The 115,343-nt window shown below is 37.0% G+C and carries 103 protein-coding genes, 1 pseudogene and 1 riboswitch (1 of these 105 running past the window's edge); of the genes and pseudogenes, 31 read left to right on the top strand and 73 right to left on the bottom strand.

Going from position 1 to position 115,343, the window contains the following annotated elements:
* Window positions 1-249, bottom strand: partial view of an NADPH-dependent FMN reductase gene (locus AAFN87_RS10895; protein ID WP_347791091.1) — the 5' end (the start) only. It extends 306 nt beyond the left edge of the window; 249 of the gene's 555 nt are visible here — the first part of the coding sequence; its start codon is at window positions 247-249; its stop codon lies beyond the left edge, outside the window.
* A 148-nt stretch (window positions 250-397) separates the two neighbouring features.
* A complete protein-coding gene (locus tag AAFN87_RS10890; protein WP_347791090.1) occupies window positions 398-1,213 on the bottom strand; it encodes an NAD(P)H-binding protein in 816 nt (271 codons plus the stop codon).
* Between the two features lie 102 nt (window positions 1,214-1,315).
* Between AAFN87_RS10890 and AAFN87_RS10885 the strand changes: the two genes are divergently transcribed.
* The 3 genes from AAFN87_RS10885 (at window position 1,316) to AAFN87_RS10875 (ending at window position 4,541) form a co-directional block, all read left to right on the top strand.
* Complete coding sequence (locus AAFN87_RS10885; RefSeq protein ID WP_347791089.1) at window positions 1,316-2,356, top strand: CMP-N-acetylneuraminic acid synthetase; 1,041 nt, start codon at window positions 1,316-1,318, stop codon at window positions 2,354-2,356.
* A 62-nt stretch (window positions 2,357-2,418) separates the two neighbouring features.
* Window positions 2,419-2,604 carry an SE1832 family protein gene (locus AAFN87_RS10880; protein ID WP_347791088.1) on the top strand — a complete coding sequence of 62 codons (186 nt, stop codon included), beginning with the start codon at window positions 2,419-2,421 and terminating at the stop codon, window positions 2,602-2,604.
* A gap of 356 nt (window positions 2,605-2,960) precedes the next feature.
* A complete protein-coding gene (locus AAFN87_RS10875) occupies window positions 2,961-4,541 on the top strand; it encodes an ABC-F family ATP-binding cassette domain-containing protein (RefSeq protein WP_347791087.1) in 1,581 nt (526 codons plus the stop codon).
* Between the two features lie 499 nt (window positions 4,542-5,040).
* Here the strand turns inward: AAFN87_RS10875 and AAFN87_RS10870 are convergent, their stop codons facing one another.
* Complete coding sequence (locus AAFN87_RS10870; RefSeq protein WP_347791086.1) at window positions 5,041-5,988, bottom strand: nuclease-related domain-containing protein; 948 nt, start codon at window positions 5,986-5,988, stop codon at window positions 5,041-5,043.
* Window positions 5,989-6,261: 273 nt separating this feature from the next.
* On the opposite strand from AAFN87_RS10870, the gene spx reads away from it, so the two are divergent.
* Entirely contained in the window at window positions 6,262-6,663 is a 402-nt protein-coding gene (spx, locus tag AAFN87_RS10865) for a transcriptional regulator Spx (RefSeq protein WP_347791085.1), read from the top strand.
* A 42-nt stretch (window positions 6,664-6,705) separates the two neighbouring features.
* Window positions 6,706-7,134: a MarR family winged helix-turn-helix transcriptional regulator gene (locus AAFN87_RS10860; protein ID WP_347791084.1), complete on the top strand. Its 429-nt coding sequence runs from the start codon at window positions 6,706-6,708 to the stop codon at window positions 7,132-7,134.
* Between the two features lie 79 nt (window positions 7,135-7,213).
* Here AAFN87_RS10860 and AAFN87_RS10855 read toward each other — a convergent pair whose 3' ends face one another.
* On the bottom strand, window positions 7,214-7,762 hold the full coding sequence (locus AAFN87_RS10855) for an RNA polymerase sigma factor (RefSeq protein WP_347791083.1): 549 nt from the start codon (window positions 7,760-7,762) through the stop codon (window positions 7,214-7,216).
* A gap of 220 nt (window positions 7,763-7,982) precedes the next feature.
* Here AAFN87_RS10855 and AAFN87_RS10850 point away from each other — a divergent pair, with 220 nt between their 5' ends.
* Complete coding sequence (locus tag AAFN87_RS10850; RefSeq protein ID WP_347791082.1) at window positions 7,983-9,365, top strand: dipeptidase; 1,383 nt, start codon at window positions 7,983-7,985, stop codon at window positions 9,363-9,365.
* Between the two features lie 643 nt (window positions 9,366-10,008).
* Here AAFN87_RS10850 and cyoE read toward each other — a convergent pair.
* The 4 genes from cyoE to AAFN87_RS10830 form a co-directional block, all read right to left on the bottom strand.
* Window positions 10,009-10,887 carry a heme o synthase gene (gene cyoE, locus AAFN87_RS10845; RefSeq protein WP_481886472.1) on the bottom strand — a complete coding sequence of 293 codons (879 nt, stop codon included), beginning with the start codon at window positions 10,885-10,887 and terminating at the stop codon, window positions 10,009-10,011.
* A gap of 364 nt (window positions 10,888-11,251) precedes the next feature.
* The gene (locus tag AAFN87_RS10840) at window positions 11,252-12,190 is read right to left on the bottom strand and encodes a Gfo/Idh/MocA family protein (protein WP_347791080.1); all 939 of its coding nucleotides are present in this window, start codon (window positions 12,188-12,190) and stop codon (window positions 11,252-11,254) included.
* Between the two features lie 189 nt (window positions 12,191-12,379).
* Entirely contained in the window at window positions 12,380-13,180 is an 801-nt protein-coding gene (locus AAFN87_RS10835) for a CPBP family intramembrane glutamic endopeptidase (RefSeq protein WP_347791455.1), read from the bottom strand.
* A gap of 112 nt (window positions 13,181-13,292) precedes the next feature.
* Window positions 13,293-14,117, bottom strand: coding sequence for a MerR family transcriptional regulator (locus AAFN87_RS10830; protein ID WP_347791079.1), 825 nt, complete (start codon window positions 14,115-14,117; stop codon window positions 13,293-13,295).
* Window positions 14,118-14,351: 234 nt separating this feature from the next.
* Between AAFN87_RS10830 and AAFN87_RS10825 the strand changes: the two genes are divergently transcribed.
* Complete coding sequence (locus AAFN87_RS10825) at window positions 14,352-15,542, top strand: MFS transporter (protein WP_347791078.1); 1,191 nt, start codon at window positions 14,352-14,354, stop codon at window positions 15,540-15,542.
* A 247-nt stretch (window positions 15,543-15,789) separates the two neighbouring features.
* On the opposite strand, the gene AAFN87_RS10820 is transcribed toward AAFN87_RS10825, so the two are convergent.
* Window positions 15,790-16,404: a PH domain-containing protein gene (locus AAFN87_RS10820; RefSeq protein ID WP_347791077.1), complete on the bottom strand. Its 615-nt coding sequence runs from the start codon at window positions 16,402-16,404 to the stop codon at window positions 15,790-15,792.
* A 350-nt stretch (window positions 16,405-16,754) separates the two neighbouring features.
* Window positions 16,755-17,666 (bottom strand): methyl-accepting chemotaxis protein, encoded by a 912-nt coding sequence (locus AAFN87_RS10815; RefSeq protein WP_347791076.1) that lies wholly within the window; start codon window positions 17,664-17,666, stop codon window positions 16,755-16,757.
* Between the two features lie 519 nt (window positions 17,667-18,185).
* On the opposite strand from AAFN87_RS10815, the gene AAFN87_RS10810 reads away from it, so the two are divergent.
* Genes AAFN87_RS10810 through AAFN87_RS10800 form a run of 3 tightly spaced genes read left to right on the top strand, consistent with a single transcriptional unit; the run spans window position 18,186 to window position 20,104 of the window.
* The gene (locus tag AAFN87_RS10810; protein ID WP_347791075.1) at window positions 18,186-18,545 is read left to right on the top strand and encodes a GntR family transcriptional regulator; all 360 of its coding nucleotides are present in this window, start codon (window positions 18,186-18,188) and stop codon (window positions 18,543-18,545) included.
* 3 nt (window positions 18,546-18,548) lie between these two features.
* Complete coding sequence (locus AAFN87_RS10805; protein ID WP_347791074.1) at window positions 18,549-19,415, top strand: ABC transporter ATP-binding protein; 867 nt, start codon at window positions 18,549-18,551, stop codon at window positions 19,413-19,415.
* On the top strand, window positions 19,412-20,104 hold the full coding sequence (locus AAFN87_RS10800; protein ID WP_347791073.1) for a hypothetical protein: 693 nt from the start codon (window positions 19,412-19,414) through the stop codon (window positions 20,102-20,104). The genes AAFN87_RS10805 and AAFN87_RS10800 overlap by 4 nt, the downstream gene beginning before the upstream one ends.
* A gap of 252 nt (window positions 20,105-20,356) precedes the next feature.
* Here AAFN87_RS10800 and AAFN87_RS10795 read toward each other — a convergent pair whose 3' ends face one another.
* The 13 genes from AAFN87_RS10795 to AAFN87_RS10735 all read right to left on the bottom strand — a co-directional run bounded on the left by AAFN87_RS10795 (window position 20,357) and on the right by AAFN87_RS10735 (window position 30,634).
* Entirely contained in the window at window positions 20,357-22,372 is a 2,016-nt protein-coding gene (locus AAFN87_RS10795; RefSeq protein ID WP_347791072.1) for a TRAP transporter permease, read from the bottom strand.
* Window positions 22,369-22,839 carry a DUF1850 domain-containing protein gene (locus tag AAFN87_RS10790; protein WP_347791071.1) on the bottom strand — a complete coding sequence of 157 codons (471 nt, stop codon included), beginning with the start codon at window positions 22,837-22,839 and terminating at the stop codon, window positions 22,369-22,371. Before AAFN87_RS10790 ends, AAFN87_RS10795 begins: the two co-directional genes overlap by 4 nt.
* Window positions 22,826-23,809 carry a TAXI family TRAP transporter solute-binding subunit gene (locus AAFN87_RS10785; protein WP_347791070.1) on the bottom strand — a complete coding sequence of 328 codons (984 nt, stop codon included), beginning with the start codon at window positions 23,807-23,809 and terminating at the stop codon, window positions 22,826-22,828. The genes AAFN87_RS10790 and AAFN87_RS10785 overlap by 14 nt, the downstream gene beginning before the upstream one ends.
* A 371-nt stretch (window positions 23,810-24,180) precedes the next feature.
* Complete coding sequence (locus tag AAFN87_RS10780; protein ID WP_347791069.1) at window positions 24,181-25,104, bottom strand: glycine-rich domain-containing protein; 924 nt, start codon at window positions 25,102-25,104, stop codon at window positions 24,181-24,183.
* Window positions 25,105-25,209: 105 nt separating this feature from the next.
* A complete protein-coding gene (locus AAFN87_RS10775) occupies window positions 25,210-25,566 on the bottom strand; it encodes a DUF5412 domain-containing protein (RefSeq protein WP_481886475.1) in 357 nt (118 codons plus the stop codon).
* A gap of 296 nt (window positions 25,567-25,862) precedes the next feature.
* Entirely contained in the window at window positions 25,863-26,210 is a 348-nt protein-coding gene (locus tag AAFN87_RS10770; RefSeq protein WP_347791067.1) for a VOC family protein, read from the bottom strand.
* 181 nt (window positions 26,211-26,391) lie between these two features.
* Window positions 26,392-26,958 (bottom strand): DUF4256 domain-containing protein, encoded by a 567-nt coding sequence (locus AAFN87_RS10765; RefSeq protein ID WP_347791066.1) that lies wholly within the window; start codon window positions 26,956-26,958, stop codon window positions 26,392-26,394.
* Window positions 26,959-27,028: 70 nt separating this feature from the next.
* Window positions 27,029-27,412: a DUF5412 family protein gene (locus tag AAFN87_RS10760; protein ID WP_347791065.1), complete on the bottom strand. Its 384-nt coding sequence runs from the start codon at window positions 27,410-27,412 to the stop codon at window positions 27,029-27,031.
* A 316-nt stretch (window positions 27,413-27,728) separates the two neighbouring features.
* Entirely contained in the window at window positions 27,729-28,358 is a 630-nt protein-coding gene (locus AAFN87_RS10755; RefSeq protein WP_347791064.1) for a zf-HC2 domain-containing protein, read from the bottom strand.
* Window positions 28,348-28,857, bottom strand: coding sequence for an RNA polymerase sigma factor (locus AAFN87_RS10750; protein WP_347791063.1), 510 nt, complete (start codon window positions 28,855-28,857; stop codon window positions 28,348-28,350). Before AAFN87_RS10750 ends, AAFN87_RS10755 begins: the two co-directional genes overlap by 11 nt.
* A gap of 278 nt (window positions 28,858-29,135) precedes the next feature.
* Window positions 29,136-29,699 carry a hypothetical protein gene (locus tag AAFN87_RS10745; RefSeq protein ID WP_347791062.1) on the bottom strand — a complete coding sequence of 188 codons (564 nt, stop codon included), beginning with the start codon at window positions 29,697-29,699 and terminating at the stop codon, window positions 29,136-29,138.
* Window positions 29,700-29,727: 28 nt separating this feature from the next.
* Window positions 29,728-29,901, bottom strand: a complete 174-nt coding sequence (locus AAFN87_RS10740) for a hypothetical protein (protein WP_347791061.1) — start codon at window positions 29,899-29,901, stop codon at window positions 29,728-29,730.
* A 355-nt stretch (window positions 29,902-30,256) separates the two neighbouring features.
* On the bottom strand, window positions 30,257-30,634 hold the full coding sequence (locus tag AAFN87_RS10735; protein ID WP_347791060.1) for a CopG family transcriptional regulator: 378 nt from the start codon (window positions 30,632-30,634) through the stop codon (window positions 30,257-30,259).
* Window positions 30,635-30,889: 255 nt separating this feature from the next.
* Between AAFN87_RS10735 and AAFN87_RS10730 the strand changes: the two genes are divergently transcribed.
* Complete coding sequence (locus AAFN87_RS10730; protein WP_347791059.1) at window positions 30,890-31,462, top strand: DJ-1/PfpI family protein; 573 nt, start codon at window positions 30,890-30,892, stop codon at window positions 31,460-31,462.
* A gap of 108 nt (window positions 31,463-31,570) precedes the next feature.
* Here the strand turns inward: AAFN87_RS10730 and AAFN87_RS10725 are convergent, their stop codons facing one another.
* Entirely contained in the window at window positions 31,571-32,212 is a 642-nt protein-coding gene (locus tag AAFN87_RS10725) for a hypothetical protein (protein WP_347791058.1), read from the bottom strand.
* 231 nt (window positions 32,213-32,443) lie between these two features.
* Here AAFN87_RS10725 and AAFN87_RS10720 point away from each other — a divergent pair, with 231 nt between their 5' ends.
* On the top strand, window positions 32,444-32,935 hold the full coding sequence (locus AAFN87_RS10720; protein WP_347791057.1) for an RNA polymerase sigma factor: 492 nt from the start codon (window positions 32,444-32,446) through the stop codon (window positions 32,933-32,935).
* Window positions 32,935-33,834 carry a sigma factor regulator N-terminal domain-containing protein gene (locus AAFN87_RS10715; RefSeq protein WP_347791056.1) on the top strand — a complete coding sequence of 300 codons (900 nt, stop codon included), beginning with the start codon at window positions 32,935-32,937 and terminating at the stop codon, window positions 33,832-33,834. Before AAFN87_RS10720 ends, AAFN87_RS10715 begins: the two co-directional genes overlap by 1 nt.
* A 130-nt stretch (window positions 33,835-33,964) precedes the next feature.
* Here AAFN87_RS10715 and AAFN87_RS10710 read toward each other — a convergent pair whose 3' ends face one another.
* Window positions 33,965-35,185 (bottom strand): translocation protein TolB, encoded by a 1,221-nt coding sequence (locus AAFN87_RS10710; protein ID WP_347791055.1) that lies wholly within the window; start codon window positions 35,183-35,185, stop codon window positions 33,965-33,967.
* 606 nt (window positions 35,186-35,791) lie between these two features.
* Here AAFN87_RS10710 and AAFN87_RS10705 point away from each other — a divergent pair.
* Window positions 35,792-37,678, top strand: a complete 1,887-nt coding sequence (locus tag AAFN87_RS10705) for an acyltransferase family protein (RefSeq protein ID WP_347791054.1) — start codon at window positions 35,792-35,794, stop codon at window positions 37,676-37,678.
* Window positions 37,679-38,189: 511 nt separating this feature from the next.
* Here the strand turns inward: AAFN87_RS10705 and AAFN87_RS10700 are convergent.
* The 9 genes from AAFN87_RS10700 to AAFN87_RS10660 all read right to left on the bottom strand — a co-directional run bounded on the left by AAFN87_RS10700 (window position 38,190) and on the right by AAFN87_RS10660 (window position 48,790).
* The gene (locus AAFN87_RS10700; protein WP_347791053.1) at window positions 38,190-39,968 is read right to left on the bottom strand and encodes a hypothetical protein; all 1,779 of its coding nucleotides are present in this window, start codon (window positions 39,966-39,968) and stop codon (window positions 38,190-38,192) included.
* Window positions 39,968-40,459 (bottom strand): RNA polymerase sigma factor, encoded by a 492-nt coding sequence (locus AAFN87_RS10695; protein WP_347791454.1) that lies wholly within the window; start codon window positions 40,457-40,459, stop codon window positions 39,968-39,970. The genes AAFN87_RS10700 and AAFN87_RS10695 overlap by 1 nt, the downstream gene beginning before the upstream one ends.
* A gap of 1,049 nt (window positions 40,460-41,508) precedes the next feature.
* Complete coding sequence (locus tag AAFN87_RS10690; RefSeq protein ID WP_347791052.1) at window positions 41,509-42,234, bottom strand: hypothetical protein; 726 nt, start codon at window positions 42,232-42,234, stop codon at window positions 41,509-41,511.
* Window positions 42,235-42,674: 440 nt separating this feature from the next.
* Window positions 42,675-43,679, bottom strand: coding sequence for a DUF4179 domain-containing protein (locus tag AAFN87_RS10685; RefSeq protein ID WP_347791051.1), 1,005 nt, complete (start codon window positions 43,677-43,679; stop codon window positions 42,675-42,677).
* Window positions 43,676-44,224, bottom strand: coding sequence for a sigma-70 family RNA polymerase sigma factor (locus tag AAFN87_RS10680; protein WP_347791050.1), 549 nt, complete (start codon window positions 44,222-44,224; stop codon window positions 43,676-43,678). Before AAFN87_RS10680 ends, AAFN87_RS10685 begins: the two co-directional genes overlap by 4 nt.
* Before the next feature lie 236 nt (window positions 44,225-44,460).
* Window positions 44,461-45,198, bottom strand: coding sequence for a YhfM domain-containing protein (locus AAFN87_RS10675; protein WP_347791049.1), 738 nt, complete (start codon window positions 45,196-45,198; stop codon window positions 44,461-44,463).
* Between the two features lie 139 nt (window positions 45,199-45,337).
* Window positions 45,338-45,814 carry a GNAT family N-acetyltransferase gene (locus tag AAFN87_RS10670; RefSeq protein WP_347791048.1) on the bottom strand — a complete coding sequence of 159 codons (477 nt, stop codon included), beginning with the start codon at window positions 45,812-45,814 and terminating at the stop codon, window positions 45,338-45,340.
* Window positions 45,815-45,919: 105 nt separating this feature from the next.
* Entirely contained in the window at window positions 45,920-46,309 is a 390-nt protein-coding gene (locus AAFN87_RS10665) for a VOC family protein (protein WP_347791047.1), read from the bottom strand.
* A 270-nt stretch (window positions 46,310-46,579) separates the two neighbouring features.
* A complete protein-coding gene (locus tag AAFN87_RS10660; protein ID WP_347791046.1) occupies window positions 46,580-48,790 on the bottom strand; it encodes an MMPL family transporter in 2,211 nt (736 codons plus the stop codon).
* A 218-nt stretch (window positions 48,791-49,008) separates the two neighbouring features.
* Between AAFN87_RS10660 and AAFN87_RS10655 the strand changes: the two genes are divergently transcribed.
* The 4 genes from AAFN87_RS10655 to AAFN87_RS10640 all read left to right on the top strand — a co-directional run bounded on the left by AAFN87_RS10655 (window position 49,009) and on the right by AAFN87_RS10640 (window position 52,663).
* Complete coding sequence (locus AAFN87_RS10655) at window positions 49,009-49,881, top strand: MerR family transcriptional regulator (RefSeq protein ID WP_347791045.1); 873 nt, start codon at window positions 49,009-49,011, stop codon at window positions 49,879-49,881.
* A 224-nt stretch (window positions 49,882-50,105) separates the two neighbouring features.
* Entirely contained in the window at window positions 50,106-51,455 is a 1,350-nt protein-coding gene (locus AAFN87_RS10650) for a TraB/GumN family protein (protein WP_347791044.1), read from the top strand.
* A 169-nt stretch (window positions 51,456-51,624) separates the two neighbouring features.
* Entirely contained in the window at window positions 51,625-51,972 is a 348-nt protein-coding gene (locus AAFN87_RS10645; RefSeq protein WP_347791043.1) for a hypothetical protein, read from the top strand.
* 73 nt (window positions 51,973-52,045) lie between these two features.
* Window positions 52,046-52,663 carry a LysE family translocator gene (locus AAFN87_RS10640; protein WP_347791042.1) on the top strand — a complete coding sequence of 206 codons (618 nt, stop codon included), beginning with the start codon at window positions 52,046-52,048 and terminating at the stop codon, window positions 52,661-52,663.
* Between the two features lie 145 nt (window positions 52,664-52,808).
* Here AAFN87_RS10640 and AAFN87_RS10635 read toward each other — a convergent pair whose 3' ends face one another.
* Both AAFN87_RS10635 and AAFN87_RS10630 read right to left on the bottom strand, forming a co-directional pair.
* On the bottom strand, window positions 52,809-53,381 hold the full coding sequence (locus AAFN87_RS10635; protein WP_347791041.1) for a nitroreductase family protein: 573 nt from the start codon (window positions 53,379-53,381) through the stop codon (window positions 52,809-52,811).
* Window positions 53,382-53,494: 113 nt separating this feature from the next.
* Complete coding sequence (locus AAFN87_RS10630; protein WP_347791040.1) at window positions 53,495-53,995, bottom strand: amidase domain-containing protein; 501 nt, start codon at window positions 53,993-53,995, stop codon at window positions 53,495-53,497.
* 159 nt (window positions 53,996-54,154) lie between these two features.
* Here AAFN87_RS10630 and AAFN87_RS10625 point away from each other — a divergent pair, with 159 nt between their 5' ends.
* Window positions 54,155-55,177: a DUF2804 domain-containing protein gene (locus AAFN87_RS10625; protein ID WP_347791039.1), complete on the top strand. Its 1,023-nt coding sequence runs from the start codon at window positions 54,155-54,157 to the stop codon at window positions 55,175-55,177.
* Between the two features lie 345 nt (window positions 55,178-55,522).
* Here AAFN87_RS10625 and AAFN87_RS10620 read toward each other — a convergent pair whose 3' ends face one another.
* The gene (locus tag AAFN87_RS10620; protein ID WP_347791038.1) at window positions 55,523-56,323 is read right to left on the bottom strand and encodes a VanW family protein; all 801 of its coding nucleotides are present in this window, start codon (window positions 56,321-56,323) and stop codon (window positions 55,523-55,525) included.
* Window positions 56,324-56,952: 629 nt separating this feature from the next.
* Here AAFN87_RS10620 and AAFN87_RS10615 point away from each other — a divergent pair.
* Entirely contained in the window at window positions 56,953-57,366 is a 414-nt protein-coding gene (locus AAFN87_RS10615; protein WP_347791037.1) for a hypothetical protein, read from the top strand.
* 327 nt (window positions 57,367-57,693) lie between these two features.
* Here the strand turns inward: AAFN87_RS10615 and AAFN87_RS10610 are convergent, their stop codons facing one another.
* The 13 genes from AAFN87_RS10610 to AAFN87_RS10550 form a co-directional block, all read right to left on the bottom strand.
* Window positions 57,694-58,011 carry a thioredoxin family protein gene (locus AAFN87_RS10610; protein WP_347791036.1) on the bottom strand — a complete coding sequence of 106 codons (318 nt, stop codon included), beginning with the start codon at window positions 58,009-58,011 and terminating at the stop codon, window positions 57,694-57,696.
* A gap of 124 nt (window positions 58,012-58,135) precedes the next feature.
* Entirely contained in the window at window positions 58,136-58,885 is a 750-nt protein-coding gene (locus AAFN87_RS10605) for a hypothetical protein (RefSeq protein WP_347791035.1), read from the bottom strand.
* 22 nt (window positions 58,886-58,907) lie between these two features.
* Window positions 58,908-59,468, bottom strand: a complete 561-nt coding sequence (locus AAFN87_RS10600; protein WP_347791034.1) for a histidine phosphatase family protein — start codon at window positions 59,466-59,468, stop codon at window positions 58,908-58,910.
* Window positions 59,469-59,533: 65 nt separating this feature from the next.
* Window positions 59,534-60,118: an O-methyltransferase gene (locus AAFN87_RS10595; protein ID WP_347791033.1), complete on the bottom strand. Its 585-nt coding sequence runs from the start codon at window positions 60,116-60,118 to the stop codon at window positions 59,534-59,536.
* Window positions 60,119-60,421: 303 nt separating this feature from the next.
* On the bottom strand, window positions 60,422-61,684 hold the full coding sequence (locus AAFN87_RS10590) for a DUF4179 domain-containing protein (RefSeq protein WP_347791032.1): 1,263 nt from the start codon (window positions 61,682-61,684) through the stop codon (window positions 60,422-60,424).
* Entirely contained in the window at window positions 61,668-62,189 is a 522-nt protein-coding gene (locus tag AAFN87_RS10585) for a sigma-70 family RNA polymerase sigma factor (RefSeq protein WP_347791453.1), read from the bottom strand. The genes AAFN87_RS10590 and AAFN87_RS10585 overlap by 17 nt, the downstream gene beginning before the upstream one ends.
* A gap of 179 nt (window positions 62,190-62,368) precedes the next feature.
* On the bottom strand, window positions 62,369-62,806 hold the full coding sequence (locus tag AAFN87_RS10580; RefSeq protein WP_347791031.1) for an SMI1/KNR4 family protein: 438 nt from the start codon (window positions 62,804-62,806) through the stop codon (window positions 62,369-62,371).
* Between the two features lie 37 nt (window positions 62,807-62,843).
* Window positions 62,844-63,356: a GNAT family N-acetyltransferase gene (locus AAFN87_RS10575; RefSeq protein WP_347791030.1), complete on the bottom strand. Its 513-nt coding sequence runs from the start codon at window positions 63,354-63,356 to the stop codon at window positions 62,844-62,846.
* Window positions 63,357-63,474: 118 nt separating this feature from the next.
* Window positions 63,475-63,933, bottom strand: coding sequence for an HAD-IIIA family hydrolase (locus tag AAFN87_RS10570; RefSeq protein WP_347791029.1), 459 nt, complete (start codon window positions 63,931-63,933; stop codon window positions 63,475-63,477).
* 187 nt (window positions 63,934-64,120) lie between these two features.
* Window positions 64,121-64,666 carry a hypothetical protein gene (locus AAFN87_RS10565; RefSeq protein ID WP_347791028.1) on the bottom strand — a complete coding sequence of 182 codons (546 nt, stop codon included), beginning with the start codon at window positions 64,664-64,666 and terminating at the stop codon, window positions 64,121-64,123.
* Between the two features lie 60 nt (window positions 64,667-64,726).
* A complete protein-coding gene (locus tag AAFN87_RS10560; RefSeq protein ID WP_347791027.1) occupies window positions 64,727-66,550 on the bottom strand; it encodes a M3 family oligoendopeptidase in 1,824 nt (607 codons plus the stop codon).
* 301 nt (window positions 66,551-66,851) lie between these two features.
* A complete protein-coding gene (locus tag AAFN87_RS10555) occupies window positions 66,852-67,487 on the bottom strand; it encodes a 50S ribosomal protein L25/general stress protein Ctc (protein WP_347791026.1) in 636 nt (211 codons plus the stop codon).
* Between the two features lie 242 nt (window positions 67,488-67,729).
* Window positions 67,730-68,431 carry a glycerophosphodiester phosphodiesterase gene (locus AAFN87_RS10550; protein ID WP_347791452.1) on the bottom strand — a complete coding sequence of 234 codons (702 nt, stop codon included), beginning with the start codon at window positions 68,429-68,431 and terminating at the stop codon, window positions 67,730-67,732.
* Between the two features lie 149 nt (window positions 68,432-68,580).
* Between AAFN87_RS10550 and helD the strand changes: the two genes are divergently transcribed.
* Entirely contained in the window at window positions 68,581-70,809 is a 2,229-nt protein-coding gene (gene helD / locus AAFN87_RS10545; protein ID WP_347791025.1) for an RNA polymerase recycling motor HelD, read from the top strand.
* Between the two features lie 86 nt (window positions 70,810-70,895).
* Here helD and AAFN87_RS10540 read toward each other — a convergent pair whose 3' ends face one another.
* From AAFN87_RS10540 to AAFN87_RS10525, 4 genes are all read right to left on the bottom strand, one after another.
* The gene (locus AAFN87_RS10540) at window positions 70,896-71,030 is read right to left on the bottom strand and encodes a hypothetical protein (RefSeq protein WP_347791024.1); all 135 of its coding nucleotides are present in this window, start codon (window positions 71,028-71,030) and stop codon (window positions 70,896-70,898) included.
* Window positions 71,031-71,179: 149 nt separating this feature from the next.
* A complete protein-coding gene (locus tag AAFN87_RS10535; RefSeq protein ID WP_347791023.1) occupies window positions 71,180-72,052 on the bottom strand; it encodes a GNAT family N-acetyltransferase in 873 nt (290 codons plus the stop codon).
* Window positions 72,053-72,442: 390 nt separating this feature from the next.
* Window positions 72,443-74,272 (bottom strand): ABC transporter ATP-binding protein, encoded by a 1,830-nt coding sequence (locus tag AAFN87_RS10530; protein WP_347791022.1) that lies wholly within the window; start codon window positions 74,270-74,272, stop codon window positions 72,443-72,445.
* Window positions 74,269-75,990 carry an ABC transporter ATP-binding protein gene (locus AAFN87_RS10525; protein WP_347791021.1) on the bottom strand — a complete coding sequence of 574 codons (1,722 nt, stop codon included), beginning with the start codon at window positions 75,988-75,990 and terminating at the stop codon, window positions 74,269-74,271. Before AAFN87_RS10525 ends, AAFN87_RS10530 begins: the two co-directional genes overlap by 4 nt.
* A 742-nt stretch (window positions 75,991-76,732) precedes the next feature.
* Here AAFN87_RS10525 and AAFN87_RS10520 point away from each other — a divergent pair.
* Complete coding sequence (locus AAFN87_RS10520) at window positions 76,733-78,751, top strand: EAL domain-containing protein (protein ID WP_347791020.1); 2,019 nt, start codon at window positions 76,733-76,735, stop codon at window positions 78,749-78,751.
* 55 nt (window positions 78,752-78,806) lie between these two features.
* Here AAFN87_RS10520 and AAFN87_RS10515 read toward each other — a convergent pair whose 3' ends face one another.
* Together AAFN87_RS10515 and AAFN87_RS10510 are read right to left on the bottom strand one after the other, a co-directional pair.
* Window positions 78,807-79,286 (bottom strand): threonine/serine exporter family protein, encoded by a 480-nt coding sequence (locus AAFN87_RS10515; RefSeq protein WP_347791019.1) that lies wholly within the window; start codon window positions 79,284-79,286, stop codon window positions 78,807-78,809.
* 81 nt (window positions 79,287-79,367) lie between these two features.
* A complete protein-coding gene (locus AAFN87_RS10510) occupies window positions 79,368-80,093 on the bottom strand; it encodes a threonine/serine exporter family protein (RefSeq protein ID WP_347791451.1) in 726 nt (241 codons plus the stop codon).
* A gap of 141 nt (window positions 80,094-80,234) precedes the next feature.
* On the opposite strand from AAFN87_RS10510, the gene AAFN87_RS10505 reads away from it, so the two are divergent.
* Window positions 80,235-81,659: a polysaccharide deacetylase family protein gene (locus tag AAFN87_RS10505; RefSeq protein WP_347791018.1), complete on the top strand. Its 1,425-nt coding sequence runs from the start codon at window positions 80,235-80,237 to the stop codon at window positions 81,657-81,659.
* 166 nt (window positions 81,660-81,825) lie between these two features.
* On the opposite strand, the gene AAFN87_RS10500 is transcribed toward AAFN87_RS10505, so the two are convergent.
* From AAFN87_RS10500 to AAFN87_RS10490, 3 genes are all read right to left on the bottom strand, one after another.
* Complete coding sequence (locus tag AAFN87_RS10500) at window positions 81,826-83,997, bottom strand: beta-propeller domain-containing protein (protein ID WP_347791017.1); 2,172 nt, start codon at window positions 83,995-83,997, stop codon at window positions 81,826-81,828.
* Between the two features lie 235 nt (window positions 83,998-84,232).
* A complete protein-coding gene (locus AAFN87_RS10495) occupies window positions 84,233-85,405 on the bottom strand; it encodes a saccharopine dehydrogenase family protein (RefSeq protein WP_347791016.1) in 1,173 nt (390 codons plus the stop codon).
* 192 nt (window positions 85,406-85,597) lie between these two features.
* Window positions 85,598-87,070, bottom strand: coding sequence for an aldehyde dehydrogenase family protein (locus AAFN87_RS10490; RefSeq protein ID WP_347791015.1), 1,473 nt, complete (start codon window positions 87,068-87,070; stop codon window positions 85,598-85,600).
* A 184-nt stretch (window positions 87,071-87,254) separates the two neighbouring features.
* On the opposite strand from AAFN87_RS10490, the gene AAFN87_RS10485 reads away from it, so the two are divergent.
* Window positions 87,255-88,049 carry a TIGR00266 family protein gene (locus AAFN87_RS10485; RefSeq protein ID WP_347791014.1) on the top strand — a complete coding sequence of 265 codons (795 nt, stop codon included), beginning with the start codon at window positions 87,255-87,257 and terminating at the stop codon, window positions 88,047-88,049.
* A gap of 154 nt (window positions 88,050-88,203) precedes the next feature.
* Here AAFN87_RS10485 and AAFN87_RS10480 read toward each other — a convergent pair whose 3' ends face one another.
* Window positions 88,204-89,031, bottom strand: coding sequence for an undecaprenyl-diphosphate phosphatase (locus AAFN87_RS10480; protein ID WP_347791013.1), 828 nt, complete (start codon window positions 89,029-89,031; stop codon window positions 88,204-88,206).
* 53 nt (window positions 89,032-89,084) lie between these two features.
* Window positions 89,085-90,155: a metallophosphoesterase gene (locus AAFN87_RS10475; protein WP_347791012.1), complete on the bottom strand. Its 1,071-nt coding sequence runs from the start codon at window positions 90,153-90,155 to the stop codon at window positions 89,085-89,087.
* A 126-nt stretch (window positions 90,156-90,281) separates the two neighbouring features.
* Here AAFN87_RS10475 and AAFN87_RS10470 point away from each other — a divergent pair, with 126 nt between their 5' ends.
* Window positions 90,282-90,590: a DUF3784 domain-containing protein gene (locus tag AAFN87_RS10470; RefSeq protein ID WP_347791011.1), complete on the top strand. Its 309-nt coding sequence runs from the start codon at window positions 90,282-90,284 to the stop codon at window positions 90,588-90,590.
* A gap of 38 nt (window positions 90,591-90,628) precedes the next feature.
* On the opposite strand, the gene AAFN87_RS10465 is transcribed toward AAFN87_RS10470, so the two are convergent.
* Together AAFN87_RS10465 and AAFN87_RS10460 are read right to left on the bottom strand one after the other, a co-directional pair.
* Window positions 90,629-92,827, bottom strand: coding sequence for a sensor histidine kinase (locus AAFN87_RS10465; RefSeq protein ID WP_347791010.1), 2,199 nt, complete (start codon window positions 92,825-92,827; stop codon window positions 90,629-90,631).
* Window positions 92,828-92,968: 141 nt separating this feature from the next.
* Window positions 92,969-93,652 carry a response regulator transcription factor gene (locus tag AAFN87_RS10460; RefSeq protein ID WP_347791009.1) on the bottom strand — a complete coding sequence of 228 codons (684 nt, stop codon included), beginning with the start codon at window positions 93,650-93,652 and terminating at the stop codon, window positions 92,969-92,971.
* A 204-nt stretch (window positions 93,653-93,856) separates the two neighbouring features.
* Here AAFN87_RS10460 and AAFN87_RS10455 point away from each other — a divergent pair, with 204 nt between their 5' ends.
* Together AAFN87_RS10455 and AAFN87_RS10450 are read left to right on the top strand one after the other, a co-directional pair.
* Window positions 93,857-94,087, top strand: coding sequence for a DNA-binding protein (locus tag AAFN87_RS10455; protein ID WP_347791008.1), 231 nt, complete (start codon window positions 93,857-93,859; stop codon window positions 94,085-94,087).
* 56 nt (window positions 94,088-94,143) lie between these two features.
* Window positions 94,144-94,860, top strand: a complete 717-nt coding sequence (locus tag AAFN87_RS10450) for a TraR/DksA C4-type zinc finger protein (protein WP_347791007.1) — start codon at window positions 94,144-94,146, stop codon at window positions 94,858-94,860.
* Window positions 94,861-94,964: 104 nt separating this feature from the next.
* Here AAFN87_RS10450 and AAFN87_RS10445 read toward each other — a convergent pair.
* From AAFN87_RS10445 to AAFN87_RS10435, 3 genes and pseudogenes are all read right to left on the bottom strand, one after another.
* Window positions 94,965-95,208: pseudogene (locus tag AAFN87_RS10445) on the bottom strand (transposase); the annotation flags it as partial.
* A gap of 481 nt (window positions 95,209-95,689) precedes the next feature.
* The gene (locus AAFN87_RS10440; RefSeq protein WP_347791006.1) at window positions 95,690-96,325 is read right to left on the bottom strand and encodes a response regulator; all 636 of its coding nucleotides are present in this window, start codon (window positions 96,323-96,325) and stop codon (window positions 95,690-95,692) included.
* Entirely contained in the window at window positions 96,322-101,394 is a 5,073-nt protein-coding gene (locus AAFN87_RS10435) for an AAA family ATPase (RefSeq protein WP_347791005.1), read from the bottom strand. Before AAFN87_RS10435 ends, AAFN87_RS10440 begins: the two co-directional genes overlap by 4 nt.
* 99 nt (window positions 101,395-101,493) lie before the next feature.
* Here AAFN87_RS10435 and AAFN87_RS10430 point away from each other — a divergent pair, with 99 nt between their 5' ends.
* Both AAFN87_RS10430 and AAFN87_RS10425 read left to right on the top strand, forming a co-directional pair.
* Window positions 101,494-103,014 carry a sensor domain-containing diguanylate cyclase gene (locus AAFN87_RS10430; RefSeq protein WP_347791004.1) on the top strand — a complete coding sequence of 507 codons (1,521 nt, stop codon included), beginning with the start codon at window positions 101,494-101,496 and terminating at the stop codon, window positions 103,012-103,014.
* 297 nt (window positions 103,015-103,311) lie between these two features.
* Window positions 103,312-104,844, top strand: coding sequence for a sensor domain-containing diguanylate cyclase (locus AAFN87_RS10425; protein ID WP_347791003.1), 1,533 nt, complete (start codon window positions 103,312-103,314; stop codon window positions 104,842-104,844).
* A 177-nt stretch (window positions 104,845-105,021) separates the two neighbouring features.
* Here the strand turns inward: AAFN87_RS10425 and AAFN87_RS10420 are convergent, their stop codons facing one another.
* A complete protein-coding gene (locus AAFN87_RS10420) occupies window positions 105,022-106,011 on the bottom strand; it encodes a homoserine dehydrogenase (RefSeq protein ID WP_347791002.1) in 990 nt (329 codons plus the stop codon).
* Between the two features lie 411 nt (window positions 106,012-106,422).
* Window positions 106,423-107,727, bottom strand: coding sequence for an O-acetylhomoserine aminocarboxypropyltransferase/cysteine synthase family protein (locus AAFN87_RS10415; RefSeq protein WP_347791001.1), 1,305 nt, complete (start codon window positions 107,725-107,727; stop codon window positions 106,423-106,425).
* A 113-nt stretch (window positions 107,728-107,840) separates the two neighbouring features.
* Window positions 107,841-107,955: riboswitch (SAM riboswitch) on the bottom strand.
* 259 nt (window positions 107,956-108,214) lie between these two features.
* Between AAFN87_RS10415 and nfsA the strand changes: the two genes are divergently transcribed.
* Window positions 108,215-108,946, top strand: coding sequence for an oxygen-insensitive NADPH nitroreductase (gene nfsA / locus AAFN87_RS10410; protein WP_347791000.1), 732 nt, complete (start codon window positions 108,215-108,217; stop codon window positions 108,944-108,946).
* A 348-nt stretch (window positions 108,947-109,294) separates the two neighbouring features.
* Here nfsA and AAFN87_RS10405 read toward each other — a convergent pair whose 3' ends face one another.
* The 4 genes from AAFN87_RS10405 to AAFN87_RS10390 are packed head-to-tail and all read right to left on the bottom strand — an operon-like array spanning window position 109,295 to window position 113,839.
* A complete protein-coding gene (locus AAFN87_RS10405; protein WP_347790999.1) occupies window positions 109,295-109,975 on the bottom strand; it encodes an ABC transporter ATP-binding protein in 681 nt (226 codons plus the stop codon).
* Complete coding sequence (locus AAFN87_RS10400) at window positions 109,962-111,101, bottom strand: ABC transporter permease (protein WP_347790998.1); 1,140 nt, start codon at window positions 111,099-111,101, stop codon at window positions 109,962-109,964. The genes AAFN87_RS10405 and AAFN87_RS10400 overlap by 14 nt, the downstream gene beginning before the upstream one ends.
* Window positions 111,098-112,321, bottom strand: coding sequence for an ABC transporter permease (locus tag AAFN87_RS10395; RefSeq protein ID WP_347790997.1), 1,224 nt, complete (start codon window positions 112,319-112,321; stop codon window positions 111,098-111,100). Before AAFN87_RS10395 ends, AAFN87_RS10400 begins: the two co-directional genes overlap by 4 nt.
* Window positions 112,322-112,339: 18 nt before the next feature.
* Entirely contained in the window at window positions 112,340-113,839 is a 1,500-nt protein-coding gene (locus AAFN87_RS10390) for a DUF6583 family protein (protein WP_347790996.1), read from the bottom strand.
* 317 nt (window positions 113,840-114,156) lie between these two features.
* Between AAFN87_RS10390 and AAFN87_RS10385 the strand changes: the two genes are divergently transcribed.
* Window positions 114,157-114,594, top strand: a complete 438-nt coding sequence (locus tag AAFN87_RS10385) for a hypothetical protein (protein ID WP_347790995.1) — start codon at window positions 114,157-114,159, stop codon at window positions 114,592-114,594.
* Between the two features lie 55 nt (window positions 114,595-114,649).
* On the opposite strand, the gene lepB is transcribed toward AAFN87_RS10385, so the two are convergent.
* A complete protein-coding gene (gene lepB, locus AAFN87_RS10380) occupies window positions 114,650-115,219 on the bottom strand; it encodes a signal peptidase I (protein WP_347790994.1) in 570 nt (189 codons plus the stop codon).
* Window positions 115,220-115,343 lie beyond the last annotated feature (124 nt).

Raw genomic sequence — 115,343 nt, 5'->3', positions numbered from 1 at the left:
GCCTGGAATAGACGCTTGGAAAATAGGTGAAGCGATTACGTAGCCGTCTGCCTCTTCAAATTTTTGTATCATCATTTTCATATCTTCATTCAGCGGGCTACCATCTAAAATTTGATGCTTTAAATCTGAGAAATATAAAATTTCTAGCTCCAGCTCGCTATTGAATTGTTTAATATATTTTTCAACTTGTTGCAGGACTGCACCTGTTTTGTGGCCGAAAACTGTGCCATCAACGAGTAAAATTTTCATTAAATGATTCCTCCATTATTCTGTTAATACACCTAATATTGAAACAGCATAAATGTTAGGATAAAAATCATTATGCTGAAATACTTCGTCATTATTGTAACAGATGCAACCTTTGTCGAATAGGGTACTGATTTTAAAAACAATAATTTCAGTCTTTCGTCGTATCTTTGTCGACTTCGAGCTTTTTAAGTTTATTTTTATCAAAAACAATCTCATCATCGAGTGGTGCAAGTTCGTCTGGCTTCCGTTTATTCCAGTCAAAATAACGTTCACTCTCTATTTCTTCCTTGTCTTCCTGTACAGGCATTTGCATGTCAGCTAGCTCTTTTGATGAGTAAATCGCCACTTTGTCCTTTTTGCCGTGTAGTGCAATTATTTTCATCGCAAGCGCTACTTGGTCTGCTTGTATAGAGCGGTAGCGTTTTAATGGACCAAGTAATAAAGGATTCACCAATGTAAAGGCTAGCTCCCCTATTTTTTCTCCTAGCCGGAATTCGTTACGTTTTCCAACGAGTAAAGTAGGACGGACAATGGATAGTTGTGGTAAATCTAATTCTATAAGTTCTTTTTCTAGCTTCCCTTTAACACGATTATAATATGCAAATGATTTTTCACTTGCGCCCATTGCTGAAATAACAATCATATGCTGGACACCTCGGTTTTTCGCCATAGCCCCTATTCGGACAGGATACTCAACATCGACTTTTTCAAATATTTCTCGAGAACCGACTTTTTTTATTGTTGTGCCTAGACAGCAAAAAATTTCATGCGCAAATTCCATATCTTTTTCTGCGAGCTCATCAAATTCCCGTACGCGCACGATTAATTTTTCGTGTTTGAAATCTAGTTTTTTTCGCGCGAGGACTGTCACAGCAACGTATTCTTCACTTTCACATAATAGTTTTACCAGTGCTGAGCCAACAAGACCTGTAGCCCCTACAACGACGGCAGAACGCATTTTCATAGTAGGTCCCCTTTCTTATTTCTATCATTCCTTTAATTTTTACACATACTTCTTGAATTTTCACCATAATTTAAATAGAAAGTGGAAAGGATGGGATATTTTTTGCGAAATGAATTAGAAACGAGAGCGCCGAAAAAGAAAATCGCCTTTATTTTGGAATACAGCGAATGGAAAGGCTATTATCCGTTCGAGCGGGCTGCTATTTTAGCAAAATTATTATCAGAAGAGAGCACTTTTATTTTTCTAAAGTCTGATAATCCCCGCGCATTGAAAATTTTCACCGACGCTGGATTGACACCTGTATTATACGAAAAATATAGCGAGCTACCAAAATTCATAAGGAATTTATCGGTTGATTTAATTGTTTACGACGGCAATGATTCAACAATTGAGCAAGTCGAAATGATTCGCCCGTTTTGCCAAACAATCGTTCATTTTGATGATCGTGGTGAAGGTGTGGAACTCATCGATTGCCATATTGTCGCTTTGTTTGAGGAAATGCTTGAGGCCATGCCACCGAATATGTTAGCAGGTAGCTACGCATTTGCGGTGAGTGACGATTTACTGCAAGCTACAGTTGTGGACAAGTGTGAGGAAGACTTACCACATATCGTCGTTGCTTTTGAAGACGGGGACGACAACAATTTAACATATCGTACTTTACGCCACTTAACTCAACTACACATCCCACTGAAAATTTCTATAGCTATTGATGCAGAGTATCGCCATTCTGTTGAAGATTTGCAAATGATGGTACTTAGCCGCCGCCACACATCGATTCATAAACAGCCTAACGCACTACTATCCCTACTCCCAACAGCTGATATTGTTATTTGTAATGCTAACTATACACCGTATAAAGTTGCTACTGTCGGCATTGCGTGCATTACAGCTGCACAAAATGAACGCGAGCTTGTGCATGCCTTTAATCGTGAATTGAATGGCTTCGTGCATTTAGGTCTTGGTCGTAAAATGAAGCAATCTTCAATTCAAAATGCGGTTATGGAATTTATATTGCATGACGCACGTCGCGAGCGCGCAATTTATAAACAGCAGTCGCTTGATATTCAGTCAAATAATGAAATTTTACAAAACCTTTTACTAGACCTTGCTTATGCACGTCATCAAATTATCCACATTTGAGTGAAAGGCTTTGCTTGTGCTAAAATGGAGAGTAGACAATTTTTGAAGGTAGGTTCCCATTTATGCTAACTAAAGACCAATTAAAGCAAGAAATCGCCGAATTAAAAATGGACTACGTGAATTTGCAAGGGGATATGGAGAAGCTCGAGTCACTTGGCCATGCAGACTCTGTAAAACAAGCATTGACGCGTCTTGAAAATATGGAAGCACGACTTGCAGAACTGAATAAACAGCTCGCGGCGTTGTAAACCCGCGAGTTTTTTTGTGATGAAATACAGATAGAATCGATACGGTTGCCGTTTTTGAAACGGGTGACTTCTGTTTCGTGATTTTCATGTGCTGTGGGGCGGTATTTATCTAATTTACGTGGGTATTTATCTAATCCATGAGGGTATTTATCTAAACCAGAAAGTTATTTATCTAATCCGTGAGGTTATTTATCTAATCTCAAATTTTATTTATCTACAGACATTTCTAGAAAAGTAAGCTAGGTAAAGGCTACGCAATCAATGGAAGTTGTATTTATATAAAAAGGCATTCTTCCAAAAATACAGAAAAAAATTCATTATACGAAAAATATATATAAACTATTGGAGGAACATATATGGCAATTTTAACAGTTGAAAATTTAGGTCACTCATTTGGTGATCGTACGCTTTTTAAAGACGTTTCATTCCGTCTAGTTGAGGGCGATCATATCGGGCTTGTTGGAGCAAATGGTGTCGGTAAATCCACATTAATGGGCATTATTACAGGTCAACAAATCCACGATACAGGAAAAGTAGAATGGTTACCTGGCACGCATTACGGCTATTTAGATCAGCATACTGTGTTAACACCAGGCCGCTCAATGCGTGATGCACTACGTGATGCCTTCCTTCCATTATATAAAAAGGAAGAAGAGCTAAACGAAATCGCCGCAAAAATGGGCGATGCTACACCAGAGGAATTAGAAAAGTTACTTGAGGATATGGCAGAAGTACAAGATGCACTTGATGCAGGTGATTTCTATACTTTAGATATGAAAATTGAAGAAGTAGCGCGTGGTCTTGGTTTAGATGCAATTGGCCTAGATCGTGATGTTGCTGCCCTTTCTGGTGGTCAGCGTACGAAAGTTTTATTAGCAAAGCTTTTACTTGAGAAACCAAAAGTATTATTACTAGATGAACCGACAAACTATTTAGATGAAGAGCATGTTACGTGGCTGAAAAACTACTTAAAAAATTATCCACATGCCTTTTTATTAATTTCTCATGATACGGAATTTATGAATGAAACAGTAGACGTTATTTTCCAATTAGAATTTTCTAAATTAACTCGTTATACAGCGACGTATGAGAAGTTTTTAGAGCTTGCAGAAATTAATAAACGTCAGCACATCGATGCATATGAAAAGCAGCAGGAGTTTATTAAAAAGCAAGAGGATTTCATCGCGAAAAATAAAGCGCGTTATTCAACGACAGGTCGTGCAAAATCACGAGCGAAGCAATTAGACCGCCTAGACCGCATTGATCGTCCTGAAACTGCCGTAAAACCAGAGTTTGGATTTAAAGAAGCGCGTACACCGAGCCGCTACGTTGTCGAGGCGGAAAATTTATTGATCGGCTATGATAAAGACAAACCGTTACTACCTCCACTTTCATTCCAAATTGAGCGCGGTGAAAAAATCGCATTAGTCGGCATGAACGGAATCGGGAAATCAACACTTCTGAAAACAATGCTTGGCAAGATCCAACCACTTGGCGGTAAAGTGATTCTTGGCGATTATTTATCCCCTTCTTACTTCGAACAGGAAGTAAAGGCTGATAAAATTACACCAATTGATGATGTGTGGAATGCGTTCCCTTCAATGGAACAGGCACAAGTTCGTGCAGCCCTTGCTCGTGCAGGTCTTAAAACAGATCATATTACACGCCCACTCAACTCACTATCTGGGGGCGAGCAAGCGAAAGTTCGTTTATGTAAGCTCATGTTAGATGAAGCAAACTGCTTAATCTTTGACGAGCCGACGAACCACTTAGATGTTGACGCGAAGGAAGAATTGAAGCGAGCAATGAAAGCTTTTAAAGGCACAATCATTCTCGTATCCCATGAACCGGAATTCTATGATGGTTTAGTAACAAAAATTTGGAATGTACAAGATTGGTTTACAACTGGGAAAACAGTGGAGTTGGACCAGGAGTAGAATAGATTGCCCACCCCTTGCTTATAGCAAGGGGTTTTTACTTAGGTGAAATAGTATCTCTTGGTTGGGGTACCCGGAATCCTATCAGATACCCGGATTTTGCCTCCATTTACCCGGAAAGTTTAACCCTTTACCCGGGTTTCCCCTCTAGTTACCCGGATATTTCGCTCGGGTACCCGGAATCCTATCAGATACCCGAATTTTGTCTCCATTTACCAGGAAAGTTTGACCCTTTACCCGGGTTTTCTCTCCTGTTACCCGGATATTCCACTCGGTTACCCGGAATCCTATCAGATACCCGAATTTTGTCTCCATTTACCAGGAAAGTTTGACCCTTTACCCGGGTTTTCTCTCTAGTTACCCGGAATCCTATCAGATACCCAGATTCCGTCTCCATTTACCCAGAAAGTTTGACCCTTTACCCGGGGTTTCCCTCTAGTTACCCGGATATTCATCTCAGGTACCCGGAATCCTATCAACTTTCAGCAAAAACGCTTAATTACAGCCGCTTTCTTTCCGACCAAATATTAGCTGGAATGATATATTTCTTATCCTTAAATTTCCCTTCAGAATCTAGTCCTAACTTTTTCAGTAAATAATAGGCTTTATCAGCACAGTCGATTTTGGTGAACTCACGGAATTCGCTGTTGGATATTTTTTCATTCCAGAGTAGCCGGTAATCATGGAGTGCTATGCGCAGTTGCGTGTTATCACTTACACCACAACGACACCGCCATGAACCTCTTTCATACCGCATTACACTTTGCCACTTGCACCTACTACAAAGCACACCTTTTCGTAAACGCGCACGGTTAAATGATACCTTTTTTATGCGCGGTGTATGAAGCTTCAATAACATCTGTCCTAATTGTAAAAGCTGCTTATTAGAAATGTATGAGCTTCGGTGCTTCTCGTACAATTTCTTCGATTCGTAAGAAAGACCCGTTACGTGATACATCTGACCATCCTGAATGCTTGGTAATATAACATTACGACTGGCAAAAATAACAGCACTTTCAACTGGTAATGTAATATTCCATTTACGAAATAATTGTTCGATTAAAGTTTGGTGGCGCCGAACTTGATCTATAGGGTTTGTAAAACAATCGAAGGTGCCATCTTGGCGAATGCGGATAAATTGGTGCTGCTCGCTCGAATATTCAATACGACCAGTCATATTTTTCACTTCTATAACGAAGGCAAAATGCGGGCTAAGTAATAAGCAATCCATTTGAAAACTCTGGGTTTGATAATGAAGAACTAAATCGCGGAGAACTATATAATCATTTTCGAGGCACATATTGAGCTCAGTATCGACACGGCGCTCGCCTGCCAATCCGGATTTTGTACGACGGAGTAAATCTATTATTTCCTCATTAGAATCTCTTCTTTCCAGCGATTCTAACAACAATAATTCCAATGACTCAAAGCGTTCAAGTAAGATCAACTGTTATCTCCCCCTCTTTTTGTGTACTATTCGACAACTACATTTAATGTCCTACATACAGTCGCAAAATAAAAATTTCGCACAAAATACTACGTACACTATGAAACTTTTTTATTTTTCATACGTATATATAATTATAAAAGTGGGTATACATAAAATGGATGAAAAAATCTAAAAAAAGTATTGCACCACAATTAACTTAGTTGTAAGATATTTATATAAACAAGTAACTTACAAGTAAGTTATCTCTTAATTGAAAGCGAGGAATTTATTATGTCAGTAACAATTTACACACAATCAAGCTGTTCCTCATCACGAAAAGCACTTAAATGGTTAAAAGAAAATAACATTGCACATACAGAGAAACGTATTACATCTCAGCCTCTAACATTAGCTGAATTTAAAAATATTTTAAGTATGACAGAGGACGGCACAGATGAAATTATTGCAACAAACTCAAATGATTTCAAAAACCTTGATGTCGATATTGAACAGCTGTCGATTCAAGAATTGTATCAATTAACACAAAAATATCCGCGTATGTTGCGTAGCCCTATCATACTCGATGAAAAGCGTATACAAGTGGGTTATAATGAAATGGACATTCGACGCTTCATTCCACGTAAAGTGCGTGCGTTTGAACTGAATGCATTGCAAAAATTGGCGGTTGAATAAAGCGCCTTTTTTTCGTTAACGAAACATTTGGAGATGACAAACATGAATCAGGAAAGACGCGAGCATTTAGCATCATTATTTGAAACGATAGCGGCGCTCGAGCGTAAAATTGCGAATGAGTGGAATAGTCTGAATGAACTCGGCTTTTCAAAATCACATATATTAATTTTAGAGTTTTTGGCAAATGAGGGACCAAAGCGCCCTTCTGCCATCGCCGAGCATTTAAAAGTTACTACTGGTGGCGTAACCGTATTAACAACCAAGCTATTAAAATCTGGCTTCATCGAAAAGACGCAAAACGAAAATGATCGTCGAGCTTCGCAAATTACAATTACAAATGCAGGGATGGACGTACTAGAACAATCTCGCGAACAAGTTAATGCACTCGTGACTCACCTATTCGGTATGCTTACGGATGAAGAAATCAACAGCTTACGCCGCATTTTTAAAAAGTGCGCGGAGCAAAAATAAAAAGGCATTTTCGTGCATATTATGTGCACAGATAATGCCTTTTTCATATAGTAAGCGCCTTTTCGTTCCGCGCTAAAAGTTATGCCGGTAATACAACATCCGCTAATGCGTTGTCCGCAAGTAAAATTTCCTTCAAGCGCGCTTTTGCACGGAAAAGACGTGATTTCACTGTCCCAATGGATACTTTCATTAATGCTGAAATTTCAGCTAATGAGTATTGATCCACATAGAAATACCAAAGTGTTTTTTGATAAATAGTATCCAGTTCATGCATTTTCTCTTGCACGATTTTTGTAACTTCCACTTTTTCAATTTGTTCCTCAGTAGAAATTTCATTATTGGGAACCAAATCTAAAATCGGTACGTCTAATTGTTCAGGTTGACTAATCATATATTTACTTCTACGTACATTTTTGCGATAGCGGTCGCGGAATGTATTCATCGTAATTGTTGTAAGCCATGCTTTTACATGGTCAACTTCAGCGACTGAAGATTCGTAGCGCACAACTTTAACCCATACTTCTTGCATTAAATCTTCCGCCTCGGCAGTATTGCGCGTTAATTTTAAACATAAATGATAAATGTAGCGATTATATTCATCGTAAACTTTCGTTAACGTTTCTTTCAATTTGATTTCCTCCGTTCAGTACTTCTTTGATACTCTCATTTTCTCAAAAACAAACCTTACTCACTATCGTATTTACTTTCACTTGCATTACAATTGTGTAAGGTTGAGTGTAATTATTTGTTCTATTTTCACTCCTATGATTACGGAGGTTCTCCCATAGTACATATGCAGAAATATGCTATAATATTTCCATTATCGAAATTTACAAGGAGGCCCTATCATGAGTCATTTACAAGCATTAAATACGTATTTTGCGGAGCACCGCGAGCAACATTTAAACGAATTAAACGAATTTTTACGTATTCCAAGTATTAGTTCCCTTTCTGAGCACAAAGAGGACATGCAAGTAGCTGCTAATTGGCTAGCTGAGGCACTAAAAAAACTGAATATCGAAAACGTCACAGTAGATCAAACAGCCGGTCACCCTGTTGTGTACGGTGATTGGTTACATGCTGAAGGTAAACCAACTGTGTTATTTTACGGTCACTATGATGTGCAACCAGTAGACCCACTCGAGTTATGGGATTCAGAGCCTTTTGCACCGGAAATCCGCGATAACAAGCTATATGCGCGTGGTTCTTCTGATGATAAAGGTCAAGTGTTCATGCACTTAAAAACAATCGAGGCCCTATTCGCAACAGAAGGTACGCTTCCTGTTAATGTGAAGTTCATTATTGAAGGTGAAGAGGAAATCGGTAGCCCGAACTTACCTGCCTATGTAGAGGAAAACAAAGAAAAATTAGCTGCAGATTTAATTTTAATTTCTGACACGGGTCTTTATGCCCCAGGTAAGCCGGCTGTATGTTACGGCTTACGCGGCTTAACAGGTGTGCAAATTGATGTACGAGGCGCTAAAGGTGACTTACATTCAGGCCTTTATGGTGGTGGTGTGCAAAATGCGATCCATGCTTTAGCTGATATTTTAGCTTCATTCCGCGATGAGCACGGCACAATTCAAGTAGAAGGCTTCTACGATAAAGTTCTTCCTTTATCCGAGGAAGAACGCGAAGCTTACCGCGCATTAAACTTTGACGAGGAAGCATTAAAAGAAGAAGTTGGCGTGAAGGAATTATTCGGTGAGGCGGGCTATTCATATTTAGAGCAAACATGGGCGCGCCCAACGTTAGAAATTAACGGCGTGTTCGGAGGTTTCTCTGGTGAAGGCATTAAAACGGTTCTCCCTGCTGAGGCAGGGGCAAAAATTACTTGCCGCTTAGTACCTAATCAAGATCCAGAAGAGATTATCAGCTTACTGCGCGCACATATTGAGAAACATAAACCTCAAGGCGTAGAAATAAAGATTTCTGAATTCGATAAAGGGGCGCCATTCATAACACCATTCGATCACCCTGTTATTCAAGCAGCTGGTCGTTCATACGAGCGTGTTTATGAAGTACCAACTGCGTATACACGCGGTGGAGGTTCAATTCCGATCGTCGCTGCATTTGATGAAATTTTAGGCTTACCTGTCGTGTTAATGGGCTTCGGCTTATCAAGCGAAAACTTCCATGCACCAAACGAGCACTTCCACTTAGAAAACTTCGACAAGGGGCTACGTGTTCTAGGCGATTACTTGCATGAGGTTGCCGGGTTAAAATTATAATATTTAGGACACTCGTCGTATATTACGACGTGTGTTTTTTTATTGGAGAAAAACTGCCCAAGAAAGCAAAAAACACGGTGCCACTGAGCACCGTGTTCATTGCAACCTTATTTTCAAAGCATTAATTATATATAAACATAGGGGAGGTTATATATCTTGTCGAACATAGCTTTTACAAAGGTTCATTTGAGCATAACTTATTACTATTACTGAAAGAGCAATAATGTCTAAAGGGGAATAAAAGTAACTCTCTTTAGTACTTGCTCAGTTTATCACAAAGTTTTATCAAAAAAACACTATAAAATAGAATGTCACAGTTTTATCATATTTTCGTTCACAATTTCGTAAAAATTGTTATAGTACACTAACATTTTATACAAATATTCTTAATTATCGATGGTTTTAAGATATCTTTTAAGCTTCCAACTGATATGGTACAGCTTTCCTGTATTATTTATCTAATGGAAGAAACACTATGGATTCATAGTACTTAATGACCAATATATTAATATTAATAGTAATATTCCATCCTTTTTATTACTTGGTAATTCACCTAGATTACAAAGCATACAATCTCCTCTGTAATTAGTAACAAAAAAACAACCTTCCAAATTCGAATACAATTTGTGAAGGTTGTTTGATTTTACATTGCTTGTAATATTAATCCGACTGTTGCGTAAATGATGACTGTTGCAAATAAGACCGTCATATGGATAAGCGAGTAGGCAAACATTTTATTGGCCCATGTTTTTCCTTCCATTTTACGATAGCCGACAAAGCTAAGCCATAGCCAAATCCCCCCGAGTACAAATGACACGATTGTCAGACCGAGGCTCAGTGGCAAGAATAAAAAGCTAGTTAATATTAATACAATTAAATAAATATTTGTTTGAATATACGTTCTGCGTTCGCCCTTTGCTACTGGTAGCATCGGAATGTTCGCTGCAGCATAATCCTCTTGCTTGCGAATTGCAATTGCATAAAAATGTGGCATTTGCCAGATTACCATAATAATAAACAACGCCCAGCATGCTGGATGCCAAATATCTGGTGCTACGGCTGCCCAACCAATTAACGGCGGCATTGCGCCCCCGAGACTGCCTACCTCAGTGTTCCAAATAGTACGGCGCTTTGTCCACATTGTGTAAGGTACAACGTAAAGAAACACACCTAACAAGCCAAGAAACATCGCGAGTGGCGTCGTTAGCCAAAGTAAGCCGAGACCGATAATTAAAAATACGATACCTGCTAATAAAACCGTACGCCCACTGAGCTCTCCAGTTACAGTTGGACGCGTGCGTGTACGCAACATAATTTTATCGATGTCGCGGTCGTATAAATTATTAAAAGTCCCCGCTGCCGCAATAATAAGTGCTGAACCAATCACTGCAAAAAGTATTGTTAGTATATTGTCAACGAAACTAAGTTCATACGTATAAAGCGCAAGCATGAGCCCAGCAATCATCGGAATCAAATTTGATTTAATGATGCCCGTTTTAACAGCTTGCGCCCATAAGTTCATATAGGATTGCTTCTGCATCTTTATCTTTCATACTCCCTCTTTTAGTCACTATTATCTAGTATAACCTAAGTAAGTAGTAAACCGCTATGATGCTGGCTGTTTTTTCTTATAACGGACATAATATTGAAGAGTGTTGGTGGGATAATTTGAAAATACTGGACACGTTCGATATAGGACGAGTGATATTTTTGAGTGGGGTTTACCGGCGATATTTCTGATTTACAATTTATCCGCACTCGAGAGGATGGAACGATTAATGGATTCCGCAATCCTATACCCTAGACTTCAACTATGCCCGAAGTTATCCTCAACATAAAAAACCGCCTTAAAACACGAATGTTTCAAGACGGTTGAGTTTATTCATTTATTTGAGCAATTGATCAATCCAATTTTGCACTTTCAAGCCTTCTTCAAATGGGACAATTAGTGACTCTTCATCGTTTAATAAGCGATGACACGCATCTAAAAGTGACATAGGTTGTATATCAGGCAGCAATTGAACTTCTTCGACACCCTTTTCACTCATCCAAAGCTCCGACCAATTGCGAATTGTCATCACTTTTTCTGTACCGAAAACTTTAAAATCGATGCGCTCTTCCTGTGCAATTCCCGATAAGCCATTCAAAACTACTGGGATTCCACTTGCTGTTTTAGCTAAAGCGGTCACACCTGTTTCGCATAATTCAACGTTTTGTGGATATGTCGTCTCATGAGAAAGAATTGTTAAATCACCAAATAAATGATATGCGACTTGGAGATAATGCGGGAAAATCTCTCGTATGAACCCGCCCTGCTCTCTTGAAGCTATCCACGGATTTTGTTGCCATTTTCTTGGCCATTCCGGAAAATATGTATGCAGTTCAACACGAACAATTTCGCCAATTGTGGCTGTCTCGATTGCTTGTTTTAAGCTATGAATTACTGGGCTGTACATTAAAGGGAAATGCATCGCTGTATGAACATTTGCTTTTTGTGCTGCCGTTACCATCTTCATACCATCTTGCGCATCATGTGCTAGAGGCTTTTCCGAAAGAATATGATACCCGCGTGCAGCGATTTGCTCTGCTAGCGGCGCATGACTGACAGGTGGAGTCCCGATATACACCCAATTTGGACGTGTTTGATATAGATCTTCTAATGTTTCAGCGGCAGGAATTTGATACTTAGCTGCAATTTCTTGTAATCTCGTTTTGTTCTCATCGAATACGGACACAATTTCGCAATGAGGATGCGCCAAAACTTGATTAATGATGCGCTCCCCTACAACGCCTGTACCGATTAATGCAAATGTTGTTTTTGTCATACACTACTCTCCTAATAATACGGTTTGTTTTATAAATTTCGTTCTATTATTAAAAATAAAGTTAAACAGAAAAACACATAAAAATACAAAACTGTATAATAGATTCAATAGTAGCATAGCGGGAATAGAATAGAAATATTTCCGTACAGAATATTCTATAAAATTAAGATAGTACTTTCCATTATTACTTTAATATAAAATTCCATCTAATCCAACATCGCTACTCCCATACAAGCACCTTTTATAATTCACTAAAACCATAACTAGCGCCACCATCAAATAGAATATAGCTGTCACTGTAAGAATGTGAAGTACATCTCCAGCCTGAATTGCCAAAAAATAATTGAAAAGGTGATGGATCATAATGGGAATCAAAAGATTGCGATTCAAATTATAAAATACGGTTATGATGATTGACACAGCAATGATACCGCCTAGGAAACAAATAATATATTGCACCAATTGCAATCCTGAATATCCTGACATTAACCATAGTGGTGCATGCCAAAACCCCCAAGCTACCCCAACGATAATGGCAGATTTTAATGGACTAAATTTCTTTTGCAATTCAACTAATACAAATCCCCTCCATCCTAATTCTTCTCCAAGTGGTCCATGTATGAGATTATAGCCAAATAAGATAAGTATCGTCGTCCACGAAGCAGTTACTTGTTCGGAGATAGGCACATTCCATATCGTTCTTGTTATGATTATACTTCCTATTAAAACTAAAACTTGAATGAGAAAGACACACAATATGGTTGAAATTTTAATCCTTTCACTAAATTGGCTTTTTACAAAGTCCCATAGATTTTTTTGAGGATAGATTTTTCGAAACATGATGACGAAAACAAAAGTAGATGTCCATGATGATAGGACTATTAATATTGCCACTGCTGCCTGAGATTTAAAAACTATTAAGGCTCCCCCAATGACAAGAAGAAAAACATAGAACAAACAATAGGTCCATAAAATATATCGTTTGATCATTCGATTCAAATCAATCGCCTCCTATAAATAAAAAAACCAATAGAACAATTTTTGGAATTGTTCCATTGGTTATAAAATATAAACTATGGTGTTACCCCCAGGTCAACAGCTTTTATTCTTCATTAACTGGCATAAAGATTTCTAAGAATACTCGCTCTTTGTTATCAAGATACGCAATAAGACGAGTATTAACAAAAGCAACCCCTCTTGGTTGATAGCCCTGTTCACTTGCCCATTCTAAAGTCGATGTAAAAACATTATATTTAATATCATTATTTCCATTTTGATACCTACCATCTTCAACAATTGTATAAATGCATTTAGAATATTGTAAATAACATTCACTTTGTTCCTTTTGCATCGCTTCATACTTTTCAACAATCAGCATCTTTGAATCTAGATTTCCTTTTTCATTAAAAGTGAATTTCCTCATGATTTTGCTAAGAATATCTTCCTTCGTTAAATCTATGTTTTCTAATATGACGGGATATTCCAGAAAGGCATTAAAATCAGAAAACTCGCCTATTACTTTATAGGTTGGGAATTCCCTTATTGAATATGTATTTAAATGTTCTTTCAATCCCTCACAAAATACTTTTGTTTCTTTTATTTTCTGAAGCATGTATTTATTTTTTAGTATCGTTTCTTCTAATTGTCTAGCTTTTATCTCTAATAAATGTTCTAGTTCTTCTATTTCGCTTCCGTCCTGTAGCTTTCTAACTTCTTTCATCGATAGATTTCTCTTTTTATAAAAATCTGCAACCATTAATTGATAAATATCATACTCATCATATTGCCTATAGTTATTCGTGTCATTCTGGTTTGGTTTTACAATTCCTTGTTCCTCGTAATACCTTAGTGCATCTCGTGTTACACCTAGAATTTCTAATAGCTGACTTGTTTTATATGTGTCCTTCTGTATTTTAAATCCCCCCATATGAAATGCTCTCCATAACAATTTACTAAAATCACACAATATTTTCCAACTATAATTCACCTATGATGCAGTTCATCATGTTTTCTGTTAATTCCACAGCGTTTTTGCTCCTGTCATCCATAAACCCTATTTAATAATAAAGTGTTTTTCTCGCAAAAATACTTTATGTTATGATGTTTAGGTTGTGTATCTACTATGTGACACATTTACATTCATCTAAGAAAAGAGGTACTTATGCACACCACAAAATTATCCAAGCGACATTGGTTGCTAATCTTAACACTTACTTTACTAACATTTGTTCTCGGGACAAGTGAATTTGTTATTGTCGGAATCTTAACTGATATTTCTTCAAGCCTTCATATGACAAATGCCAAAGCAGGCACACTGGTTTCAGCGTTTGCAATTACGTTTGCAATCGCAACACCTCTCGTGATGTCAGCAACGAGTCATTTTCCAAAACGGAAATGGATGTTGTTTTTGATAGGATCTTTCATCGTCTTGAATGCTTTATGCGTAATTTCGACAAGCTACATCATGCTTCTTGTACTTCGGATGATGACAGCAATTGTAACAGGCGTATTAATCTCTCTAGCTATGATTGTTGCAAGTGAAACGATGCCGGTTGAAAAACGCGGACTTGCTATATCATTCGTTTTTGGTGGTTTCACACTGGCAAATGTCGTAGGAGTGCCAATTGGTATTGTAATCGCCGAATCGTACGGCTGGAATGCTACTTTTATGTTAACTACTTTCCTAGGAGGATTGGCGTTTTTAGCATCATTTTTCGTCTTGCCTAATAAGCTTAGCCAAATACGCAGTTCGATACGGGATCAGTTTTCATTATTGACTAATCCACGAATTTTGATGGCCTTTTTCATACCTGCTCTCGGATTTGGCGCAACTTATGCCGTCTTTACGTACCTTGTGCCGATTTTAAAGGGAATGGGTGCACCCAGCCAGTCAATTAGTTTAATCTTATTTGGTTACGGATTTATCTCGATTTTCAGCAACATCCTCGCCGGTAAAATTGCTAGCCACAATGCAATCGGTCGCCTTCGATTTGTTTTTCTCGTGCAGGCAGTTGTGCTGACAAGTTTATTTTGGACTACAAATCATTTTATTTTAGGACTTATAAACATTGGCTTCATGTCGTTAATGGCCATCCTCTTAACAACATCTACTCAGCTTTATTTAATTGACCTTGCTGAAATTTATCAGCCAAAAGCGACAGGACTCGCTGCTTCACTTATGCCAGTGGCAAGCAATGTCGGTATCGCCTTTGGTTCTGCATTAGGCGGAATTGTATACCATCAAGGGAATTTAATGAATGTCACATGGGTCGGTGGGATCGTTGCAGTTTGTGCAAGTCTACTAACTTTCTATAGTTATTTTTTAGACCAAAAACAAAAGAAAACTGCATAACTGAGACGAAATAAATCTTAGTTTGCCCTCTATGATATCTCTACAAGTACAGTTGTCCCTTAAAATAAGATGAAAAAAAGAAGTACCAGGACATTTCGTTGTTCTTTGGTACTTCTTTTAATATCACTAAAAATGGATCGGCGTTAATTCAGATTTACCGGCGACTTGTTGTAAATACAAGAACGCTATGTCGGAAGGCAAATTTTCAAAAATAATAACCCCCGAAAGTAGTTTCGAGGGCCCCGTTTTAGTTATTTATATACTTCTCAAACACATCGCCGTAGTCTTTTTTCACATACGCGTCTTTTTGCTGGAGCATCCAGTCGTGCGAGAATTTTGTAATGTTGGCAAATGATTCAGCTGGCGCAACACTGTCATTGCCAACATGACCAAGCGCATTTGCAGCTAATGTTAAACTTTGTTTCGCTGAATCGAACTTATAAGCATTTGACTTTTGCTCTTTTGAAATTGTGTGAAGTGCCTTGTATAAGTCTTTTATCTCATTAAGATACTTCTTATGAATATCAATCGACATCGGAACATTGCCAATTGTGAACTTGATTTCTACATCGAGGTCAATCGTGCCTGCTGTTTCGAGCAGCACATCACTAATCGTTTCATGCTCAAAATCATAGCGGCGCAGCATACGCTTTTTGCTAATCGCATTCGCCCCGTCCACATGAATAAGCGCATAATTTGTGAAGCAATACTCATCCGCCTTTGTTTTAATCAGGAAGTAAATTTCTTCATCAATCTCATTAAATATAAAATCATCCGAATCCGTTTTATCGAAATCAGCCTTTGGAACGACAACCCCAATATCAGAAAGTCCTAAAGCATCTGCTGCGATTTTTTTGAACATATTATCTGCCTCCTTTTTCTATATTGTATACGATTTCCACATCCAGAGGTTTCAATTGTTTATGAAATTAGATCAGACGCTTTACCCGGAATGATACTGCTTTTACCCGGAAACAACAACGATTTACCCGGACTTCTCTTCCACTTACCCGGAAAGTTTGCTTATTTACCCGGAAAATCGCTACTTTTACCCAGAATACACCTTCACCTGAGATTACAATCATTTACCCGGAATTCTCCTCTTCTTACCCGGAAATCACAATCATTTACCCGGAATTCTCTTTCATTTACCCGGAAACAACAATCATTTACCCGGAAAATCCACTTACTTACCCAGACACTCTACTTCTATTAAATTAATTCTATAAATTGTTTTGAACGCTCATCTAATGCTTCTGCTGCGGAAGCTATTTCAGCAAAATCGCTAGTCGTCACATTAATTTGTTCATTTGTTTTTTCAACTCTCTCAGAAATACGGGTATTACTTTCAGCAACCTTCCCTATCTCTTGCACGATTCCCTCAATATTATCTTTTACTTCTGAGATGGATTGCTCTACCCTTACTGAAAGTTTTCTAACTTCTTTTGCTACAACATCAAAACCTCTACCATACTCTCCAGCTCTTGCCGCTTCAATAGCAGCATTTAATGCCAATAAATTAGTTTGGGAAGCTATCTCTCGAATTGTTTTAACAATACTTTTTATGGATTCAGCTTGATTTTGCAACTGCGCAAGATTTCTTACGTTTTCTTGAGATTCTGATGAAACTTGTATAATCGTTTCAAGTAAATTTTCACTATTTTTAATGCCAGCCTCTGAGCGAACATGAAGTTCTGCAGACATCTGTTTTAATGTATCTGCTACACTTACTATGTGATTTTGACGTTCGGTAATATTCGTTGCAATTTTCGATACGCCGATAACTTTTCTTGAATTATTATTTGAAAAAACAGGCATGTATGTAGCTTCAAGCCAAATACGATTTCCATGTGCATCCATTCGTTCAATTTTATCTTGATAACTATTTCCAGCCGCTAAATTACGCCAAAATCTATCATAATCTCGACTGTTCACAAATTCAGGAAGGCAAAATTCTTTATGATTTTTACCAATCATTTCACTTACACTATAACCTAGTGCTTTTGCAAAAAGCTCGTTCACATATGCTACATCTCCATTCATATCGAAGCGAATAATAGCTATATTACGTTCAATTGCCTGAACTACTAAATCATCTGTCACTTGTGTGTCTATATTTTGCATTAAATCCACCTCAATCATTCTATCTTACTAGTATATTCCCCATTGTTTAGTTGAATCCTTTTTAATTCCCCTATATCTATAATTATAAATATTATAAATCTCGTAATTGTTAATAATGCCCTTACAATCCTCTACCTTAAGTCTTTGTTGCATAAAAAAAATCGTAGTAGTGTCTATTTCCCCTTGGACTAATACGATTTCTAAATAGAGAAGTTTTTATATTTTGTAATACGTTCGGATTACTTTATGCGAAAAACCCCCCTTATACTTAATACTTTACTTCAAAACTCTATTACTTAGCCAGATACAAATACTTTACTCAGGGAAAACTACCTTAATAAGGAAGTTATATAGTATTACTCAACAATATTTCTTTCTACAAGGACTTTCAGTTAATTAGTCCGAATAATTCCCCCTCTTACATATTATGGTTGACAGAAAATTCAAATCGTTATATGGTTAGTTACATAACTAACTAACCGATTAAGATAACCATATACTACAACTAGGAGGTGGCTCGTGAACAATACATTAAATAATGAAAAGCCTATCTTCCAACAAATTCGTGAGCGTATTGAAGACGCTATTTTAGATGGCGTTTTGCAGCCGGAAGACCGCGTTCCATCGACAAATGAGTTTGCAAAGGAGTATCAAATTAATCCAGCAACTGCAGGAAAAGGAGTGAATGAGCTAGTGGATAAAGGGGTTATTTATAAAAAACGTGGCGTTGGGATGTTTGTTAGCCCAGAGGCACGAACCATTTTAATAGCTGAACGAAAAGATAACTTCTTTACCCAATACATACAACCACTGAAAAGCGAAGCAACACGATTAGGCATCTCGGATGAAGATTTAAAAAACATGTTACAAAGGGGATAACTTATGAAAATCGAGGCGAGAAATGTTAGTAAATCGTATAAGCAAAAGCAAGCTTTAAAACATTTGAATATGACAATAGAAGGACCTAAAATTGTTGGCTTTTTAGGACATAACGGTGCAGGGAAAACGACTTTTTTAAATATGCTATCAGGACTTATCCCAGCAACGAGCGGCGAGCTTTTTGTTAATGGGCAACCTGTTTTCAATTGTCCCACTATTTTAAAGGACATATGCTTCATTGCAGAAAGCGGCAACTTCCAAGAGGAAATGACGATTGAACAAAGTTTAAAGGCTACTAGCTTCTTTTATCGACATTGGGATGGGCAACTTGCTAAGGAGCTTTTAAAAACATTTGCTCTTAATCCAAAAGATAAAGTAAAAAATCTTTCTAAAGGAATGGCTTCCGCGCTAGGTATTATTACTGGCTTTGCTAGTAATGCCCCTATCACAATATTTGACGAGCCTTATATCGGACTGGACGTCGCGGCAAGAAATACATTTTATGATTTGTTGATTGAGCAGCAGCAAGACAATCCACGCTTATTTATTTTATCGACTCATTTAATCGATGAAGCAAGTGATTTATTTGAAGAAGTGATCATTATTAACGAAGGTGAATTGCTACTTCAAAGAAATTATGATGAATGGCATGAGCATGTGATTGCCGTAAAAGGTGCCCCAAGCGTAGTAGAACATGTGACAGCATCTTTTGAAATCATCTTTAAGCAATCCTTTATGAATGAAATGACCGCAGTTATTTATTTGGATGGAAAAACGATTGATGATCTAAACGTTAAATTGGAAAGTGTATCTCTACAGGAAATGCTTGTGTATTTAAGTAAACAGCAAAAGGAAGGGTTGTATAAATGAACACATTAAAAGGCAGTTTGTATATCTTTTTTCAAAGCTACAAAAAGCAAAATATTGTATTTTGGATCATTTTACTAAGCATTGTTTTATTTTTAATTTTTATTGATGCGACTTTCGGGGAAAATGTAAAATTATTTTTATCTGTCTCTATTCCTGTATATATTTTTTTCAGTATAATGTCATCTAAATTATTAAATAAGACGATGCCCTATTTTTTAAAGCTCGGCTTAAGTCGAAATCAATATGCTTTACATGTAGGACTATTTTTCATTGCTTGGAGTTTTATTGGCGCATTGTTTATTGCTTGTATTCACAAAGGAATTTTATTTTCCAATACATTCACACTACATGACATAATTATTTTCCACCCTGTTTATTTTTTTGATCCGTCACTACCATTCTTCTTAACATTTGCATTTGATTTTGCTATTTTGCTCTTCTCCTTAGCTTCAGGTTTATTAATCAATGTTGTCTTTTATCGTTTAGGAACAGTTGGTGGCTACACCTTTATCGGTGGCCTCATTTTCATCCCAATTTTAGCAGTCATTTTTAATTGGTACCAACCGCTTTTCGATTTATTAAACAATGTAACATTTATCGTATTGTGCACAAGTTTATTTTTCATTAGTTTATTACTTTATGGCATCATTGCGGTTGTCTTACAAAAAGCATCGGCAATTCCTGCGTGAAAAAATAACGGATGCCTTTTATAAAGATGTCGCCACAAGATAACAAACTATAACAAGGTCCTTGGCTGGCGACCCCTAACTTTCTAGATGATACCCTAACACGATCGCAGCGAAGGAAACGTCTCACCTAACGCCTCTGGAAAGCGATCAGCTAGAATGGAAATCTTCCCATAAAAAAACGCAAGAATGTTGCTATAACAACATTCTTGCGTTTTTAGTTCAATATGAGAGGAATTTATTTATAGCCCCTTCTTACTGCTGACTCGCGATAGTTCCTTGTGTTTTACTAACCTTCATGTTTAACACAAAAACAATAGCTACAATAATGACCCCTGCGATATCTGTATACGTTTCTGGAATAATCATACCGAGAGCACCAAGGCCAAGAATAATACGCATAACCGGATTTAAATTGGTTTTGAAATATCCTTCAATTGCAGCACTAAGCGCAATAATCCCAATAACCGCCGTAACAGTAATCATCGCAATGTCCATAAATGGCGCCATCGGGAATTCTTTTGCATTAATCGCGATATTTGTTGTATCAATCATTAGCATCGCTGGATTATAGACGAATAAATACGGTACGATAAAGCCTGCTGCCGCTAAGCGCAGTGCCACGAATCCCGTACGCATCGGGTCCCCTCCAGAAATCCCTGCTCCTGCAAAAGCAGCCAGTGCAACAGGTGGTGTAATGTTCGCAAAAATACCGAAATAGAAAACAAACATATGCGCAACAATAATCGGAATACCAAACTCCGCTAATGCAGGTGCCGCCATTGTAGCTGTAATAATATACGCAGGAATCGACGGTAAGCCCATTCCTAAAATCATCGACGCAATCATTGTAAAGAATAATGTTAAGAATAAAGAACCTGCTCCTAAACTTGCGATAGAAGATGTCATAACATTACCAAATGACGTTAAACTTACGACACCAATAATAATGCCGACAACCGCACAGGCAACCATTACCGATAAGGATTGACGAGCACCACTATCAAAAGCAGCTAAAATATCTTTAATTCCCATACGTGTTGTTTTCTTAAATGCAGCCACAACAACCGTTGCACCAATCGTATACACCGCTGTATAACCAATTGGTACTCCTATATATAACAGCCCAACTAAAAAAACAATAGGTAGTAATAAATGGCCGCGCTCTGCCATTACATCTTTTATACGTGGTAGATCTGGCTTCGGAATACCTTTTAGATTTTCACGCCCTGCACGGAAATGCACTTGCATAATTACACCTAAAAAATACAGAACAGCTGGAATTAATGCGGCAAGTGCAATTGTTCCGTACGCTACACCTGTTGTTTCTGCCATGATGAAGGCACTTGCCCCCATAATTGGAGGTAAGATTTGTCCACCAATCGAGGCACTCGCCTCTACTGCTCCAGCGAAGTTTTTCGAATAGCCTACACGTTTCATTAATGGAATCGTAAAGGCACCCGTTCCTACTACGTTGGCTACGGCAGCACCGTTAATACTCCCCATAAAACCACTTGAAATAACAGCTACCTTTGCTGGACCACCTTGTTTATGTCCTGCTAAAGCTAACGCTAAATCATTAAATAACTGGCCCATACCTGATTTCGACAGGAACGCACCAAATAAAATGAATAAGAAAATAAATTGCACAGAAGCACCAATCGCTGTTGAAAATAGCCCTTCTGTTTTTAAATACATTTGCCCGAAAATATCGCCTAAATCATATTGGCGTGTTTGTAATTGACGTGGCAACCATGAAAAATGACTAATAAACGGATAGACTAAAAACACTAATGCTAATATCGGCAGAATTATTCCTGTTACACGTCTTGCCGCTTCTAAAATAAGGACAACCGTCATAATAGCGAACGCGATATCGAGTGTATTTGGAATCCCACCGCGCGTCGTCATAATACTGTTATATTCCACAATTAAATAACCTGCAGAAGCGAAGGCTAATAAAAATAGTAGCCAATCATATACAGCAATTTTTGAACGATCTTGCTTCGTATATGTTGGGTATATTAAGAAAATGAGCGCAATCCCAATCGCTACGTGTATAGAACGTTGCTGCAAAGCTGGCATCGGATAAAACGTTACATAAATATGATATACAGAATATAAAATAGCAATAATTGCAATGAATAACGCGACATTTTTATTTGATAGTTTTCGTACTTTTGATTCGGTGTCAAATTTTTCAAGTAACTCGGCTTGCTGGTCCTCCGATAACACTTCAGTACCTGCAACCATTGTTTTTTCTTGAGTCATTTAAACCCTCCTTTAAAAATTATTTGAATGAATGAATCCGTCTCAATATAAAGACGAACACTCTGTCTTTCATCGCCGTAAAGAGGCCATTCCTTATTTCCTATGTACAAAGTCGTCTCCACTGCTGCAGATGCCGCAATCATTATTTCTGGAAAATATAAATCCATTTTCAAATGGATAAATCCATCATTAGTCTGTATTACCTCGCCATCAGATGGTACGCCTGCTCCATACGTTTTGAAATAAGTTTCATAAAGATGGAATCGCTTATTTTGTACTTCATAACACTCATACCAAGGCTCTTTTTCTACAGAATGCACCCAACCAATCGTAAATGCAGCTGGTTTTAGTAACATTCGTTCATCCTCTGTTTCGACGACGAGCACTTGTACTGGCCTAAAAAGAAAGAAAAGGAGCAGGCATATAGCTAAGCTCCCAATCCCCCACATAAATTTATTGCTCATCATAGTATTTTTTTGCACCTGGGTGTATCGGGGCAACCATACCTTTTTGAGCTCCTTCTAAAGTAATTTCAGTTGCTGCTTGATGTGAATTACCAAGCGCCTCTAGATTTTCGAAAAATGTTTTCGTTAATTCATAGCCATCTTCTTCGCTAATTTTGCTACTAATAGCTAATGCATTCATAATAGCTGCTGTTGGAATAGCTTCCTTATTACCGTAAGTATCTGCAGGAATTTCTAAGCTGATGAAGTACGGTTGTGTTTTTGCGATTTCTGCAATCTTATCTGGATTTACAGATACAAGTGTAATATCGATGCTATTTGCTAGCTCCATTACAGATGAATTTGGTAAACCACTTGTAAGGAATGCAGCATCAATTGCACCTGATTTTAAGCCATCTGCTGCCTCAGCATAACCAAGATAGTCCACTTTAATATCATCATAAGTAATGCCATGACCTGCTAGTAGATTACGAGCATTTACTTCAACACCCGAGTTTTGATCCCCTACTGCAACACGCTTTCCTTTTAAATCTTCTATTGTTTTAATACCAGAATTAGCTGGTGTAACAATTTGCACGAAGTTTGGATATAGTGACGCAATTTGTTGAATATTATCAACTGGTGCACTGAAGTTGCCAGTACCTGCAACTGCTTCCGTTAATACATCACTCATAAGGAAAGCCATTTCCACTTTGCCTTCTTTAATTAAGTTAATATTTTCAACAGACGCACCTGTTGTTTGTGGTTTCGAATTGACACCGTATGTATCAGAATATTTACTCGCAAGTGTTGTTCCGATAATATTGTACGGACCTGAAGAGCCCCCCGTTGCAATCGTAACAATGTTTGTGTCTAGACCTTTGCCGCCTTCAGTCGAATCTTTAGAACCTGCTTCGTCTCCACCGCAAGCAGCTAGTATTGACGCTGTTAGTGCTGTTGCTGCAGCAAAAGCAAATAAACGATTTTTTTTCATTTCTCTTTATCCCCTTTCAAATTTAAGAATTTCCATGTATTTCATGTTAATGTATAATTTTATCAAAAGCAATTAATTTTGGATAAATTATATAAATTTGATATTATTTCAAGTATAAAATACTTTATAACTCTTATACTATTATCTATCTTAATATTCATTCCACCAAGCAGCTATATAGCTATATTCTACTATTACAGTAGTGTGAATTTGTTTATTTCCAGCTACGAGAATAACGTAATATTGATCATCACCTTAACTTGGAGCTTGACCGACGCTAAGAGGATAATATTGTAAGGTAACAATGAGTTCACAAAAAAGAGCGTCAATCCGGCTTGGATTAACGCTCTTTTTTGTGAAGGATTTTTTTATTAATCTCCACCCCCACCACAGCTTGAGCAGGAACTTCCGGACGAGCAAGTACTACAAGAGCTTCCCGAACCGCAACTTGTACTACTTGATGAACTGTTGCCGCTTATTTTCATGTAACTTGAAAATTCATTATATTGAAAGTAAGAAACAGATAAAAACGGAACGAGCATTGCGTTGTAATTTTGCTGATTTTTATTTTTTAGCATCATTTTACGTATATCGTTTTTTTCATAATTTTTCACTCTATTTGCTGTCATTTTCATGGAATTAATAAGCGAGAGGACAGTAGGCATATATTTAGAATTACTTTTAAAATACATATCAATTAGTTCATTTTCAGGTAAATCTTTAAACTCCCCTATAATATTTGGATGTACAGGGTATTTGAAAAACCCTTTATAAAGACGGAGGTTCTCATTTCTTATAAAAAAAAGCTCAGCATACACCCAATCAAAAAACCCGCGCAAATCAGGATCAGGCTTTACATTGACATTTGGACTGTGATGAAGTGTTGTCCCTAGATAATTCTTTGAGAAATCATCATACTCACGGGTAAACATAAGCATCTCATGCCATAATTCATCGACTTTTCTACTGAACATTGGTGACTCTTTTAAAAGAGAAGTCAAAATAAAATAACGTTTTAAATCCAGTAGACGCCACTCGTACTCGTTTTCTTTTAATCTATTATTTTTCCTTACCCTCTCTTCTACGTTTTCCATATAACTGCTACTAAGCGATTGCTCTAGATGATCATTTAGCTTTTTTAATCCTTTAATTGGTTTTATTTCTAATGCTATTGGAGATAAACCAAATTTAAATGAGAGCTTTTTGCGTAAAAATAAAATAAGCCAAATAAAAACTGCAAGCAGGAGTAACCATTCCATGTAATCCCCCATTCCTATTTGAATATATTTTTTCACTATTCCCACCGTTAGTACATGAGTTCAAATGCCCCTTTCCTACTCATCCTCCATAAGAAGCCCTAATACTTACCCCTTTTCATCTAAACAATCACTTATTGTTATTTATCTTTGATTTCTAAAATCAAATTTTTCATTTGGCACTTCCAATGTATGTCCATTTATTACAACTGTATTATTGTCAGTCCAAATAATCTTTGCAGTGTCCTCACGATAATTCCAGTAAATGTTTTTAGTTTTATTAGCTTTATCATTAAATACTAGCTCACCACGAATTGAATACGATGTTGTTGCCCCTCCATTGGTGACATAAGCTTTTAACGTGTATTTTCCATTAGGGGATGTCTCTTCTGTGAGGTACTCTCCTGTTGGTAACCTATTCATATCAAAGAATGCCCAATAAACTCCATAACCGACCAATACAATACATAACAAGCTAGCTATTATTAGTCCCTTTAACAACTTTTTATAAAATAAACGTTCTTCATATTTAACGTTCGTTTCATTGATTCCCAAAGCCATCCCCCTATTTAGGCAATATTTTCTTATTACAAACTGCCTTTTACTTTTAAAACGGCGGCTAGGTATATAAGTTCCTCTTTTACCTAAATTAGGTTTATAATCAAAAGGCGAGAACACTATATAATCTGAATAAACCTGTTAATATTCATAAATTTTTATAAAAAAAGAGCTGCTTATGCAACTCTTTGATCTTCAAGTAAAACAGCCGTTAGCTTAATAGCAAATGATGCCACTCGTTATTTTTCCCAAAGCTCGATTAGTCGACCTTCAGGATCTTTTATCCAAAGAAACTTTCCAAATTCACTAATCTCTGTTTCCTTTGCTAGTGGAACACCGATCTGTTCAAGATGCTGAATAGTTTCGTCTAGATTATGCACTTGGAAATTTAACATCACTTGTTGTTCTATCGGAAAATAACTGTCATCCTCGGTAAAGAAAGAAAAGATCGTTTCATTTCCTAATTGGGGTTTTATTATAGTCCCATTCCAATTGTCTATTTCAATCATCAACACTTCACTGTACCATTTTTTTATAACATCAAGATTTTTAGTTCTCCAAAATATGCCTCCAAAACCTTTTATCATCGTATCTAACTCCTGTCTGCCTTTTTATTTGGACCGAATATCCTTTTTTATTGAATTAAAATATGCTTCATTTACTTGGACTTGTAGTATAGACATATTGAGTTCTTCTTTAGTAAAGAAAAATTAAGTCTTTCCCTAGGTGCCCCGCTCTCAAATTCAAATTTAGCTGTCTATGCAAAATTTAAACTCTTAGCGAGCCACGGAAGCCCCTTGCAGCATAGTAAGATTCTGCTCCATTGTGGTACACAAAGACAGTGTCGTAGCGACGATCACAAAAGATGGCCCCACCGAGTTTTCGAATATTTGCAGGTGTTTGTACCCAGCTCGATGTTTTCATATCGAAATTCCCAAGTTGTTGTAGCTCTCGGTATTGTTCTTCCGTTAAAAGTTCAATGCCCATGGCAGCTGCCATATCAATAGCGTTATTTTCTGGTTTGTGTTGTTTCCTTGATTCCAGAGCTTCAAGGTCATAACAAACACTTCTGCGACCTTTAGGACTTTCCGCTGAACAATCATAAAAAATATATTCGTCTGTCTTTTTATCATAGTCTACAACATCAGGTTCGCCTCCTGTTACTTCCATTTCATTGAGCGACCACAGTTTTTCTACATTAGCTTCGAGCTTAGCTTGCACCTTAGCCCATTCAACCTCTTCATGGCGGTTCATATTTTTCTCAAAACGGGCTTTTAAAGTTTGGAGTAGCTCCTCACGTTGTTCTAGTGGCAATTCCTTTTTTCTCTTTGTCATATTCGTTTCCTCCTAATTGTTTTTACTCATAATGGTTGAAAGATTAAATGCCCCGTTAGTTAAAAAATTCTTAATAATGACCTCTATTTTCTTCCCAGTGCGGATCCTTTTTCCAATTATACGTATCGTTAAAAATATTTAATTGATGTCCATTTATTGCAATTGCTTCGTTATTTAACCACGTTATGTTGACTGTACTTTCATCATAATTCCAATAAACGGTTTTTCTTTCTGGCCCAAAATCGATTTCTACTCTTATAACTGCCCTTATTGTAGCCCCACCTTCGTCTATTAAATACGCTCTAGCTGTATAATCATGATTGGGTGATAGATGCTCAGACAAAAATTTCCCTTCAGATAATTCATCTAATTCCACATCGAGAAAGTCATATATTGCATAAATAGGGATACCTACCATACATAGTATAGCAAGTACAATAACCCTTTTCTTCATTTACTTAGCTCGCTCCTGAATATGGAATTCCCCACTATTCTGCAACAATAGTTGAAGAAACTCAACAAAAAACAGTTAATACTTCACAAAAATTCCATGTATATTTTACATCATTAATATGTATCCAATTACCAATAAAAAAGGGCGTTATTACCCTTCATTCTAATAATTAATAGCTTAAAGCAGAGCTGAGACTAGTAAATTATTTAATTTACAAAGACGAATAGTAGCCAAAAACCAACTTTAACTTAATTTCATTTCTTAAAAATAGCCATATAAAATAGAGACCTAGCTTGTTGCTCAGGTCTCTGTTTTTTCATACCGCATTAATAAAAAATCTTCCTTGTGGCGCTTTAATCTCAACGATATATTTTTCATACCGCTTTAGTTCATCCAAATTTATTTTTGTACCAGATGGGATTAATATTTCATCTATTAGCACATTATTGTTGACGTCTTTGATTCTTAATACGATGTCAAGTTCATGTTCACTAGATGCGCTATTCACGATTTCCTTCTTAAAAAAAATGCTGTCGAATTCCAGATACTCATTGTCTCCAAAGTAAATTCTTTCCCACTCTTCCGTATCATTTGTTATATGTACATCCGCACGTAACATAGGTGTGAAAAATTCATGAACAACACCTACCTCCTGATAAACTAGATAACTTACAGTCGAGATAAAAAAGGTCATTAGAAAGGTCATAATAATTGCCGTAATAACTTGGATACGTCGCTTTTTATTAATTTTTTTAAATGGTGTAACTGCTTTTTTTACTTCTTCTGGTATCGTTTGAACATAATCCGTTTGTTGTTGCATCCTTTTTAACGTCTGCTTACATTCTTCGCAATACTGTATATGTTCTTCAACCATTTCCACAGTCTCTTCACTACAAACTTCATCAATATAAGATGGCAATAAATCTTTAATAATATTACAATTCATTCAGATCAATCCTTTCTGCTAGTTTTAATTTGGCACGGTAATACGTTACCCTCGCCCAGTTCTCACTTTTATCAAATATTTCACCAATCTCTTTAAAGCTAAGATTAATAGATGTTCTAAGTAAAAATATTTCACGATACGGCTCTTTTAATAAATGTATTTCTTTGTGTATTGAAATAAGTGTGTTGCGTTGTGCAATTGCAACATCTGGCACAATAGTATTAGACGGGATATCCACTCCCATTTCCATCATATTTTCTACACTCATTTGATTAATTTGATTCGCCTTTTTTAAGTAGTTATAATATGTATGTTTTGCAATCTGGCATAACCAAACAGACATTTTACATTCACCGTTATATCGCTGAATAGACTTTACCGCTTGATAAAAGGTCTCTTGTGTCAGTTCTTCAGCTAAATCAACATCTGAGGTTAAACAAATAAGAAAATGCTTTACTTCATCTGCATAGGATTTATATATTTCACTTAAATCCTCCACCTTCCCCCCTCCTTCTTATCCACTTTTTAATTGCCACACTTATATATAGCTTTAAATCGTTATTCGTTACAGGAATTTCAAATTTTTTTATAAGAAAAGAAGTATTGTATAAATGATCAACCTTTTTCGTAGAATAACTCATCTTAAACTACGCTTGTGATTTGCTTCTTAAATTTCCCAGTCCCTTAGCCTAATAAGAAAAGCTGCCTTTGTCTTTGGCAGCTTGTTTCTTACACTCTCAGCCCCATTAGTTGAATAACAAACCGTTTAAACATTTATTATGGTAGATAGATTTCAGATATGAAAACAACTTCTCCATTCTTTTCGTATAGTTGAAGTAAACCTCTATGGGTAACAACTTTTTCCCAATCTACTTGGATTATTGAGGATGGATCCTTTAACAAATAAACAGGAACATTTTTTGAAATATTTAAGGTTTTAGTACCTTCCTCTGTCTCCTCTAAACGAAACCCATTTGGTGCATTCTTATCGCTTACTTTCTCAGTAAAAGTAATATTGAGATTCAGTATATCTCCTTTAATCTCAGCATTATTTAACATTGCCGTTTTGGATTCTATAGTGAGGTCAATCAATTCATTCAGAGCATAAAAATTATTTTGCAGAACTGTATATGACTCCTCTAAAGTATTCATTTCCATTTTTAGTTCATCGTTTAAAAATTGTTGTTTCTCCATTGCTTGATTTAGCTCCAAAATTTCACTTTCTAATTTACTTATATCATTCTCATAATTATTTAAATCTACATTTTTACCCGAACAACCAATAATCATCAATAATAAAATCAAATAAAACAAGATAAAAAAAGCATTCTTTTTTTTCAATTTTCACCTTCTCCCTTAAAAGTTTGAATTAATCTGCTTTCTTTTGAATACGCATTAGCATGATGCCAGACATAAACGTAATAAATGCAAGTAGTATTAGACGAAGCCATGCCATATTCAACCAGAAATTACCGCCGTATACAACCGGTGGAGATACTCCGTAATCGTCTACGTATACTGCAATGTTGTAAAATACGTTCAAAGAAATTACTAAAGAAACGAAACTCAAAACAAAAATAACGAAGTTTAATCCTCAAAAGAGCCGCAAATATCATTTTATTTATTCTATGTTTAATATTTTTCATTAGCCTGTCGTCGTTTTTTTCAGCATCAATATTAAGTTAATCATTATTAGGAAAATCTTTCTGGACATTGCTAACATAATTCGCACAGTCGTTACAACTATCAAGATATTCCTTAATAAATTGATTGGTTTCCTCACTTGTAAGATGATCTACATGCAAAGGAATAAAATCTTTAATTTATATAAAATCGTTATATTAGTAAAAGGGCGTCTCCACTTGTTGCGGAAACGCCCTAGCTAGTTGCAGTAAGTATTATTGGTTTAAAACCTTTTTTATCTCTGGAGTGGCTTTGAATACACCGAAAACTTTTAAAGATTTAATTGTTTTAATCGCTAATTCTTCATCTATATCATCTGCAAAAACTAGCATTCCAACTACTTTAATATCTAATATTTTATTTTGCGCTAATACTTTTTCAAGCGATTCCCGTGTGTAATGACTAACTCCTAATACATATGACTTGTCTGTAATGATCGTATCCACAACATTCGCATGAGTCGATAATTGATTTCGAATAGACGTTTTAATAAAATCCGTACGATTTGAATAAAAACCCTGTTCAACTAATAAATCCACTTTACCTAAATCCACAACATTCATATTAATTGTTATCTTTTCAGTTTCAGCCATCCTAGCACCATCCATTCACCATATTTTTACATTAATATAAGTATATAACTAAAATTACCATCCGCCAAACATCTATACGGATGGTAAAAGGTTCTATTTTCCGAATTTCTATTGCTAAAAGTGTAGTATCAATAAATCCTCTTAAAAGAAAATCGCCCTTTACATTTCGAGTGCACGTTCTATACATAGGAGGGATTCCCCTTTTTTTATAGAATTTATAGCATGTATCACAATATTTTTTGGGAGGCGTTAATCATGAGTAAAAAAGTGTTAATTATTGCTGGCGACGCAGTAGAAGCTTTAGAGGTGTTTTATCCGTATTACCGATGTCTTGAAGCTGGGTTTGATGTAACAATTGCTGCACCTTCAGTAAAAAAGCTACAAACTGTTTTACACGATTTTGTTGATGGAATGGATACTTATATCGAGCGTCCTGCATATGGTCTTGAAGCAAACGACGCATTCGAAAACATACAACCAGAACAATATGATGGCCTTATTATCCCAGGAGGACGTGCACCAGAGTATATTCGTTTAAATGAACATGTACCTACCATTGTTAAGCATTTCTTTGATACAAATAAACCGATTGCAGCAGTTTGTCATGCTGCACAAATTTTCGCCACTATTCCGGAAGTTCTAAACGGTCGTGAATTAACAGCTTATATCGCTTGCAAACCTGAAGTACAAGTAGCAGGCGGAACATATATCGAGCAAAATCTTCATGTAGATCAAAACTTAGTAAGTGGTCATGCATGGCCAGATTTACCAGGTTTAATGAAGGAATTTATTTCATTATTAGAAGGCTCTGTTGTTGAAGTTTTGTAAAGAACAAATGCGCTAACTCCTTTACATCCGACAGCTCTATTGTGTTCTTAACATTAATAAAAAACGGTTGGCACTCCCAACCGTTTTTCTCATGTTCACTTTTAAAGTTCAACTCTTTTTACTAGGAAACAATGTATACGACCATGAATAAATAAAATCAACGACAAATACAATTCCCCAGATGACCCCAATTGAAAAAATTGTATCGTTTGGATATGGAGAATTTTCGGAAACACCCTCATCTATCCAAGAAAAATCGGTTAAATAGCTTTTCATCTCCGCGATACTATCAGTCCCTAAAGACCAAAATATGGATTGTCCTATAACAAACACTACTAAATGAATAAGTGATGAAATACGATATTTTTTCGCTATATATTTTGGATTACTGTTTCGATTCATAATTTCATAGTCTTTTTTTGATAAAAGTTCAACGCCGCGCAGCTTTCCAATTTTCTTTCGCATCCATCGATCTAACCTAATAAAGTCGAATATACCAAATGTACATGCATAAATAACAAATATCGTAATGATAATTGAAAAAGTCGATACTTCTCCAGTCTGAGCATACACATACATACCAAGTAATGCTTCTATTACTAATAAAATAAGAAAGACGACTATAAAAGCAGTACTAAATGTCGGTTTATTAAAAAAATAACGAAAGATACCAAATAACACGAGCGAAACTACAGACAACACCTCTACTAATATAAAAAGTTCCCATTGATAGGTAATAATTATTTCCAAGATTTAATTCACTTTCTCCTTTCGCGTTTATACATTATTTTATTGTTATAATTGCCTTTGTTAATCCAAAGTGGGATTATTAACCACGTAAACGCCCCTGCTTATTTATTCTTAAACTCTACTTCCACACCCGACCATATTATACCATTTCTTCAATTACTTAATATTAATTTTTGAAGTGTATACATTTTTAACAGCTCACTCGTTGTTTAAGTATAGGGAGGACAAAAAATGAAAAAAGAAAATATACTAACTTCCTATCTAATCGATTTAGGAGAGGAAGTGTTCCGCCTATTACTTGCGAAAGGAGCTAAAAACGAGGATGCAGAAGATATTATTCAAAATACCTTTTACAAAGTATATACACTGTTAGACAGCTTAACAGATCGTACTATACGCCCGTGGTTTTTTCGAGTCGCACTCAATGAATATATTGACTTGAAAAGGAAAAAGGAGCAGCAGAATATTTACTTAACTGAAGAAGTTTATTCCAAGCTACAACATACAGATTATGGAATTGACAAGATTTTTAATAAGGATGAGATTTTTTATTTATTAAAAGAGGTCAAAAAAGAATATAAAGAAATTTTCTTTTTAAAGTATTATTACGATTTTTCATATGAAGAAATTGCTTCGATTTTGGACATTCAAATGGATAGTGTAAAGCAAAAATTATACCGTGCACGAAAATCAATTCATTCACATATAGGAGGAAAACATTAATGGATTCGTCGATTAAAACCGCTTTAAAAAAGGCAAAACTAAAACAACTGCTAAAAACAGTCATTATTTCATTTATAGTCGTAATCATTTTACTCCCAATCTTTTATAAGACCGGCAACTACTTTGCAGCGAAAAGTTCCTCAAAACTTCATGAAGCACTTTTCCTACATAATGCAGTAGCCGCACCAAATATTCAGATCAACTCACAAGTAACGAGTAATTCATCCATGTTTGGTGGCAACATTATTACGAATCGTTCTAAAAATATTAATGGCTATTTAGTTCAGTGGAGTACGCTCACAAGTTCATATGATTGGTTAGGTCGTAAAATTGATTTTAATGAATTAATACCTGGATTTTATTGGACTGATAACGAATTCTACGAGTACGATAAACAAACAAAGAATAAAGTGGCGACATTTTATCATCCATCTATTCAAGAATACTATGCCGATATCCCAAACGATTTAGTGGCTATTTCACAAATGGACAATTATGTAGCGGAAGTTGCTATTTCTTTTGATCAACCTTACACATGGAAAGAGATAGAAGAAAAAATCCCTGATAATTTAAACATCGTATGGTTGTTTATGACATCTAATATTGCAAATGAAAGTAAAGGGCCATCTGGTGTGCAGGTTTATGGATTCGATCCATCAGATTCACCAAAAGACGCCTACAAGTACTTTATCGATTCACTTGAAAAATATGATAACGAAACAACTCGTGAATTTTTATCTGTAAATAAAAAGAAACAGTTTGACGAAGTAAAGATTTTAGGAGTCATGCTTACTGGCCAAACGAAAAATTTTAAAGCATTAGAAAACCAAGCTTTTATTCGTGGCGCTTCAGTAGGTGCAACTGCACAAATGGTCCCTTATATTAAACCGGAAAAATAACGTGTAAATACTAGAATGACATTAGGGACCCAAACAAATAGCCTCTACCTTGCAGGGTTTTAAAAACGGTCTAACCAAGGAAAAGAGCGTTAATCCTTTTCCGATTAACGCTCTCCTTTACTTGGATGTTTCAGTTATTTTTATAGAAAAAAGTTGGCGCATAGTCGACATTTTTTAACCACCGATGTTCTGCACCATCTATCCTCTCTTTAACCCAAACATCCCCGCGGCTTGCTTTTTCGGATGTTCTATACCAAGTTATCGTTGAGCCAACCACTTGAGGTACTTTATCTATTTTATTGTTCTTTGGAAATGTAAGCTGCTTTTGTTCTCCTGATTTAAGATTAATGACATATAGCGCTGTAAACATCGTTGGAACTGGCCCCTCTTGCCACTTCTTGTTTTCTTTGGCCCTGGCAACAATTATTTCATCTGGGGAAAGCCATTCCAAATCAAGGTCAACATATCCTTTCGGTGTGTATTCTTGTCGTTTATTTGATGTAGGAATATCGGTAACGGTTGTATCTTTGTTTTCAACTAGAAATCTTCCTTCACCCGATATGAAAGCTAGTTGGTTTTCTGTAGGAGCCCACTTGATCCAGTTTTCATACCCAAGCATTTTCCCGATAACTTGAAATTGATCCCCTACTGATGAAAGTACAGATAATGTATTGCTATCATTGGACCAAGACGCAGTCGGTGTTAATAAAAAGCTAATCCAGCTGCCATCAGGACTAAACGTTAAATAGTCGGCATCAATGGCGAATAAGTCCGTTGTATTTGTTTGAATCGTATAAAAAGGCTTTATTTTATTCGTATCCAGATGGGCATCTACGGGCACTTTAAAAAGACGAACTGGTTCCCATCCAGTAGGAAGCAAATTAGATTGAGACGAAACGATAAACGCTTTTCCATCGGGGAACCATTCAAAATCACTAACACCTAGCGATACATTTTCAAATCCTTGTGGTCGCCCATTCTTTGTTTTTGTAACATTTAAGATACCTCTCGAATTGTAAGCTAGTTGATTTGATGTTGGCGACCATTTGATTTCATTTGCCTCAATCATTGGATACGGCTTATAACTTTCCTTTTTCATTACATCATAAATATACAAATTCGTTTTTTCACCTTCCTGCTCACCTGCTAAATAGGCAATAAACTGACCGTCTTTTGACCACTTTGGAGAAGATACATACTGACCCGTTGTAAGTTGTATTTCTTTATCGCCCTCTTTTATCCACAGCTGGTGGTCACGTATAAAGGCAGCTTTAAGCGGAACTTCAGCAGCGGTACCTGTTGAAAAATTCAAACTAGCAAATAATAGTAATAATACAATCCTCAATGCCATGAATCACACCTCCTAATAATAGAGTGTCCTTGCGAATGACATATATTCGTCCACTAAACATCACAGTATTTTCCACCATTCAATAACTATCCACGATGTTTCCACACCAATATGATGCTAATTTATAACGACAAGTCCAAATAGAGTCCTTAAAACAAAGACGCTTTTACCTTTTCTTGTAGAATCACCCACATTGTAGTGGGTCTAGCCTACACTTTTGAAAAAACTAACTTATTAAATTTTTTTCACAGCTAAACTTTCTTGATATTTTATACGTCTTTGATAAGTAAGCAACTACATAACAGGAAAGAGAGTAGTCGCCAGTAAGCGGTTTACTATTGTTTCTAATTACGTACGAAAAACTTCGGTAATAACTTGTTTTTTACTAGAGCCTCTACAATTTCTGTTGTAAACTGATTCACATGGGAGACATCTTTTCTAGGATTAGTTGTAGTGACTTAATTCTACAAAGAAGAGATCTTCCTTTTTTTGTTGTCTTATTTATTTACAAAAAATATTTTATAATATTACAGCAAATAGGGACGTTATTTTCATACTTAGATGAATAACATAGAAGTGTATTTATAGATTTTCGGAGGAATATTTATGTTAGACAAAACAATCAATAATCGTTATATCCCCGGATTAGATGGGGTTAGAGCTTTAGCAGTACTAGCCGTTATTGCTTACCATTTTAGCTTTAGTTGGGCCCGCGGGGGATTCCTAGGAGTTGATATCTTTTTTGTTTTATCAGGTTACTTAATAACCTCTTCCATTCTACCAATTGAAGGGGAAATATTAACAATTAGTTTGCGTCAATTTTGGATTAAACGGTTTCGACGTCTGCTTCCAGCTGCATATGTAATGATTATAACTACTTTCGTTTGGGTAACGCTCTTCAATAAGGAACTTCTACATACTTTGCGAGGAGATGCCATATCTTCTTTTTTCTATTCAAGTAATTGGTGGTTCATTTTTCACGAAATCTCCTATTTTGATAGTTTTGGTTCCCCATCACCTTTAAAGAATTTATGGTCGTTAGCCATTGAAGAACAATTTTATATTATATGGCCAATTTTACTTTTCCTTGGATTATATTTATTTAAAAAGCGAAGCCATCTTTCAATAATCGTCTTTATTGGTGCAATATGTTCAGCATTGTTAATGGCGATACTGTATGAGCCTGGAATAGACCCCAGTCGTGTCTATTATGGGACAGATACACGTTCATTTGAGTTATTAATAGGCTGTGTGTTAGCTTTTGTTTGGCCGATGAAAAAACTTTCTCCAAAAAAACTTTCTACTATGCATGTTTATAGCTTAAATATTGTAGGAATGATTACGTTTAGTATATTTATTCTTAGCATTTTTTTCGTGGATGAATACCAAACATTTTTATACAGAGGGGGCATGTTCCTTTTTTGCATAAACGCAGCGGTATTTATAGCATGTGTTTGTCATCCAAGTAGCTTTATAGGGAAATTACTTTCTTTTAAACCACTACGCTGGATTGGTTCAAGATCTTATGGAATTTATCTTTGGCATTATCCTATTATGGTGTTGGGTACCCCTGTTCACGAAATAGGTAATCCAGCATACTGGCGCATTGGTTTACAACTAGTTCTCATATTGATAATTGCAGAACTATCATATCGCTTTATTGAAATGCCGATTCGCAAAAAAGGATTCCGATCATATTTTCGCGAGCATCTATTTGTAAATAGTAATAAGTGGCGAAGTTTTTCGTTTTCTAGGAAAATATCGACTGCCCTTATCCCTCTATTACTTCTAATATTTTTTACTGGAATCACAGGTGTGGTAGATGCAGATCAACAAGATTCAAAGGATTATCCAACAAAAGTAGAAATAAATGTTGGAGAACAACCTTCTTCTAACGATCAGGAAACACTAGAGAAAAATGACACTAATCTAGATGAAGAGGAAGTTGACACTAATGTTGACCAAGACATAGAAACACCTGAAACGGAAAACGATTCAAGTGCTAATCCTTTAAATTCTTATACTGGAATATTAGCTATTGGAGATTCAGTAATGATAGACATTGCTACAAGCTTGCAGACAATATATCCAGGCATTACGATTGATGCAGAAATTGGACGGCAAGTTGCTCAAGCTATCAAGTTAGCTCCTAATTACGCTCATTTCAACCAGCCAAATAAAGCGGTCATTATTCAACTCGGTACAAATGGTTATTTCTCCAAGGATTCGATTGACACATTGTTAGGTGCTTTCTCTAATGCTGATATTTATTTAGTAAATGCCCGTGTTCCTCGTCCTTGGGAAAGTAAAGTGAACGATGCTTTATCTAATAAAGCTCAAGAACATGACAATATTACGTTGATTGATTGGCATTCTACGGCCATCGACCATCCAGAATATTTTGCTCCAGACGGTGTACATTTGGAGCCAAAAGGAGTAGAAGCTTTAACAAATCTAATTCAACAATCAATAAATGATCGATTGAATATGTAAATATATAGCTATTCTTTGTTGGTTATTTGCTTTCGGCTGCGCCTTTCCCTACAGAACAGAGCTTCCCGAAAGTATTAGGCTACGAAAGCATAGTTACCTTCGTACGAGTAAGAGACTACAAGCTCAAGCCGTGCCCCCCAGAAATCGTCCATGGAACAGAAATCAATTTTTTAACGCCAAAAAACATCATTTTTCTCATTGGAAAATGATGTTTTCTCAAAGATTGTTGCTATAAAGAAAAGTTGGCCTATACAACAATCGCGCCCTTTAACGGACTAAGCAAATACTGTCATTACAAGAGTACGTAAAAAATAAGACTTATATCACTATAATGCAATATATAGCAATCCAAAAATAAAATACGTTTCATTCATTTACTGAATGAAACGTATTTTTATTATTCACCAGCTTCCGATATTTAAACCATCTCCCCCTCTATGCATTTTCATCAAGACCTATCCAGTTATATCAAGGATTATTTGCCGATTTTATTCTACGAAAGTTGAGTTAATTAGTAGTTTATTTTACTTCCCGTATGTGGATCATACTGATAGTACATAGAATGTGTTTCCGCCACTTCCTCTAGGATGAGTTTGTCTCCCTTCCAGAACTTGGAGCGGACGTTGGTGAAGTCTGTTTGCTTTCCTTTTTCTAAATCAAAGATTATCATTTTCGAATCAAGAGCGTCTGTAGAATAGTCTGCGGTTAAATAGCGTCCAGTAGCATCCAGTGCAATTTTATACATAATGCCTCCTTCAAGTGTAGCTAACAAGTTGAAGGATTTTGTTTCACGATTGAAAGAAAATAAGGTAACTTCACTCGTTTCATCCATTCCCTGCAAACTAAAAATCACGTTTTTTCCATCATGTGTATGGAGCAAGGAACTGAAACGAACATTCTCAGTTTGAATAAAAGATTGAGGAATGTCTTGTAAAGAAAAAAGCAGCTCCCTCTTGCCATCCTTCACCAATTCAATTTCGTTCTGTTCATTTGCCAAAAGTTCTGTAGTAGATAGCTCTTTCACTGTTTCAATCACATATCGCTCATTTTCCTTCATAAGGATAAAGTCATACGTGGACACTTTGTAATAAGCAAGAGATGTATCTGTCCAATAGACTTCAGCTTTTACTGAAGTAGACTGTTCATTTTTTGTCTTCTCCAGTATTTGAAAACCAATTTGTTTAGGGTTCGAATACGTTAAAAATTCCGGAGGGTCTTTTAGTAAGCTTTTTGCAAAGTCATCATCTCGCACCATCAAAGCTTGTAAATAACTTTTCACCGTTTCAATCTCTGTACTCGATTGTTCACTCAATTCGATTTTCATAATCTTAGCAGGTCCGTTTTCACCATCGTTTCTCTTTTTCATAACATACAATGTACGTTCATCATTACCCCAAATGGGAAATTGATAACGATACATTCCTTCACCCGATGGCTCAAAGCGTGGAGGTGGATTTGTCGTGATCTTGTTTTTTGTCTCCAAATCCATATCCGAAATCCATACATCTTCAAACCCTGAACGCTCTTTCACATACGAAATGTAATTGCCATCGTTTGTAACAGATGGGTTCTTACCACGATCCACAATAGTTTCTTTTCCACTCTTTACGTTGTAAATAATAATTTCTCCATGGCGCTCGAAGACAAGTATTTGTTCCTTCTCCACAAAAGAGGCCATTTCTCCACTTACAATGATGGTCTCTTCCTTTGTTTGCACATTCACTTCTACAATTTGATTTTCCTTATCCGCTACTTTTGTTAAATAGATATGGTTACGATCCTTCCATTCTGGATAAATATAACTAGAATCCGAAGTTCCATCTAGCACTTTTTCCGACTTCATAGTTTTCACATCAAACAAAAACACATCTCCATTAAAAGTAAAAAGTAGCTTATCTCCCTTAGACGAACGGCTAAAACTATCTGCAACATCATTTAAAACTTGTTTCAATTCATTCTCATAAACAAAAATACCTTTGCCCTCTAATGAAAGATACAAACGTCCATCATGATACGTATAGGCGGTTATCTCTCCGCTGCCAATATCGAGGAACGAAATTGCATTCGCAATCTTTAACGAACTTGCCTTCACATTTGGCATTTGTTCATTTGGCAACAAAAAAGCTAAAAACAAGACAGCTGCCGCTAGTAAAGGAATCCAAGCATTCTTCCATTTCCTTGACCTACTTTTCTTCACAAATGTATTACGCAATTGTTTTTTAAAATCATTGTCAACTTCAATATCATTTCTTAACTCGTAAAGTGTCTTCTTTATTTTTTCGTTCTCCATCATAATCCCCCTAAACACTTTTTCACTAAAACACCTAACTTTTTCGTAATACGATTGGTCTTCACACGAAGAGACCCTTCCTCTTTTTTCAAAATGACTGCCATATCTTTAAATTTCAAATCTGCAAAATACCGTAACTCTGTAATTTCCAAATCTTCGTCTGATAAATGCCTTAAACTTTTCTGTAAACATTCCTTCTCCGTTGTACCATCAAACGGATCTTCAAATTTAAGCGGACTCAAATACTGTTCGAATTCATCTCCTATTAACACACTCTTGTTTTTCCGATAGTAATCAATGACCGTATTCCTCGCAATGGTAAACAGCCAAGCCTTATCATTCGGATGCCCTTCCAACATAGAAAACTTCTCAAACGCCTTCCGAAACACATCACTAACCAAATCTTCCGTATCCCATTTATTACTCGTCTTCACATACACATACCTATAAACGTCATCAAAATAAGCATCATACAAATCAACAAACTTCACTTCCAATCCACTTCCCCCATTTAATCTATCCAGTTTAATAAACGATTCATTTCTTAAAACGTAACATTCTATTAATAAATTTTATTTCGAAGAGCTAACCAGTACCAATGGCAGTAAACCACCTTCCCGTGATGGATGAAAGTAAGTGACCCTCTGGTACACTGTTTATGAATTTAACCCATCTACTTCACCGAAAGAGACATACAATGGCTTTATCGATACGTAGAAATTTATGATGTTAATGGTAATATCGAAATATTACAGGATTCTTTGAATATGGATAAGAATACAAATGGGATGAAGTGGGGATTTTATGGATAAGGGTGACTGGCCACACGAAATATATTTAAGCGTTAGAAAATCAAGACTTTTTTCGTGGAGCATCAGTAGGTGCTATTGCTCAAATTGCCCTTATATTAAACCAGAAAAATAACTCGTAGTTATTAGAATTGCATTTGGTCTCTCTTTACAGTAAATAGATGGTATCTATAGACCATAACAATTAAAATCCCCTACTTTGCAATTATTTTTAATAAGTAAATGTATTAAGGAAAAAGAGACAGTACCCAAAATAGGTACTGTCTCTTTTCGGTGCTTATTCAAGTAAATTCCTTGTTAGTTGAAATTTGCAATCGATAAAAAATGCAAATTTACAGCGTTAATAAATTGTAATATACAAGTTTTTATTCAGATGCACACCTGCAGCGTTTTCTACAAAATCTTGAAAAGTCTTATTGTAGCTATGTTTATATACCTTTGCATAAAAAGCTGTATAAACAATATTAAAAAGGAAAGCCAAGAAACATTGGTTTAACAGCATTTCTTGGCTTTTTGTGTATTTCCAAACTTCGATTTGGGAACGTTTATTAGATTTATTTTGTATACTTTATAAACCTTTATTTTACTAAAGTTCTCGTTAGTTTAAAAGAACAAAGATACATTTTAAACAACCCGACAATCACGCCTGATTATTTTAATAAATGGCTGTTTTCGTATAGATTTTGGCTTGTACAACAATAGCTTCTAAGTAAGTTTATGTGTAACGTTAATCAACCCAACCTTCCAAAAACAAAGAAAATCACTACTAAAATAGGCACGAACATCACCCAAGCAATAATTTTTTGAACACTGGGTTGAGGTCCGCTCTTCAAAATCTTAATGCCCAGTGGTATTATTGCTACACATAATCCCAATGTCGCAATAATCGAAAAGATGGTAGTTCCTTTTAACACACCAAGTGGAAGAGCCGACATTAATGCTAAACAGATAGCTTGAAAAATATTTAACACATTAGCACGATATGCTCCAATAGCCAAAATGATCCACCCAAACATAATAGCCCCGTTTAAAGTACTAATAATATGAAATGCTCCGTACGATTTAGCTACGATATCTGTTGCTACTGCAACGTTTTTAATATTTACAATTTGAAACGCTAGATGATCAATACCAGCGTGAAACGCTCTTGCAAATAAACCAAAAACCACAAAAATCCCACCCCATATTGCTATAGCTGGACTATGCTGATAAATGAGATTTGTTAAAGTTATGATTCCTAAACTCAACAATATATTTCCAGCTAAAAAAAGGCTGTACGAAATAGTCATTAAAATAGAGGAACTCTCAAAAGCTTCAAGTTGATCTGGGAAAAAGAAATTAAACTTGAACCTTAAAATCACTCCTACGAATAAGAAAATAGGTCCAAGTATCATTGATACTCCCCCAACCCATTTTCCAGGAAAAGACAAAGTGGTAGATTGAAGTTTATAATCCATACATTCAAAACCTTTCTAATGCGACAATTTGAACATAATAATTATAAATAAATATATATAACTTGCAATAATAGAAAAAAACATCCCCCCATTCAATTGAATGGGGGGATTCCCTAACTTTCATTTGGGAACGTTTATTAGATTTATTTTGTATGCTTTATAAATCCTTGTGGAATTTAAGCACACGTTCGTATTATAAGGTCAACCAGAGAACTAAATGGACCGATTGTTGAATAACGCTATTTAACCAAAACAACAAAGTTTACGAAAACAGCCTTGAAAAATGATGTTTTTTATTTTGTCCCAGCCTCATCACTAAAAGTGAATCTGGACCCGTTACTCTATTTAGTTCGGAGTTATTTATTAGCAATATTATCGCTTGAATAGTCAGTTCCAACGTTTAATTCTTCAATTATAGCTAACAACCTATCGATATTAATCTACTTTGTATAGTTCTGGGGAGTATTTACTGTAAATGAATCAAATAATATTTCCTCATTTTTATGAACTAGTTTCGGAGTTATTATTAGCATCTTGGAATCATTCTGTAAATTAGAAAAAGTAGCAGATCCCTCTGCTTTGTGTTTATTTGTACCACTAGCTCCATTTAAAAGCATTTCGTATTCAGTTCCAAACTCATCTGTCACTTCAAACACAATACTATATGGCAAGGTAAAAAGTACGTATTTTGAAGGCATTTCCATATCAAACGGAATATTTATTGTGTAGCCCGAAATATCTACATTTGGAATCTTAAATGTAAAACCTTCCTTCGTGTCTGCATACTCAACATGTGTACGGTCTACATTAATTTTTTTCAATTTAAATTCAAAAGACCAATCACCTTGGATTTTTTCATCTGTTTCATAATTCCATACTCTACCTGGTTTCCACGACAGATTTACTGTACGTGGTGAACGTCTGTCTAACTCAGGGCTAAGGGTTATTACACCAGCATAAGTTGTATTCGTTACTTTCTTGATTGATGTAACACCTCCACCTTCAAATGTACCGTTCGTTTCAATCGGATTTCCCAAAAGTGGAGGTTCACCTAAATCTATTTCTGATTCAATCGCAAACGCAATCGTAACTGTAGTTCCATCGTATACAGCATCGGCAATTTCGATTGTTACACCGTTACTAGTTTGCATTGAACTAATTACAGTTGCATAATCATCGAAATACATAAACTGTGTTGTCTCACCATTAAAATAATCGACAATGTTTTGAACAATTGGAATTTGAGATGCAATTGTTGGAGACAGTAGCACTACTGAAGAGCCAATTCCACATGTAAGCAAGGAAACTGCAATTGCATAACGAAAGGTAAAGCGTTTTTTCTTCTTCAAAATATTGTGAAGCACTCGTTTTTTCTCAAGCTTCTTCACACTCTCTGGCTCTATTTCATCAATATTTAGTTGAAGCATTTCTTGTAGATCATTCATTCTAATCGCTCCTTTATCGCTGGCATTTCCATCAATTTTTTCTTCCCTCTATACAATCGATTTTCAACAGCTGATTTCGTAATACCTAATGCAGCTGCAATCTCTCCATTCGATAAATCTAAATAGTATTTCATTAGAAATAGTTCTCGTTCTGAATCAGGTAAAGTTTGTATTTCCATTAATAACGATTCTTTTTGCTCTTTTCTTAAATAAAGCATCTCTACAGTTTCGTTGTCTTCTTGTTCCCTCGTTTGGTCAAGACTGACTGTTTCATTTTTTTGTTGTTTTCGAAACATATCAATCGCTTTATATTTTGCTATCGTGCCAATCCATTTTTTAAACTCTTGTTCGTTTCCATTAAACTTAATGCTATTTTGCCAAACTGCTAAAAAGACATCGTTCACACATTCGTCTACAGCACCATTTCCACATGAACGATGTAATATTTTCTTTGCTATCACCTTTACGTATGACATATATGTATCCACCACATAGGCCAGTGCCTGTTCCTGACCCTGTTGTAATTTCCTAATAAAATTCGTCAATTACACCACCCCTTCACTAATAACAACGAAATAAACTTGAAACACTCTCGTGAAAATGAAAAAAGACCCGAATAATATTAGGTCTTGTAGACTGTAGACAAACTAACTCATAGAAATTTGAGTTTGCCTACGGTCTTTTTTCTTTTTTTAAATAAACTGAAAAAAATATCAATGAAATTTAAAAAATAAGGCCCCAGCACAATACTGGAGCCATCTATTATTAGCGTAACAGAAACTTAATCTATATTTATAAAGTCTGTAATCTCTTTTAATGAACTATTTGTAATTGAATATGTCATGTAAGGATCTTTGGCATTCATAATGCTACCCTTATCTTCTGAAAGCCAAAGAAAATAGGATTCTTCATCGAGACTAAATGAATAGTCAGGATTTACCATATAATACAAATTAGTATCCTTTTCCGAATCACTAACTGCTCTTCTGAAGATTTCTTTTTTATCGGTTTCTTTTATATCTATCATTTTTATTTTGGCATTTGGGCTAATTTTAGCTTTTGGCATTATGTTCTCTCTAAAATTGGTTACTTTACCTCGTGCAATTGTCCGATCCTCATCGTAAATTTCAACAATAACCGCTTCGTTCTTTTTAAGATTTTTTCTTATTTTATCTATGTTAAAATCTTGCTTTATTTCAGTAGACCCACTTGTTACAAGACCACTCTTAGGAAAGGTTTTATATGTTCCAGGAGCTTCGATAATTTCTGCTGCGATTAAGTCACGAATATAAGGATTTTGAACAATAAATCTAACTTTGTATTCTAACTCTGGCTCCATACTATTATCTGAAATTTCTACCCAAAAATGCAATTTCCTATCATCAGGATCTTGTAGTGAACCGAATTCAACAGAAGAATTTTTAATAACAAGACTTTTTGAAGTTCCATTATCATTTTGACAAGCAGATAAACCAACAACAAACATGCTAAAAATAATGATAAAAATAAATTTTCTCAATCATATCCCCCTTTTTTCTTGCATTTGAATATTCCGTGTAAAAAGGTCTATAAGGATTTAATTACCCTACAGCTTTTTTAGCTTCTTCAACTAAATTGCGCTATTATTTCAATCCTAACAACTAAAGGGCAACAACAAATTAGAGTTGTAATACAGTTATTGGCTCGTTGTCGCAGATTTCGCCGTTGTCACGGAAGCCAAAGCTTTCATAAAGCTTTTTGGCGGAGATGTTTTCGGTCCCATACGGTATCCAGCAGTAACTTGCAGGTCCGGCCGGAAAGGTGCGTATAAATTCTAATATTTTTTTCATCGCTTCTCTACCGTAGCCTCGGTTCTGGTATTGCTTATCAATCATTAGTCGCAAGATGCAATAGCTGTCATCTGCTATTGATGGGAGTTCGTATCCGGTGTTTCCATAAGTCAGCATAACAAAACCGACCGGCTGCTCATCCGCGTAAATGGCAAACGGAAATGGATGTCCCCCATTGGTTGCAAGGACATAACACGAAGCCACGCTTGACAGATTGGACGCAACAAAGCGGCGTTGTTCTTCTGAAACTTCCAGGTTAAATATGGCACGGCGGTTTTCGAGTGTGATTTTTCTAAGAGTAATCATGTGGGAACTCCCCCTTTTAATTTTCTGAATTATATAAAATAATACCATTAAATCCCATATTTTATCTTACTAAATTGCTACCGGTAGTTCATAAAACTAAACCATTTAAACTCCTAAAATTCTATTAATACAGTTCTTTTCTTCTTTCTTATCTAAATACTCAAAGAGACCAAGTTGATTTCCCCAAGGGTCAGTGAAAGTCCCCCATTTTGCAGAAACCTCTTCACGCGAGTGTATCTCAAATTCATCAATTCCTAACTCTTTAACAAGTCTGTCTCTTTCAGCTTTTATATTAGTGACCCCTAAACGCAGTGGTCCACTAGCTTCAGCTGGTGTTCCTTCAGCAACTTGCAACCAGCAACCCGGAATTATCTCCCATTCTACAAACCGATCATGTGGTATCAAATCAGGCTTTTTATTTAGTAATGTTGCATACCATTTGTACCCTTCTTTAAAATCTGTAACACGAACTTGATTAGTTATCTCAAAAATCATGCAGTTCCCCCCCACTATATGTTTCCTATAAAACTTAGATAGCTTTCCTGCTTAATAAACACATCCATATGCACTGTTAATAAAACACCTAAAAAAAACTTAATTTACAATATTATACAACAAACATCCACTCAATAAAAAACTGAACTCATACCCAAATGATTAGTTCAGTCTTAATGCCTTTATAAATATGTACAGGGACTGTCTCATAAATGAAACAGTCCCTGTTGTAATAAGAGTTTTATTCGATTGACGTTTGATGGTGCTACCTTACTCTGCTTTCCATAGCTTCCCTGGCCAGAATGAATAGCGACCGATCACAGTAATTAAAGCCGGCACTAGTAGAGGACGCACGATAAATGTATCGAGCAACACGCCAACCGCTGTTATAACGCCGAACTGTACTAAAATTTGAATTGGCAATGTGGCAAGTACCGCAAATGTACCCGCTAAAATTAAACCAGCTGATGTAATAACTGAGCCTGTTGATGCCACACCGCGCGCTACCGCTTCACGATGCGCAATGCCTTTTTTCCGATTTTTCCAAATGTCTGAAATCATAAAGATATTGTAGTCATTACCGAGTGCGATAATAAATACAAATGAATACAGTGGAATCGCACTTGCAATCGCTTCTGCACCGAAGAAAGTAGTTAAGATTAACCAGCCTGCTCCTAATGCTGCAAAGAACGACACGATTACCGTAACCATTAAGTGTACAGACGTAATTATTGCTCGTAAATACACAACAAGCACAATAAAAATAATGACAATCATCACTGGCTGAATTAATTTTTCATCGCCATATTGCACTTCTTTCGTATCTAGTTGGGTACTTGTTTCTCCCCCAATCCAAAAGCTTGTAGAAGCATTCTTAATACCAACCTTTTCTAATAACGCCGGTAGTTGCTTCTTCATATGTTCTACATCATCCATCGCTTCATTTGAATATGGATTTTTATCTAAATCTACCTCGTATAATTGTAGATTAGCATTTGTTTCACCTGTACGCATATTACTGACAGACGCCACATATGGTAATGCCTTTAATTCATCTGAAATATCCACATCTGCACCGTTCGTATCAACAAGCACTTTCACTGGCGCAAGCTCACCAGGTGTGAAGTTTTCTTCGATAAGTGTGAAGCCTTCCCGCGATGGCATATCCTCTGGGAATGACGACAATAAATCATAGCTAAATTTAATCTGCGTTGACACAAGCGCGAGACCAATTAATATCGCACCTGTCACAACAATAACTAGCCATGGCTTTCCTGATACAAAGTCGCCTACTTTTTTCATAAAGCGATGATTTGGCTTCACTTCCTTGTACGGTTTGTTTTTGACAGCAGCTTGGGCTTTGGCCATATCGGGTGTACGAGGAATGAACGGCCAAAATGCCCCGCGTCCGAGCACAGATAATATCGCAGGCAATAATGTTAATACGGCAATACTTGTTAATAGCACACCGAAGCTAAACGGTACGGCAAATCGTTGGAATGATCCGAAATCCGCTAAGCCTAATGTAGCGAGACCAATAACAACTGTGAGGGCACTCATCGCAATGGCATCAGCCGATTCACGCATTGCCCGACCTAATGCTAAAAACTTATTCGACTCTTCGAACAATATATCCCTATATCGCGTAATTAAAAATAAACAATAATCTGTTCCTGCACCGAACAACAGTACAATCATAATCGAGATTGCCTGTGCATCTTTTTCAATCCAGCCACTTTCCGCAAACCAACCAAGAAGCGGACTCACAACTAAAAACGCAATACTGACAACAATAATTGGAATAATTGATAATAACGGTGAACGATAAATTGCAATAAGTAGTACTAAAATCAGAATGACTGTTGCTGTCATTAATTTAAAGTCAGCAGATTTAAACAAATTTGTCGCATCGACTAAAATGCCAACTGGTCCTGAGAAACGCGCATGCAATACATTCTCTTCTAAGTTTGTTGCGTACGGATTGCTACCAAATTCACTTTCGGTCATTGTAGTTAATGTTTCTAAATTCGGTTTTAAAATATTTGAGTTCACTATGTCCTCAAAAAAGATTGGTGTTACTATGGACTTACCATTTTCAGAAACCATGCTAAACAGAGCCTCAGCAGGTAGTTCATGAAGTGGCGGTAAAGTTGCCTGCGCCTCAAGCGGTTTAGCCGCTAATTGTTTGTACAAGCCTTGGATACCTTGTAAGTCTGTTATCTCTAGTCCCGCTTCCTTATACCATACTATTAGTAACGGTATACCCGCATCTGAAGCAAATTGCTCATCTATAAGGGCAGCTGCCTCACGTGACATCACATCATCCGGCAAATCATCGCCACTAAAATTTTCAACACTATTTACTTGAGGAAAGATGCTAGCAAGAAAAATAACGAGTGCAATCCAAATCGCAATCGTTACCCAGCGCGAATGCTTGCCACCAACTACATTACTCCATTTTTCAAGTGGATGCTTTGTCATAACGAGCCCTCTTTTCTTTTTGATTTCCTTCTTATAATTTACAACATGAACATATGCTTCTCCTGCAAACAAAAAAATGTTAGACAAATTAACAGTTAAACATTGTACAAACATTATACAACTATCTTACAATGTATTACAATTATAATTATTGCACGTTTGTAAAATAGCGTTTACTGTATAGGCAAGGTTTATTTTAACAGCAACGAGGTTGATACATGATGAACGAAAATATTTATTACACTATCCAACAAGTGGCAGAACATACTGGCTTGTCGAAGCAAGTAATTCGTAAATGGGAGGATCGGTATGCACTTATTACGCCGGTACGTCTTGAAAACGGCTACCGCGCTTATTCACCTGCGGAAGTGCAGACAATTACAGCGGTCAATAACCTTGTACAAAGCGGTCATACCGTGAAGCAAGCCATTGCAATTTGGCGTAATCAATTAGGGGCAGTAGCACAGAAGCCTGCCGATATACTTACCGCATTGATTGACGCAGGTTACAACGGAGATGATGTGACCATTACAAAGTTGCTCCAACAAGCGCAGCAGTCAATCGGTATAGAGAGGTTATTAAATGCTGTCATTGTTCCGTTTTTAGAGGAGGTTGGACAATTATGGTGTTCTCGTCAATGGGGGGAATATCAGGAGGCTGTTTCAAGTATTGCTGTGCGTGACTTTTTGGCGAATATTCGCCGCACTATTCATGTACCGACTGAAGCCCCACTTGTGCTGGGTAGCTGTTTACCGGGGGAGCGCCATGAAATCCCCGTTCATATTTTACTCGTACAATGTATGCTGAAAGGCTATCGTACATTAATGCTCGGTCAATCCCCTGCCCCAACTGCCATTCAGGAAATGGTAGCTCTGACAAAGCCGTCTATTGTTTTACTTTCTGCAACGACTGATATTCCGTTTGCAAAGAACACCGATTTATTACGCAGTTTTGACGAATTCGCAAGCCAACACCCACACATCAAATTTTGTATCGGGGGGGCCGGGGCTGCACATGCAATCACGATTTCTCCTGTGCACCATTTGATTTTCACACAAACGATTGATGATATTTTTAACGCGGCACATTAAAACAAATTTGTTTTAATGTGTTTTTTTATTGCTATTACGTTTATTATCTATGCAATATGCGATTGGGTATTGGGCGCTATCCAGTTGAGACAATGAGCAATAATATCGCGGAAAAGAACATAATAAAAATATATATGTTAAAATTATTTTAGGCATAATTTTACTTTTCAGTAAAATTATACAGACGAAATATTCATCTTAACAAATTACCGAAAGGGGAATGGATGATGAAAAAAATATGTAAGCATTTGATTGCTGCAATGCTCGGAATGGCGCTCATGTTGTCAACGATTGTTCCAGCAATTCAAGCCGAACAAAGCATACCCGATATTAGCAGTTGGGCAATTGAGACGCTAAACGAAGGTGAAAAGTACGGTATCTTCCCAACAGAATGGTATTATGATGGATTTAGAAGTGAAGTGTCGATTGAAAGATTAAATGAACTATTAGCCTTAACAGAGCAGAAAATTGCGGCATTACAGCTCCCTGAAAACAAACAATACAGCCCTATTAGCTATAAAGAAGACACAACTAGGGGGGATATCGTCAATCGACTATACAATATTGTTGCACGCTATGATTTACCTGTAGGCAACGATGCAGTAACATATATGGCAGAAAGAAACATTTTAAGAGGCTCTAGCAGTGGCTTCGAATTAGATAAGAAGGCAACGACACAACATGCAGTCGTCTTAGCCGTTCGTTTAATTCAAGACACTTATCACCTCGCTCAACAAGGTTCTAAAGGTGTGGCTTGGGTAGTAAAAGATGAAGATACTCTTGTGTACTTACTAGGTTCAATCCACTTAGGAACACCTGACCTTTATCCGTTTAATAAAAAATTATTAACTGCTTTTGAAGAATCAGATGCGTTATTAGTAGAGGCGAATCTCCTTGATATGGAAAGTCTTGAATATTATATGGAAAGAGCAATGTACGCAGAGGGAACAACGCTTCAAGACACAGTAAGTGCAGAGACTTTTGCAAAACTTGAAAAGGTTGCAGCACTATACAAACTGCCAATGGATCTGTTAGTGACGCAAAAGCCGTGGATGTTATCAAACAGTTTATCTTTGTTAGCTACGGACGATTTTTTTGGCATGTCTGGAGAAGAAATGACGATGCATGGCATTGATATGTACTTTTTATTAAATGCTCTGCTTCAAGGAAAGCCGGTTATTGAATTAGAAGGAATTAAAGCACAAGCGGATAAGATTGAAGCTTTATCTCCCGAAGCACAAGAACAGTCTTTAGTAGACGTATTAAACAGCATTTTAGAGCCCTCTGCAGACAATGAATATAATGTGATGAACGATTGGTTTAACAATTGGAAGAGCGGCGACATTTTAGCATTCGCTAATAGTTTCCAAGAAATGCAAGGGGAAGCTTCTGAACTTAATGAAATGCTATTTGGCTTGCGAGATGAACAAATGGCAAAGAAGATTATTTCATTATTAGAAAATGAAGAAGGCACGTACTTTGTTGTCGTAGGAGCAGGTCACTTCTTAATCGAAAAAAGTATCCGTTATCATTTAGAACAGAGTGGCTACAAGGTCGAGCCGCTTTATCAATAAAACCTTCTTTTTATTACTGTGCGAATCCTAAAGCAGCACAATTTTAAAAATAGTAGAAACAGCTAGAACACGCGTATGTTGAATACATTTCATTCAACATACGCATTTTTTTACAGATTGACCGATAATAATGGTAGAGACGGGACGTATAGTAAATTGGAGGTGCATAATGGGATCAAATAAAATTCAACTCACTCTCATCATCTGCTACCCAATTTGGTTTTTTGTGATGTTTGCAATAAGCAAGCAATATAATATTATATATTTTTTCTTCATTAGCTTATTTATTGTGCTATTCTTCAAAAATATTCGTAATCTTCTAATCTCTACTACTCTTTTATGGAGCATTGCCGCACCACTTTATTATCATATTATTTTAAAATCATATGATGATTGGGGTGCCGATATGTTTAGAGCCTATTTCCTTATTTATTTGATAGCTTTTATTGTATTTGTCCTCTTCCCACAAATTATTCTAGTTAGACTCGTAATGGACTGGCGGGAATTAAAAAAATAAATGTCTGATTATGACTAATCCAAGCCTTAATAAAATGATATGCTTTTTTATACTGAAATAAGGAAGTGTTAGTATGGATCTCGTAATGTTACTCTATTTTCTAGGGACGGCAATTTTATTAACAATTATGCCTGGACCCGATATTTTATTTGTGACCGCGCAAAGCATTTCTCAAAATGCGAAGGCCGGTATCTCAACAGCGCTCGGTCTTTGTACGGGGTTACTTGTACACATTACAGCAGCGGTTGTAGGGATTTCTGCGATTATTTATAGTTCAGCAACCATTTTTACGATTGTGAAGTTCGCCGGTGCAGGCTATTTATTATACTTAGCATTTTCTGCATTTCTCTCTCACTCAAACAGCATCCAACTAGGTTACAAGCCTGTTCGCGCTTATAAAAAGCTATATCAAAAAGGGATTGTCATGAATATTTTAAATCCAAAAGTATCGCTATTCTTTTTGGCATTGCTACCACAATTCGTCCAAGGAACAGAAAATGTTCCGATGCAAATGCTCGTACTTGGACTACTCTTTCTTGTGCAGGCATTTATTATTTTTTCATGTGTCAGTCTACTAGCCGGCTCAATTGGACGAGTACTAACGAAAAATAAATATATAGCGAAGCATCTAAATAAAATCGAAGGAACTATTTATGCTGTAATCGGTGTTAGTATTGCGTTTTCAGAATGATAATTGGTTTTCGCTACGCCTTTTATACATTTAGAAATCCCTCCGCCATCAACATATAAAAGGGCATGTGATCATTATTACGATTTCACATGCCCTTTCTATTTGTATCCCCTATGTTGTACTCGAGTGTAAATCCATTTACACTTTATTCACCAAAAAATGTAACGATATCTGCCGAAGTTTTACGTGCTTTCGCTTTTGGTAGCTCATCGAAATAGCCGACCTGTAGCATTGAAATGACACGCTCTCCTTGTTTAACGCCAAGTGCTTCGCGGAATTTCGGGTTATCTAAAAAGCCTGGTGTTTTCCAGCAAGAACCAATCCCTTTATCCCATGCAAGTAGCTGCATGTTTTGCAAGAAGCTTGAAGCTGCTGCATAATCTTCTAAGCGCTCTTTTTGACGAGCATCTTCTGGTACGATCATGAACGCGTAGCCACCAGGTAATGTGAATTTTTGCATTTGTGTAGCTAGCGCCTCTTCAGATAATTCCTGCCATTTCGGGATGGCTAAATCACGCAATAATTCATGCAGCGCAAATAATTCCTTGCCACATGCTACGACTAAACGCCAAGGTTCACGCGTTCCATGGTTTGGTGCCCATACTGCATCATCGATAATTTTTAATAAATCCTCACGATCAACAGGTTGACCGTTGAATTTTTTGATCGAGCGTCTGCTAGTAATGGCTTCTTTTACAGATAACGTTTGTTCACTCATTATTGTATCTCTCCTTAACAGTAAAAATTGTTGCGTCTACCACTTACGCTAACCTACCTTTCACCATATCACACTTATTGTTGATTTGAAATATGAGAGACTTTTTAAAGAAATTACAAATAAAATGTATCCGATATACGGAAATAATAATAGCGCATCATTGGTGTAGCCGCGGTTGAATCACGATAATGATAAATCCGATTAGCACTATTTGATGTATGGGCATGAACATACGGTATGCCACCTTGAATGCTCGTCACAATCGTCGTATGATCAATGCGGTCATCTCCTGAAAAATCGTACGCAATGACATCGCCAATTTCCAAGTCTGTTGGCGAATACACTCGCGTTGCTGTCAAGCCTCGTTTGGAAGTTTCCAAATACCACCGAAGCGAGTGTGCCACTGACCAACTAAAACTCCAAATGCCTTGCTCTGGCTTCATCCACCAACCCGTAGATTTATCCGGAGCCCCGCGCATTGGAGCGCCCCCAGCATATAAACATTGCGAAATAAAATTAGTACAATCAACCCGAAACGCTGGAAACTCTGGGTTACGCCCATTCCACCACTGCATCGCATAGGCCACCGCTCGCTCACGGTCATATTGCATCATGCTCCTCCTTTTTATTGTTCGCTATTACAATCTTAATAATTGACATACGCAATTATGCACTGGAAAAACATTCAATTACCTTTCGTATGCTAAAAGCCCAATATTGAGCCATTTTTTGTTACACTTATAATTAATAGCTCATGACAGGGAGGAATTAAAGTGAAGCAGCATGCAGAAAGAGAAATTACAGTGCCCACCGTGCTTTGCGATAAAAAGGGAAATTTAAATCCTGCCGCAATCGGTTTTGCCCGCAAGCCAATAATTGATTGCAATATAACAGGACATTATATGCGTAAGAAAAAGTGGAATTATTGGTGTGTTTTCGGGGAAGATATTTTATTTTCTGCAACCATTAGCCATCTCGATTACGCAGCTGTTTGCTTCGTTTATTTCCTTGAATACGAAACACAGCGTTATTTCGAGCATACGATTACAGTTCCTCTTGGCACAAAGGTGAAGATGCCAACACAGGTGCTTGAAACTGTACGCTTTGCGAATAAAGAAATGACGATTAACTTAACACATTCACAAGGGGATACCCACATTTCAGTCATTATCCCTCATTTTGACAGCGAGCCTTTGCACGCAGAGCTCACAATTGAGCACCCTAAAGATGATGACTCATTAAATGTTGTCATTCCGTGGAATCGCCAAACATTCCAATTCACAGCAAAGCATCACTCGTTACCAACAAGCGGTTTTGTTAAAATTGGCAATCGCCGTTTTACGTTTAATCCAGATGAAAGCTTTGCCGTGCTAGATTACGGGCGTGGTGTATGGCCACGAGAAGCGACATGGAATTGGGGGATGGCGTCACAGCGCGTTAGAGGTCGCCGTATTGGGTTGAATTTCGGTGGCAAATGGACGGACGGTACTGGCATGACAGAAAACGCATTTTTTATTGATGGTGTCATGACGAAAATTCATGAAGACATGTTAATAGAATATGACCGTACTAATTTTATGAAGCCTTGGACTGTCCAATCAAAATTTAGTAACCAAGTCCAGCTTACATTTACCCCGTTTTTTGAGCGCATCGCCAAAACGGACGCAAAAGTAGTTAAATCGGAAGTCCATCAAATGATTGGTTATTATGATGGCTGCATTTTATTAGAAAACGGCGATACATTACAAATCCAGCAAATGCTCGGCTGTATAGAAGAACATATCGCGAAGTGGTGATGTGGAAGAGGTGCCTGCAAATATGTTAAGACACCTCTTTTGCTATTTGTATGCTTGTATGGACGGCTAAACACGGGGTGGACGAACCATAGCCTCTCGGAAAGCGCACGCACACTCGGGCTATACGAACACAATCTCAGTGTAAACGCACGCAAACTTACCTATCCGCACTCAACAACGGAAAATCCGCACAGTCTAACAGAAAGCGCACGCAAACTCGGGCTATACGCAATTAAACTCAGTGTAAACGCACGCAGACATACCCTATCTGCACTCAACAACGGAAAATCCGCACAGTTTCACAGAAAACTGCACAGCTGAACTTTTACATATCGCCAAAATCTATCACTCTATCTCTTCGGGGATTTCATATTTTACTTCTGAAAAGTTTTTAATAAGAAGTGATTCTCCTATACAATCGCCTGTTCTTTTATCAATTACTTTTCTCCAAATCTCGTTTTGACGGAAATTTTTCTCTCCCCCACGGATAAATGCGTGATTTCTCTCCTCAATATGATATGAAAACGGCCAATCTTCATTCGTATAAACCGCTCCTTTTAAATGCTTATCTGTCACCCAAACACGGATTTGGAATGGCTGGTTAGTAGGGTTCCTAAATCTTAAATCAACATAATTGTAAAAAACACTGGCCCCACTTCCAAAAGGGAGAACCCTTCCTTCATCTGGAAAGGGATCGAAGCTGTGATGATGTCTTTCAATTACTTCTAAAGGAGTATGCAGTATTAGCCAATAAAGTAGATTCGCTAATTGACAAATCCCGCCGCCAACACCGGTTTTCACCTCTCCCATCGACAGTTGCATCCCCTCGATGTAGCCCTTCGACTTAGTTGTTTTTCCGACCAAACACCAAAATGAAAAAATCTCACCAGGCTGAATAATAATTCCGTCAATTTTTCGAGAGGCAATTTTTAAATTCGTAATTTTATTTTCTTGTAATTTCGGATCACTATCGCCTAATTTTCTTCTTAAAAGTGACTGATGTTTTTTACAAATATACGAATATGAATTGTTGTTAAAAGTTCGCGCTATTTTTTTTCGATATTTTAAATTGTATAAAAACCGAAAAAAACGTTTTTGATTAATTCGCATGCGGTAAAATATCGGATGAATTTCGGATATCCTCAAAATTCCTGTTCCCCCTTCTTGATATGACTTTCACCGTTGTCATGTTCTTATATAAATGGTCGAACTTTATTACTTAAATAACTCTCCCTATGTTAAGTTGACATATTTCCCGCCATAACCAGTGTATTGCCAAAGCCGTTGTAAAATGCAAATTATTAATGTTTGCACATAAGCAAACCTGATTATTCAACAACTATCAAAAAATTCCACCGAAAACACGAAAAAGAATCCATTTCTATTATGCTTATTGCAAGTAAACAAACACTAAGTAAAGGACAATCATAACAGTAGACGACAATATAAAGGTTCATTATATGATTTTCAATTCATGGGCTATTAAGTTTCTAACAATATCCAATTTAAGTTTGCAATTTCAACTACAGCACTGTTTACATTGTCGAAACTGATATGGCATCATAAGGTGAATTGTAAGGGCTATGTAAATAGAATTGCTTCTAATTAAACTGTAAGCTATACATTCTTTCTTCTTTAAATCTATAACTCCTCCCCCTCTTTAGAAAAAAAATATTCTCTTCATAAATAACTATTCTATTGTGTCATATATCTATTTCATTATTAAAAATTAGCATAAGATATATTATCAAATTGAAGGGAGGGAAAATAAAACAATGGCAAAAATAACATCTGGCCCTTTCTTTGTGCCTTTAACAGTTGACGGTACTATTAATGGTGAAGTAGAGTTTCTATTAATTGGCATGAAAAACCTTGCAAATCGAAGAGCAGCTGTAATAGTAACAGTATTTGTTTGTAGTGATATAGCTTTATATCCTGTTACTCCACCAGAGATTGAGATTTTTCGCCAAAGAGTAATCATTCCAGCCGGAGACTGTGCTGTTATAAGATTAGACGCTGGTCAAGGTACTTTCACTGGTAACAATATGCTTCGTGTTGCTTTTGAAGGAGATACAGCTGCGGATGAGGCTGATGGAATTGTTGTAGCTTTATCAGGGGGTAAAGCTGATGGACGTACTGCAACGTCAATGATATTCAAGCACGAAGAATTTATTGACCTTGGCTGTTAACTTAAGTTATTTAAAATAAGAGACAATAAAGCTGTCAAAAAGCTAATAAATAACTTATGCTTTTTGACAGCTTTTTCAATGAGGTTAAAGAAGCACACCCCAGCTAATGAGACAATACTTCATCAAATAAAAAATCACTTTCCCTTAGCTATTTCGGTCCTTTTAACTAAATTAATTATCAATCTTGGAACATTTCTTTAGAGGGATAACCTAACATAACCAAAATTCAAAAAAGACAACCACCTAACATTTGAGATTGCCTTTTTAGGAATTTATTAATTTTTTGTGCTCTCTATTATATCCGAAGAGATTAGAATTCTCTGTAAATTATGCTTTTAAGCTATCAATAAAAGCTTCGATTTCTTGCTGTGTTTTGCGATCCTTACTAACAAATCGGCCCACTTCATTGCCTTTAGCGTATGCAAGGAAACTTGGAATCCCATATATATCTAACTCAACACATAAATCAATGAATTTGTCGCGATCAATCTTAACAAAATGATAGTCTGCATAATTCTCTTCTATCGTAGGTAATATCGGGTCAATCACACGACAATCTACACACCAATCTGCTGAAAAAACAAATATCGTATGCTCACCATTTTTTAGCTCTTCAAATTGTTCAATTGATTGTAAATTTTCCATTTAAAAACCTCCTATGTAACTGTATTTTTCTAATAATACCATATTACAAAGCACACAAATACAAACTGTATAGATTCGATTTTTTAAGCAAATCATCAATAAACGTATTGTTTAATTTCTTACTTCATTTAAACAAATCGCCAACCCCGAAATATTTCGTTAATGGAATTTTCCTACCGTCATTATGCCACTGATGATATTGTTGAAAAACTTCTGCGATGTTGTTTTTCGCCTGCTCTTCTACTAAATACTTCACCGACAAAAAGCTTCTCCAATAATCAAACATAATACTCGTCAAATTGTTTTCGTAAGAACCACTGCCGAAATCATCCAAACTATGATGCCCATACTTATCTTTAAAACCTTCTACTAAAATCGATTCAACATTTACTATTTTTTCAAATTCTTTTTCGCTTAAAATATGTTTTCTTGCGATGTAATCACACATGCCTTCCTCAAACCAAATACTATCCGTTTGCTCATCATCAAATTCATCTGGAAATAAATCTGAGTGATGCGTTAACTCGTGCCCAACAATGGTCATCACATGCTCTGCACACATATTCTCATAAAACTCTTTCACTGCATCGTTATGAAAACCTTCTAAAAGCTGCAAGAAAAAGTCTCTCCACTCTTTCACATCCGGTGACATATATATTAAATCTCTATTTGTAAAGGCAGGAATCGGCACATTAGAAAAAAACGTAGTTGCCAGCTCTGCTGAAGTCCAAACAATGCCTTTCGGTAAATCATTTAAAGCATAGTTATCTTGTAAAACATGTTTGTACTGCTCTATACTCTCGTTATATTTTTCGATAATTTCTTTATGTTTTTCATATTCTGCGTTCGTTTCAAATGCAAAAATTTGTCTCATTATAAACTCCTAAATATTATTTTTAAAAAGTTATTTTTTTAATAGAAATCAAATGAAAACTATTAAATACGAGTTTATGAATATCTGGTTTTTTTGTTGATTTCCAAAATGAGTATCCAATTGTATCGTCAAAATAGTTGATAATACTCGTCATAATATTCCCGTGTGTTCCTATAGCAACTGTATTATAATTTTGATTTTCTAATATTCCGAAAATTACAGGCAATGCTCTGTATTGAACTTGCCGAACGGATTCCCCACCATCTAAACAATAATCTACATTTTCAAAAGATTGTTTTATCGCTAAGTCAATTTCTTCTGCAGTTAGTTTATATGGCCCTTTTAAAGTTCGTTCTCTTAAATCCTCTTCTAAGATGATATCAACTGGGTCAACTAATCCATCTAATGTTTGGATAGCTCTTTTATACGGACTCGAAAAAACTGCATCAAAATGGACGTTTTGTAAAGAACTCACTAACTTTCCCGCTGCAAGAACCCCCTCTTCAGACAATGGTCTCTCACGCTCTTTCCCTAAAACAAAATGCGAATCAGCATGCCGAATGAAATAAATAGTTGTGTGCATTAATTGATCTCCTTTTATACAAATTTATAGTTGTTTTCATATTCAATGCCCCTAGAATTCAACTATTATATATTTATTTTAGTTGCCAGTATCGCTGATGTTTTAGGTGTCAAATAGATTTCAGTCGATATTAATCCAGGGTGATTTAGCCAAAATTCTCTAGTTAAATCTGGTTTCCCCTTCCACTCCTCGGGCCAATGTTCTTCTGGCGTAAAATCATCTAATAAAACCATTCCGCCATTACCTAACGTACTAACTAGCATTTCTGCTTCCTTATTTTTCACAACTGCTGCATCTGCAAAAATAAATTGAAAAGGTCCTTTATTAATAATCTCTTGCCAATCCCCACAAACAAATTCAACTTGAGGCCCTTTAATCACATCGCTCACTAAAGCTATTTTTTCTTCTGAGTTATCAATCGAAATAAACTCCACTGATGGGGCAATGGTTGAAATTATCCAAGAGCTTCCAACCCCATATCCTGTTCCTACTTCAAGTATCTTTCCTTGTTTCACTTGCCCCACAAGAACGGATAGCAATCTACCAACTTCATCAGAACATGAGTCTTTGAAATCATAATCCTCCGCTAATTTTTTACACTCGAAAACTATATTAGGAACAAAAGTATTCGAACGATAAGTAGTATTCAACAATAATGCCCCCTTAGCGTAATGATATATACAAGTATGACCCTTTACTTGAATATATTGTAAACTATAACTCGCGAGTTAAGCTACACTAACCAATAAACAATGTTTGATTTGCCTCTTTATTTATAATAAGAAACTTGGATCGTATATGTTATTTTCGTTTACATATATGCCAACTCTTCTTTATAGAGATTCTTCGCCTTTTTAGCTGTTGAACAATTGTCCATAACTTCATAAAAAAACTTGCTCCCCATTGTAAAGGAACAAGTAATTTATACAAGTGTTATCGCCTTATTATGCAAACTATTTCACCGGAATCGTTACAGTTGCTGATGGTTCAACTTTCATAAACGGTGCTATTACTGTATGAACATATGGTTTTCCTGCATTCGTTTGGAACGTTAATTGGTATTCATTTGGCCCAATTGATTTAATAAAATCTGTCTCTAAATTTTCACCTGATGCATCCTCAATAGCTATAAAATTCGGAGTAAAGTATTCATCATAAGGGAAATCGCTATCTACATTGAAAGTCAAAGTGGCTTCAGGTCCACTTTTTTCTACACCTGTAATAACGATATCGCCCATCTTGCCTTGTGAAATTCTTTGCGGGAATGTCTCAGCAAGCGGCTCAATAATATCGTCACGTTCATGATAAAAAGGGAAGAAATAATAAATAATGTTTAATTCTGTGATGCCTTCACTTAATGGCTCAATTAAATACGTGTAGATCGTCCCTTTTTCATCGCCACTTCCTGATCTGTCTAATACGTTCATCGGTGTGCCGTGTTGATCCGTTATTGTGGTGTGCAAAACACCTTTTTCTGAGAACAGCTCTTGCATTGTTGTATCGAATTTCACTTTTACCTTGGTCGTTGTTGTAGATGATTCTACACTTTCTACGGTGAAGGAGATATCCCCAATTTCGCCCGATTGCCCCGCTACTAAAGAATGACTGTTATTGTTTACTTTTTTAATCGGCGTGTTGAATACCCATTCACCTTTAGTTCCGTTAATTTCATGCATTTTTATTGTTAAATCAAATGCATCTGGCAAGTTATCCGGTATTTTAATTTCCCACAACCCACGATATACATCATTATCTTCTAAAGTACGCAAACTTTCTCCCGTATTAATTACTTCTCCATTGACTAATATCGTTAATGGATAGACATCTCTATACGATGGCATAGAAAATATGATATTCAACCGCGCCCCGTCATACACAATTTCTTCTACCGTAATAGCTATTCCATTACTTGTCACTGTTTCATTCAACGTCACTTTATTCTCATCTGAAAGCGCAGTATATAGCCCTTTATCATGCTCCTCTATTTTATACATAAAGCCGATCAGCGGCACATCCGCTAACACCTTTGCCATTTGCGGTGAAATAAAACCAGAGCCTAAAATAAGTGCCACTGTAGCGACAACTGAAATCGCAGCTACAACAAACGGATTTTTACGCTTTTTCGTTTTACATTGCAGCCCGTTTTGTATCGCTTGGTCGAGCTTGTCTAACGGTACTTCAATATCATCAATTGTTTTTTTAATATTGTTCTCCATAAAGCTCCCCACCTTTGTTCAAGTATTTTTTCAGCTGCCCAATCCCCCGATGCACATTCGTTTTTACAGTTCCTTCAGGGCAATCCAGTAAGTCTGCTATCTCCTTTGTTTGGAGGTCACGATAATATTTCAATAAAATAACGGTCTTATATTTCTCATCTAGCTGTTCAATGGCATGTAGTAAATCAAGCTTTTCATCGTAACTATATATTTGGCCCTGTTCTGGTAGACGCTCCTGCATCGGTAATACTTTTTGATTTTTGCGTAGTATTTCTAGCGCCGTATTAATTAATATTTTCATCAACCATGTTGCAAAATACTGCTCTTCTTTTATGCTTTGAATGTTGGCATACGCTCTTGCTACGGTTTCTTGTACGACATCTAACGCATCATTTTCATTTTTCATGTAAATGTACGCCATTTTATATAGCTTCACTTTCTCGTCCTGTAGTAGCTTTACGAAGGCTTGGTTATTGCCCTTCTTTGCTTTTGCTAATAATGACATGGCTAGCAATTATGTCACCGTCCTTTCTTTTTATCTATAGGTTAGATGAACAATCTATGTAAAACGTTTCAATTAATTACAAAAAAACGCCGAACTTATAGTTGTTCGACGTTTTTGTTGCGGTACAAACTAATTCTCTATTGTATTTCATGACATGACCAAATCTTATCGAAAAACCCTTAAGTCGATATATCTCCTGTAATCCAACCTTTCAGAAATGCCTCGAGCGATGGTGCAATCCACTTCCGGCTAACTGTTTCGTGATCCCAAACAAAAATGTCATCCGTTTGTATTTGCCCATTTAAAATAGCATAACCAAATAAATCGCCAGTTCCCGAATCCGAGAAAAATAGTAATTGATCGAAAGGCATATAAATATCTTTAAAACCTTCAAAATTTCTAAAATACAAATTATCTTCAATAATGCGACTCGTTGGCCAAATAAATGGGCACTTGTAATTATCAAAAATACCGTTTGTCTGTTTTAACAAATCTAACAATTTTGAAGGTAATTCAATGTTTAAATGCTTCGTAATTCCATCTATATTTTCATTAGTCGCTGGCTCTGCAAAATGCACATCCTTGGCAAAAGATTCTATGTAGTTTTTCCAATCCATGTACTTCTCCTCCTATCGGTTCGCAACTGGATAGCACCTATAATGTCATCCTATACTGAATGAGCTGGCTTTCCTCTCCTAAATATTGCTCGCTACCTTCTCGACTAATTTCTTCAAATCCTATTTTCTCCAGCATTTTTCGTGAACGGTTATTCGTCTCATGTGTTTCCGCATGAAAAACGGTAATACCTAAATTCTCTAACGCATATGCCATCATACATTTAGTTGCTTGCGTCCCAATTCCTTTTCCCCATAGCTCACTCTCACCGATTGCAATACCTATTTCCGCGCTATTTCCTTTAATAAACGCTAAGTCTGCGTAGCCGATTAACTGCCCGTCCTGTTCAATACCCTTTCGAATAAAATCATCCGAGCTCTGATTTACACAGCGCATCCACCATTGATATACTTCTTCGTCACTTCTATTTTGTTCCCAACCATTTGCTAAACAAAAATAGTCATCCTTACTCCAATGTAAAACCGAATTAAAATCATCCATTGTTAAAGGTCTAATTTTTATAGCATGTAGCCTGATATTTTCTATTTTCATCCCATGTCACCTCATGCTTGATTTTCAACTAGGATTTTTTGGTTTTCTCGATAAATAAATGATTTTTGATCAAAACACAGAAAATAGAGTATATACCTGATTGAATAGTCTTAACTTATTAGTGATCCATACATAATAATTGGGAAAGTTCTTTTATAGAATTTATATAGGTTACAGTAGGAAATCTAGGTTTTTCATTAATATTTATCCCGTAGCCTCGCATATTTAATCGATGCGCCAATTCAATATCTACCTGTGAATCTCCAATAACAAATGATTTTTTCAAGTCTATTGCCGGATACTTCACCAACGCCTCTTTAATCATGCCCCCATTCGGTTTTATACACGCGCAATTTTCCCAACGAGCATGTCTACAATAAAAGATATCCAATACTTCAATACCTTCCATTGTAAGAAGATTCATTAAGCTATTTGTAAAGGAATGGTATTGTTCTAAAGTAATAAAATTTTCATTAATAATATATTGATTAGTAATAATAATAATTTCATAACCTAGTTCTCTAACTAGCTTCAATATTTCTACAGCACCATCTATTAATTCCGGTTCATTGACCATTGTTCATCAGGATAATCTAAATTAATGGTGCCATCACGATCAAAAAAAGCTATTTTCATTTTCCATCACAATTTCCTTTTTGTATTTTCACAAGAGTTCTATTAGCTTAGCGGTTTTTTCGAACTTCCTTTAATCAAAAAGAGTATCTTATCTTTTTTAAAAGGATTCCTTCCCAAAAGTGATTTTATTACCACTCAACTACTGAACGTTTGAACGTTATACCTGAATCTATTAAAGCTTTTCTTTCAAAAATCCCATCCACATAAGTGAATTCATAAACGACTAAATGAACCGCATCTTGTACTAACAAAAGTTGTTTTTCAGGTGTAACCCAAAAGCTTAATTTTCCACCAAGATCATAATTATAAAGAGGATAAGTTTTCTCACCATTCTTTACTATTACCTGCCATAAGTGTAGATCTTCCCAATAAATCGCTTCACCAGTTTCTTCATCAAATGGTGATGGAGATATATACAATAATATTTCTTCTTCAATATCATCTCCTGTAAGATCGGCCATGACAGAGTCTAATAAATACGCACTTTCATGTAACTCTATTTCATTCGCATCTATAACTTCGACGAGTGGATCTCTAGGCATAGCATTATTTTCTTGTGCCATTTTTGATAATTTTGCATTCTCATTAAAATTTATTTCTGAACTATTTTCCAAATTATTATTCGAACATCCTGCTAGAGAGATTAAAAGAAATATAGGAATTAATTTGTTCATTATATTTCTCCTTTTTCCATCAGTTTATTGAAAGTGAAATGATTTTTCGGCTGCAAGAAATTATAATGTACGCACGCGTGTATCTTCTTGAGCAGAAGTTAATTTAATAAATTCTTCAACATCTTTAACGCATAATTCCATTCCCTTTTCCCAAAAGGCTTCAGATGTAATATCTTCCCCTAAATGATTCATAACTAAATCTTCTGTGGACATACTTCCAGAATCACGGAGTAAATCCAAATAATCTTTTTCAAACGCTCTTCCCTTTTCTTTTGCTTTTGCATAAATACATAACGAAAATAAGTATCCGAAAGTATAGGGGAAATTGTAAAATGGAGATTTGGTTATATAATAATGAGGCGTCCAAATCCACGAATGAATTGAAGCATTGTCCATTGCACCGTCATACCCTGCATTTAGTGCTTCTTGCATCAGTTCATTTAAACGCGATGCTGAAACGACGCCTTCTTTACGTTCCTCATAAAATTTCAATTCAAACAAGAACCGAGAATGAATATTCATAAAATTCATCACACTACGTTTCAATTTTTCATCAAGTAAAAACAGTTTTTCAGTAGTAGATTCAGACTTTTCCATCGCTGCATCTAAAATAATCATTTCTGAAAACGTTGAAGCTGTTTCCGCAACACTAATTGGATATTGTTTATTCACGCCATTTACAGTTTTCATCGCATAATTATGAAACGCATGGCCTAATTCATGTACCAAAGTTAAAACATTAGTAATTCTATTACCATATGTCATAAAAACTCTTGATTCTCCAGTTAAGGGGAATCCTGCACAAAAAGCAACATTTGATTTATTCGAACGATTTTCAGCTTCTATCCATCCATTATCAAATGCCTGTCGAGCAAAGTTTTCTAATTCAGTCCCGAATTGACTAAAATGCTCCAAAATAAAATCAACAGCATCTTCATATGTTATTTTTTGATTACTTTTTGTTATTTGTGCCCAGAAATTATGCCATTGCATTTTTTCATCACCGCACATTTTCGCTTTTTGATTTAGGTAATTTACGAAAGGTAATTTATATTTACTGACTACTGTCCACATTGCATTTAGTGTGTCCTGTTTCATCCGATTTTCCATTAGAGGCTCTTCTAAAACACTGCTAATCTTTCGGTGTTTGTAAATTTGTAAACGAAACCCAGCAATATGGTTGAGTATTTTGGCAAATAGATCCTCTTTTTCTTTCCATACATTTTCTAGCGTAATATGTGAGGCTTTACGGACCTCTTCATCAGGATGTGAACGTAAATTTATTGCTTGTCCAAATGATAATGTTTCTGTTTTTCCTTCTATTTGAACATTTACTCTTATACTACTAATAAGAGAATTATACATTTGGCCCCAAGCATGATAACCATCAACCATCAAATTCGAAGCTAAATATTCTTCTTCGTCCGAAAGAAGCATCGTAGCTTTTTTACGCCACTCATTCAGTATAAATTGATATTGCTTTAAATCATTTGTTTCTACTAAATCTTCATACAAGCATGGTTTGGTGTGTGAAAGGATTTTTTGTAATCTTTTTATATCAAACTCAAAACGAGCATTTATGGAAGCAGCTATCCCTTGTAGTGTTACAGCTTTTTCCTCTCTTGGGTTTTCTGCGAGAAGACAGGTTATAAAGGAAGTGGCTTGAGTTAGGTTAATGCGTATATTAGCTATGTCTTCAATTAAATCTGCAATTATATATGATTCAGTTATTTCTTGAGGAGTCGTAAATGAAGTTATTTTCTCCCCTAATTCAGAAACTATCATTTCAAGTTGTTCTAGGTGTTCATGGAATTGAGTAGATTCACTATCGTCTGGGAACAAGCTATCTAAGTCCCATACTTGTCTATACATCGCTTCTTTCAATTAAATACCCCCTGACAATCCTCTTTTAATACTTTTTTAGAAAATAATACCATTATTTTAACTACTCTGTCCGAATAAATGAAAAACTATTTATGTGCAAATTAATTGGTTTTATCCGATTAGGGATTATATCCGCCAGTTTTTGAGGTTTATCCGCCAATCTCACGTTTTTATCCGCCTATTTAATAGATAAATCCGCCATTCTAGATCATTTATCCGCCAATCCACAGCGTCTTCTCCGATATAAAAAAAAGCCAGCATTATTAGCCAATATTTTAGCTAATAACGCTGTCTTATTTTTTTATTCTCCACCTTCATCAGACGGGTTTTTCCCGGTCACTTCGATTGCTTCAGGTGTCGCGTCAACCATATTTTCTTGGTCGCCTTCAGCAGGTGGTGGTGTAATGGTTACTAATGTATAGTCGTCTTCATTTAAAATTTCAAAGGAATACTGATGGCGTATATCTCCGACATAGAGCGACGTACCGATTGCTACATTCGTCACATCCACTTCAATTGTTTCCGGTATAGCGTTTGGCGCCACCTTAATTTTCACCTCACGATTTGGCTGTAGTAGGAGGCCTCCTTCTGCCACACCAATTGCATCACCTTTCACTGTCACCGGGATATCAACTTCAAGTTCCTCTGACATATTGATTGATTTAAAGTCGACATGCTTCACGTTGCCCTTTAAAGCACAGCGCTGTATTTCTGTTAATACGGCGTTCACTTTTTTCCCATCGACATCCAATCGAAACACATTTTTTTGTCCGATATTCGCTAGCATTTTAGCAAATTCTCTACCATCGACTGTAATCGAAGTGGACTCCATTTGATAGCCATATACGACGCCAGGAATTGCACCACTTTGTCTAAGCTTCGTTAAAGTTGATTGTTGTCCTGCATTGCGTTTTTTTGCATTTAATACTGAACCCATTGTCTTTCACCCTTCCACAAAAAATAGTCACAAAATTGGTTTGCCCGATAAATAAATTTTTATGCGGAAGGGAAAGCTATATACAACCGATACAAACCATAAAGACTCCAAGTTATTACACTCAACTCTTCAACTATTAAGCTTATAACAACATTTTTTGCAACATGGCAAGCATTTGCTCGTACAGTCATTATGTGCTGGCAGTTAGCTAATTTCTTCTGCAAGTACTTTTGGGTCCCTACTTATAAAAACAATTCTGGATCATCCGTAAAAATGGCTTCTACACCTACATTCGCCAATTGTTGTGCTTCCTCTTTATTATTTACTGTGTACGCTCGCACTACTGCTCCTTGCTCAATTGCTTCGCGAATAGGCTTTCTTTTTGCAACATACTTAGATACATGTAGCGCCTCTATTCCAAGTGCTTTTCTATATTCATTTGGCTGCAGTATAATATTGGAAAACAGCACTGCACATGCAATCGGCGCTAATTTTTTCATACGTACTATTGCTGCATGATCAAACGAAGAAATAATAATACGTGGCTGCATGCCCATTGCTGTCACTTCGCGTAATACAGCCTCTTCAAGCCCTGCATACACAAAGACATCGGATTTCAACTCGATATTAATGAGATGGTTCGTATGTTTAAATATTTCCAGTACTTCTCGTAACGTCGGTATTTTTTCACCTCGGAACTTTTTATGAAACCAGCTCCCAAAATCATATGTGCGCAATTCTGCAAGAGTTTTATCTTTTACAAACCCTTTGCCATTTGATGTACGATTTATTTTTTCATCGTGAATGACAACTACTTCCCCGTCGCTTGTCATATGTACATCTAGCTCGACCCCTTCTATCGGTAGCTTAACTGCAGCTCGAAATGAGGCCAATGTATTTTCAGGATAATGTTTCGATACCCCACGATGGGCAAATAATTTCATCAAGTAAAGCCCCCTTTATAGTTCTCATTATGCCGATGAGCACAATAATATACAAATAATTCAGGTAATTCACAGGGTAGCGCTTGCCTGCTACTGCCATTTTTTGATAAGATGAATTTCTGACTTAAGAAGCGATTGGAGGAATGGATATGATAGAGCATCCGGATTACATAAAAGAAGTAGCGCGATTAAAGTACACTAAAGAGTATATGCATGAAATATTAGCCCAATCGGAGCGTGATTTAAAATCAGCGCAGGAGAATATTCGCTCAGCAATGGCGAGTGTTGAATATATCGACTCAAGTGATAGCTATTTGAATATATTATCGAATTCACGATTCTTTGAAATGGCTCGTACGCAAAAGGAAGGCTTAGAAGCGGTTAAGAAAAAGCCGTACTTCGCTCGTATCCATTTCCAACGCGACGGAGAAGAAGAGGAATTTTTATATATCGGAAAAACATCACTTTTCCATCGTGAAACACATGAGCCAATCATTGTCGATTGGCGCTCACCTGTTGCGAATGTGTACTATGACGGCAGACTTGGCGATTTAACGTATCAAGTGCGCGATGAGGAGCAATCTGGTCATTTATTTGCCAAGCGCCAATATAAAATTGAACATGGCGAGTTAATCGATTTTCGCGATGTCGATTTAACGACAAATGACGAATTGTTACAAGAAGCTCTTGAAGGAAAAGCAGACGTGCGTTTAACGGAAATCGTGTCGACAATTCAAAAGGAACAAAATGAAATTATCCGTGCGCAATTAAGACAGCCCATTTTAGTACAAGGCGCTGCAGGCAGTGGTAAAACGACGATTGCCTTGCACCGTATTTCATATTTTTTATATACGATGGGCGAACATTTCAAACCGGAGCAGCTCATGATTTTAGCGCCAAATAATCTATTTATCGAATATATTGGTGACGTTTTACCAGAGCTCGGTGTTGATAAAATTTGCCAAACGACCTATGCGGATTATGTGCAAAATGCGACAGGTATTAAACTAAAGCTACAAAATCCGAATGAGCAGCTAGAGCAAATTATAGAAAGCGATACGGGTATAACTTCTTCTTTTTCCATTTCACAAGTAAAGGGTTTGCTCGTTTATCGAGACATTATGGACCGGTATGTGAAATTGTATGAGAAAAAGCTAGCCGCCCTTTTTGATGATGTCTTTATCGAAAAATACCGCATTATACGTGGGAGCCATTTGCAAAAATTATTTTTACATGAATTTGCCTATATGCCGATTGAAAAACGGCTAGAACGTATTAAGAAAATCATACAAACAGAAGTGAAACGGAAGACAACTGCGGTATTAAAGACGCTTAATGACCGCTACGAGGAAACGCTTGGCCGCGCACTGAATGGTATTCGTGATGCGGAAAAACGTCGTCGCATCGTTACAAAATATATCGACGAACGGGATGCGCGCATACCGAAAATTAAAGCTGAGGCGAAAACAACAACATCTGTTTATATGAAGAAATTCGTTAAATTGAAAATAAAACCGGCTTACCGCAATATTATGACGAATCGTCTACTTTTACAGGAGCTCTCTCCGGAATGGACTTTTGAGGAACAGGAGCAATTTTTGCGCGCACATGAAAAGGAAAAATGGGCGCTTGAGGATTTGGCTGCGCTCTATTATTTGCACGCACTTATTAAAGGCATCGACGACAAGTGGAAAATGCGCGTTGTCTTTATTGATGAAGTACAAGATTATAGTTTGTTCCAACTTGCTGCATTAAAGACCGGCTTAGAAACAGATATGTTCACGATGGTTGGCGATCTCGCGCAAGGTATTCATAGCTACCGATCTGTTACTGAATGGGCGCCCGTACTCGAATTATTTCCACGTGCGACATATTCCACCCTGCAAAAAAGTTATCGTACAACTATCGAAATTATGGAAGTAGCAAATAGCGTGCTAGCTCAAATGGATGAAGACTTACCGCTAGTTGAACCAGTTGTTCGACATGGCAAGGAACCGGTCTTCATTGAAAGCACTACCTTTGATGCTACACTCATTGCCGAAACATATGATGCAATTCAAGCAAATGGACACCATAGTGTCGCGCTTATTTGTAAAACGTCAGCTGAAGCAAAAGCATTCGTAAAAAAGCTAGTTGCTTATGGAGTGGATGCTGCGGGACTAGATGAAAACTCTGGTATAGATCAAACAAAACTCCTAGTTATCCCAACACATTTAGCAAAGGGACTCGAGTTTGATGCGGTTATTATCGCTGCCTTTGACACACCATTTTACAACCACTCGATTGATCGCAAACTGCTCTATGTTGCACTAACTCGCGCCATGCATGAGTTATATTTAATCGGCCCATCGAAGGAAACATTTTTACTAACAAAGTAATCTTAGCTAGATTTATAGAAAACAATAATCCACTTTGTTTACGGGGAAATTCTTAGTGCTGCAATCGCTATCCACTCATATTATGGCTACTTTTTACGGGCAGGTACTTTAAAAAATGGTTTTTTCGGGAACCATCTTTTCACTAATCTTTCACGCCATTTCCCCAAATTAAAACGTGATTCTTTTTCATACCGTTTCTTCGGCAATGCAGGTAAACGCAAAAAATCGCCCCCTTTTACACTAGTATATGGTGTAAAGGGGGCGATTATGTTAGTTTAGCGTGTTTTGATGAAGTAATGTAAATTGTTAGTTAGCTATTTTCTCTTCTATTGACTGTATCGGCAACATGATTTATCTCATCACCTACACATCAACCTCCATACACATAATAATCAATTTGCATGGATTTTATAAAGCCGGCTTTTTCATACACGGATAACGCACGTAAGTTTTCAATCTCTACATCGAGTAACACCGTTTTCTCACCACCACGGTATGCAAAATCCTTTGCCCAGTTAAGTAACGCTGATCCAATACCACGCCCTTCAAACTCTGGATGCACAGCAAGCGCCGTTACCCACTGTACTTCTCCTTCCTTGCGTGTTGTGACTGTTCCAACGACGACATTATCAACTTCAGCTACCCACAAAATAAGATCTGCTGTTGTAGAATTAAATTCAATTAATTCATGCGCTTCCTCAAGCGTATCACCAAACGCAGCACTAAAAATTTCTACAAGCGCCAATGTATCCTTGAATTCGAACCGGCGAATAGTTAATCCATCATAAGGAGTCATCATTTCTGCCTTGGCCTCTAGCGTCGCCTCTGAAAAACTATAGTGATACCCTTTTTTCATTAAATAATTTGCACCGAATGGACTGTTTTCCACTGTTAATGCGAGCTCCCCTTCTGCACCGCGTACTGCCATACCTTCTTGTAGCACATTGACTAATGCATTCCCTATACCGAGCTGGCGATACATTGGCGATACGAGCACTGACCACTCGAATGTTTTTAGCCCCATCATATCTACTGCGCTCGCCATGCCGACAAGTTTATTTTGCTCGTCGTCATACACTAATACATAAAAGCCCGACATCTCGTAGTTTCTTGCTGCGTGTAAATTCATCACTAGCTCATAATTAGCCGCGTCTGCTTGCGCTGCCTCTTGACATAAAGCCTTCAATTCCCCAAATGTCTCCTCGTCAATTGGAAACGACACTGTAATCGCTGAAAAATTCATATTTTTTTAAACTCCACTTCACGTAAAATATGACACTAATTCTAGAGGAAGAGGTTCATTCATGCAACTTCTAGAAAGAGCAAGATATTTTGATAATAAGTGAAATTTTCAATTTTCGGTCGACTTGGGCCTGCACGATGCAGGTCAGTCAGCCTTTGCCACACGACGTGGCGCTTTTTGGCTGACCTCCCCCTGTTACCGGCGATAATCCTATTTTTACCGGCGACTTGGGCCTGCACGACGCAGGTCAGTCAGCCTTTGCCACACGACGTGGCGTTTTTTGGCTGACCTCCTCCTGTTACCGGCGATATTCCATTTTTACCGGCGACTCGGCCTGACCTTGACCTCCGTTTTCTATAGGTTTCACTTCTCTATCCAAAAAAAGAGGATCTACGCGAGATCCTCTTGTGCCTTGAGCATTGAAGCATAGATGCCGCCTTTTGCAATTAGGTCGCTTTGCGGGCCTGCCTCAACTAGCTCACCTTTCTGCATTACAAATACGACATCTGCGCTTCGAATTGTATTCAATCTATGTGCAATAACAAAACTTGTACGCCCTTGCATTAATACTTCAAGGGCCTCTTGGATTTTCAATTCAGTTACTGTATCGATACTACTTGTTGCTTCGTCTAGCAATAAAATGACTGGGTCTGCAACTAATGCGCGAGCGATTGATAAAAGCTGCTTTTGCCCTTGTGAAATTTCACTACCATCCGCGGTTAATACGGTTTCATATCCATTCGGTAACTTCGTAATAAAATCATGCGCATTTGCTTTTTTCGCCGCTTCTACAATGTCAGCATCACTAGCATCCAACTTACCGTAGCGAATATTTTCGTAGACACTCGCTTCAAATAAAAACGGATCTTGAAGCACGAACGCCATTTGACTACGCAATGTTTCACGCGTTAAGTCACGTACATCTACATCATCAAACAAAACAGCACCCTCATCAACATCATAAAAGCGAGCAATGAGCTGCATAATGGTCGTTTTTCCAGCTCCTGTCGCTCCAACTAACGCCGCTGTTTGACCAGGCTCCACCTTAAAACTTACATGACGTAGTGTATACTCTTCTTCCGCCTGTTCGTACTTAAACGACACATCACTAAAAGCTACTGCACCGTGCAATTGATGATCTGCTGGTAATCTGCCTGTTTCCACTTCTGCCGGCTCGTCCATAATTGCAAATACACGTTCCGCACCCGCGATAGCAGATAGGACGGTATTAAATTGGTTCGCTAAATCATTTAACGGGCGCGTAAATTGACGAGCATATTCTGTGAAAATAACGATTGTCCCGATTGTTACGTATTCATTTAATGCCAGAATACCGCCAATTCCTGCAACAATTGCAAAGCTTGCGTTGTTCAAGGCGTTCATTACTTTCGGAATATAACCCGAATATGCTAGCGCCCAAAATCCTGTCTTTCGAAGAAGAGCACTTTTCTCCCTGAACTCTTCCTTCACTCGTTCTTCCTGAGAAAATGCTTTAATCACACGCTGTCCAGAAATCGTTTCTTCAATCATGCCATTTAGTGCACCGACCGCGGCCTGTTGTTCTTTAAATAACTTCCCTGTGCGACGTGTAATCCACTGCATCGCAATGAACATTATCGGAATAATAGTCATCGTAAGCAACGTTAATAGAGGACTTAAATACATCATTACTATAAACGTCCCTGTTAACGTTAACACACTTGAAAACACTTGAATAAACGCACTATTTAATGTAGCACTAACCGTTTCTATATCATTCGTCGCACGGCTCATTAATTCCCCATGCTGCCTTTTATCGAAAAAGCTAACCGGCAAACGTAGTAGCTTATGAAAAACACCTGTACGCATACGGTAAATCGTTTGCTGTGCGACCCCAATCATCCAGTAGTTTTGCAAGTAAAGTGAAACTGATAACACAATATAAATAGCAATTAGCGCCACAATCATCGGTAACATAGCCTTAAAATTACCAGGCACAATATAGTGATCTATCATTTTACCAATTAAAAATGGTCCGATGAGTGCTAGCGCCGAACTCACAACAACCATGAGCAGAACCATGACAAGTAAAGCTCGCTGTTCATCAACGATTTTCCAAATACGACCGAGCGTACTTTTCCAGTCACTAGCGCGTGGACCTTTTTTCTTTACTACCTTCTTTTGTAAATCTTCCTTTGTTAAAACACGCTCGTAGCCAAAAGGTTTTTCAAGAAATTTCATGAATGCTCCCCCTGTTCCTGCTGCGATTGCGCAATTTTTTTATAGAGCTCGTTTGTTTGCACTAGCTCCGAATGCGACCCAAAACCAACTACTTGTCCGGCGTCTAAAAGTAATATACGATCTGCTCCGCGCGCTGTCCGAATTTTTTGTGTCACGACAAGCATCGTTGCACGCTCTTCCTCTAACGCATCCCACAACGCTGCCTCCGTTTTTACATCAAGCGCAGACGTACTATCATCTAATATTAAAATTTGGGATTTCCGAATAAGTGCACGTGCAATAGATAGGCGCTGCTTTTGTCCGCCTGATAAATTGACGCCCTTTTGCCCTACACGTGTGTTATATGCATTCGGAAAGCTTTCCACCGCTTCATGAATTTGCGCTTTGGCTGCAGCTGCTTCAATTTCGCCAAGCCCCGCATCCACTTTACCCCATCCAACATTTTCAGATATTGAGCCGGTAAAGAGCAGTGATTGCTGTGGCACAAAGCCAATCATCGCACGTAATGCATCTAAATCCCAATCGAGTACGTTGCGTCCGTTGACAAATACTGTACCCGAAGTTGCTTCATAAAAACGAGGTATTAAGCTAAGAAGTGATGATTTTCCAGCGCCAGTAGCTCCCATGATTGCTAGCTTCTCGCCTTGCTTCACATCAAAGGATACATTCCGTAACACTGGTGTATCATTATAAGCAAATGACACATTATTAAAGCGTACCGTTCCAAGCTGTTCTTCAGCAAAATCAATCGCTTGTCCCGAACGTACTTCAAGCCCGTCTTCAATTAATAATATTTCTTCCATACGCTCCGCCGACGCTTTCGCACGCGCAAACGCGACAATTATAAAGGCAAACATCGAAAACGCCCCGGTCATACGCATTGCATAGTTAACAACCGCTACTAAATCACCAACCTGTGCCGATCCAGCACTTACTTCACGTGCACCAAACCAAAGAACTGCTAGTAAACTGAAATTCATAACAAGTAGTAGTACCGGCATAATAAGCTCCATCGTTCGTAGCGCCTTCATCGTATCAAATTTCAATGCGTCTGCTACCTTTTCAAAGCGGCTCGATTCATACTGACCTCGCATATATGCTTTCACTAAGCGAACCGCCTGCAAACCTTCCTGCAACACGCGATTCACACGGTCAAGACGATTTTGTACATGACTAAAATAAGCAACTCCGCGCTTCACCATAAAAGCTAAAAATAACAGTAAAATTGGCGCCCCAATGACTAAAAACAGTGCCATTTTTGCATTAACAGCAAACGCCATAATCATACTACCTATAACAGCTAGTGGTGCGCGTAACATTATACGTAAACTCATAAAAAACACGTTTTGCACTTGCGTAATATCGCTCGTCAACCGTGTAATGAGGCTAGATGTAGGAAATTTTAAATACGTTGCCATCGTAAAAGATTGGATTTTACTAAATAGCTCATTTCGTAAATCATAGCCAAAACTTTGCGCTGCATGAGAAGAAAAGTAAGAGTTTGTTATACCAGAAATAAGTGCTACTAGAGCCAGCCCAAACATGACAGCTCCCCACAACCAAATCGCATCCCCATTACTCGCTAAAATGCCTTCATCAATAATTTTCGCCATAATAAGTGGTTGCACAAGCTCAACAAATAACTCAATTAACATCAACGTTAACGCAATAAGTGCTGGCCATTTATATGGTTTAATATAAGAAAAAACTGTTTTCATTGCGACACCCCTTGGTAGCAGCCAACTACGCTTTATGTAAAATTATTTTGTAACCCGAAATATAATTATGCCATAATTTTCAGTAAATTCAAATTGAAGAATCTTGCAATGTTTTTGCTAATGAATCAAATAATAATCCGCAGCCGTTTTGTAAATACAAAATACCGTAGATAAACTAAAGAACATACTACTTCACAATTAGCAGTTGGTAACATGCTCACATTTTACCCTCATCTATAATTTTAGTTATTTTAAATTGTTATAGATTGTCTTCCGTTTAGGTATAAAGATTCTTTTTGACATTTTGATAAATACACTTCAATATACTTAAAACACTTTATACTATATAATTTATATACGACTATATAAATGGTTAAGTTTTTCATCTTTTTGCTCTTAATTGTATTATTTTACTATATCACCAACAAATACTAGAGCAATATTTTTCATTTCATTGCATCGCACAAAAAGTAATATATATTTCCTTATTCATTAACTAATTAGAAAATTAATAGTGAAGATTATACATAAAAAGAAATATATTTCTATAAATCAGAGCACTTATACTCAATACAAATTCCCATTAATTTGTATTACTTTTTTATTAATTTAAATTTCCAATAAGTAGTTTATACCCGATATTTTACATTATTAAATTATTGTTATTACAATGGTAATGACTATACACCTTAACTTATTCTATAATGATAGTATATTTATATGAACAGAGGAGATAAATTTTATGAGCCTACAAATATATAACGTTAATAATAAATTATTGGAAGAGGCTCCGTTCCCTTCTTTTGTAATCGGCAAGCTAAGCCAATTGATAAAATGGAGCGATAAGAGCGAACAATTTTTTGGTTACTCTGCTGATGATTTTGTACAAAATCCGGCTATTATCAGAGAGCAATTTTTTTCCCCTGTAGCGTCTGAAATATTGCACGATATCGTTACTACTGAAGTATCCATTCGCCTTGATAACTTACAGCTTTTAACGAAAACCGAAGAGCTAGTCGATGTTTCCATCATCACTAAACCTTGTCTTTTTGACGGTCAATTGGCAACATTAGTTATGTGTTTGCCAATCCAAGAGATGCGCATGCTTAGTAATGAAAACCAAGAATTAATTGATTTAAAAAAAGGGATCATGTCTTCTTTTATGGTAGTCACACTAGATTACGAGGGGTTTATTACACATTGCAATCCACTGTTTTTAAAAATGAGTCACTGGACACCGAAGCGAGTACTAGGGAAAACATTTTGGCAACTATTCCCGGATACAGAGGCCAGCACACATATCGCACAAACGATCTGGAGAACGTTAAATAATGGTAACGTTTGGCAAGGTGAGGTGCAGAAAGCAAAAAAAGATGGTCAAACATACTGGACGCATTTAACTGCGATTCCAACAGCCGATCACTCTACAAAAAATTCAAGCTTTATATTAATTGAAAAAGATATTACAAAAGATAAAACGATACAATTACAACTTGAAAAAATAGCGTACATTGATACAGAAACTGGCTTTATGAATGTTCATCGCCTAGAGCATATCACTACAAAAATGATTGAAGAAGGCCGTCATTTTTCATTCGTTTATATGAGTATCGATAAATTTTACACATTAAAGGATATGCAAAATGGAGATCCAGAGCATAGCTTAATAGTAGAATTTACAAAACGTATGAAAATGTATTTCCAAGATAGTACGATGGCACGCATTAACGAAAACGATTTCGTAGTCATTACACCGCTGCCTGAATGGTTTATACAAGGTTTCTTAACATATATGCAACAACATCCGATTTACAATGGCAATGTCGCTGTACCTATTTCGATTAGCGGAGGAATTACGCGATCACCGGAGGATCAATCAACGTTTGCGCAGTTAATGAAAGCTTCCCTTGCAGCTATTATAAACGTACGTGAAGCTGGCGGAGATAGCATTGTTTCTTTATCGAAAGAAAATCATAAAGCGTTATATCGAAAGTCATTAATCGAAAAACGTTTACTACTTGCACTTGATCAAAAAAATTTAAAAGTTCTTTATCAACCTCAACTTGATATGAAAACTGGGAAAATCGTTGCGGTCGAAGCACTAGTTCGTTGGGAAGATGAGGAAATTGGTGTTGTATCACCAGACGAATTAATTCCGGTAGCCGAGGAAACTGGCTTAATTCATAATATCGGTTCATTCATGCTAGAAAAAGCATGTGAGCAAGCATTGGCATGGAACGCAGCGGGCATCCCGTTAAGAGTGAGCATTAACTCATCTGTGCGCGAATTCCGCGACAAAAATATGGCACGCTCGATTATAGATACGCTAGTACGGACAAATTGCCCTGGGGATTTAATTCAAATTGAAATTACTGAGAAATTTGCCCTTGAGGCGGAAGGCGAAACATCAATTATTAAACAGATGCGTCAGCTAGAGCGGGAAGGTATTGTCTTTGCTCTTGATGATTTTGGGACAGGCTATGCCTCATTCCGTTATATGCAGCTATTACCTATTGAAATACTAAAAATAGATCAAACATTTACAAATTCTTTACTGAAATCTGAAAAATCACAACTTCTTATGCACGGTATGATCCAATTCGGAAAATCAATGAATTTAACAGTGCTTGCTGAAGGTGTAGAAACAGCTGAGCAACAAAAACTGTTAAAAAGCTTCGGCTGTGATTTAGCACAAGGCTTTTATATTAGCAAACCTATAACAGCAGCTGAAGTTACGAAGTTCTATAATTCTACTAAATAATAGAAGGGATGCTCGGTTAGTATTAATGCCGAACATCCCTTTTCAATTATCCAATTTACCTAGGTTTTTTTAACTTTATAAAGGACTGGATTGACGTTTTCCCTTTGCTCATCATCCTTAATAATATTTGCATAATAATTTCTGCAAATACTAGCCCCATTGCAATGGCACCGGAAATCATAAAGGCGCGCATCCCGTTTTGAATACCCATTGCATAATCAAGCTCCACAATATTTCGCATCGTGTTATATGCAATCCCCCCTGGTACGAGTGGGATGATGCCAGAAACACTAAAAATGATCATCGGCATTTTATAACGACGTGCAAACAGTTGTGCCACAATTGCTACTACAAACGCACCAATAAAAGACGCTCTTACTTCATCAATCCCTTGCACGCTAAGCGCGTAATAAATCGACCAGCCAATTGAGCCAACAAAACCACAATACGGAATAGCTTTCGTCGGTGCATTAAAAATGACACCGAAACACGCCGTCGCAACGAAACTCAATATTGCTTGAATAACATAATCCATAAATTCCTCCCAATTCATTCACCTCGGCACACTTGAACTTATCGCTACTCTTTAGTAACAAAATCACGCTATTGAAAGAGATTAAAACGCGAGCACAAGTGCAATTCCCGAGCCGATTGCAAAAGCCGTTAAAAAGGCCTCTGCCCCTTTAGCTATCCCTGCTATGAAATGCCCCGCCATTAAATCACGCACTGCATTTGTAATAAGTAAACCAGGTACAAGCGGCATAACGGAGCCGATAATTATTTTGTCAATTTCTGTACCATAGCCAAACTGTACTGCAAAATACGCAATAGTACCGACAACAAGTGCTGCTAAAAACTCTGAGAAAAACTTCACTCTAGTGAAACCATGTACCATTGTCACAACATATAGCCCTACGCCTCCCGCAATAAATGCGGCTGGCATATCACTCCACATCCCTTTAAATAATATTAGGAAACAGCTACTCGCAATTGAAGCTGCTAAAACTTGTAGCGCAATTGGTAAAAAATAGTTCGTTTTTTGTATCTTCTTTAACTCGTCATAAGCCTGTTCTAATGTTATCATTTGAGATGTAAGCTTTCGTGATACATTATTAACGAGAACGATACGATGTAAATCGGTAATCCTCGTTGAAATAGATGTAATACGTGTTGGATGGGTACCTCCAAGTGAAAAGATAATACCCGTCGGCGTGACGTAACTTTGTGCATCGCTCATATTTTGCGACCGGGCCATTCTCAACATCGTATCTTCCACGCGATACGTTTCAGCGCCACTTTCCATCATTATTCGGCCTGCGAGCAAAAAACAATCTATGGCCATCTCATTTTGCTGTTGGTCTATCACGTGCCAACCTCCTTACGTTGTGCTCATCGTATCGAAACATTAAATATTTTTATATTTAATAGTCTTTTTCCTTCATCTAAACGTCTATATTTTATCATAGAAAGGGGCGCACGTAGCATGAAAAATCGATATAGAAAAAGACTCGGACCTTGGATTGACATCCTCCTAATAGGCTCCATTATTATTCTAGCCTCAGCCATTGTATTCTTCACCGTCATCGGCAATGATTTTAAATTCCAAAAGACTAGTGCCTCGCAGAATGAGGAGCATGCTGAGCAGCAATCATCCGAAATTACCGAAGCGGAGTCAAAATTTCCTGGTATTCGCATTGTAACCGATATTTCTGATGACGATACGATGCCCTATGCAATTCAGTATCCTCAAACAGAGTACGATGCTTTTAACGAATCGCTTTTACAATACATAACTGTATCAAAAGATCGTTATACAACTGCAATGCGCCTTAAAAAAAATGCTGAGAAAGATGAAACGGTATCAGGTGAATTAAATATTAGTTTTGAAACATATCCATACAAAGATCATTATTATTCTTTTGTACTGACGCAGCATATGTCAACTGATACTGAAACATACGAGACTTCAATTAAAACATTTTTCTTCAATAATGAAACTGGTGAAATTCTTGATATTCGTACATTACTAAATCAAGATTTAAAAAGTTTAGAAACATTTTCAAACCATGTCCGCTCGCAAATTTTAGACAATACAGAGTTTAAAGGGCAATTATTAAAAGATACGATGCTCGCAAAAACTGAACCGAAATGGCGTTTATTCCAGCGATTCGCTATTCAAGATGAGTCACTTGTCATTTATTTCGATAAAGGGGAAATTACTAATCCAGCGGTCGGTGTACCAACCGTTATAATGCCTCTATCTTATATTAACCCACTGCTCGCCGAACAATTCCAAGAGCAAATGGTGTCTGCAGATACGATTGTGTCAGATAAAGAGAATCAGAATGGTACTAAACGTGTTGCACTTACTTTTGATGACGGACCTGATCCAAAAGCGACAAAGCAAATTTTACAACTACTAGAGAAATATGACGCGAAAGCAACATTCTTTATGCTCGGTAATCGCGTACAGTATTATCCTGACATTGCAAAAGAAGTGTATGATGCCGGACATGAAATAGGCAGCCATAGTTGGAGTCACCCTATGCTTACAAAACTGTCTTCCAAGCAAGTGCTCGAGGAATTTAATTCAACAGAAAAAGCCATTATGCAAGCGACCGGCAAGCCAGCTACCGTGTTCCGTCCACCATACGGGGCAACTAATCAACGCGTGAACGGGCTCATCCCAATTCCTGTCGTAAACTGGTCTATTGATACACTCGACTGGAAGCACCGAGATGCTAAGAAGCTACTACCTTCTGTGAAAAATAATATGCATAATAACGCCATTATTTTAATGCATGATATTCACATTTCTACAGCAGACGGCTTAGAACCAGTACTACAATATTTACAAAATGAAGGCTATCAATTTGTCACAGTTAGTGAAATTTTGCCATACAGATAAACAAAACCGCTCGTAATTCGAGCGGTTTTATTATTTATCTTATATTTATCGTTATTCATCTTAGCCTTACCGTGAGCTAAAAATTTATCCTCCTCGAGCAACATAAATTACTCCGCTCTCATGCAGGATTCGTACATATGCCTCTCCAAACAACACAAGGTTTCGCTCAATTCTTTTCCACCTTATATTGCAGCGAAATAGCATCTAGCTTCTTAAATGTTTTCAAATCGTAACTCACAATTTCACCTTGCGCTACTGTATACAGGGCGTCATTAATATAAATCATACGACGCACAACCTTTTCCCACTGCTCATATTGCTCACCCGCTTTTGCTAGTGTCACAAGGTCTGCTTTTAACTTAATTCCTTCTGTCGTCACCTCATAAACTTGCGAACCCGTTCCTTTATAAACCGCATCATACTCCCCTTTATCTGCATAAATGGTAATCGGGAAGCCGTAGTAATGATTTTCCTCGTCACGGAATAATGCCTTGTGATCATATTGCACATCCGAATACGTACCGCGTCCGCCGATAATAACCGCATCTTTTTCTTTCGGATTTGCTAAATCACTCACATCGAATAATGCTAGCTTCATCCCTTTCGTTATGACGAATGGTTCCTTCGAATAGCTATCGATGCGTACTTGCGTATCATAACCAATGCCGATTAAATGATTATCATCTAAAGGATGTAAATAGTTACTAAATCCAGGTATTTTTAACTCACCAAGAACTTTCGGATTTGCTGGGTTTGCCACATCGATGACAAACAATGGGTCGACTTGTTTAAATGTCACGATATACGCTTTGTCGCCCATGAAACGAGCAGAGTATATACGTTCGCCACGCGCTAAATCGTTTAGAGAGCCTACTTGATTTAAGTTTTTGTCTAAAATGAATAAATGATTTTTTGAGTTTGCATCATTACCCCAAGCATTTCCTTCTGTAGTCGCTACACGGAAATGACCGTCGTACTCATCCATTGAGAACTGATTTAAAATCGTACCTTTTACTGTCGTTTCCGCAGTCATTTTAATGGCTGTTTTATTAATCGAAAATTTATAAATTTGTGTATTAACTATAGACGGCATCCAATCTATTAACATACGTTTTGTTGAGGCCGGAGCCGTATAATCGTACTTCGGTGATGTTACATAAATTGCTTTCGGGGACATATACAGTTGCGAGCCACTACCTAAGTAGCTCTCTGTTTTTACTTCATTTTTTGCAAAATCCTTTAAATCAATAGCCGATAATATTGTGTAATTTGGCTCTGAACTGCCTGGGAAAATTGTTATTTTTTCAATTGGCATCGGTTCAGACGTATTTTGCTCATTACTATCAAAAATGAATGGACGTAATTCTACATCTACTTTCTCACGCATTAACCAGTAATTCGGCGTTGTATTCGTTACCATATATAGCACATCACCGTGTTTGCGCACTCCTGCAAGCATACCCTCCTGCCCAATTTCACGCACAAGCTGAGGATCTTTCACATTGCTCACATTGTAAAAGGCAAATTTCGAAAGCGCCAAATGCTGCATATAATCCTTCCCTTTAATCGGGCGCTCCTCATAACTGTCATACGCTACAATTAACAATTTGCCGTGCAACATGAGCTTTGTTGGATACGCATTTTCTTTAAATGTCTTTTTCGATACAACCTTCATATTTTTTGGATTACTCGCATCTGTAATAATTAATTGATTGTCCCCAATCGAATAAATATAGCGACCATCTGTAACAACAATATCTCCTTCTTCAATATCCTCCACTTGGTTATTCGTTGTGGAATGACGAGACGAACCCGTACCGCCTGATGCAGAATCCATTGCTACAGATTCTTCTTTTGCAGAATTTGAAAAATTACTTTCAGTTTGTGCGTTGCCATAACGCTCATTTTCAAAGTTAAGTACTGTTTCGAAATACGTTTTTAAATCCTGTTCAGATGTAAGCTGCTTAATTTCATCCACAACAGTAAATTCAACAGTCTTATTCGAATTGCGTACTGATATTTTCTTAAAAGCGTTTTTCTCGACATGAAGTGTGTAGGAGCCGACCTTTAAACCCGAAATGATAACGGAATTATTTGATCCGCTCAACAATAACGTAGCGTCAACCTTTTTACCAGTACCCTTATCTACTACATAAACACTGCCGTCTGTTAAACTTCCCTCTTTTATTTCACCTGAAAAATAAGCGTTAAATGGCTGGTCAACGAATACAGCAGATGCCGCATAGGCTTCGATTTTCTTATCGAAAAACATTACAGTTGAAGCGAATAGAACAAAAATAATCGCAATTATTCCTCCAACATATAATTTCCCCTTCATTTACTTCACTCCTTTTCCTTGCTTTTATACATTAGACGGGTACCGCTACATTTAGTTACAATTTTTATTATTAATTACTAAATTTGGTCCATTACCATAACTAGTGTTGATTTCCGTTGCGCAAGCATGCTTTCCTGGGGGCGTCCGTTGAGCCTCCTCGGGGCGGTCTCGGGCCAACAGGACTAAATTTGTATACAAAAAACCTAGCAGGGACACGCCCCGCTAGGCAATTTTTTTACCATTTAACAATCATCGCTGAGCGGTGCGATGTTTCTTTAATAACAACGCCACGCTTCGCCATTTCCGCGATATATGCTTCACCCGGAACAACTACCTCTGGTGCGAATACACCACGCTCCTTAATCACACTACTGCCAATCATTTGTGCAACAACAGAAATCGTACATGCTGTTGCACGTGCCATCGCCGTCACACCGACCTCCGTATTCTTTTTCACAACCATTTCATACTCATACGTTATTTGTTCCTCTGATTTTTCACCTGCAATAATTACACGCAGTAATACGGCATCTATATTGTTCCCAAGGTCGAGCTTTTTCTTCAGCGCTTCACGTACAACCTCACGTACGCCTACATCACGTCCTTCAGCTTGCACAATATTTTCCTTATCTAAGAAACCAAGATCCGCGAGTAGCTTAAATTTCTCCGCATGCCCTTTATAGCGAATTGTTTTATACTCAAGTGTTTTTAAATTAGGGAATGTTTTATATAACGTTGAAATGCCGCCTGATGTATAAAATGCCTCTAATACGCCAAACTCATCGAAATAAATCGGCTCGACTCCTGTTAATGATTCTACTTCTGTTAACTTCCCTTTTTGAATCGCTTTTGATGGCTCTGTATAATGATCAAACACGCCATCAAGCGAGAATACACGTGTATAATCGAGCGGAGGCTTAGGCTCTGTTGGTATGCCTCCTACGAATAGCTTTATAGACTCTACTGAATCGAGCTTTGTCGTACCATAGCCTGCTAAAATATTGATCATACCCGGTGCTACACCTAAATCCGGTATAATTGTAACGCCAGCAGCTTTTGCTTCCTCCGTCAATTGTAAGATTTTTTCCGTCACACCCCCAATATGACCACCTAAATCCACAGCGTGCACACCTGTTGCAATGGCTGCTTTTGCCACACGCTCGTTGAATTCATAAAACAGGGCATTAATTGCTACATTCCCTTTTGCAAGCACTTCACGAAGGTCTTCATCACAATGTGCATCTAATTGTACTGCTTCAATCTTGTCTGTATTTAATGTACTTATGAAAGTTTCTACCATTTCTACGGCTACATCTGCTAAATACACTTTTTCAACAGATTCACTAGCAATTAAATCACGCGCTACCTCTTTCCCCATTAAGCCTGCACCTAGAACTACTACTTTCATGTAACCCATCCCCTTTATTATAGTTTCGAGTTCTCTCTAAGAAAGCAACATGTGCGCATACCATTTTTCTTCTTGTTGTTATGAATCACACCGCACCCCAATGTTACTTCGGTTCCTTCCCCCTTGCGCTAGCATACTAGTCAGTCTTCACCAGCGCTTGCCAAGTGTTTACGGTTGCTTATATTCCATTTATCATGTATCAATTTGAGCGCGCTGCAACGTGCCGCTGTAGTCGACGTAAATACTTTTCCATTCTGTATACACGTCAAGCGCTGCCTGCCCAGAATCGCGGTGGCCATTCCCTGTCCCCTTTGTGCCACCGAACGGCAAGTGAATTTCAGCCCCTGTTGTACCAGCATTGACATACACAATACCTGTATCTAAAAGTTGCTGTGCTTTAAATATCGTATTCACATCGCGTGAGAAAATAGAACTTGATAACCCGAATCGCACACTATTATTTACAGCAATCGCTTCATCTAAATTAGCTACTTCAATAATGCTAATGACAGGTCCAAAAATCTCCTCTTGTGCAATAATCATGTCCGCATTCACATCGGTAAAGACGGTCGGTTCAAAGTAAAAACCTCTATCTAACGGAGCTTCTGTTAAAATACGCCCGCCTGTTAGTAATGTTGCACCTTCCTGATTACCGATGCCAACATAGTGATTAATTTTCTCTAGTGCTGCTCTATTAATAACTGGTCCGACTTTCACATGTGGGTCAAGTCCATCACCAATTGTAATGCGTTCCATTGCAGTAAGAAGCTTATCCTCGAGCACTTTCTTCACCGAGCTATGTACGATGACTCGGCTACACGCTGTACAACGCTGTCCAGCTGTACCGAACGCGCTCCATACTATACCTTCCACTGCTAGATCCAAATCTGCATCATCCATAACGATAACTGCATTTTTACCGCCCATCTCGAGCGATAGTTTTTTCAAATGTTTACCGCCTAACTCCGCCACTTTACTACCTGTAGCAGTCGATCCAGTAAAGGAAATTACGCGAATATCCGGATGCTCAACCATTGCGGTACCGATTGTTGGTCCTGTACCGAATACGATATTCGCAACGCCTTTTGGTAAGTCTACTTCTTCAAAAATTTTCGCCAGTTCATAAGCCATCATCGGCGTTTCATTGGATGGCTTCCAAACAAACGTATTGCCTGCAACAAGCGCAGGGAATGCCTTCCACGTAGCAATCGCAATCGGGAAATTCCATGGTGTAATAAGGCCCACAACCCCAATCGGTGCACGTACACTCATCGCAAATTTGTTCGCAAGCTCAGATGGCGTTGTTTCCCCAAACAATCTGCGTCCTTCGCCTGCCATATAAAGGGCCATATCAATACCTTCTTGTACTTCACCGCGCGCTTCTTCAATAACTTTGCCCATCTCACGTGTTAGTACTTGTGCTAAATATTCTTTTTTCTCTTTTAATTTAAATCCAATTTCATATAAATAATCCGCACGCTTTGGCGCAGGAACAAGCGCCCAATGCTTTTGTGCCTTTTTTGCTGCATTTACAGCTGCATCAATTTCTGTTTTCGTTGAGAGTGGTATCGTTCCTAGTTGATCTCCCGTGGCCGGATTAATAATTGGCATCGTTTGTAAATTATTATCCACCCATTCTCCGCCGATAAAATTCTTTAAGTCCATTACGCCTCCCCTTCCTTTTATGAAAATTCTGATAATACAGTATATTGATTCGACATTTTCTACCTTAAACCCTTTTTTTCTCCAATCAAAATATTAATATCTTTTGTTTCTCGTATGAAACTTCTTGAAGCAATCAAACGTACATATTATCAGTAGGATAGTTTTTCTAAGGAGGACATTAATTATGAACAATCACGAAATTGACTACAAACTTTACGGCGATGATATGCAATTTGTTGAGGTGGAGCTGGATCCAAATGAAACAGTTATCGCTGAGGCAGGAAGCTTAATGATGATGGATGATCAAATTCGCATGGAAACTATATTTGGAGACGGAGCTCATTCGGGCGGGGGCTTAATGGGAAAATTAATGGGCGCCGGTAAACGTTTAATTACAGGTGAAAGCTTATTTATGACGACATTCACAAACGTAGGCTCTGGCAAACGTCACGTCTCTTTTGCATCTCCTTACCCTGGTAAAATCATTCCAATGGATTTACGTGAGTATAACGGCAAAATCATTTGTCAAAAGGATGCTTTTTTAGCAGCAGCTAAAGGTGTAACGGTCGGCGTAGAATTTCAACGTCGATTAGGTACGGGCTTCTTCGGTGGTGAGGGCTTTATTATGCAAAAACTTGAAGGGGACGGCATGGCATTTATCCATGCAGGTGGTACAATTCACCGAAGAGATTTACAGCCTGGCGAAACTTTACGTTTAGATACAGGTTGCTTAGTCGCAATGACTTCAAATGTAGACTACAATATCGAAATGGTAAGCGGCGTTAAAACTGCTTTATTCGGTGGAGAAGGATTATTTTTAGCAACACTTTCTGGTCCTGGTACAGTTTGGGTACAATCATTACCATTTAGCCGTTTAGCAAGTCGTGTATTCTCAGCCGCACCAATAACTCAAGGCGGCGGTGGTCAATCTAAAGGCGAAGGCGGCATCGGCGGGCTGTTTGATTTATTTAATAAATAAGTTTATGGCGTAGGAAGCAAATTCCTACGCCTTTTATAGTATACATTCGTTAAAATGAACTTCGGGAAATATACTGCGGGGTACTCTTTCTACCAAAAGCAAAAGCTGCTCAAATAAGTCGTAAAAAACGAACTTTTTGAACAGCTCCTAACCATTATAAATATAATACAAAAATTAAAATGGCCGCTAATACGATTCGGTAAATAGCGAATGGCGTTAGTTTCACACGTGAAATTAATTTCAAGAAGAATTTAATTGAAATTAACGCAAAAACAAAAGCACTAATGAACCCTACTGCATAAAACCAAAAGTGATCTGCATTAATTTGATCCCAGTTTTTTAGTAAAGATAAACCACTCGCACCTGCCATAATAGGTACTGCCATAATAAACGTAAAGTCTGCTGCCGTTTTATGGTCTAAACCAAGAAGTACCCCACCTGAAATTGTGGCACCAGAACGTGAAAATCCTGGCCATAATGATAAACATTGTACGAGCCCAATTTTAAATGCTTTACCATATGAGATATTATCTAAAGAGGTAATGGCTGGTCTTTTCGGACCGAATTTATCGGCAACAATCATCAAAATCGCACCAATGATTAATCCTATAACTACGGTTTTAACACTGAATAAATTTTCATCAATAAAATCTTCAAATAATACGCCGAATACACCTGCTGGAATAATTCCAATGATTACATGTCCTAAATTAAAATTCCCTGATGCTTTTTGTCCATCGATTTTATATAAACCGACTAAGCTTAGCATACGCTTCCACATGACAACTACAACCGCTAAAATGGACCCAAGCTGTACGACGATTTTAAATGTATTAGCTGATCCCGGACCTAAAAACTCCTTTGTTTTCAGCCACATATCATCAACAATAATCATATGACCTGTTGATGAAACTGGCGCAAACTCCGTCATCCCTTCGACAAATCCGAGGATAAGCGCCTTTAATAACTCAATAAATTCCATAATAAGACTCCTCTACATTGTTCAATACTCAAATACAATACACGAATGTTCTATTACTGTCCATCGCTTTTAATATGCACGACCCACATTTCAGAGCGGCTACCTATACGTGTTGGCGGACCCCAAAATCCAAAACCGCTCGATACAAGTGTATGCATATCATCTTTCTTTTTGTAACCGTAATCTACCTCAAACATTTTACCTGTTATAAGGTGATTCGGCCACATTTGCCCTAAATGAGTGTGCCCAGATAAATGCAAATCCACCCCTGCATTAGCCGGTGTTTGTAAATCATTTGGCGTATGATTCATGACAATCCATGGAAAATCCTTTTGTTCTGGTGCTAATTGTTCAAGCCCAAGTCGGTTTTTATTCGTTATATCTTCTTGCCCTGTTAAATAAAAACGTTCGCCAACTAAAATAGTTTCATCAAGTAATATTTTAACATTGGCCTGTTTCATTTCTTCCACTAGTAAGGGAATTTTCTTGCCATAATATTCATGATTACCGAGCACCCCGTACACACCATATGTAGATTTTAACTGCGACATGACTTCCCCCATCCCTTTTTCGACAAACCAGAGTGGATCATCATCAACTAAATCTCCAACTAGTAACACAACATCTGGATTATACTCATTTGATAAATCAACGAACTTTTGTAAATGTCCTTTATCTGAGAGTACACCTAAATGGAAATCAGACCCTACAACTACGGTCATTGGTTCATCAATATCCATATTAATTGTCAACTCACGCACAACCGGTGAATACGCATTGTACGAGCCGATAATAAATAGCATAATAAAAAGAAGTAATGCCACGCTACCTACCAAACGTACCGATAGCGGTGTAAAAAAGACGAATAAATTGGCGATAACACTTAATGCAATTCCATACTGTAGCACAAACATCCAGTAACTCCCAATAACCGATAGTGGTCTCAGCCATTCATGTAAGCGTCCTAAAACAAAGCCAAAGGACACAGCAAAAAGTAATGACCAAAATAATAGATTCGGTATGTGTACGCTCCATGATACTAGCCATGCATTTATATTCCAACCTATGTAAAAAGTAATCGCACTATAAATAATGACAACAATAATTCCTATTAAAATTGGCAACGTACAGCGCCTCCTATACTTAATATACTGTTTTAAAAGTATAGCATTGTCTGTGTATTCTAGAAAAATATAACACTTAAAACTTCGAATAACGCATAATCGTATAGTAAAGAAAGGAGTGATCATATGGATCCAGAAATTATCGGCGGTTTTATTATTTGTCTTTTTGTTGGCATCGGCATTATACTAGCTGGCTGGCTTATTTGGAAAAAGGAATATTATCATTTGATTGCAGGTTTCGATGCTTCCACATTTAAAGGTGATACAAAGGCACTTGGGAAAATGTTCGGTATTTCAATGTATATACTAGGATTCATGACCATATTACTGCCATTTGGACTTGAATTTATCGGTGAATGGCTCGGTATAGCATACGCCGCATTGACCATTATCCTAATAATTTTCTTAATCGTGCGCGCCAATCAACTCAAGTAAGAAAAGAGGAGAAATCATAAGCGATTTCTCCTCTTTTATTAAAACGCAGCTTGCACTGTGACAACGACTTTGAATAAATCGCCATCTACTTCAATTTTCATTCTAGCACCATGCAAATCGACAATTGATTGCGCAATCGCTAATCCTAAACCAGAGCCATCTGTATGTCTAGAAGTATCTGCTCGTTTAAAGCGTTCAGTTAATTCATCGACGTTTTCAGTAAGCTCATACTTGGCGATATTTTTTACGGTAAATTCGGCTTCAGTTCCTGTTTGTTTCAACGTTACATAAACACGTGTATTAGGAAGTGAATATTTACGCGCATTGACAATAATATTATCGATGACACGCCACCATTTTTGACCGTCTACATAGGCAAAAATCGGTTGGTTTTCGATATTAACACGTAAATCTAAATTTTGTGCAGCGAAATCCTCTCCATGCTCGCCCACTGCCTGCTGCAACAGTTGTGCTAAATCCACTCGCTGCTTCATAAGCTCTACATTACCACTTGCCATTTTCGATACATCAAATAAATCTTCTATTAATGTTTTTAGTCGCGCTGATTTTTTATCGAGAATGTCAATATATTTTAAGCGCTCTTCTTCTTCTAAATCAGGGTTTTTCAGTAAATCGGTATACGTAATAATCGATGTCAGCGGAGTTCGTAAATCATGGCTAACATTTGTAATAAGCTCTGTTTTTAAGCGCTCACTTTTAGCTTGCTCGCTCATCGATTTGCGCACACCTTCACGTAATTCGTTCAAATTTTTCGCGTGATCCGCAATCGGTGACTTTCCTTTTACAACAACATCACTTGTTAAGCGTCCCTCTGCCATATCCTTCGTCTGTTTCATTACACGGTTTAGGTAGCCCATGCGACGAAGGAACACGTATAATGTCGGCATCAATACGAAAATAAAGAGCGGAATGTACACAAGTAATAATTCAGGCGCTATCAACACACCAGTAAAGCCTACCCCTGCAAGGAAAAAGACAATAAGCATTGCTAATGTTTGTACACCAATCGAACGATTTAAAAAGACCTCTTCTACTGCTTCCCCAATACGTAACGACACAGATTTTTTCCATTTCTCTATATCTCGAATATCAGATAGCATCCATACCGTGCTCGTAATCAATGCCGCTAACAGCACTGCTGTCAAAACAAATAATACGGCAAGCTCTAGCAAATTAAAAAGATTATAGTGGTCAAATCTAAAATAAGCGAAACTATAAATCGTACTCCCTAATCCATTTAACATAGCAATTAACAACATGAAAGCAAACAGCCATACCCCGAGAACTATATCAATCGGCAATTTATTAAAATAAGGTCTAGCTTGTGGGAATAAATTTTCAAATTGCTCACGCTCTGGCTTCATGACAGTAAGCAGTAAAATAAGCGTAATAATCCCTGTGCCCCACACAATATAATGAATGATTTTAGACAGTGTAAATGCTTCATAGTTTTGCTTGAATTCGGCATTTTTCAACATCGATTTCGGTACCGTTACTATACCTGTATAGCGCTGCTCGTCCAACGAAATATACATCTCACGATTTAGTATTGACCCACCATCATCAATATACCTGCTGTCTGCATCTATATAAAACTCCGGAGTTGATCTAAAATAGGATCCTTCCGTAAATTTTTGTGTAAAAAGAGCTGCCTCATTAACATCTTTCGCCGTAATAATCTCGCCTGTTTCGATATTCTTAAATTCAAAAGCAAAATAATTATAAGTTGATAAAAACTGTTTTTTATCACGCTCAAATTCTTTCGCGTATCCATCAATCATTTGTTCTTTTACAGTACGGATTTTTTCAGCAACATGTTCATCATCCGTGAAGTTTTTCTTCACTGCGGCAATTTTTCTGTCGCGTTCTTCCTTTAAGAGAGCTCTCACATCTTCATCGAGCGTTTTATCGTCTAAACGTCCCTCATATTGCCATACTATATTTTGAACTTGATCCTCCAACGTCCCATAATAATTTTTATAATAGTCAATTTCCTCATTTGTCACTTGAATCGTTTCTTTCGCTTTCTCGGCGTCAAAATTTGTTAGCACATAGCGACTGAGACCTTCATAAAATTCTTCTCGCTGATTACTAAATTCATCCGATGTAAAATACGATTTCCCCAATATACTGGAACCTTGATTGAGAAACGTTAACCCTGCAAATACCGTCCAGAAAATAAGAAAAAGTGTGAGGATGGTTTTACTGTTTTTCATTCTTTATCCTCCTAAAATAGCTTCCTTAATAATTGAAGCGTGTCGTTGAAGTCGCCTCGCATTTCCCATAAATATGCCCCGATATACAATATTCCAATAACACTAGCTACTGCGCTTAAAATTGTGCAAAAAAGCGCTATTCTATTTTTCCATTTTGTAACCAAGTCCCCATACAACCTTTAAATAACGCGGATTTTTCGGGTCCGCTTCGATTTTTTCCCGGATTTTTCGGATATGCACGGCAACAATATTTTCTGCGTTGTATGCTTCTTCATTCCACACCATCTCGTAAATTTCACGAATAGAAAAGACGCGCCCTGCATTTCTAAGTAACAACTCGGTAATTTTGTACTCAATTGGCGTTAATTTAATTGGCTCACCATCTAGAAGCAATTGGCGTCCAGCTATATCCAGCTCCAATCCTTCCACTTTAGCATTTTCCTGAAATGTCCCGAGCTCTACATATCTACGTAGCTGTGATTTCACACGCGCCATTAACTCTAACGGATGGAATGGTTTCGTAATGTAATCATCCGCCCCAATCGATAGCCCGTGAATTTTATCCGTATCTTCTGCTTTTGCGCTAAGCATAATAATCGGGATATTACGCTCAGCGCGAATTTTAAATGTTGCCGTAATGCCGTCCATATTTGGCATCATAATATCTAAAATAATTAAGTGTATTTCGTGCTGCGATAACTTTTCTAGTGCTTCCACTCCGTCAGATGCTTTCACAACGTCATAGCCATCATTTTTCAAATAAATTTCAATACCGTCGCGAATATCTTGATCGTCATCCACTACTAAAACCGTCAATTTCGTCACACCATTCACCTCACTGCTTTTTCTTATACATTTATAATAAAACATAAAAATGAACATTCTATAATGGTAAATCTGAAGAAATTCTTAACTTTTATCGTACCATAATCATTCATAGTACTTAAAAATTTCAGAATCAATTATGAATTGTGCGCTTTCCTAGTACCTATTATAATAAGTACAGCAAACAATACAGGAGGTTTCGCTATGTACAAATCAGTAGCACAAACGGCACAAGATTTAAATATGCCAGTGGAGCAGGTAATGCACTATATTTACGTCGGGCGCATTAAAGCTGTACATGATGGAGAGCAATTTTTAGTAAACAGCGGACAATTCGATACGTACCATCAGCAAATCGAACGTATTAAAGAAGAAATTGAAATTTGGCGCAATACACCTATTCCTGACGATATTGATGTGAAAGATGAAGATTAATAGTAATTTTCCTTTCTTACACTTTCCTAAAAATAAGTGAGTGCGCTACGTGAAATATGTCCATACTATGCATGTATAGAAAGGACGTGTTAGCCATTCTCACTGAAAAACAAAAAACGAAATTAAAGAATTTGTTAATTGAACAAAGAGCTTCATTGCAACATGTTGTTGGAGAAGATGATTTATTAGATCGTGGTAGTTTGCGTGATGCAACTGATGAATTATCCACTCTTGATAACCATCCAGCTGATTTAGCAACTGAATTATTTGAACGAGAAAAAGACATGGCTTTAAAGGCACATAATGATGATGAATTAGCACAAGTGAATGCAGCGCTTGAAGCCTTAGAAAAAGGTACGTATGGAGTTTGTGCTAAATGTCATGAGGATATTCCGTATGATCGATTAAGGGCAATTCCGTATACATTATTTTGTATAGATCATACGGAAGCCAAATCGCTGCCGACTGACCGACCTGTTGAGGAGCAAGTAATTTTTTCAGCTGTTGATAATTCCTTTGCCAGTCGGGATTTGAAAGACGGCATTATCGATTATGAAGATTCGTTCCAAGAAGTTGCGCAATATGGAACTTCAGAAACACCATCTGATTTTGAAGGGGACTTTGATGATTACAACGATCTATATGATGATCCAGATGAAATTGGCATGGATGAGGAACTCGAAGCGTTAAACATGTCGGAAATTGATGAACTAACAGGGCAAATTTCAAAGCTCGATGCCGATGAAGCGAGGAAATATGATTATTTAGAATGAATAGACATGATATTTCCCTCTAAATTAGGCACTGAAAAACTTTTAATTTTTAAATGAAAATAAGGCAAGGCACTTTCTGTTCGATTTTTGAACAGAAAGTGCCTTTTCTCTAACAAAATTTCAACCGTTTTTCCAATGAGTAAATCTAGTAAATTCATATTCTTTAGGCGAAGGCGACGGAACTTCGTGAGAAAACTTGAATCCACGACATCATCTTCCGGTGGCATTTCAAAAAATACTTAAACGACAGATCGTATTTCGAGCGCTCGACAAGATTGGCATACGACAAATCGTGAATTGCAACAGTAAATATTTGAACGTACGAATGGGTGGAGTTGCATTTCGACCAACATGAAATCCCTGAGCAAATATTTATTATACCTCCTGACAAAGGTAACGATTCGCCCGTGGGAGGTTAGTTTTCGCCCATGAGGAACCACTTTTCGCCCGTGGGATCATGCTTTTCGCCCGTGGCAACCCGCTTTTCGCTCATGGGACATCTATTGCACCGTGGGACCTCATTTTTCACGAGGCAACCAATTTTCCGCCCACGAGAACCCACTTTTCGCCCGTGGGATCATGCTTTTCGCCCGTGGCAACCCGCTTTTCGCTCATGGGACATCTATTGCACCGCGGGACCGCTTTTTCACGAGGCAACCCGCGTTCGTTTTACCGAGGGACATGCTTTTCGCGAAGCTGTACCCGCGGATAGCGTCCGCCGTCATGGAAATCAACGACAGCGAAGAAAAAGCGAGTACAAGAACGATTTTCGTTCTTGTACTCGCTAATGTTGGCCTATACGGACTTTTTCAATACCCTCGTTTTACTTTTATATAATTCCCTTCAATTTAACAATTGCCTGTACACGGTCAAAGACTTCTAGTTTACTATAGAGACTACTTACATAATTGCGTACAGTACCTTCTGCTATAAATAGAGTCGAAGCTATTTCCTTATTGTTATAGCCCGCTACAATTAACTTCGCCAATTCTAGTTCTCGTTCGGTTAGTTGAATATTATTCTCCCGTTCATAACCTGGAAAAGATGCCTGAGATAGTTTAGAAACTAACTTTGCGGCTACTGCTGTCGGTAATATAAACTGTCCTAAAACGGTATCACGAATTGCAGCAAGCATTTTATCTGTGTCCATATCTTTTAACAAATAACCGCTTGCTCCACTAGTCATTCCCTCAATAATGTAATTATCTTCAAGAAATGTTGATAGAATAAGAATAAACGTATCAGGAAATTGTTCTTTAATGTTTTTTAATGCAGTAATACCATCCATAATCGGCATTTGTATATCCATCATGACTAACTTTGGTCGATGTAGTTTCGTAAGTGCTACTGCTTCTTCCCCATTGCTTGCTAGTCCCACTACTTTCATATCATCCTCTAAATCTAGTATTGTCATCAAGCCTTCACGAATTAACATTTGATCATCTGCAATCACGATTGAAATCATTTATCCATCCCCCCTACCGTTCCTTGCGTGGCATAAGGTAAATTAAACCTTATTAAACAGCCTTTTTGCTGCTCAGAATTTACATGAAAAGTTCCTTTTAGCTGCTGTACTCGCTCTTGCATCATTTTTAGCCCGAAGCCCAATTGTAAGTGATCAGCACCAACTCCATTGTCGATTAGCTCAAACTGTATAGATGAGCTGTCATCTATTAAGCTAAAATGGAATTTACTACTTTGACCATGTCGGATTCCGTTCGTTAATCCTTCCTGCAGTGCATGATAAATCAGTTTTTTCATGATGACAGGTAAGTGCCCAACAGCATCTATATGAGCATGTATCTCCACACCTGTATTCCATTCTGTATCCTGTATTAATACCTTTAATGACTGCTCTAAATCGTAATATTTATCCTCTTTTAACATATGAACTGAATTACGAATTTCGCTTAAACTATGGCGTACAAGATCCTGAGCCTCTTTCAATCGAACGATCCCACCGTCCATATCCTTTGATAATAATCTTCTGCCTGCCTCAATTTGCAATATTGTCGACGTCAATGTATGCCCAACTATATCGTGAATTTCTTGTGCAATACGGTTGCGTTCTGCATAGACAGTCATTTCCGTTAGTGCTTCAGAAGTAACTTGCATCGATTTTTGCAAACTTTCTGTGCGCTCTTCAACTTGTTGCTCTAGATTTCGCGTTAAATATTGAATATTCGAATAAAGCTTTGCATTCGTAATCGAAATCGCACATTGTGAGCAGAGTAGCTTCAACACATCTAGCCTTTCTTCTGTAAAGACACCTTTTGATAAATTGTTTTCCATATAGAGGACAGACAATAATTTGTTTTGATACATAATCGGTAAACAAAGCACTGACTTCAATTGATTATGTTGAATATATTTATTTTTACTAAATACACTATTGGTCGCATCATGTAGCACTACTTCTTCTTTTGTTCTAGCCGTATAGTCAATGATTGCTGTCGGCACTATATGGTTCGCTTCGTATAATGGAATAGATTGTATTCTTAAATATTCTGCTGTACCATATGCCTCTACAAACCATTTACCTTCATTATCAAAAATTAAAGCTCCGTACTCCGCTCCAGCATTTTGCAACATAATTCGTAATAATTTGTATAGTAGACGTTCGATTTCAATTTCATCCGATAATGCTTGTGCAGATAATACAATTGTTAAATAATCAACGCGCTCTAAATCCGTTGCCTGCTTAATGAGCAATAAATTTCCGTATTGTCTTTCAAGGTCCGCGGTTTTTGCCAATGCTCCCCAGCTTTGATATGCTTTATAAGCTTCATTAATATATACCTTTGCTAGCGTTAGCTTTCCTGATCGCATGCCATATTTAGCAAAGCTCTCAGTAATAATTGCAACATCGTGGTTATGCCCATATTTCTGTGCTGCTTCAATTGCCTGCTCATACAAATGCTCCGCTTGTTTAAATTGCTGCTTTAGTTTCTTACTTTCTGCTTCAGCGAATAAATATTTATGCAAATAACTTTCGGGACTGCGCTTAGCTAGTTGCTTTAGTTTCTTCACACATTTGCGCATTTGATGTGAATAACTTGCCTTCGTTTTATTATCAGCATCATCAAACAACTCTTTAACAATTAATATATAAAAAAATGGATCACTTGCATTTGGTATACTATTATCACCAGATGACAGGTCAATCTCCATGCTTCTTGTTAAAGCTTCATACGCTTCCTCATAATGACCAAATATATATGCGGTAATATAATCACACCAATAAGCAACTCCCTTTAAAAATTGATCAGCTTCCTCTACTTCCGCATCTAGCAATGATTGAATATCAAAATTGTCATGGGTAAACGGATCATGTGCTGCTGTATAGCCTGTTAATCTCGTCAGTAATTGGGATAAAATTGCAGCCTGCTTCCAATGAACCGTATTATAATCAAGCTGAAACATAGAACTACGAGATAGTAAACGAATATACAAATCCTTTAATGGATAACTATATACAAACAACTGTGCACAATTAATTAAAAAATTATAATTCGTTTGCCATTTATTATTTAGTAGTGCGTCATGCTGATTTGCGTAATCAGTAAGTGATAAAAGAAAATTAGGCTCATACTTTCTCCAGCTATCTTGGCATAATGCGAAAATTGTATTTGCCTGCATATACATTTCAGGGTGATTTTTAGCTATTTCACTAGCGAATTTACTGTAGTGATAAGCCGACTCATATTGACTTGAAATTAAACATTTAATTAAAGCATAACTTGCAAAACCGTATGAAGCTTCTACTGTCATCCCATACTTTAACGTTAGTTCTAGCAACATTAAAACTGCTGCTAACCAACTGTCCTTGTTCGACATAAGATTCGCGTTTGCGATATAAACAAGCACTTGGACTGCTGCTTTACCTCGCTCATCTTGCATCTGTGGGAGGTTTTTAATTTCTTCTGATGGAAATTTCCGCAGCTTGCGCTGAATACGATTCCATTTGAAAAATAAAGAAAACTTACCTTGTTTAATATTTAGGGGGAGATTTAATAGCTGCAATGCTATTTCACCTAATCGTAAAACTTCATGATAATTATCCCTACTAAGCTCTAACTGAATAAGTAAAATATATGCTTGAACTTTATCAATATCCGTTTGCGAGTTTTTAATAATTATTTCTAATAACTCTTTTGCATAGTCATTTTGCTCACATATAAACGCTATTTCGGCTCTTTCTTTATACACTTGATACGTAATTGCATAGTCTTTATGCCAATTATCTTTTTTTAATAAATCTATAGCGATTTGTAAATAATGTGCAGCTTGTTCATAGGCTTTTTCTTTTTTCACTAGAAGTGAGGCCTGTACATTTAACTCCGCCAGCTCTACTTGTTTACTACATGCAATCATCTGTTCTTTCGCCTTATTTAAATGTTCTAATACATTTATGATAGAAATCTCTTCACTTGTAGACAAATACTTTGCTAATACTACGCCTGCCTCCATATGCATAGTACCTCTATCTTGTTCAGCAACTAGCATATAAAAGGACTGCTGTATTTGCTCATTCAAAAAAGTATATATTTGCTTTTCATTCGACAAAATACCGATGAGCTGATGATTGATCGCTATTTGTAATGCTTCTTGTATTTGTTCGATCGTACTACCTGCCATCTCAGCAAGCATGTGTAGCTTGAATTGTTTCCCTAAAAATGCGGCTTTACTAAGAAGTCGGCTCGTTGGACTTTCTAAACTTTTTATTAAACTTATAGGAGGTGCTTCATTTGTTTTTTCAACATGAAGAGCTGCTATACCTCGAACATCCCATTTCCAACTTCTACTAATATCATCAAACGCGACTAAGGTCTGGCCCGCTATTTCCTTCATAAATTGCTGCAAACGCTGTGGATTTCCCGCTGTTTTTTGTAATAATAATTGAATTATAGTTTGTTCACCTTGTATAACATTGCTTAATAGAGGGTGCAATAACTGCCCTATCTCTGTAGTATCAAATCCTTTTAATGCAATTTGTCGTGTAAGATACTGGGATTCAGCTTTCTGTAAATATGCGGGAGGCAAGCTCAATTCGTCAGTTTGATAGGCACAGATTACTAGTAAGTTTTGTGTTTTATGGGCGTTAAGTAAAAACTGCAAATACTTTATAGATTGTTCATCGGCATGATGTAAATCATCAATAAACAGAACAAAGGCACGTCCTTTTTCGAAAAATAATTGCATAAATTCCGCTATGGCGCAGTGCATACTACTTTCTAGCTCTGCTTCTGAAAGTACGGAATCATTTGACTGTTCTCCAATTATTAATTGTAACCGGGGGACGAGTTCCGCTAATATGCCTTCATTGCCTTGTAGTGCTTCAAGTATAGTGGACTTCCATCCTTCAAGCTGGTTTTCATTTTCGATTAATAGTTGTGTTACTAATTTATCAATCGTTTGCTTCCATATGCTATAAGGATTATTTTTATTTTTCAATTCACATCGTAAGCTTATCGAAAAATCATCTTGTGATAATTCTTGCTGAAGTATTTTGTTTATTAAATAAGACTTTCCAGTACCAGCATCACCATGTACCAAAATGGCTCCCGTCTCACCTTGTCCAACACGTTGAAGCATGTCCAATATTATTTGTTGTTCTAGTTCTCTTCCGAATAATCTATCTTGCATGAACCAACCAAATACAGCATCTCGACTAGCTAATGTAAAAGGCTGAATTTTACCACTCACGCGAAACTGAGCAAGACATTCCTCTAAATCTGCCTTCAAGCTGGTCGCACTTGCATATCTTGCTTCAGGCGTTTTTTCCATACATTTATCAATAATAGAAGATATTATTGGAGGAATGGATGGGTTTTGAACGTAAGCTGGTTTTTGTTTTGACGCAATATGGTGATACCTCATATCTAATATATTTTCACATTCAAAAGGAAGGCAACTTGCAAACCATTCGTATAATACAACACCTAAAGAATAAAAATCGGCTCGGTAGTCGTAGGTCATTTTTGTATGCGCTGTTTTTTCAGGAGACATATAAGCAAGAAGTGAGTCTACTTTCCGAGCTGAAACGGAATAGTTATTTTCTCCACCCTTTAATTGACTAAAACGAAGATCTAGCAATTTCGCCTCTAATAAATTGTCATCAACAATAATATACAATGGTATTATTTCATTCAGGATTATATTGGCATTATGTATCTGATTAACGCATTTAACGATTGCAAGCGCTACTGATAGAACGTCTTGAAATTTCAAATTCTGTCTTTTCTTCAGTAGCAACTGCTGCAATGTAATCCCTTCAATATTTTGGAATACTAGAATTGGTCGTTCTTCAATGATTTCCAGGCTAATTGGTTCAATTACCCCTTCTCCTTTTAACGCCAGTAATTGTTGAAACTCTCGTTGAAAAAGCTCAATTACGCTTGGTCCGACATAGTGGGCATTCGTCGTTTTAGCAAGCATGTACTTGTCATCTTTTTCTCTTTGTACCCTGTAGACTGTAATTTCATCATTATCACCTATTTTTTCAACTACTCTATAACCTGGAAACAGTAACATGAACGCACCTACTTCAAAAGATTATTTTTGTAAAAAAATTCAATTAATAGTAATATTATCATATCACTAAACTACTATTTCAAGAAAAGGTGTATATTAATGAATCTGGAAGAAGCGATTATTCTATTATTCACTCACGGTATCCCTATTTTATTTTTTATGTATATGGCAACAAACGTACTACTTCGTAACAGAAAGAAAACAGAGCATATTTTACTAGCACTTATCGCTCTTTGCTATTTATTATTATTTGCTGAAGAATATGTTCGAAATCAAGTTTCAATTGAATATAGTGGAATACTATCCTCTGTATGGTTGAGTAGTATTGGTATTATAATTCCTGGGCTTTGTTTTCACTTTTTATTGAAGCTGACGCAATTAGATCGTTATTTTCCTAAGTACATATTCCCCTACGTACTCTACCTTCCCGTGCTATTCGTTATTTACAATCTAACTAGCGGTGCAAACTTAATCGCTGCACAGCAATTTGAACAAGTTGGCATGTGGATTTTACCAATTTATAACGCCGGCTATTACACGGCAATGACTGGAAGTATCATTATTGATGTATTATTTTTATTTTTACTTGGCATTGCAAATTTCAAATCACCTATTAAGGAACAAAAATCCATTTACAACTTACTCATTGTCGGCATTGTCCTTGCAATTATATGGCACTGCATATTTGGCTATATTCATTTCGGCCACGCATTACCACCATATCCATACCTTTATAGCGGCATTATTTGGTGCTTCTTCCTTCAATTAACGATGAAAAAATATGATTTTTTAAATTTATATGATAGACGCTATGAAAAGTTATTTGATATGAATCCGAACGCTATTTTACTTATAAACAGTCGAAAAACAATTAAAAATGCCAATCCAAGTGCCTATCAGTTTTTTGATGCTATTCAATTAGATTTCAAACAATTTTTCGAATTACTAAGTAGCGATATTAAAAGTCTTATCGAAAATAGCAGCATAATTGATAATTATGAAACTATAATAGTTCATCAGAATAAACAGATTGTGTTACTTATTTATGCAGACTATGTACTTGTAGATAATGAAATGCACACACTTTTAATCATTCAAGACATTACAACACAGAAAAAACACCAAGAAGAAATTAACTTTTTAGCCTATCACGATACACTGACACGCTTACCAAATCGCCGCTACTTCAATGAAAAATTCGATGATGTACTTGAAATGGCTAAACAAAACAATCATATTATTGTATTGTTTTTAATTGATCTTAATCAATTTAAATTGCTAAATGATACGCGTGGTCATCTTACTGGTGATGAAATCTTAAAAATTGTTGCGCAAATTTTGCAAGAAACCGCATCTATATATGGCGTCGTAGCTCGAATGGGTGGAGATGAGTTTATTATGTTTATTAACCAGTCTTTATCAAATCAAGACACTTGGAAAACTATCCAACAAATACAGCAGCAATTTTTAAAGTCCATTACAAAATACGGTAACATTCCTGTTAGTTTAAGTATTGGATTCAGTTGCTTCCCTGAAGATAGTGAGGATAGTCAAGCCCTTATTAATATCGCTGATAACAAAATGTACGCGATGAAAAAAGGTCATATAAAAACTAATTAATAGTATACAGAAGGAGATGCTTCTTAAAATTGAATCATCTCCTTTTTCTTATTTTCCGTAAATACTTTGTGCACGAAACAATAAGTAAAATAGATAGGAAATATATGAATTCACCTTACCAGAATTAGCCATATACGAATAGTGAGTGTAGTCACTTTCTTGTCATATGACAAAGTAATGACTGCACTCATCTATTTTTTCTTTTACGCTTTCTATATGCTATTTATAGTAACAATATTATTAACGCGTATTATCTATTAAACGAACTATGTAATTACAAGAGAAAAAGGTGTTTTTATGACCATCAATAAGGCGCTCATTTTGTTATTCACTCACGGTTTACCTATTTTATTTTTCATGTATATAGCGACAGACATTTTTCTTCGTAATAAAAAGAAAACAGAGCATATTCTCGTTTCCTTAATAGCACTTTGCTATTTACTATTATTTGTTGAAGAGTATATTCGGAATCAGGTTTCAATCGAGTATAGCGCTAGACTGTCCACTACCTGGTTTAGTAGTTTCGGTATTATTATTACTTGCATTGGCTTCCACTTTTTAATGAAGTTCACACAGCTAGCTCGCTATTTACCTAAATATATGTATCCTTATACATTTTATTTGCCAGTAATTTTTGTTGTTTACAGTTTAGTTACAGGTGCAAATTTAACGTCAGCCCAGCAATTTGAGCAAATCGGCATGTGGATTTATCCTATTTATAATGCTAACTATTATTTAACGATGGCCGTTGCTATTTCTATCAATATTTTATATTTGATACCTCTTTTTATTGCTAAATCAAGATCTCTTATTAAAGAGCAGAGGTCAATTTATAATTTCCTAATAATCGGTTTTACGATTTCTGTTATATGGAATGTTATTTTTGGATACATCCATTTCGGAGATGCACTACCACCGTATCCATATATTTATAGCGGGATTATATGGTGTTTTTTTCTACGTTTAACGATGAAAAAGCATGATTTTCTTAATTTATATGACAAACGATATGAGAAGCTATTTGAAATGAGTCCAAATGCTATTTTACTTATTAATAAACGGGGGGAAATTAAAAATTCGAACCCGAGTGCTGTGAAATTTTTCGATTCCGTTGAATTAAATTTCGAGCAATTTTACGATTTATTAAATAGTGATATTAAAGAAAGTATCAAAAATAATTGCAACATTAACCACTACGAAACCGTACTTGAACACAATAACAAGCGAACTGTATTACTTATTTACACAAACTACGTACTACTAGAAAATGAAATGCACGTTTTTTTTATAATTCAAGATATTACTGCACAGAAAAATCAACAAGAAGAAATATATTTTTTAGCGTATCACGATTCACTCACTCGCTTACCAAATCGTCGTTTCTTCTATAAAATATTGGACGAAGAGCTTGAAGCGGCTAAACAGAACAATCATATTATCGCACTCTATTTAATTGATCTTGATAAATTTAAGTTGCTCAATGATACGCGTGGTCATCTTGTAGGGGACGAAGTGTTACAAATTGTGGCTCAAAGTTTACTAGAAGTTACCGCAAACTTTGGTGTTGCTGCGCGCTTGGGTGGAGACGAGTTTATTATGTTTATCAACCATTCTCTGTCAAATCAAAATACGGAGCAAGTTCTTCAACAAATACAACAGCAATTTTCAAAATTAGTTACAAAATACGTTAATCCCCCAATTAGTTTAAGTATTGGCGTGAGCTACTTCCCGCAAGATAGCAATGATAAACAAGCGCTTATTAATATAGCTGATACTAAAATGTACTCGATGAAAAGGGGTCATGTAGAATCTACTCAATTGTATATTTGAGTAGATGTTTCAATAGTTCTAAATGTCTCGCATCTGCTAAGGGAATAGAGAGGACATACTAATAATAACTTTCCTGTGGATTAATTAGAGAAAAATGAGGTTACTTCCATTAAGAAAGTGCGTACTAAAAAAGCAAAACTATCAAAGAATCATCTTTGTAGTTTTGCTTTTTCAATTTTATAATACAGTAACAACATTTCCAGTGCGTTTACCGATTATTTCTGCATAATCTTCAACCATTACACTTGCTGTTGGGTACATCCCCGCTCCTGGCCCTATAAGCGTCAGTGTACCAATATAATTTGTTTCCAGAGTAACTGCATTAAACACGTCATCCACTGGATAAAGAGGATGCTCATTATCAACTAGTAGGGGGGCTACTTTACCGATAATTTTTCCATCCGCGCATTTTTCTAGCTCAGCAACATGGCGGTAGCGTAAGCCTTTATCAGAAGCTTCTGCTACATCACTTGCCGAAATTGTATCAATGCCTACTACTTCAACTTCTGACCAGTTTGGCTGCTCACCAAATGTTAAAGATGATAGCACCATTAACTTTTTAAATGCATCCTGACCTGATACGTCATTAAATGGATTTGCCTCTGCATAGCCTAAACGTTGTGCTTCGCTAAGCGCCTCCTCAAATGACCAGCCCTCTGCTCGCATTTTCGTGAAAATATAGTTTGTTGTACCGTTTAATATCCCTTGAATACGACTTACATCATTCACAAGTAATATATTTTTCAGCGTTTTAATAACAGGTACACCGCCTGCTACAGTAGCCTCATAGCCGACAAATACACCATTGTCTTTTGCTAGCTGCTGCAGCTCCATGCCGCGCTTTGCAAACATTACTTTATTCGCTGTGATGACATGACATTTATTTTCTATGGCGCGCTTCAAGTATGAAAAAGCAGGCTCCTCGTTAACAATTGCTTCAAATACGACTTGCATACCACTTCCCGCAAAAACATCATCAATGCTTTCTGTCATTAAATGTGCTGTGCCAGGTACACGTTCACGGCTCGCATCTGTGACTAAAATTTTCGCGACTTCTAGCTCTACCCCAAGCCGATCTCGAAGCTCCTCACGCTTTTCATTTAAAATATGATAAATCCCTTGCCCTACAGTTCCAAAACCGAGGATGGCAGCCTTAATTGTCGCCATAACTTTCGCCTCCAACTTTCCATTCCGTAAATCTAAAACAATTACGCCTCAGCGCAATTGTACACGTTGTAAATCGATTTAACGAATTATTCCAATAATTTCACATAGTAAGATTCTAACGTAACACGACACGGAACACAAGAACAATCTCCCTTGGATGGACATTTGTTTTCCCTAGAAGGTCACTAAACAGTCATAATCATTTATAGTTAAAAGCCCTCACTCGGTTCATTCTTAACAAAGAAACTACTAGTTGTTGGTAAAATCCCTCATCAACACACATGACATTAACCTTTAATAACTAAAAAAGATCTATCAAGAATTACATCTCGACAGACCCAATTAAAAACGTAGAAAATTGATGAATTAAGCTGCGACTGCGAAATGATGCAGTCTACAGCTCCTATTTATTTAGGCATTTATACTTGCTTGTACACCTTGTTCAACTTTTTCAAGTGCTTGATCTAAGTCTGCAATAATATCTTCTACCGCTTCTAGACCGATAGATAAGCGAATGAGCTCTTCTGATACGCCAGCGACTTTTAATTCTTCTGCGGATAATTGTTGGTGCGTTGTTGATGCTGGGTGAATGATTAATGAACGACCATCCCCTACGTTTGCTACGTGTGAGAATAGCTCCACATTATCAATCACATTGCGTCCTGCTTCACGTCCACCTTTAATACCGAACGTTAAAATCGAACCAAAACCGTTTTTCAAATATTTGTTCGCTAATTCATGCGAAGCGAAATCTTCGAAGCCATTATAATTTACATAGTCCACAAATGGGTGGTTACGCAAGTGTTCAGCTACTTTCGCTGCGTTTTCATTATGTCTTACTACACGCAAATGAAGCGTCTCTAAACCTTGTAAGAAATTAAAAGCAGCGTCTGCACTTAATGTTGGACCGAAATCACGGAGTAACTGTACACGCAGCTTTGTAGCAAATGCAGCGGCCGCTGTATCAATTCCGTATCGTAATCCGTGATAGCTTGCATCCGGTTCTGTAAAGCCTGGGAATTTCCCTTGTGTCCAGTCAAATTTCCCGCCGTCTACAACGATACCGCCAATTGTTGTGCCATGACCGCCAATCCATTTCGTTGCAGAATGGACAACTACATCCGCACCGAAGTCGATAGGATTACAACCATATGGTGAAGGGAATGTATTATCAATTATTAAAGGAATGCCATGCTCATGCGCAATGTCTGCTACCGCTTCAATATCAAATACATTTAAACTAGGGTTCCCGATTGTTTCAGCATAAATGGCTTTCGTATTTTCCGTTATTGCCGCGCGGAAGTTTTCTGGGTTGCTTTCATCAACGAATGTCGTTGTAATACCGTATCGTGGTAATGTCGTTGCAAATAAATTGTACGTGCCACCGTATAGTGATCCGGCTGATACTATATGATCACCAGCACCTGCAATATTCATAATCGAGAATGAGATTGCAGCCATCCCCGATGATAGTGCAACTGCCGCTGTTCCTTTTTCAAGTAATGCGACACGTTCTTCAAATGCTCCGACTGTTGGATTCATGATGCGCGAATAAATATTGCCACTTTCCTCTAATGCAAATAGTCGCTGCGCATGAGCAGTGTCATTAAATGCATAAGCCGTTGTGCGATAAATTGGTACAGCAATTGCACCTGTAGTAGGATCAGGCTTTTGCCCACCGTGTAATAATAATGTTTCCGGACGTAATGTTGACATGAGTTGCCTCCTAGTTAGTTATTCGATGGATAACCGGTTTTTTCGAGGAGGGTTTTAGAAAACAAAAAACCCCCTTCCTAAGAAGAGGGTTCGCAAATGAGCAAATTTTCCTCCCCTTATCTTTCAGATCCCGATTAGAATCTGTAGGAATTAGCACCGTAGTAAGTTCGTCACTCACTGGTTGCCGGGCATCGCAGGGCCTAGTCCCTCCGCCTCTCTAGATAAGAGTATATGATTCATGTTCCATCGTTGATTCACAGTATAAGACAGTTTAATCCAATTCGTCAACCGTTATTTTCTGAAATTTTAAACTTACCTGAAATAATCTATCCCCTATCAACCCACCAATAATTTCCACTACAATAGCAATTGTATCTACTGCTGTAATTGTAACTTTGGAAATAGATTGGTTAATAATGATATGTTAGTATAAAATGGGCTTTTAAGGACTTTCTTTTGAGTCCATTTTTCATTAGGGGGAGAAGTTATGACAAGAGAACTTTTACGTAGTCACTCATCTGTTCGTAAATATACGGGGGAAGAGATTTCGCGCGAGGTAGTAATTGATTTAATCGAAACAGCACAAATGGCGGCAAGCTCTCACTTTGTACAAGCATATAGCGTTATTTGGGTTACAGACGAAGACAAAAAGCAAAAATTAGGAGAGCTATCAAAAAATGAATTTCAGTTCAAAACAGCTGGTGCATCATTCCTATTTTGCGTAGATTTCAAACGATTACAAATAGCTGGTCAAAAGCATGACATTGACATTGTAGCGGACTCTGCAGAAAATGTACTCGTTGGGGTAGCGGACGTATCATTATTCGCTCAAAATTTTGTTATTGCCGCAGAAGCAGCAGGCTATGGTATTTGCTATATTGGTGGGGCACGTAATAACCCAGCCGAAATTAGTGAGCTATTCAATTTACCTGAATATGTTTTCCCATTATTCGCTATGACGATCGGCACACCTACAAAACGGAACGAAACTAAGCCGCGCCTTCCTGTTGCAGCAGTTTTACATGAAAACAGCTATAATGTAGAACAATACGATACATTATTAGATGAGTATGATGCCATAATGGAAAGTTACTATGCTAGCCGTTCATCTAATCAAAAAATGGCGACATGGACAAAGCAAATGGCAGACTTCTTAATAAATCAAAAACGTCCATTTATTAAAGACTTTTTAGCAACAAAAGGTTTTAATTGGAAATAATATAGTATGCTGTACCGCAAGTAAAAGCTTACCGAACAAACTTTGGCGATTACTCACCGCAAAAGAGGCGTCTTTACATATTTCGAACTTCGCCCTATAAAGTAGACAATTTAATAAAAAGCCAAATATTATTCGTTACTGTATTTATTTAAGAAGAATTACCGTGCCCTTTCCGCCGACTGTCCATGAGCCTCCTCGAAGATTACCGGGACGGCAATCTTCTGTGGGGTCTCATTTAGCCAGTTTTTCGGCAGGAGTGGCACGGATTCTTCTATTACTATTGAAAACTTAAACTTACTACTAAAACTTATTACAAAGTAGCTGCCTTACTTATATGTATTTTTATTATTAACAGCCGGCTAAATGCTCCACATCGACATCATTTGCCTTCAATAAATTCAAATAAAACGGATCTTGACCGATAACATACACGCGATCACAGAAAGTGGCAATTTCATTCATATCATGAGATGTGTAGAGCACCATCTTGCCATCGTTTTTCGCGATATCGACTAAGTATTTACCGATTTCATTTTTGGATTTCAAATCTATACCAACTGTTGGCTCATCTAACAAAAGTAGTTTCGGATCATGAAGCAAACTAATGGCCATATTTAATTTACGCTTCATCCCCCCTGACAATGAGCTCACTTTCTCTTCCCACTGTGTAAGCTGCATATTTAAACAAAGCTCCCGGCACTGCTCTTTTGTTCTCTTTGTCCAGCTTAGCTTTTCGAAAAACAGCATATTTTCTTCTACAGTAAGATCCTCCCAAATCGATAATTCCTGAGGTACGTAGCCAATATGCCGTCGCATAGCATTTTGATTCCCTTTGTATGGCATCCCATCTAATATTACTTGACCCGCAGAAGGTTTAATAACGGTCGCTAAAATATTTAATAGCGTGGACTTACCGGCGCCATTTTCTCCTACTAAACCAACCACTTCACCTTGTTCTATTTGAAAGGAAACGTCACTTAATACCTTTTTTTGCTTATAGTTTTTTTCTAAATTATCAACTTGAAGCATGCGATCGCCCCCCTCTCCATACCGAAACAAATAAAATAGCGGCAATACATATAAGCCATAGCCAATTTGGCTTCTCTAATAGTAGCGCATGTACCGGACTCAAATATTGCACCCCTTCAAAACGCCGAGTTAACCCATCAATTGGAACAAATGACCCACCTAAAACAGCAAGTAATAACGATAGTAGGATGCTTGTTACATAATAGAAAAAAGGCTTTGTAAAACGATACGCAATAACGAAGGACACCATCGATATTGTCACTGAAAAAATGATTATAACAAATAAAAATTGTGGTCTTATCATGACATCAAGCACTATAGTTAGCAATAAAACCGAAAGTACATTTGCAGCGACTATTAGTAAAATATATAAGAATAAATTCCATAAGCTATACCATCGAAAAGTAACTGTTGTATACAGCCAGCGAACAGCTATCGCTTTTGTATTTTCTTTAATGATCCAATCAAAAATAAAAAATGTCGCGAGCATACTAAATAGTGCCCACACACCCCAAACGTTTAACAGCGCTGTTTGCTCAGAAGATACAACATACGAATCTGTGGAAAATTGAAACATAGGTGTAATTAAATCTTTTTCTTCAAGACGCTTTTTACTCTTTTCGATAATTTCTTCAGCATCTACTACTTCTTGAACGTTATTTTTTGTATACAGCTTTTGTATTTCACCTACCGCTTTATAACGAGATGCTTGATCTTGAACGTATGAGCTAACTGTTTCTACCGTTGTAAAAGGCGCAATGGACCGATCTGTTGAATACATTTTTATTACTTGATTGCGATAGCCCGTTTTTAATTTGTCCTCAAATCCTTTTTTAATCACAATGACACTATCAAGCTCGTATTTTTCAAGCTTGTATAACGCGGAGTGTAAAGATAAATACTGCAACTGAATATTGGACGTTTGCTCCAAGTTTTCAACAAGCTCTGTTGCTAACTCTGTTTCTTCTTCCAACACAACACCAATAGGAATATTGGTGCTTTCTTGTACAGCACCAATAGTTTGCATAACAATAACAGTCATTATAAAAGGAAACACAAACCAAAACAGTATACTTTTCCACTCTTTTTTTAGACGAATGAGTCGCGTTAGAAAAACAGCTTTCATGTTCTCCACCTCGCAAACATTTGTGCCAGCACAAATAATATGATGCACTCTAAAGCAAACATTTTAGCTAATAAAGTGTAATCTGCGTAATTTCTTTCCTCAAGTATGATATCAATGAGCCAACTAAATGCTTCATTGGAAAAAATCCAAGGCAATAGAGGTTGAAGCATAAACGGGAAGTAAATAGTCGGAACAATACTACCGCTCAAGACAATTACTATGAACACGAATAACAGCTGCACTAATAAAGTCACTTTCATCGATTTAAACAGCATATCAACAATGGTTAGCCCCATTAATACAATGACTGCATACAAGCTTACAAAGCCAAGTACTCGCACATAATCGATCATGAAAAACTCTTGAGGTATGTAATACATAAATCCATAAAAAAATGGTAGAGCAAAAATAAGGCTACATACCAATGAAACAACAATCCGCGCGACCGTTTTTTGCAAAGAGGTTACACCTAATAACTGTAAACGGATTGTCATAGCACGATGCTCTTCTTTTCTAAGCACTGTATAAAAGCCTAATAGCCAAATCGTCAGCACGATGAAAAGACATACTAGCAAATAATAGTGCTTCGGTGTAGTGCTCGCTGAATTTTCAATCGTTTCCTTCACTAATACATTGCTTTTTCCTAGAGTAAACAAAGTAAAGCTCATAAATTGGTCCAGCACAAACTTTTTTTCTTCCTCAGCAGTCATATAAAACTGATCCGCATAGCTAAATACCGTTAATATATTCGCCTGTGCCGATTCAATATAACGGGTCAAGCTTTCGATTAATTCAAGTATGAGGTAGCTTTCATTGACGCGTTGTGCATTTCCAATGACCGGCAATTGAACGTTCTTCCCGTTATATAAGTTATCCGTAAAGCTCTCTGGTAAGATAATATAAGCACTTAACTCGTTGCGCTCTATAGCTTCAGCTGCCTCTATCTCTGTCATAAACTTAATATCGATATGTTCACTTTCATTTATTGTGCGCTTTAACAACTCGCTCATTAATGCCGTTTCGGTTGTTTTATCTTGATCAACAAACGCAACCGTGATGGGGTCATCTTTAGGTGGTAAGATAAAAGAAATCAGAAGTAGCAAAATTAAGGCGATAAAAAATAGTGGCAATAGAAAAAGAAGAAGTAGTGAATACCACTTCTTCTTTAACTGTTTTCCGTATTGATTTATAAAAAATATACAATTATAAACGCTTTTCAAAATCAATACACCCATTCATTAATAAAATAAACTTTCAAAAGCTTCCGCGAATTGGTAGCTCCACTCTTCAAAGCTTGGTAATAGATCTTCATATAAATATTGTTCAAGCTCTGTAGCATCCATGCTACCAAGATCAACTGACTCTTTATCTGTCGGAATCTCTACTTTTTTAATTAACTCTGCTTTTTCTTGAATATTTAATTTACCTGCAAAATCAGCTGTTGCTATGCCGAATGAATAATCTCCCACTACACTATCATTCTTGTATGCAGAAGAACCAACCCAGTCAAACGTAAATGTATCGTACTCATCTTCAAATGTGATAACACGCTCAAACTTACGCTCTCCATTAGTTAACGTCTCTTCACCCGTGTACGTTAAGCCTTCCCCTGCATCACTTAAAATACTTACTTTGTCAGAAGCTTTGCCACCTTTCCAAGATAGCTCTCCTTTTAAATGAAGTGCAGATTCGCCCTCCGAAAACTCATAAGCAAATACTTGTTGTTCTTTTTCAAGTAACTGTGTTCCTTTAACAATTACAAATTCTTCATCTGCTTCTTTTGCTTTCAATTCACGTTTTACAACATGTTTATCTGCAACCCAAATTACCGACTCAATGTTACCTGTTACATCTTCTGATCCTTTTAATTCCGTAATTGCCTCGTCAATAGCTGATTCGAACTCTTCTTCGATCATAGCCACCGCTGCATCTATTTCAGGACCACTAGATTTTTTCAAAATATCTACTAGTATAGCTTTTAGTTTCTCATCTGTTTTTGCTTTTTCTAGCACTTTAAGTACTAAATTTTGAGCATCTTTAGCAGATAAATTCATAGTAATACGGTCTGTTTTTAAAGATTTACCATGTACATCAACCGTTTCACTTTCCTTTGTAAACGCTTCGTCCGGAAGCTCTTTATAAACGTGCTTCACATATTCATCAAGTAAATATTTAGATTGTTCGTCTGTTAATAAAGTGCGATTTTCTAAAATATCAGCTAATCCTAACTTTTCATCCCCGACATAAGTCTCGTCAAAATTGCTCATTAACTTACCGAAATCATTATCTTTTAACTGAATATACTTATCCGAAAAAGGTAAATCAATAACTAATTTTTCAGTTGTTGCATAGCCAGTAAAGTTTTCTAACTTAACATCCATAAATGAACCTTTGAAATCCGCTGAAACTATATTTTCAACTGGGTCCTGCTGTAAAGTAATTGTTGCAGATAATCCATTTAATACATCATTAAGCATTACAGCATACTCATCTTGCCCATCATGTTGCAAAGATAAGTCATATTCATACTGAACAGGCTTTTCCTTCGCTACATCTACCCAAGCGAACTCCTCTTTATATCGATCCTTAAACAATTCAACCATATATTTCGCCGAATCAATTTCTGCTAAAAAGTATTGTTCTTTCGGTGATTTTTTCAAGAAAAATATCGCTGCTGTCACCGAACCAACAACTAATAATAATACTGTAACTATAATCGGAATAATTTTTTTATTCACTTACAACTTCCTCCTTGCATCTTTTTTCAGTAAAGTGCATTTTATTTCATTTTTTTGCACTACCACTTAATACTACAATATTTGGAAATTTTTTAAAACCACTTTTCCGTATTCATTATCAATGCAATAATTTCTTTAAAGCCTCATTTCCTACTATTATAAATGGTTTGAAGCTTGTCCTCGCTCCATTCATTTCATTAAAAATAAGCAAAATGTATAACATTGAAATCGATATACTTAAACTTTTGACCTTTATAGCATGCAGTAAGTATGTTATTATCGGACTATATCAATTTGTTTTGAAAGGGAGTTTATGTATGCAAACGAATAAGCACGTCGCAAAGTCCCTTGAGCGTCAACAAATTCGTACCATTCGACGCTTTTATCATGCGATAGCAGAAATAAATTTAGCTTTAGCTAAAGTGCATTCCACTATTGGTTTCACGATAGATAAAGAAAAATATAAATACGCAACTGCTTATGTAGATCAATATGTATCTTACACTTCTGTATGGAATATTAAATTCGTTTACAATTTAGAAAACCCCGAAGTCGCATTGCTGCAGTTATTCCATTTACAATACATTTTACAACGGGAGCCTGCTGAGCTTTACACTTCAGAACGAAACATTATCGAAGAGCAGTGGCGTTTATTTAATATTCAAAAACCATACAAAAATGATCAAATTATAGCACGACAAGAAAAAATGTTGGCATATATTGCAGCGCATGAAAATGCCGTTGTTGAAGAATAAAAAGCAAGTGAGACCGATTGTGCTGATCTCATTTGCTTTTGCTTGATCATGTATTTTAGTCCTTAATAATCTGCATACGTTTTATTGGATAAATAACAAACCTTACTTTACCAATTATTTTGTCTTGCTCAATAAATCCAACACTCGCATCACGGCTATCCAGACTCTTTCGTCGATTGTCGCCTAAGACAAAAAAATGCCCCTCCGGTACGACTGTTTCACCTAAATAAGCATCTAATGTAAAATCTGCTGTCAGCTTACCCGAATCTGTTAGTGCCCCTTTATAAGCATCTAAATAAGGCTCATCGTATTTTTCACCGTTAATAAATAAACTATCATTTTTGTACTCAATATGGTCCCCAGGAAGACCGATAATACGCTTAATATAATCTTCATTATCATTGAATTCAAATACAACAACATCAAAACGATCATAATTCGTTAACTTCGGTCCAATTTTATCGACAATTATTTTGTCTTCATTTTCAAACGTTGGCATCATTGAAGCGCCAACTACAACTGTTGGTGTAAATATAAAATAACGAAGGCCTACTGCTAATAATACGGCAAATCCTAATGTTTTTACCCAGCTTAATAAATCATTTGTTTCATTTGTATTTTTCAAAATTTGCACCTCTCTCATTAATATTTACCACTATTTTCTATAACGATTAAATCGAGGTAAAGTTTCTTATTTGAGTATATTTAATAAATGTTTTTCTATAAAAAAATACTCTCTAACAAGCTAA

The sequence above is a fragment of the Solibacillus sp. CAU 1738 genome (assembly GCF_039888725.1).
In the GTDB taxonomy this organism is placed as follows: Bacteria; Bacillota; Bacilli; order Bacillales_A; family Planococcaceae; genus Metasolibacillus.
Note: the sequence above shows the minus strand (reverse complement) of the source record. Positions and strands in the feature narration are given on the sequence as shown.

Excerpts from the sequence above, each read along its gene's own strand:
- AAFN87_RS10605 (WP_347791035.1), bottom strand. The coding sequence starts at position 58,885 with ATGAGACAAATTTTTGCATTTGAAACGAACGCAGAATATGAAAAACAT.
- AAFN87_RS10495 (WP_347791016.1), bottom strand. The coding sequence starts at position 85,405 with ATGAAAGTAGTAGTTCTAGGTGCAGGCTTAATGGGGAAAGAGGTAGCG.
- AAFN87_RS10575 (WP_347791030.1), bottom strand. The coding sequence starts at position 63,356 with ATGAAAATAGAAAATATCAGGCTACATGCTATAAAAATTAGACCTTTA.
- AAFN87_RS10690 (WP_347791052.1), bottom strand. The coding sequence starts at position 42,234 with ATGGATTATAAACTTCAATCTACCACTTTGTCTTTTCCTGGAAAATGG.
- AAFN87_RS10505 (WP_347791018.1), top strand. The coding sequence starts at position 80,235 with ATGAAAAATCGATATAGAAAAAGACTCGGACCTTGGATTGACATCCTC.
- AAFN87_RS10735 (WP_347791060.1), bottom strand. The coding sequence starts at position 30,634 with ATGGCTGAAACTGAAAAGATAACAATTAATATGAATGTTGTGGATTTA.
- AAFN87_RS10645 (WP_347791043.1), top strand. The coding sequence starts at position 51,625 with ATGGGATCAAATAAAATTCAACTCACTCTCATCATCTGCTACCCAATT.
- AAFN87_RS10420 (WP_347791002.1), bottom strand. The coding sequence starts at position 106,011 with ATGGCGACAATTAAGGCTGCCATCCTCGGTTTTGGAACTGTAGGGCAA.
- AAFN87_RS10565 (WP_347791028.1), bottom strand. The coding sequence starts at position 64,666 with ATGAACAAATTAATTCCTATATTTCTTTTAATCTCTCTAGCAGGATGT.
- AAFN87_RS10590 (WP_347791032.1), bottom strand. The coding sequence starts at position 61,684 with ATGGAGAACAATATTAAAAAAACAATTGATGATATTGAAGTACCGTTA.
- AAFN87_RS10525 (WP_347791021.1), bottom strand. The coding sequence starts at position 75,990 with ATGAAAACAGTTTTTTCTTATATTAAACCATATAAATGGCCAGCACTT.
- AAFN87_RS10790 (WP_347791071.1), bottom strand. The coding sequence starts at position 22,839 with ATGATGAGCAATAAATTTATGTGGGGGATTGGGAGCTTAGCTATATGC.
- AAFN87_RS10815 (WP_347791076.1), bottom strand. The coding sequence starts at position 17,666 with ATGCAAAATATAGACACACAAGTGACAGATGATTTAGTAGTTCAGGCA.
- AAFN87_RS10610 (WP_347791036.1), bottom strand. The coding sequence starts at position 58,011 with ATGGAAAATTTACAATCAATTGAACAATTTGAAGAGCTAAAAAATGGT.
- AAFN87_RS10550 (WP_347791452.1), bottom strand. The coding sequence starts at position 68,431 with ATGAAATTATTTGCCCATCGTGGGGTATCGAAACATTATCCTGAAAAT.
- AAFN87_RS10805 (WP_347791074.1), top strand. The coding sequence starts at position 18,549 with ATGAAAATCGAGGCGAGAAATGTTAGTAAATCGTATAAGCAAAAGCAA.
- AAFN87_RS10640 (WP_347791042.1), top strand. The coding sequence starts at position 52,046 with ATGGATCTCGTAATGTTACTCTATTTTCTAGGGACGGCAATTTTATTA.
- AAFN87_RS10730 (WP_347791059.1), top strand. The coding sequence starts at position 30,890 with ATGAGTAAAAAAGTGTTAATTATTGCTGGCGACGCAGTAGAAGCTTTA.
- AAFN87_RS10800 (WP_347791073.1), top strand. The coding sequence starts at position 19,412 with ATGAACACATTAAAAGGCAGTTTGTATATCTTTTTTCAAAGCTACAAA.
- AAFN87_RS10385 (WP_347790995.1), top strand. The coding sequence starts at position 114,157 with ATGCAAACGAATAAGCACGTCGCAAAGTCCCTTGAGCGTCAACAAATT.
- AAFN87_RS10685 (WP_347791051.1), bottom strand. The coding sequence starts at position 43,679 with ATGAATGATCTACAAGAAATGCTTCAACTAAATATTGATGAAATAGAG.
- AAFN87_RS10860 (WP_347791084.1), top strand. The coding sequence starts at position 6,706 with ATGAATCAGGAAAGACGCGAGCATTTAGCATCATTATTTGAAACGATA.
- AAFN87_RS10760 (WP_347791065.1), bottom strand. The coding sequence starts at position 27,412 with ATGAAGAAAAGGGTTATTGTACTTGCTATACTATGTATGGTAGGTATC.
- AAFN87_RS10635 (WP_347791041.1), bottom strand. The coding sequence starts at position 53,381 with ATGAGTGAACAAACGTTATCTGTAAAAGAAGCCATTACTAGCAGACGC.
- AAFN87_RS10720 (WP_347791057.1), top strand. The coding sequence starts at position 32,444 with ATGAAAAAAGAAAATATACTAACTTCCTATCTAATCGATTTAGGAGAG.
- AAFN87_RS10580 (WP_347791031.1), bottom strand. The coding sequence starts at position 62,806 with ATGGATTGGAAAAACTACATAGAATCTTTTGCCAAGGATGTGCATTTT.
- AAFN87_RS10615 (WP_347791037.1), top strand. The coding sequence starts at position 56,953 with ATGGCAAAAATAACATCTGGCCCTTTCTTTGTGCCTTTAACAGTTGAC.
- AAFN87_RS10875 (WP_347791087.1), top strand. The coding sequence starts at position 2,961 with ATGGCAATTTTAACAGTTGAAAATTTAGGTCACTCATTTGGTGATCGT.
- AAFN87_RS10500 (WP_347791017.1), bottom strand. The coding sequence starts at position 83,997 with ATGAAGGGGAAATTATATGTTGGAGGAATAATTGCGATTATTTTTGTT.
- AAFN87_RS10755 (WP_347791064.1), bottom strand. The coding sequence starts at position 28,358 with ATGAATTGTAATATTATTAAAGATTTATTGCCATCTTATATTGATGAA.
- AAFN87_RS10850 (WP_347791082.1), top strand. The coding sequence starts at position 7,983 with ATGAGTCATTTACAAGCATTAAATACGTATTTTGCGGAGCACCGCGAG.
- AAFN87_RS10485 (WP_347791014.1), top strand. The coding sequence starts at position 87,255 with ATGAACAATCACGAAATTGACTACAAACTTTACGGCGATGATATGCAA.
- AAFN87_RS10705 (WP_347791054.1), top strand. The coding sequence starts at position 35,792 with ATGTTAGACAAAACAATCAATAATCGTTATATCCCCGGATTAGATGGG.
- AAFN87_RS10570 (WP_347791029.1), bottom strand. The coding sequence starts at position 63,933 with ATGGTCAATGAACCGGAATTAATAGATGGTGCTGTAGAAATATTGAAG.
- AAFN87_RS10510 (WP_347791451.1), bottom strand. The coding sequence starts at position 80,093 with ATGGCCATAGATTGTTTTTTGCTCGCAGGCCGAATAATGATGGAAAGT.
- spx (WP_347791085.1), top strand. The coding sequence starts at position 6,262 with ATGTCAGTAACAATTTACACACAATCAAGCTGTTCCTCATCACGAAAA.
- AAFN87_RS10825 (WP_347791078.1), top strand. The coding sequence starts at position 14,352 with ATGCACACCACAAAATTATCCAAGCGACATTGGTTGCTAATCTTAACA.
- AAFN87_RS10400 (WP_347790998.1), bottom strand. The coding sequence starts at position 111,101 with ATGAAAGCTGTTTTTCTAACGCGACTCATTCGTCTAAAAAAAGAGTGG.
- AAFN87_RS10465 (WP_347791010.1), bottom strand. The coding sequence starts at position 92,827 with ATGAAAAACAGTAAAACCATCCTCACACTTTTTCTTATTTTCTGGACG.
- AAFN87_RS10660 (WP_347791046.1), bottom strand. The coding sequence starts at position 48,790 with ATGACAAAGCATCCACTTGAAAAATGGAGTAATGTAGTTGGTGGCAAG.
- AAFN87_RS10650 (WP_347791044.1), top strand. The coding sequence starts at position 50,106 with ATGATGAAAAAAATATGTAAGCATTTGATTGCTGCAATGCTCGGAATG.
- AAFN87_RS10470 (WP_347791011.1), top strand. The coding sequence starts at position 90,282 with ATGGATCCAGAAATTATCGGCGGTTTTATTATTTGTCTTTTTGTTGGC.
- AAFN87_RS10430 (WP_347791004.1), top strand. The coding sequence starts at position 101,494 with ATGAATCTGGAAGAAGCGATTATTCTATTATTCACTCACGGTATCCCT.
- nfsA (WP_347791000.1), top strand. The coding sequence starts at position 108,215 with ATGACAAGAGAACTTTTACGTAGTCACTCATCTGTTCGTAAATATACG.
- AAFN87_RS10530 (WP_347791022.1), bottom strand. The coding sequence starts at position 74,272 with ATGAAATTTCTTGAAAAACCTTTTGGCTACGAGCGTGTTTTAACAAAG.
- AAFN87_RS10770 (WP_347791067.1), bottom strand. The coding sequence starts at position 26,210 with ATGATAAAAGGTTTTGGAGGCATATTTTGGAGAACTAAAAATCTTGAT.
- cyoE (WP_481886472.1), bottom strand. The coding sequence starts at position 10,887 with ATGAACTTATGGGCGCAAGCTGTTAAAACGGGCATCATTAAATCAAAT.
- AAFN87_RS10715 (WP_347791056.1), top strand. The coding sequence starts at position 32,935 with ATGGATTCGTCGATTAAAACCGCTTTAAAAAAGGCAAAACTAAAACAA.
- AAFN87_RS10555 (WP_347791026.1), bottom strand. The coding sequence starts at position 67,487 with ATGGGTTCAGTATTAAATGCAAAAAAACGCAATGCAGGACAACAATCA.
- AAFN87_RS10880 (WP_347791088.1), top strand. The coding sequence starts at position 2,419 with ATGCTAACTAAAGACCAATTAAAGCAAGAAATCGCCGAATTAAAAATG.
- AAFN87_RS10415 (WP_347791001.1), bottom strand. The coding sequence starts at position 107,727 with ATGTCAACATTACGTCCGGAAACATTATTATTACACGGTGGGCAAAAG.
- AAFN87_RS10840 (WP_347791080.1), bottom strand. The coding sequence starts at position 12,190 with ATGACAAAAACAACATTTGCATTAATCGGTACAGGCGTTGTAGGGGAG.
- AAFN87_RS10515 (WP_347791019.1), bottom strand. The coding sequence starts at position 79,286 with ATGGATTATGTTATTCAAGCAATATTGAGTTTCGTTGCGACGGCGTGT.
- AAFN87_RS10480 (WP_347791013.1), bottom strand. The coding sequence starts at position 89,031 with ATGGAATTTATTGAGTTATTAAAGGCGCTTATCCTCGGATTTGTCGAA.
- AAFN87_RS10820 (WP_347791077.1), bottom strand. The coding sequence starts at position 16,404 with ATGTTCAAAAAAATCGCAGCAGATGCTTTAGGACTTTCTGATATTGGG.
- AAFN87_RS10435 (WP_347791005.1), bottom strand. The coding sequence starts at position 101,394 with ATGTTACTGTTTCCAGGTTATAGAGTAGTTGAAAAAATAGGTGATAAT.
- AAFN87_RS10655 (WP_347791045.1), top strand. The coding sequence starts at position 49,009 with ATGATGAACGAAAATATTTATTACACTATCCAACAAGTGGCAGAACAT.
- AAFN87_RS10535 (WP_347791023.1), bottom strand. The coding sequence starts at position 72,052 with ATGAATTTTTCAGCGATTACAGTGTCGTTTCCAATTGACGAGGAGACA.
- AAFN87_RS10830 (WP_347791079.1), bottom strand. The coding sequence starts at position 14,117 with ATGGGGGGATTTAAAATACAGAAGGACACATATAAAACAAGTCAGCTA.
- helD (WP_347791025.1), top strand. The coding sequence starts at position 68,581 with ATGATAGAGCATCCGGATTACATAAAAGAAGTAGCGCGATTAAAGTAC.
- AAFN87_RS10795 (WP_347791072.1), bottom strand. The coding sequence starts at position 22,372 with ATGACTCAAGAAAAAACAATGGTTGCAGGTACTGAAGTGTTATCGGAG.
- AAFN87_RS10765 (WP_347791066.1), bottom strand. The coding sequence starts at position 26,958 with ATGACAAAGAGAAAAAAGGAATTGCCACTAGAACAACGTGAGGAGCTA.
- AAFN87_RS10890 (WP_347791090.1), bottom strand. The coding sequence starts at position 1,213 with ATGAAAATGCGTTCTGCCGTCGTTGTAGGGGCTACAGGTCTTGTTGGC.
- AAFN87_RS10785 (WP_347791070.1), bottom strand. The coding sequence starts at position 23,809 with ATGAAAAAAAATCGTTTATTTGCTTTTGCTGCAGCAACAGCACTAACA.
- AAFN87_RS10440 (WP_347791006.1), bottom strand. The coding sequence starts at position 96,325 with ATGATTTCAATCGTGATTGCAGATGATCAAATGTTAATTCGTGAAGGC.
- AAFN87_RS10585 (WP_347791453.1), bottom strand. The coding sequence starts at position 62,189 with ATGTCATTATTAGCAAAAGCAAAGAAGGGCAATAACCAAGCCTTCGTA.
- AAFN87_RS10455 (WP_347791008.1), top strand. The coding sequence starts at position 93,857 with ATGTACAAATCAGTAGCACAAACGGCACAAGATTTAAATATGCCAGTG.
- AAFN87_RS10710 (WP_347791055.1), bottom strand. The coding sequence starts at position 35,185 with ATGGCATTGAGGATTGTATTATTACTATTATTTGCTAGTTTGAATTTT.
- AAFN87_RS10630 (WP_347791040.1), bottom strand. The coding sequence starts at position 53,995 with ATGATGCAATATGACCGTGAGCGAGCGGTGGCCTATGCGATGCAGTGG.
- AAFN87_RS10425 (WP_347791003.1), top strand. The coding sequence starts at position 103,312 with ATGACCATCAATAAGGCGCTCATTTTGTTATTCACTCACGGTTTACCT.
- AAFN87_RS10835 (WP_347791455.1), bottom strand. The coding sequence starts at position 13,180 with ATGATCAAACGATATATTTTATGGACCTATTGTTTGTTCTATGTTTTT.
- AAFN87_RS10700 (WP_347791053.1), bottom strand. The coding sequence starts at position 39,968 with ATGGAGAACGAAAAAATAAAGAAGACACTTTACGAGTTAAGAAATGAT.
- AAFN87_RS10600 (WP_347791034.1), bottom strand. The coding sequence starts at position 59,468 with ATGCACACAACTATTTATTTCATTCGGCATGCTGATTCGCATTTTGTT.
- AAFN87_RS10450 (WP_347791007.1), top strand. The coding sequence starts at position 94,144 with ATGTCCATACTATGCATGTATAGAAAGGACGTGTTAGCCATTCTCACT.
- AAFN87_RS10520 (WP_347791020.1), top strand. The coding sequence starts at position 76,733 with ATGAGCCTACAAATATATAACGTTAATAATAAATTATTGGAAGAGGCT.
- AAFN87_RS10490 (WP_347791015.1), bottom strand. The coding sequence starts at position 87,070 with ATGGACTTAAAGAATTTTATCGGCGGAGAATGGGTGGATAATAATTTA.
- AAFN87_RS10405 (WP_347790999.1), bottom strand. The coding sequence starts at position 109,975 with ATGCTTCAAGTTGATAATTTAGAAAAAAACTATAAGCAAAAAAAGGTA.
- AAFN87_RS10670 (WP_347791048.1), bottom strand. The coding sequence starts at position 45,814 with ATGATTACTCTTAGAAAAATCACACTCGAAAACCGCCGTGCCATATTT.
- AAFN87_RS10665 (WP_347791047.1), bottom strand. The coding sequence starts at position 46,309 with ATGATTTTTGAGATAACTAATCAAGTTCGTGTTACAGATTTTAAAGAA.